The organism is Bacillus sp. EKM501B (genome assembly GCF_011800505.1).
GTDB classification, from domain to species: domain Bacteria; phylum Bacillota; class Bacilli; order Bacillales; family Bacillaceae_G; genus Bacillus_A; species Bacillus_A cereus.
In genome coordinates, this window is the sequence record NZ_JAALFZ010000005.1 from 115,343 (window position 1) to 230,685 (window position 115,343).

Consider the following 115,343-nt stretch of genomic DNA (forward strand, 5'->3'; position numbering starts at 1 on the left):
TTATCGGCAGCACGCTTGCCTTCTAGTCTTGCCGCACGTGAAGCTTCTTGTCTTAATTTACCTTTAGTTGATACTCTTCCTGTTGGTGATAAAGCACCCGCTTCTAAAGCTTTATTAGATCCCTCAACATAAGCCTTAACTTGTGCTATCTGTTCATCTGTCGCTCCTGGTGGTGCTTTGACTTCAACAGGTCCCCCAGTTTTACCCGTACCCTATGTTGTAATCTTAAACTCTCACAATAAAAAAGCAAACCATGTAAAACCTTATTAAACTACTTCTTTTTCTTCCACTACCGGCAATTCATAAGCTGTTTTCCCATCTAACTCTGAAAAAAACTTTTTATAGCTTGGATAATGATGGTTTAATTGAATATGTAGTTGGTTCTTTAATGCACTTTGTGCTTTTACTAATGCATTCCTTCTTGAAACTAGTTGTTGTATCGACCAAAATAAATCGTTTGGCTTTGCATCTGGCAGTTGATTAAATTTGTTTATCAGTATGCGTGCTACACATTCCGCATCCCAACTATCATTTTTTTGTATCATCACTTGGCTCTTTCGCTCTAAAAATGATAAAGCTGGATTTACTTCTTTCACAACTCGTTCATGGTCTACTAAATATTTCGCTAACGCTCTTCCATAACCACCAACATCTTCTAAACCAAATACAACAGTTATCCCATCACACACATATGTCTCTACTTCTAATAAGAACTTCGAAAATGCAGATGGTTTATTCTCAAATTGTATTTCTCCTAGTTTCTCTTGCCAACAATTAATAATAACAGCCGTATGCTGCTCTTTATGTAAATCTACTCCTACATACAAATAGTTCTGCCTATGATGCATAACTCATCCCTCTATTCAATGATTTAGTCATATATAAAAATGTCGGCAACCTTAGTTCGAGCGTTCATCTTCCGATGCGCATAGGTACGCAAGCCTAGCCATTTTCATCACTCTAGTAGTATGTATAGTAAAATGAGCTAATTTTTTAAGTGAGTTTATAAAATAATTGCTGAATGTTTCCCATTTGTCTGTATTTGACCATATGTGTATATCCCTCGATAAAAGCTCTCCCGGTCTAACATGCGTTTCACTTGTACTTTCGTAAACCGTTTCCCTTTCTCTGTACGATAGCCTTCTGCATTCAGTCGTTCTGCCAATTGAGTCAGCGACCACTGCCTAAAAAAGTGTCGTAACTCAAATAGTCTACGTACAACCACTGCTTTTTCTGCATCTACTTCTAACACTTTTTGTCCTTTCTTGACTGTGTACCCAAACATCACACCGCCACCCGCATATCCACCTTGTTCCGCTTTCTTCTTTCTGCCTCTACTCAGCTTCAATGCAATCTCGAGACGTTGATATTGATCTAGTAGTTCTAACATGCCATTTACTAAAAAATCATTTGGGTCATGCGTGTATATACTATAATTGGGTTGTTCAATCGCTTTCACATCAACCTTATGTTTCTTTAGCTCTCGTTGTATTAATACTTTTGCCATATCAGAGCGCCATAACCGAGATGTATTTAATACAATCACGCGCCTCACTTGTTGATATGCCATATCTGACAATAGTTCTTGTAAGCCTTCACGTTCAACTGTTAATCCATTTTCATCAACAGTTGCGCCACTTAGTCCTCTATCTTCATATACATGAAGCAATTGTAAGTTATTTTCCATACAATAACGTTCGATTTCTTCTACTTGATACGTTAAGCTATAACCTTCACGCACTTGTCCTTCTGTTGAAACTCGTACATAACCAACTACTTTCTCTTCCATATTGATTCCTCTCCCGTTACAGCAATTAAAGTCCCTGTAACGTTTACCCGTTTTTTGCGGATAACGTGTGCATAACGTCCATCCGTTAAAACGTACTTTACGATGACTTCAAAAAGTAACACAACCCTTTATTTTTTCCTCTACTATCGTCGTACACTGTTCACAGCCACTACAGTCTATAAAACAACAATAAAAATTTAACACTTAATGCACTTATAAAATTATAGTGCTCTTTTAAATTTCTACGCTAAAACGCAAAAAAGCACTTGTTGTCTTTAATTGACAATCAAGTGCTTTAAGTTCATATGTTTTTAAGTCGCGTAAATTTGTAAGTTTTGTAGTAACAGTATGACACCTTTTATATGTCGTGACAACTACTACGTTAAAACTTACGAGTTTGTACGAGTTCGTTAGTTTAATATACATTCCATGTGTTTATATTTATCGCCCGGTAAAATGTCATCTCGCCTAAGCTCGTACTTTATTTTCTATTCTATCATTGCACATAACACTCTATGATGGTACAACCATCATGAGGTCTTTACTTTTTAACAGCCTATTCTTTTTCGTTCTCATGCCTTACCTGACTGTGTATACAAATTTTAGTACCACATGCTTTATCACTCTAGTATATAACCTATAAGTCCTGTAATAAATACTTAGGCAGTTACTATAGCTAATTGTATTGGTTTCCTTCACTAAATCACAAACTATTCATCCCATTCCTCATATACAACTGACCCCATATAAATTAAATTTCCACTTTTAAATTTAACTTCATCTATATCTCCATCGTACTCAAAATCATATAATCTAATAACAGAATCATAGGTTTCTGGCAATTCTTCCCCATAATGTTCCACAAATTGTGATAAAATTTCCGCTTCGTAAGAGGAACCACTTAAAAGGGTAGTCAACGATGTAGTGGAGCCCTCTATCAAGATACTCTCTAATAAATCTTGGTTATAATCAATAAAATCAATATTAAAGTCTCTCATGAATTTAGATTGAATTCTGTCCCCAACTTCATCAAACTTAATTTCAACATATTCTTTTAGACTTTGCTTAATTCTAAAATTACCTATCTATAAAGACATTACGCCCGGTTTTTCCATAATGAATCCCCCTATATATAAATTATAGTAACATCACTTATCTTAAGCCTTCAGGTAATGAATTTATTCCACCTTTCAATCTAAAATGTGCCCAATTTTTTAATCTTCTTTTAAATGTACTATAATCTAAAGAACTATCAATAATTTTTAACAACTCTTTATGTGTTGTAGTAGAACCTATATCACCATGTTTACCTATTGGATTAACAAATTGTCCCACTCAAATATTAGCTTATTTAATTTAAACTAAAGTAAAAAAACCTTGAAAGGCAATCAGCCACTCAAGGTTTTTAATACGCTTAATTTAACTCATATACTTTCATAAAGTTAAAAAATTACCATCTATCATCTACAGTAATTGTATATTGTGCCACACCGATAAACTTCAAATCACTATTTTTAAATTTACCTTTTGTTTTTTGAGCATCATATTCCAAATTGTAAATTAGAATAGCAGCATTAAATTCTTCACTATATCTTATAGTATCAAACTGTTCTAAAAATTGATCGGAGTAAGAAAATCCATCTAATAAATCCTTCACACTGTTTGTCGATTTACTAATCCATTTCTTTTCAATTAAATCGCGATCATAATAATCTAAGTTAAAGTCTTTTTCGAAAGTTGAAGAAATACTGTCTCCATCTTCTGTATACTCAATATTTGTATAATTCATTAACTCTTCCTCATTCTCAAAATTCCCAATCCATATTGATACATGGTCATTCATAATTTTACTACCTCCTTAATTCAATTGGTAATCCCATCTTTCCGCTTTCCAATCTATCTTCTGCCCAATTATTTAATCTTTTTACAAAGGTTTCATAATCTTTTGATGTATCTATAATTCTTAGAATTTGATTATGAGCTACTGTAGAACCTTCGCCACCATGAACACCAGGTGGATTAACAAATTTTACATCTTTTGTTAAAGTTCTCATTTCTTTTATATCATTCATTGATATTCCCCACTCTTTAAACTTTGGAGTTCTTGCCACCAAATGCCACTCATGATATCCTCCCGGTCTTCGAATTCTATCTTCAATCCTTTTTCTTAACTTAGGGTTCTCCCACATTTTATTAAACTCCTTTGAAGATAACTCGTCAAACCATTTATTGAACTCTCCATTCCTAATAGAAGGAATAGTTATTTTCCCTATAGCTTCACCCGTACCCTTAGCCACACTACCTTCCTTACTAACTCCTGAACCACCACTACCCTTAGCAAATTGATAAGCGTCATCCTTAGCTGCCGTACTTGCCTTTGAAAACTTTCCGGCTACTTCTCCAACAGTTGAAGATTCTATATAAGGAAGCTTCATTCCTATTCCAGTATCCACCGTCCTAACTGCTACTGGAATAGGAGTATTTTTCATAGCATCTAGTGCATTCTTTAAAGTCTTATTTTCCTTAAGCGATTGTACCACATTTTTACCCAAATTTGGATTAAAACCAGGCATTCCTTCTTTGAATTTTAATAATTTGGCTAAATCAGCTAATTCACTCGTGCCTTTGAATGCTTTTACTCCTTTTCCTAATAGCCCTACAGCTGGGATTGCATCTAATCCGCCAAAAATGATGTTTCCTGTTCGTTCTTCTTGGCTCAATTTCCGGTGTGTTCCCCAGTCTTCTCCGTCGATACCGCTTTTTATTTGTACAGCGCCGTATACAACTGCCGCAGCGGTTCCGAGTGGTGGACAAAGGATTGTTGTGATGATGATTCCTACGCCTATTCCTATGTCTCGCACCATTTCTAGTTTTTTCTGTTCATCTTCTATCGATTTGTATTCAAATCCTCGTGTGGATGGGACTACTTTCTTGTATTCTTCATAATTTAATTTTGCATCTGGATTTTGTTTTTTTAGTTCTTTGTATTCTGCCCTAAGTACGTTATCAAATGCAGGTGAATCTTTAAAAATATCTTCTACTGTTATTTTATCTTTCTTCTTCTGTATTGTTTGTGGTACACTTCCGTAGCCTGCATGCGCACCTGGTAATACTGTCGTTGTTGTAGAGCCAATTCGGTTATTTGTTTCAAAACTGAGAATAGATGTATCTCTCATTTTTTGAGCGAATTTATCCATTTCTACTAAAAAAGGTTTATCTATATGTTCAGAGACTAATCGCCCTGCTTCTCCGCAATATTTTTGTAATGTCGAATAGCTATCAAGTAATTCCCCGATTTTTTGCGATTGATCTTTAGGATTAAAATGTATACTACCATCCGAGTCTAAATCTCGTATTCTTCCATCAATTCTTTTTAATGATTCATTTGCTTCCCGTAATTTCATGAGTGCATCTTTTGTAATTCGATTCATACCATCTCCCATGTTTTGCCATGGTTCAGGTCTATATTTCACATCCATCTCGTTTTCATCCCCCCAGCCGTATGGTGATTTCTACAACTTACTTAATATTTCACGTAATTGTTCGTCCTTTTCAAGCATTTCTACACATACATTTCCTACAACTGTCGCTGACCTAGAATAGTGTTCAGCCAATTCTAGTGTTTTGTGTAATATATCAGGATATTTTTCAATTACTCTCATCGCTTCACCTTTTTGATAAAAATCACAGCTTAATAAACTCTCAATATTCGTTCCAATGACGTCTACATGGATTTTATATATATTTTCTAACTTCATTACTATATCAAGTAGTTCTTGAAAATTAACTAATACTTCTTCTCCACCACCAGAACCACTATCTCCCATTGATACTTGCATTATTGAATACCTCCTAACGAGAATTGTCTCGGGTCAATTAACTTTTTATATGGCATTTTTAACACGTCATACAATTTCTTATTAACCGCATAGAGGCTCACCCAGTCATATCGATTACGATCTACATCTATTTGAACGAAATCTTCTCCTTCAGTAAAATATAAGAAACATTCCCATTTTCCTCCTCTATTACTTCGAGGCCTCGTATACGTTTCTATCGCTATAACGTCTTTATTTGATAAATCTTTTTCCTCAAATGTTTGTTGTTCTGCCTCTGTCATTCTCTTTGAGAAAAATGTATCTTCTATTTCCCTCGGTTCTCTCAATAAGAAAGGAATGCGTGTTAATAATGAAAAATATACGTCCGGTTTTGGTATGTAGTCGATCTCGTATTTTTTATTTGGTTCTATTTCTGTTAATACAGCCACTCGGTCTTTATCCTCTTTTAAAAAGCCAATTAATACATTATTCATTCTCGTGTATTCATGACAATTTTCATATTCCTTTAATAGTTCAATTATTTGAAAAGCTGCAGGGGTAATTCCATTTTCACTTGTAAGTAGGCCTTTTTCTTTTAAACTCGTAGTTGCTTTCGTGACACATTCTGCATCAAGTAAAATAATTGCGTCACGGTTTGGCAATCCAAATATATCGGTAACCCCAGCTGCACCTGCGAGAACATATAATTCAGCAGGTGCAAAACTCATTTCTTTCCCCATTCTTTTATCCCTCGTTTCTCCATCACAGTTGTTTTATCTCCCTTACTTCCGATTTATCTCCGTACGTTTGAATGCTTTTATCTAACTCTTTCAAAGCTTTCGTATGTCCTTCAAATGCCTCTACCATTTCTGAATTATATTGAATGATCAAATCAAGATAACTTAAAAATGCATCTCTCGTTTTTCCATTCCATTTCGCACCTGTGACATATGCTTTTAAGTCTTTCGCTTGGTTTAAAGAATCCTTCATACCATTTTCAATGTTTTGTGCGTAAGAAATGGCACTTGCAGTGTTACTTCCTATAATTTCAACCTCTTTACCACTCATGTTCGTTCCCTCCATTCTTTGTATGCTTAATGGATAAGTTTTTCAAATTCCTTTTTCTTTTCTTCAAAAGCCTTGGTCGCTGCAGCGTATGCTGACGCTTTCTCCGATTCTGCTTTCGCTTTATATTCCAAATACTTTGCATAAGCTGTACTTTTTGCAGATCCAACATCGCTTAATGCACTTTTAAAATAGGATACTAATGTATGTAATTCTTCATCCTTTTCATGACGTTTTTGTTCAAATTCAACTGCCGGAATTTTATTAGCTTCTAAGCCATTACTTTTACTCTCATACTCTCTCTTCGCTGATTCAGCCTCTTGAATGAATTGCTTTAACTCTCTTTCTTTATCTTTTAAATAATCATGTAAATCATCATACCGATCTCGTTTCCTCGCACTTTCTGTAAAACCAGACGCATTTAAAAAAGCATTGTACAATTCATCTAACATCTTTCTCCCCCTTTAGCACAATAACTATGTAGTTAAATTCGTATATTTAAACATGAATATTCATTACATTAAGAATTAACAAATAATTATTTTTACATATTGCTATTTTATCAAAGGGATTTTAACATTTCCATATTTTATGAATGGCTTTCGCATTTTTCTTCAATAAAGTGAAACTTTAATCAATATGACTATGTATTTATTACCTTTTATCCAATTCATTCGTATTAAATCCTTGCTTGAGAGTAAGACCAGTTCTTTCTTATTTCATAAACAACTATTTCTGGATAATCCCAATGAAGCGTACGAGTAGGCTCCCGGACTCGTTTTACTATTCCTTGGGCTGTTTTGTTTCTATATTCATTCCAATATTTTGGCTCAGTCGCTCTTAAAAGAACAATAGAAAAAGGATCTGATATGAATATCAGATCCTTAACTTTAATTTCTTAATACATACATCTTTTTACACGATAACTGGTTCGTACGTGCTCAAATTATCATACTCAGTTTTTACAATACTAGGTGGATGGTTAACACATCCTCAGATTCACCTTTTCTTGTAGCAGTGCATAATGTTTAATAAAATTAAAGCATATTTTTACTTACCAGACTTAATTTTTTCGTTATATTCTTCTAAAGTTAACCCTTTTTCTTTTAGATAAACGGCAACTTCTTTTCCTACATAACGATAGTGCCATGGCTCATACTTAATGCCAGTAATATTCTCTTTATCTTTTGGATAGCGGAGAGTAAACCCATATTCTGCAGCGTTCTTATCTAACCATTTGAATGCATCGGTAGTTTCAAATTTTGCATTTAAATCTTCTACAGTATTCTGCCATTCAACTGAAATAATGTCTAACGCTAATCCAGTATGATGTTCACTTGCACCAGGATACTGAAGATATTCCAATGCCTTAGCACTAGCCTCTTTATCCGACAAACCTTGAGATTTATAGCTTTTAACTGAAGCATCATAATAAGTTTGTTGTAATTTTATAGCTCGATAACCTGATCTTAAATAAAGATTGATTCCCTCTTTTTTTGCAGCTGCTACCATATCCTGATAGGAAGTTGCAATTCTACTATCTATTTTCATATTTGGCTTCGCATTTTGAGTGATACTTGTTAATTCAATTCCTAGTTCCTTTGATAACATATGCTCTCTATTTACAAGGATAATTCTCCAATCATTAACATCAGAGATAGGTAAAACATCTTTTTTCTTCGCATGTATTTCATTTTTATTTTTATCGTTATTATTAGTAGTTGCCTGAGATGTTTGCTTTCCACTACAAGCAGCAAGACTCCATCCCATTGCTAATACCAATGCTAAAATTATAAATTTTTTAATTGTATCTCATTCCCTTTTTGTTTATTAGTCTTTATACCAATTTCCCAACACGTCTCTAGGAATCTCCTTGAAATCCTTCAAAGAAACGGGGCCGACAAATTTTTTAATTCCATGTTTTTTAGAATTTTCATCCGAATAATCTTTTAAAAATTGAATTTTAAATTGTTTCTTACCATCGGCATAGTCGGTTACTGTCGGTACGATTGCCGCTTGTCGTATACCAAAAGTCTTATCTTCATACTTAACAAATTGTACATAAGATAATCCTCCAACTAATGTTTCTAATTTTTCTTGCGCAGAAATAAGATTTCCAAGAGAATAATAGATTAGCGTTTCATGTCCATCTTTATTTTGTTTCCACTCAATTGGTTGAATTACATGTGGATGATTTCCAATTACTACATCTACACCTAAATCTGTTAAATATTGAGCAACTTCTTTTTGTTGCTTTGAAGGTGTTGAGGTATATTCTACTCCCCAATGCACCATAACAATCACCATATCAGAGCTACTCTTTGCCTTTTCCACATCATTTTGTATCGCTTTTTTATCAATTAAATTTAAAGCCCAAGACTTATCAGCTGGAATTTTAATTCCATTCGTACCATATGTATAATTTAGTAACGCAAAACGAATACCATTTTTTGTAATCGTTTTTATTTCATTACGCTCGTTTTTACTCTCATTAATACCTACCGGGATAACATCCGGATATTTCTTCCAGTATTCTCTTGTATTCGCAACACCTTTAATACCCATATCCATAGCGTGATTTGTCGCTTGCGTCACTATATTGAATCCAGTGTCCACTAAAGATTGGCCTACTTCTTCAGGTGTATTGAAAGTCGGATATCCCTGTACTTTTAAATTATTTCCGGCAATCGGAGTCTCCTGGTTCACTATAGCAAGATCACTTGATTTAACAGCTTTTTTGATATTTTCATAAATATAATTATAATCATATGAACCGTCTTTTTGTTTGCCATCTTTAATTACTGCGTCATGATATAAATTATCACCCGTTGCTATTAAATTCACAACCGATTGTACTTTTTTATCTTCCGTAAAATTAGGAGACTGTTGGATAGGACTTTTATCTACCCAATTCGGTGCTTTTAATGATGTATCTATATTGGATTCAGCCGGTGGTAATGAAGCTTTAGATGTCTTAACATCTGTATTACCACAAGCGGTTAAAAGCACTAAAAAAATAAGACATACTAAAAAAAACTTTTTACTTCTCTGTAAAGTATCTAACATGTGATCCTCTTTTCTGTTTTATTCCTTATAACCAGTTCTAACAAATCATTCTTTAAAACAACGTATTTTGGTTTTACCCTTAATTATGGAAGGACACTCTGTTACACCTGCTTCGGAATATACTAATAATTGTTTTCCGCTTTCTAGCAATCTATCGATTCCATCAGAAGTGATAGGTTACTAGAAAAAGATGATCCATCAGGATGTCGACTAGTTTGATATACCTATTCCAATTGCAATAACTCGTTTAATATTTAAACAAGATAGGAGAATCGTTCATATAGCCTCTTCTCTCGCTTTATGTTTAAAGTGCCTCCAAAAAAGGGATCGTTGCTGTACCCCTTTACATAGTACGAAATTTTTGTAACTAATTTCTTTCATTCAAGCGACAAACATTATACCGATAACAATAAGTAAGACCCAAGAACTTATTTTACCAATATACGAAAAAAGTAGCAATCTTTTGTCCCATATAAAGAAGCCCATTAGGAGAAATGAACGAGAGATTCATTCTATTCAATTCCTGCATTGATTAATAAAAAAACAAGCCACCCAACTATTGGATGGCTCTATACTATAAAGAGAATTTGTTATTGGATTACTTCAATTTCCCTTCAAAAACAATCTTCCTACCGCACGGTTCAACTACTGTTTTGCCGTCTTTTTTTACTTCATGAAAGATTGGCTCTTCCATACGACGAGACGGAGCGTAGCCTTCTTGTTCCATACGTGCTAAGCAGTCTGTAATTGTTTCATTTTCAAGTACTTCAAATTTCTTTTTATTAGGTTGTTTTGTCATGCCCTAACCTACTTTCTATTTTTCTTGATGCAAATTGATTTTTCATGTAGACCATATATAACATTGCGAGAATTCCCATTATAATCATAACCGCAATAAAAAAGCTTGTATACTGTATTTTTTCTATAAATACGCCGCCTAATACAGGTCCCATAATACTTCCTAAACTAAAAGCGATTCCGGATAATATATTACCTGCCGGTAGTAAATGTCTCGGTAATAAATCAGTCATAAATCCAAGCCCTAAAGAGAAGCACGATCCAATAACCATACCCGCTAAAAGCATGCAGGCAAAGACGATCCAGTAATATTGATCAAATACGGCGGCAAGTAGAAAAATGCCCGTACTTATGCTAAACGTCCACGTTAATATACGGTCCCTTCCGTATTTATCACTCAATATACCGAGCGGAATTTGTGTAATAATACCCCCAACTGCAAATGCTGGTAATAAGAAGGATACATCTGAAACAGACCACCCTTTACGAAGTGCGTATACTGGTAAGTTACTGTTTAACATTGCTTCAAGTACGCCATATGCAAGTGGTCCTAGCAGTGCAATCCATCCTAATCCAACAACTTGTTTATAACGAGAAAATGATGATTCACTCTTCACTTCTCTTTCATCTTGCGCTGGGAATGCATTTTTTGTTGGAAGTAGTAAAAGCCAACCTATTAAACAAAGTAAAGTAGATATAATAAATGGCGTTGCAAGACCGTACTGCACAGTGCTTGCTAAATACGGGCCAACGGCAAAACCAATTCCGAAGAATACACCGTATATCGATACTTGTCTCCCTATTTTACTTGGGTCTGATGTTGTCGTGATCCACGTTTGTGTTCCGACATGAAGCATATGATCTCCGACTCCAACTAGAAATCTAAGGATAAACCATACCCAAAACGAAAATGTTTGTGTAAAAAAGAATAATGAAATAATAACGAGAAACCCACCTATAACAATAATCGGCTTCATTCCAAACCTTTGCATCGGTTTTTCAAGAAACGGCGAAATGACTAATATCCCAATGTACAATGCCGTCGCATGAATACCATTAATACTTGAACTAACCCCTTCTTGTTCAAAAATCATTGCAATGGCCGGTAAGAGCATTCCTTGTGATAAACCCGAGATTGCTACAATCCCAACCATAATCCAAAAAGTAAAACGCATTGACATCCCTTTCCCTCTCCTTCTCACGCTTCCACTTTTCATTATAAACTGTTTCTGCAAATGCGTGTACGAATATTCGCAATAAAAAACAAGCTAAAAGAATGAATCTTTTAGCTTGTTACCTTATCCTTCCCAAACTTGTGCTTTCACATTGTTATGAAATTGCTTAAAGTATGGATGTTTATAAAAAGCAGTTTCATATAAGTATTGCTGTGCGTTAGCGATTGGTGGCTGCGGATATTGCATTTGTAAAGGAACTACAGCTGGCGAAACTTGCATATACAGCGGTTTTATCATCATTTTTGTATATGCGTAATGATTATATGGCGAATAAGCGATGAAAAATGGTTGATGCATTGATAATCTCCCCTTTAACATACAAATGTTATAGTATATGCAATACTGTTCATTTCGGGGATTATTTCTGTTCTAACCAATTCTCTACATGTTTTATAAATACATCTAAACAATCAATAAACGGCGAGTGTCCGCAATCTTCTAATACCTTCAACTCTGCATTTTGCAAATGTTTCGCTAATTCCTCACCGACTACTTGCGGAACGACATAATCTCTATCGCCTTGTATGACGAGTGTTGGCGCTTTAATACGATGAATTTGCTTACTTCCCTCTACAACCCCATTATATTCATCTGAAATATTAAATGTAATGAGCGCATAATTCACATCTACGAAATTACGTTGCGTTAACATATCATCTAAATACTTTTCATAACGGTCCGGTTCAGGTTGGTTATGCGTATATATTAATAGATTCCATACTGTACGGTAATATAGTTTGTTCATATTTTTTATCGCGTCTAATACTGGAGCGATTTGTACTGGATCTTGTGCAATTTCTTCTTTCGTCTTTACTAAACTTGATACAATCGGCTGCCCATTCGTATCTTTTTTAAAGATTGGGTAACCTTTCATTCCTACTGATTCTACTAAAATTAACTTTTCTACAAAAGTTGGGTGGTTCGCTGTAAATTGCATCGCAACGCCACCGCCCATTGACCAGCCCATTAATGAGAATTTCTCTAGCTTTAACTCGTCGATAAATAATTTTACATCTTCTGCAAAGTCTTGTAATGAATCTATCGATTGATTATACGTTGATTGTCCAAACCCTCTTAAATCAAGAGCGTAAATATGGTATTGATCTTGCAACTTTTCAATAACTAAATCCCAATGTTGTGACGATGTCATGTTCCCGTGAATGAGTACAAGAATATCTGTATTTCGCCTTCCAACTTCCTGATATGCAATCGTTTCTCCGTTCGATAGTGAAACAAACTCCATTGTTGCAGGCTTAATCATCACAAGTTCCCCCATTCTATTTAATAGAAAGAAAATTCTTTACTTAATTAAAGAATAGCACGTAGAATGTACGTTCGCAACATAAAACCTATAAGAATTTTTTACATAAATCAACATGTCTATTACTAGACAATTATTATAAAAAAGTATATAGTTAGCTAGGTAACTAATTTGAAAGGATCAAAATACATGGACGAAAAACAACATTTTTTTCACATCGTCAGCCAGACTTCTCGAAAGTTTACGAAGAAATTTAATGAACGTGTATCTCCAACAGGGTTATTTAGTGCGCAATGGGCTGTTATTTTCCGCATTAATCAAACTGGTTCTTGTACGCAAACAGAATTGTGCCAGTATTTAAATGTTGAATCACCAACGATGACTCGTACGTTAACACGTATGGAAACGATGGGATGGATTATTCGTACAGAAGGTAAAGATCGCCGTGAGAAGCTCATTTCTTTATCCGAAACAGCGATAAAGATGATTCCAATATGGCAAGAAGAAGTTGATACTTTCGAAGAAAAAACGCTAGAAGGTATTAATGAAGATGATTTACATCAAGCATTTCAAGTGTTACAACAAATTATTAAAAATTTAGATTAAATTGGAGGGATGACGATGCAAAGTGAGAAACTTTGGACGAAGGATTTCCTCGGAACTTGTTTTAGTAGTCTATTTCTCTTCTTAACATTTTACATGCTTATGACTACTCTACCTGTCTATGTAATAGACGGCCTAAAAGGAAAACCTGAGGAAATTGGTTTAGTTGCAACTGTGTTTCTTATTTCTTCTGTTTTATGTAGACCATTCACAGGAAAATGGCTCGATGATTTAGGAAGAAAGAAAATATTATTTATTTCACTTTCATTATTTTTAGCCGCTACTGTTATGTATTTCGGTGCGCAAAGTTTATTCTTATTACTTGCCCTTCGCTTCTTACACGGTATTGGGTTCGGGATGGCAACGACAGCTACTGGTACGATCGTAACTGATGTTGCGCCAGCTCATCGACGAGGCGAAGCACTTGCATATTTCGGCGTATTTATGAGTCTGCCGATGGTAATTGGTCCTTTTTTAGGTTTAACAATTATTTCTCATTTTTCGTTTACTGTGTTATTTATCGTTTGTTCCGTATTTTCATTACTTGCATTTTTATTAGGACTACTTGTAGATATTCCACACGAAGCACCTGTTAGCAAACAAAAACGTGAAAAAATGAAATGGAAAGACTTAATCGAACCATCTTCTATTCCAATTGCACTTACAGGATTTGTTTTAGCCTTTTCTTATAGTGGTATTTTATCCTTTATTCCTATTTATGCGAAAGAACTCGGTTTAAGTGAAATTGCAAGTTACTTCTTTATTTTATACGCACTTGTTGTTGTCATTTCTCGTCCATTTACAGGAAAGATTTTTGATCGCTTCGGTGAAAATGTACTCGTTTACCCTGCTATCATTATTTTCACAATCGGAATGTTCATATTAAGCCAAGCACAAACTTCATTTTGGTTCCTTGGCGCAGGTATGCTAATCGGTTTAGGTTACGGAACATTAATTCCGAGTTTCCAAACGATTGCGATTTCTGCCGCTCCAAACCATAGACGTGGTTCTGCGACAGCTACGTATTTCTCATTCTTTGATAGTGGTATTGGCTTTGGTTCTTTCATTTTAGGTATTGTCGCAGCGAAATCCAGTTATCATAATATGTATTTTATCGCAGCTATTATCGTTGCGTTCACTTTACTTTTATATTATGGATTACACGGACGAAAACAAAAATTCAAGAAACAACCTACAGACGGAAAAATTTCCGCTTAACGTTAATAAGGAAAGTAAACTTCCCCGTTTACTTTCCTTATTTTGTATTTCTTTCAAGACGAGCGTATACTTATAGTAGAAATAAAAAGGAGGGCCATATATGAAACTAAAAAAATCTCCCCTACTCTTACTTATACTAACATTCATATTTGTAATTACAGGGCTTGGGTTTACTTACTTCAAACAAAATAAAACGACCCCATCAAAACATAATGTGACAAAAGAAAACTGGTTAAATGACCCTTACTTACGTTGGTCATATACCCATATGAAAGAATTCACTTTAGTTAATAACGTAAAAAACAATCCTGACCAAATTGCTCACTTCCCTTCCGCATTGCAAAACTTAGACGATTTTGCTGTGGAGCGTAGATTCGGAAATACAACTCCTCTAAAAAAACTTTTAGACGATAACAAAACAGATGCTTTTGTCGTTGTACATAATGGACAACTTGTTTACGAACGATATTTCAATGGGTATAAACAGAATGAACCTCATGGTATGGCATCATTAGCAAAAGTCTTTACCGGGGCAATTATACAATCTCTCGCTGAAGAAAAACGTATTGACTTAGAAAAAACAGCTGACACTTACATAAAAGAATTAAAAAACACACCGTTCGGTAATGCCACACTTCAGCAATTAATGGACATGCAAGTGTCAGCAGAATACCCGACCCACGGATATGAGCAGCCTGGGCTAGAAAATCAAGATGCACAATTATATTTAGCTAGCAATATTTTACCCCGCGGCAAAAACTACGACGGTCCGATGAAAATTTATGATATGTTACGAGAAGCCGAAGAAACTGCACCGCCTGGTTCTTCCTTTTCTTACAATAACGGATCAACAGAAACGCTCGCTTGGATTATTAAAACTATTACTGGTAAATCACTAGCTGAAAATGTAAGTGAACGAATTTGGTCTCAAATTGGTATGGAAGAAAACGCGTATTACGTTACAGATGAAACAAAAGTAGAACAAGCTAGTGCTGGATTAAATGCAACTGCTAGAGATATGGCGAGATTTGGGCAATTACTATTAAACAACGGGGAATATAATGGAAAACAAATTCTCCCTTCTTCTATTACTGAAGATATAAAAAATGTCCAAGAAGGTGAACTTGCAATTGGCCCTGGAGCTTCCATTTCTTATCATAATCAATGGTGGATTCCGCACAATGAACAAGGTGCTTGTGAAGTGTTAGGTAGTTACGGACAAACACTTTACATCGATCCGAAAGCAAATATGGTAATCGCCCACTTCTCTTCTAACGCAACGCCAAGTAATGAAATACATTCGGTTTACTCAAATATGTATGTTGATATTGCACATTATTTAGAAAAGCTTCCACAGTAGTGGAAGCTTTTTCTTGTTGGGATATTTTATTTATACTCCTACATATTAGAAGATACTGAAAGAATAACTGCTTAAAACACGCCTATCAAAATTTATATAAGCAGTTTACATGTTTAATTAAGTGTTTAACTAATACATCCACACCTTTTGGAGAATTCGTTAAAACACTTCCCTTACAAAGATTGTCTGTTCATATTGGTCGAAAATTTCTTCTATAGATGAAAATAAAGTTTCTTCCGGGATGATGAACTTTATTTTTTGACCATTTTTTAACATAAAGGAAATTGTTCCATTATCATTAAAACCTGTATGAAACGTTCCTCGTTTATTTAATACTACCTCTTCAATTGTATTTATTTCAATTGAAAAGTTATTCTTTAATTGCAAGAGTTCATGTACATCGCCAGTATGTATTTTTGTATCTATTTCAGTTTCTAAGTTTAATTGTTTTTTCTCAATTTTTTTGAACCAGAGCAAAAACAATAGCTCTGAAATACCAGGTAATTGTTTTTTATAAGCATGTCGACTATGAAACTGTCCGCCAATCTTTATAAAATATATACAGTCACCTGTAATAAAAACTTTATAATACATATCTGCCGTAAACATTTTAGGCTTTAAAAGATAAAAACTTTTGATCATAATTCCCCCATCAATTTTAAATGTATTTGTATAAACATTTTTAGCTAGATTTGTGCTAAAACATATTTCTCATGTAATGCAACACTATTGTATTGAATCTCCTCTCCCTTTGCAACAGTTGCTTTAAAGCCAGCTAGTAACCTTTCTCTATACTATCCCTATAAGTGCTACCCCATTTCCAACCGTTTTCTTCTAGTATATTAAAAGCAGAATCTGATACAAGGCTCTATATCAACCTATCAATAAATTACCACCCTATAAATATCTGAATTTTCTTTATATTGGAGGTTATCTCCTAAACAACCTCGAATAATTGTAATACATATACATAAGGAGGGTGATCTATTTTGTTTCGTTCCTTTACAAATGGTTGCGTCGCCTTAGTGCAACGCTTCTTGCCAGAACCGTTTATTTTATCATGTTTACTAACTGTTTTTGTTATCTTCTTTGGTATGTTTGCGACTCACCAAACCCCTGTAGAAATGATTAATCACTGGGGTAATGGAATTTGGGGACTCCTCGCCTTTTCTATGCAAATGGCACTTGTACTCGTGACTGGATCTGCTTTAGCAAATGCTCCTCTTATTAAAAAGGGATTAACGAAAGCTGCCAGACTACCAAAAACGAATGGACAAGGCATTATTGCCATTTCAATTGTAAGTTTACTTGGTGCATACATAAACTGGGGCTTTGGAATTGTTGTATCTGTTTTATACGCAAAAGAAGTGGCAAGGCAGCTGGACGGATTAGATTATAGACTAGCAATTGCCTCTTCTTACTCTGGATTTCTCATTTGGCATGCGGGTCTTTCTGCCTCTATCCCTCTTACGTTAGCAACAGGCGGTGAAACGTTAATTAAAACGACTGCTGGAAGTATTAAAGAGGCGATTCCAATAACAGAAACGTTATTCTCACCATACGCTCTCGTTCCAGTTATTATTTTTCTCATTACGATGCCTCTCATTAATAAGGCGATGCATCCAGATGAAAAACATACGATCACTGTAGATCCTAGCGTGTTCCATGAAGAAGCCGCTGCTCAAGAAGTAGAAAAAAATACATTCGCTGAAAAGATGGAAAATAGCATTATTATTACACTTTGCGTTGGATTGTTAGGTCTCATTTATATTTTCAATTACTTTTATACGAAAGGTTTTAACCTTACTCTCGATATCGTGATTTTCATGTTATTAATTGCAGGTCTTATTTTCCACAGTACTCCGATTCAGTATATTCGCGCTTTTTCAGACTCTACGAAAAGTGCTTCTGGCATTTTACTTCAATTTCCGTTTTACGCAGGAATTATGGGCATGATGATTGGAGCAAATAGTGAAGGACTTTCACTTGGAGGAGCTATTTCTAATTTCTTTATTAGCATTTCAAATGAAACGACTTTTCCGCTCTTTACATTTTTAAGTGCTGGCATTGTTAACATTTTCGTTCCATCTGGCGGCGGTCAATGGGCTGTGCAAGCACCAATTATGATTCCAGCTGGCGCTGAACTTGGTGTACCTGCTGCAAAAACAGCAATGGCAATTGCATGGGGCGATGCTTGGACGAATTTAATTCAACCTTTCTGGGCATTACCAGCATTAGCGATAGCTGGTTTAGGTGCTCGTGACATTATGGGATTTTGTGTTGTGAACTTACTATATGCGGGTTTTATCATTAGTCTATGCTTCTTATTTATTTAAACGAAAAGCTAGTTTTATACTAGCTTTTTTACATAATAAATCACTTATTTCCCATGCAATTTATAATCTTCTCCCACTCTATCTCCGTAAGATGTAATGACTCAAATGCAAAAAAATCTTCGCAAATTTTTCCGATCAAGTGTGGATGTTCACTCAAAAAATTCCACTGTAACGCTTTAGGAAGAAAATATGTTTCATATTCTTTACTTCCCCGTACTACCTCATCAACTTCTCTTTCACAAATTCCTCTTATCAAGTAGTCATTTCTTAACTCTATTTGAATTTGCTGAAATGTTTTACTACATTTTTTCAATTGAAGTAAACACGTAACATACTTCCGAAAAAGTTCGCCGTCATACTGAATACAGTTTATAATACGGTCGACTTCATTCATAATGTACGAGCCTTTTCTTCTATTTGTAATAACCATTTTTCACGCTTTGATACTTTACTCGTTTTCACAGATTGAAACACTGAACGTTTTATATCGCGAATGCCACAAAAACGTAAAACACCTCTCTTCATCATAATCCAATCTGCTGATCGATATAATAGTGCGACGTACCATAGGGGCGAGTCTAACTTATTAATAACCCATGCTTTTTTCCCTTGCAATAATCCTTTCGGCAGAGCCCCTTCATATTTATAAGCAAATCCAGCTACGAAAATACGATCGATAAATCCTTTTAAAATTGCTGGCATCCCCCACCACCATATTGGATAGATGAATAAAAGTGTATCTACTTCTTCTACTAACGTTCTGTACCGAGCTGTTTCTTCTTCATTTACTAAATCACGTCTTTTCTTCTCTTCATTAAATACGAGGACTGGATCAAATTGTTCTTTGTATAAATCAAGCAGCGTAACTGAATGATTTGTTTCCGGTAGTCCTTTTTGCACATGATTGAAAATCGCCGCGTTAAAACTTGAAGGATTAGGATGAGCGTATACAATTAGTACGTTCACTACATAACAACTCCCTCTATACATTAAAGTTTCTCCTTCTTTAACATCTTCTCTACAATTTGCACGTTTTTCGAACTTTGCAATAATCGATTCAATAATATAAGTAATTCTTCTTTTTCTAAATCTTTCAGTTTCTCTTTAACTGCACTCTCACCAGCACCTTGAATATCATAAACAACTGCCGCCATATGCTTACAAAGATTCTCATATGGACATTCGCAGCTACTTTCTGAAAAATCTTCGAGATCGATAACTACTTCATAATTTCCTGCATTTCCAGTAACGAAAGCAAACACTTTTTTATCATGTATTTCAACATCTTCTACATGTCCATCTTCATAATATTCATATCCCTTATCTACAATGTACTTTGGGATCCATTTCGTTATATCTTTTAATAAGTAAGCGTACATAATTGTACCCCTTCCTTTAATTCCCTTTTGACTTCAAAAATCCTGTATGTTATTCTAATAACTGTCAAATAGCAAGTCTATATGACAAAACGACTGACACCTATTCGGCGAAGGTGTCTCTTTTCATTTGCAGCCGATATGAATTGCCTCTTTCAGGCACATTCAATTTTTGACACTACACACTCAACACCATTCCCTGTATCAGGCTGCTTTAGCAGTCTTTTACTCTACATACTCCGTTATTTTAAGAAAAAAAGAGAGCTTAGCTCCCTTTTCTCGCCTTATACAATACCCCTTTTTCAGCATAGAGATATTCATCAGCTAATGTAATTTTCCCATCCAGTTTTAGTTCGTCTAATAATCTTGATAAATAAAATTGATGCAACATCTTTTTCGTGAATTTTCCTTCATGATGCGAAACGATATGTTCTTGAATATCTAACAATGATATCGGCTTATCTTGCTCTATCATATATTCATAAACTGTACTACGCAGTTTTACGTATTTTTCGAGTGTCACAGTAATGCGCAACCCCTTTCTTCTTAATATAAATTTTCGTAATCGGTTTTTTTGCAATAAAAAAACCTCTCCGATAAGAAGAAGTTACGTATATATCTTCGTCTTATCTCCCAGAACAAATATGTTCTGCTGGAATTAGCACCTGCATCGCGGTTGCTGGGTTTCATCGGGCCAGTCCCTCCACCTCTCTGGATAAGAAAATATTCACTTAATTCTTACTATACGTAATTCCACTTTAATTGTCAAATAAATATAACAAATTATATTTTCTTCCTTACTGTTCATACTACCCATATACGAACACGCAAGGAGGATTATGAAATGCATCAAAATGCTCGCGGATATGTACAAGATTCTTTTCAATCATTACAAGAAGCTAAAAATTGTTTAGAAGAAGCGCTCGAAACAGTTGAAAAAGATTTTAATCGCGCTCGTATTGAACAATCACTTTATGCTGTTGAACAAGCTATTCAACGTTGCGAGTACACCGTTCACATTTTAGAAAAAGATTAAAAACTTCCCATCAATTGATGGGAAGTTTTTTCAAATGGCATACTTCATAATTATTGCCGTTATAATTAAAAAATATACAGAATTAGCAATTTCTAAAATTCCTACTTTTATAATAGAAATATTTTTGCCATACAACACAATTGCTCGAATGACACTTGGTATAAAAATAAGAGAACACCACGGATTAATCACAAATATGATTATCGTTAATACGATATGATATCCCCAAGATATAAGACGATACTTCGGGTTATTTTTTTCACGAATCATCGTTTTCACATAGAACGTACTACCTAAAAAGTATAAAAATGAAATAAGTGCAATGAATATAGCTGTATGATCGATTTGCTTCATTGAAAAGTAATAACTAATTAACCCACCGATACAAAACACAATAATCGCACAAATATCATTTAATAGTGCTCTTTCATTTTTTTGACGAGCGTAATACATATTCACTATAAATAATGGAATCATTACTATTACGAATAAAAGAATTCGCCACTCATATAATAAAGAAATCATCCCAAATAGGAACGCAATACTGAAATAAACAATGGCAACTTGTAAAAACTCTTTTTTTCGTCTTTGCTTTATGTACGTAAGAAATGGATACGTGGCTAAATAGATAAAGAACCACGCTAAAAACAATGGAATATGATAAATAGTAGGTTTTCCAAGTATGACACTTAATAAAAAAGGAATAACAAGCATAGCCCATGCACCATGTTGCTTCGGAATAACTAACTTCATTAACTATACACCTCCCTTTTGAAAGAAGTTCTCACCTACAATTATACAAATAATTTTATATAATAACGGATGTATATTAAATCGATTTTTTGACAAAAAAATGCTCCTTACAATATGTAAGAAGCATGAAAGAGGCAAACGAATATGTAAGTCGCGACCCTACCTTATATGAGTATGCTTTTCTATGTCACGTTATGCTCATCTAATATACCGTATTTCTTTTTAAATCTTGTAAGAATCGTAATCCATGAAGTACTAAATAGTAATAAGAAAATAACATTCGAAATCGCATGGCTCAAATCAAAGTAAAAACTTGCAATATAATACGAAATGACAGTTTCCCACGTTGCTTCTCGTATAAAACCGAGAAGGCCCCAGAAATTCATAATCCAGCCAAATAAAAAGCCAACAATTACTCCGTAAAGAAGTCTTCCCCATAGCTTTTTCATAAAAAATGTATTACGAAGTAAACCTGCTATAAAACCAATCATACCCCAAGAAAACATTTGCCACGGTGTCCATGGACCTTGTCCTAAAAAAATATTAGATACAATTGCTGCTGTAGCACCAATCATAAAACCAGTTTCACTACCAAATACAATTGCAGAAACGATAATGACAAAAGAAGTTGGTTGTACACTTGGTAAAATAGAAAATGGCACCCGGCTTACTGCTGCAATTGCCGCTAATACAGCAACGAGAACAATTTCACGTGAAACAAACGCCTTTCTTTCAAAACGGATATAGAAAGGTAACATAATAACCGCTAATATAAACAAACTACTTAACATGTAATAACCGTCCATGACAAGTGTCGTAAGAAGTAATGTGCCGATTATTACTGCAAAGATACATATTATGAATGCAACATATCGTTTGGACACGCTTCGTACACATCCTCCCACGTTAATGCATATGGCAATTCTTTTCGAATGAATCGATTAATAGATGTTGTATAAAAGAAGTTCCCGCTAAAAAATTCTTTCGGTGCATCATTCATAATGACTGTTCCATCAAATAACATCATACATTGATCAACGTATTTCGCTGCAAACTCAATATCATGCGTTGCCATTACAATTGTTGTACCTTCTTTTTGTAGCTTCCTAAATAGCTCTCCTACTCTTTCTTTCTTCCATGGATCTAATCCCTTTGTCGGTTCATCAAGTAATAATAAAGTCGGCTTTGATAATAACGTTGTACATAATGCAAGAAGTTGTTGCTCTCCCCCGCTACAATCATGCGGATGGCGTTCTTTAAGCGAGTACAACCAAAACTGTTTTAGCGTATCTTCTGCTATTTCTTTTCCTTGTTCTCCATATAATTCACGCGCACGTTCATAAACCTCGTCCCATACTGTATCAAATGTAAAATGGTAATACGGATGCTGCGATACATACCCAATACTTTTAAAACGTTCTTTCGAATCAATTTTATGTATTACTTTTCCGTTCCACTTTACTTTCCCTCTTCTCGCTTTTTGTAATCCTGCTAAAATCGTTAACAGTGTAGACTTACCTGTACCATTCTTCCCAACGAGTGCTACCCATTTTCCTTTTTCAATCGAAACTGATAAATCACGTAAAATAAGCGGACTATTTTTTTCATATTGGAACGAAATATGCTCTGCGCTTAAAATTACCTCTTGCTTTTCACTTTGTGCTATTGGCTCATTTACATATGATATCGCTGCAAAATCATTCATTTTCATTTGCGCCTCTCGCACTGTAAACGGAATATCTCTCACATTCCACTCTAAAAATAGCCTTGGAATTTGCGGAATAAATGGACGGAATGATTCTACTCCCCACATATCCGTAATAACAATTTTAGGACTACCATCATACATAATACGGCCATTATCCATACAAACAACGCGTGTTGCAAGCGGGATAACTTCATCTAAACGATGTTCACTTAAAATAATCGTAATTCCAAGTTCTTCATTAATCCGTTTTAATAATCCTAAAAACTCTTTTGCAGCGATTGGATCTAACTGCGCTGTCGGTTCATCTAATAATAGCAATTTCGGCTGCATAACTAATACCGCAGCTAAATTAACAAGTTGCTTTTGCCCACCAGATAACGTGTGAACAGATTGATGCAATAAATCTTGAAATCCTAAAAAGCTAATAAGCTCTGCTATTCTTTTTTGAATAATATGTGATGGTAATCCGATATTTTCTAAAGAAAATGCTAATTCTTGAATCACTGTATCCATAACGATCTGATTTTCTGGGTTTTGAAATACCATCCCAATTTCTTGGGCAGATAACAAATCAGCTACTTCCTCTATTAAAACACCCTCATAAAATATCTCTCCAGAACGCGTACCAATTGGAAGTAACTCCTTTTTAAAATGTTTTAATAAAGTCGTCTTCCCAGATCCCGATCCTCCAGCAAGTGCAATAAACTCACCTTTTTGAACAGAAAGAGAAATATGCTGTAACGCGTATTCGTTTTCATCAGCATATACAAATGATAAATTGTTTATTTCTGCATGCGCCACCATATCCATTCCCTTCCTTCCATCATAATTGGTAAACTAATAAACAGTGTAAATAATACAAACATCATTCCATCGTATTGCTGGAATAAAATAGATTCGACTTTCGGATAAATAATCAATTTCCCTCCGCCATAATTACTACATACAATAGCAGCTATAAATAGAATGATTAAATAATTGAGCGTATACCAATCGCGCCTTTCCATTCTATAGCGAATATACGTCGTACGCTTCGTTACACCAAATCCACGAGCTTGCATAGAATCTGCCGTTTGCAGTGCATCTTCTAATGAACAAATTAATAATACTTGCAGTAATTGCATACCATTTTTGACGCGTTCTATTATCGAACCTGAATCTACCTGCACACCTTTCGTCTTTTGAACGAGTGTGATTTTCTTTAATCGCCTCATAAACAAAGGAACAAATCTCACTGTAATCATCGTTAACAATGCAACTTTCGGTGAAATTCTTGAAAACAAATATAAAAATTTATGACTGGAAATAATATCATTGTATGACGCAAACGTAAACATAACTGCAACTAGTAATAACCCCATTACTATTCCAAACATAATCGCCTCAAGCTTAATACGGCTATCACCTAACCAAAATAACGTAGTTCGACCTCTATGCGTTAATAACGAATTAAATAAAATTACCATAAAGAAGAAAACAATTGTGCTCGGTAGCATCTTTCTTATCTTTTCGCTATTTCCTTGCATCACATTTAACATAATAATTAATACTATTGCTCCAATTAAAAAAAGAGGATGAAGACACATCGTACATAGTATCATCACCCCGATATAATAGAAAAAATTCACAAAAGGATGTAAAGAAGAAAAACTTATTTTCATAGCCCTTTACCGAATGCCTTTCTTATTGTAATACGTATACCCACTCAATTGTATCTCCTGGTTTTACCGTAGCTACACCAGCACTATGGTTTGGAAAAGCACCGTTCACACGATATTTCCATCCACTAGTATCCGCAATATCTTTTTCATATAAATCATTAATACCTTTTACATAAATACTATCTCTAGATCCGCTTGCATCAACATCTAATCCTGTACGTTGTAATACTTTATACACAGTATCGCCATCTTGTACATCCATCTTTTTCGCACCCATTATATATCCGTTATTTCCTTTTACCGAGATTGTTACTTGTTTTGCTTTAGGTACTGGTGGTACTGGTGGTGGCACTGGGTTTGGTGGTGGTACCGGTGTTGGTGGAGCTGGTACACTATTGTTCTCTTCTGGCTTTTTCTTTTGCTCCTGCTTCGGTGTTTCTTTCGGCTGATTCACAACCTTTGCTTCTTCTTTTACTTCTGGTGCTTTCGGTTGTTGTTTCTCTTCTTGTACTTGTTGCTGCTCTGGTTGCTTATTTACAGCAGGTTGCTCTTTCGGTTGTTCCTGTTGTTTCTCTTCTTTCTTTACCTCTGGTTGTGCCTGCGGCTTTTCCTCTTTCGGCTTCTCTTCTACTTTTTGTTCTTGTTTCTCTTTCTGTTCTTCTTGCTGCTTTTGCTCTGATTCAGCTTGCTTTTCTTCTGCTTTTTCTTCTGGCTTCGCTTCATCTTTTTGTTCTTCTTGTTTCGCTACCTCTTCTTGCTTCGGTTCTACCTTCTTTTCAGGCTTTACAGCTGCCTCTTCACATCCGGCAAGTAGCCCGAGCGAAAGCAGTAAAGAAATGAACCATTTCACCTTACTCATCCTATCTCTCACCTTTCATACGAAAATTAGGAGCAAATAATTGCTCCTAATTTTTTGTTAAGCTGCTTTACGTCTCCATAATACATATGCAGAAGCAATACATAATACACCCATACCTACTTCTGTTGCTGGACTATGAGAAGATGCTCCTGTTTTTGGTAGACTGTTACCGTTTCCGATTTTTTTATTCTTAACCGGTTCGTTATCTACAACTACTTTTAGATTTTCATCTTTTGTTTCTTGTTGTACTTGTTTTTGTTCTTTCGGTTCTTCAGTAACTTCTTTTTCTACTACATTATTTTCTGGTTCAACGACCTTTTCTGGCTCTTCAATCGGTTTTGGCTTAATTACATCACCAGCGTCTACATTAGACCAATCATAAATAGATTTTCCCATTTCCTTAAATTGAAGTAATGCTAAAAGAGCCTGTTCTGTAGCCATTCCGTTACCATTTTGATCACTTGGTAACCATTTAAATTCACCATTTGAAAGTTGATATGATAATAGGTTTTGCATTGCCTTATGAAGACGATTTTGATCTACATCTTTAACAAGCGATAATCCAATAATTGCTTGCGCAGTACTATTTGAATTTTCTTGTCCATCAGCTGAAAAACCGCCATTTTGCAGCTGTTCGTTATATAAATACGCAACAGCTTTTTGTATAGCTGGTTTCACATCTGATCGCTCTTGATAAGGAGCTAATGCTGATAAAACCATACCTGTTACATCAACGCTACTAGCACTATCTTTACTACCTGAACTATTATAAGTCCATCCACCGTCTGTATGCTGATTATTTAACAGTGCTTCCACTAGAGCAACTCTGTTCCATTTTGATTCAACTGGAATCTCATACTTCTTCGTATCAAATGCAAGTAAAGCAAATGCATAACCTGTAACAGAATTCACTTTATCTGACTCATACAATTTTTGAACTAAATTATGTCCACCTACATTTTTAGGGTCTGCACTCATTGCATTCATCATAATAATTGTTCTAGCTAAATCTGTCGCTGAAAAACGGTTAATACGCTTTTCTACTTTTTCAGTTACTGACTTAACATAATTTAATTTTGCCTCAATTGGCACATTCTTTCCAGAACGAGAAAGCGCTACAGCTACCCAGTCACTTTCAATTCCATCTTGTAACATCTTATCTGATGTTTTAGAAATGGCTTCGTTTAATTGTGCACTTGGAACTTGAATGTTCTCTTGCTGTGGTTGTTCTGTTTTTTTATCATCTTGACCTTCTGGTTTTGGATCAACTGTCGGTTTACCATTTTCACCTTCCGGTTTTGGATCGACTGTCGGTTTACCATTTTCACCTTCCGGTTTTGGATCGACTGTCGGTTTACCATTTTCATCTTCCGGTTTTGGATCGACTGTCGGTTTACCATTTTCACCTTCTGGTTCTGGTTCTTCTGTTTTGCCACCGTTAGGTTCTTCTGTTTTACACGTCCCGAACTTATCTAACGTTTCTTTCAATGTTTCCTGGCTTATATTGCTCCAGTCTGAAACAAAGCGAAAGACAACAACATCTCCAGATTTTAATTTATAACTATCTGCTCCGACTTCTGCAGACTTATCATTTACATCATACAGCCAAGCACTTGTAGCCCCGGCCATTAAACCATCGATGCCTTTTACATATGTTCCAAACGACATCGTTTCAGATTCTACCTTGTCCCCCATGACCTTTTGCAGCAAACTTAAAGCTGTTTCCCCATCTTTAATTTGCTCTTCTTTCGGACATAACATAATGCCTTTTTGTGATTCCCCAATAATTGCAAGTTTTGCTGTATTTTCTTCAGCAAACGTAATATGTACTGTATTCGCAAAAGAAACAAATACAAGTGTCACTGCCATTAACGACGTAAGCAGCCACTTTTTCAACATTGCCATCCCAAAATTTCCTCCCTTACTACCATTTACACAAAAAAAGGCCCTTCAAGGGCGTGCGATTGACACTCTCTTTTTGTAAGTGTCGAACAAAAATGTACAACACCTCCTACCCGCATTATTCGCGGCTATATTTGTATAGGAAAAATAATTTTGTTTATGAACGTATCATTGTGATAACATTCACTTTTCTTGGCACAACTTACTTCCATTTAAGTTATCGTAAAACGATAAACCTATACATTCTGTAAATTTTAAATTTCTGTATTATTTTACTATTGACAAAGAATTTTGTCCATGCTTTATCGGATTTATTTTCTAAGAATAATAACTTATTAACTCTTAACTATGTAAACTCTTTTCACTAATAATGACGCCATCTTCATCCGCATAGACATATTCATTTGGATTCCAATCCACTTGTCCAAAGTGCAATGAAATATTTCGTTCTCCTTTTCCTTCTTTCACACTTCTATTTGGCATCGTTCCTAACGCTAAAATACCAATATTAATATTCTTTAGTTCACTAGAATCACGAACATACCCATTCACAATAATTCCTGCTAGCTTTCTTTCTTCCGCAATAGCTGCCAAATTATCACCAAGTAACGCACAATTAGTAGACGCTCCGCCATCAACAACTAATACTGTTCCTTCTGGTAATGTTTGCAATCCTTCCTTCACTAGTACATTATCATCTTTCACTTTTACAGTTGCAATTTTCCCGTGGAATTGTTCTTTCTTCCCAAAAGACCGAAAAGACTGGCGACATATTTGTAATTCCTTTTCAAATTCATCACATAGATCTGTAGTTTTCCACATCTTGTTCCCTCTTTTCCTTTTTCTTTCTACATAACATATTCTTGGCTTATTATCGTTTCCCTGTCTAATATTGCAATAATTTGTATGTACGGGAAAAGGATACAAAAACTATTGCCTTAAGAAGCTACCTTTATTATAATCTATTTCACGGATTGAATTCAGAATATTAAAATTAATAAAGTGAAGAAGGAGGAATTTTATGCAAATACAAACTGAGGCAAAAAAACAACCTAGTAAACAAAAGTTTAAAATGCCTGATGCGTACGTACTACTATTTTTTATTGCCTTACTTTGCGCCATTGCTACGTATTTCGTTCCTGCTGGAGAATTTAAAAGAGTTACAAACGGGACCGTTACAACGACAATACCAGGTAGCTATCATTCTGTTCCGCAATCACCTGTAGGATTTGTTTCTTTTTTTACCGCTATTGAAAAAGGAATGACACTTGCTGCTCCGATCATCTTTTTAATTTTATTTACAGGCGGTGCCATTGCCATTCTTGAAAAAACAGGTGCTCTTGACGGTTTAATCTATCATGTTATAAACAAATTTCGTAATCAGCAATTACTTTTCATTTGTATCGTTGCCGCACTTTTTTCTATTCTCGGAACGACTGGCATTATCGTTAATTCAGTTATCGGTTTTATCCCCATCGGTATCATCGTTGCACGCACATTAAAATGGGACGCTATCGTCGGTGTAGCAATTATTTATTTAGGCACTTATGCTGGTTTTAACGCTACTATTTTATCCCCCTCACCTTTAGGCATTTCACAAAAGATCGCAGAACTTCCGATGTTTTCGGGAATTGGTTTACGCACAGCTATCTATATATCTTTTTTACTTGCCACTATCCTTTATATTAATTGGTATGTAAAGCGCTTGAAAAAATTGAATAAAGGAAGCATTCTTGGCGACAACTGGTTTCCAAGTAACGCTCTTTCAAGCGAAAAGGAAGCAGAGAAAAAAGAAGTTCCTTGGACGATACGTCATAAATTAATTTTACTCGTTTCAGCTTTATCATTAATTGCATTTTTAATAGGCGCTTTTCGTCTACATTGGACGGACGCAGAAATGACCGCTACTTTTATTTTCATAGCAATTACAGCCGGAATAATAGGTGGCATGAAAGCAAACGATATCGCTTCTACTTTTCTAAATGGCTGCCAAAACCTTATCTATGGTGCTTTAATTGTCGGAATGGCTCGCTGTATTTCAGTCATTTTAGAACAAGGCAAATTACTTGATACTATCGTTAACCAGCTCGCACAGTCTCTTGAAGGACAAAGCCCTGTATTTGGTGTTATCGGTATGTACGTGAGTAGTGCCGCATTACATTTCCTTATTTCATCCGGAACAGGAGAATCGGTTATTTTTATTCCGATATTAGCTCCATTAGCTGATTTCATGCACATTACACGCCAAGTTACAGTACAGGCTGTTATGCTCGGCGAGGGTGTAGTAAACTGCCTTAATCCAACTTCCGGTGTTTTAATGGGCGTTCTCGCAGCGAGCGGCATTTCTTATGGGAAATGGATTCGTTTCATGGCTCCACTTGCACTCATTTGGTTTATCATTGGACTTGTTTTTCTTATTGTTGGGGTAAATATTGAGTGGGGACCTTACTAAATACTTAACTAGATAAATAAGTACTATCGTTCCATATAAATATCTATTCTATTTCCCTCACTAGTCCTATAAAAATCATTTATTCTAGTAAAAATATAAGAAGGGATTGATCATAATGATCAATCCCTTTTATCAAAATATAATACCTTTAAAGATCTTAGTTCCAGATTTTATTTACCCATTCAGGATGATCAATAAAAGGATTGCGGTTATGTTGATATTTTGTAAAAATCACTTCATTACGCTTTCGCTCTAAATCATCGACCGGGTCTTGTTCATTCCATTTTAATAAGACAGATAGTTTCCCCATGTATGGATCTTTATTGTTGTTTACTTTTTCATTCAGTTCTAAATCTATTTCGCCGTTGTCTCCCTCGTAACGAACAGCCATATAAAACAGCATTCTAGCAATATCTCCTTTTACACTATCACGAGGTTCCCAAGAATCACTATCATATTTACACTCTGTCGCTTCAGAATGATTCACACCACCATTATCAAAATCTAGATTTCCACGTGAACTATTTACAGATACATCCGTCGCTCTTAAATGATGTAGATCTGTTCCAGGTCCTGCAGTCGTTCCAAAGTCACCGTGAGATTTTGCCCAAACATGCTCTCGGTTCCAGTTATTTACTCCTGATCCATTCGTAAGTTTCCCTTGCGAACGACCAGTATATAAGAGTATCACATTATTTTTATTATTTGGGTCCTCATCAGTATCTCTTAGCGCTTCCCAAACCGCACTGTATGATAGCTTTGTATGATTATCAATAATATTATGCAGTTCCTTCTTTAATTCTAAACCCGTTTTTCCTATTGCGTTATTATAATATGTATCGTCATAATTTTTCACAATACTCTCTTGTGCTGATGCAGGAGCTACTTCACCGTGTATAGTATCTGTGAATGATAGCGATGCAGAACCTAAAATAAAAAATGAAGATAGTGTAACCATAGCAATCTTTGTATTTCGAAACTTCATATACCCATTCCCCTTTAAAATATAATTTAAAGCTATTAACTAAAAAGTGCTTTCTAACCCCCAAAACCTTTTAGAAACCCCTACCCCTTTTCTGTTTATTTAATACAAGACTCTATCCAGTCTGTATCACTTCTAAACTTTTTATTTATTCACATTCCAAACAATTTCACTTTTTACAAGGAATATCCTTCTCTTATAAAGATTATTAACATATTCTTTACAACTAAAAAGTAGTTTAATATTAACTTATAAATTTTAATTTATTTATGCAATAATGCATATTTGATAAATACTTAAAAAAACAGTTTGAATAAAAAGCATTCAAAGAAAACCGTGCAACAAAACAGATACAGTCTAAGACAGAAATAATAAAAATCAAGATGATAACTCGACTTTTCCTTTTTCCATAACTGTCTTTATTTTTGTGTAAAACCTTTCTTTCTCTGAATAATACGTACAAAAATAGATTGGATACCATGTAGGCACCAATCTATTTTAATTAAAGAAACTGTGTCAATTCTGAGTTCACAATACGTTGTGCAGTAATGATAACACTGTCAGCTGTTAGTCCATAAACACTATATAGTCCACCAGGTTGATTAGGAACAATTTGAACTTCATATTCAAATGCTTGTCCAAAAGCAGGATGAACTAAACTTAGAGTTACAAAAGTAGAAGCATTAGAATTCACATTGAAGTTTACCTGTTCAATTAATACTAATGAACCGTCAAGTCTAAAAACTCTAGCTACTCCAGTAAGTGGGCCCGCAGTACGGTTAAGGATTTTCACCCTAACTCTATTTGCATTAGCAGGTTGATTTCCTACGTTTTCAATTGGTCCTGTAGTAAGAGCCATATAACATCACCTCCATTATATTATTATGATATTCAACGATAAACATTAATGTTATAGTCTAATTACCCAATTTACTTAAAATAAAAAGAAGCTCCAAATTCTATTATATTTAGGTCATAGATATTAAACTTAATAAAATCAAAGGCAGGAGCATATTTGATATGTTCCTGCCTTTTTATTGTGGGATACCGATAAATAGCCCTCTAGCTAAGATTTTAAAGTGCTACAAAATCAAAAATTTTATCTCACCACAGTTTTCTACGAGAATCCAGTGAACAGCTTATTTACATAATTTTTGTTCTCGGAAGTTGATTTTGTAGCGCCCTTTCTCGTAATTCACTATGTTTTCCAAAGAAAATAGTGAAAAACAGGGCGATGAATACATTTACAAAATGACAAAACTGTAAGAATACACGAATGTTTGTAAGAAAGTTCGATGTTTTCTTTTTCCTTTTTTTATTATAGTGAAAAAGAAGAACAAAATATTCTCTTATGTAGGAAAGGAAGATAATAATGATTGATCTATTAAATAAATGGATGTTAGAAAGTACAGCCAATTTTAATATCGTTGTAGGACTTACAGCACTTCTATTTTTGGGTTCAGTAATTGCACTTATTATTATTTACAAAAAAATTGGTAAACCGGTTGAAAGAACAAATACTATTTATTTAAAAATTACTTCTCGTATGTTTACTACTCAAATTCTAATGAATGCTATATTTATTTCTTTAGTTGGTAAAGATATTGAGAATTTCCGTCAAATCTTTATATTATTTGAAGCTTTTGTATTCTTTATTGGAGCTATTTATTCGTTTAAATTATATAGACAGGAGTACAAATGATTCACTTATAAGAAACAATAAAAAACAGTAGTGATTTTACATTACTGTTTTTTATTGTTCATTTTTAATTGTAAACTTTTCATTTTTAGTTAACTGTATATTCTATACATATGAGGTTAACATAACCCATCATTATCGTTAGCGAGGAAAAAGGACAACCCTGCTCTCACAAGTGAACCCTTTTTTAGTTCTATGAATCTATACATATTTTATACATTCCTATCCTAACGCGGTTTTAGTGCTCTTGTTTGTTACTGGATTAGCCAAAAAACTGTATAAAATCTTGCATACTATTAGCGTGTTTTTTCAAAAATACTGGCATCCCCCAATTTGTGCTTTCTTATGGATATTTCTTGACTCCTCATTAAAACACTCTCCGGTTCTTTGTCTATCTTTAAGAATAAACTCTGCTTGTTTATTTCAAGTTCTTACATCGAGGCTTTACCTCCTCCTAAAGCCAAACAAACGTTTCATATTACACGCCTACATTAAACTGAATATCCAATCTTTATCTAGTCTGTAAATAAAAAAGGATAATCAGCCCCATAATGGACTAACTATCCTATAAATTATTGTCTAAATTCAATAAAGTGAAACTTTAATCAGCCCTCACCAATCGGGCTTTTACGGGCAGTTGATCCCCATCTAATTTCTTTGCTTCCGCTGAATTTTGAGGTGAGGGTCTTACTTCCCGGCGAATAGCGGGATAAAACTAGAACTTCTTTTCCTATGTATCATTATTTCGTTACTTCACCAAACTGCGCTCTCGTCACTTTCGCCAAGTCCTCTACTTTAAGCTCAATTTGTATACCAATTTTCCCGCCACTCACTATCATCGTTTCAAGTGATTGGGCACTTTCATCAATACATGTAGAAAATAGCTTTTTCATTCCAACTGGTGAACAACCGCCGCGAATGTATCCTGACACTTTCGTAATATCTTTAACAGGAATCATTTCAATTTTCTTTTCACTTACTGCTTTTGCGGCAGCTTTTAAATTTAGTTCCTCATCTACCGGAATAATAAACACATGATAATTTTTACTATTCCCTTGAGCGATTAACGTTTTATATACTTCTCTCACTTCTCGTCCAATTTTCTCGGCTACTGATACGCCATCAATTTTCCCATCGTCTGGATCATATGACATCATCGAATATTCAATTTTTTCTTTATCTAATATTCGCATCGCATTTGTTTTATCTTTTTTCATAACGTTCTCCTTAAAAGGTTATTTCATATTATTAAGTTTTATTATACACCCTTTTCCATTTCTCCTACATAACTTCACGTATTTTTCAAAACTAAAAATATTGATAATTCAAAAATCATCTGATATAATTTGGAAAAACTTATGTTAAGGAGAGATTTGTCATGCGAAATGTTAATACTTCTTTCCAACTTCATCATCATACGTAACGCCGTGTATCCGAAGAAAAATTTTTCTTCGTGGGTACAGGGCTTTTCCTGTTGACCCACGAAGCGTTCATAAAGCTATGTGGGTATTTTTATACCTGCATAGCTTTTTTTAATTTAAAAAAGGAGTGATTATGATGGAAATGAGAAATGTAAAAGGAACGAAAGACTATTTACCAGAGGAGCAAGTGCTGCGAAATAAAATTAAAAGAGCTTGTGAAGATACGTTTGGACGATACGGATGCAAACCTTTAGAAACGCCGACGTTAAATATGTATGAGCTTATGTCTTACAAGTACGGCGGTGGTGATGAAATATTAAAAGAAATATATACACTTCAAGATCAAGGAAAACGTGATATTGCCTTACGATACGATTTAACTATTCCATTCGCAAAAGTTGTGGCAATGAACCCGAACCTCCGCCTCCCTTTTAAACGTTATGAAATTGGGAAAGTATTTCGAGATGGGCCAATTAAACAAGGAAGATTTCGTGAATTTATACAATGCGACGTTGATATTGTCGGTGTAGAATCAGTCATGGCTGAAGCGGAACTCATGAGCATGGCGTTTGAGCTGTTCCGAACATTAAACTTAGAGATATCGATCCAATATAATAACCGAAAATTGTTAAATGGTATTCTTCAGGCCATTAACATCCCTACTGAATTAACAAATGACGTCATTTTATCATTAGACAAAATCGAAAAGATTGGGATTGATGGTGTACGAAAAGATGTATTAGAGCGCGGAATTTCTGAAGAAATGGCTGATACAATATGTAATACTGTATTATCTTGTCTAAAGCTTACAATTGTTGACTTTAAAGAAGCTTTCAATAACCAACTCGTTGCCGATGGCGTAAACGAATTGCAACAATTACAGCAATATTTAATCGCTCTCGGAATAAATGAAAATACGATATTCAATCCGTTTTTAGCAAGAGGACTGACAATGTACACAGGTACTGTATATGAAATCTTCCTAAAAGATGGCTCAATTACATCTAGCATAGGTAGCGGCGGCCGTTACGATAACATTATCGGAGCATTCCGTGGTGATAGTATGAACTATCCAACAGTCGGTATTTCATTCGGTTTAGACGTTATTTATGCAGCACTATCGCAGAAAGAAACAATCTCATCTACAGCGGATCTATTTATCATCCCGCTCGGGACAGAATTACAATGCTTACAAATTGCCCAGCAATTACGTTCTACCACTTCCTTAAAAATCGAACTCGAACTAGCAGGACGCAAATTAAAACGTGCCCTTAATTATGCCAATAAAGAGAATATCCCTTATGTGCTTATTATTGGTGAAGAAGAACTTAGTACAAACACTGTTGTGCTGCGGAATATGAAGGAAGGTAGTGAGATGAAGGTTCCGCTTACTTCTTTGAAAAATAATACATTGAATAAATATTTTACTACGCCTACTACGTTATGACTGTGAAGTATTCTCAAAATGTAAATCAGGTAAACAAAAAAGGGCTGTCCGCGCATGACAGCCCTTTTCCCTTAATGAACAACACCTTCATAAGTGAAATTATATTAACGATTTTCCGAATATATCTATCATAATTTACACTATATCAACGATACATAGATTTTTCATTTGATAGATAACCGGGCAATTAGTTTACATAAAATAATTATACTCAATTTAATCTTACAAAACTTTAACATCCAATTACCTATTTTAATAATATATGGTTTTCTAATTTCACTACCAATTTAAGAAAAATTCATATCCTTCTCTACTATACCACTTTTATCTATTAACTTTTATTTTGTGCATTCCTACTCTCCAAAACTTTCTCCATATTATGAGTTGCCCATTCCATCATTAATAGAATCATTGGACGAAGTGATTCACCAAGCTCGGTTAACGAATATTCTACTTTAGGTGGCACTTCACGGTATACTTCACGATGTATGATGCCATCTGCTTCAAGTTCTCTAAGCTGCAGTGTTAACATTCTTTGTGTGATATTAGGTTTTAATCTTTTTAATTCATTAAACCTCTTTTTCCCATCTAATAAATGATACAAAATAACACCTTTCCATTTTCCACCAATCACCTCAACCATAGCTTCAACTGGACAAGAATATTTATTTAAAAATGGGTAATTTATATTATTTTCATTTGAACAATCCATAATAAATCCCTTCCCTTAACAATAGTATCTTTTTTGATACTATAACACATAAATGTGCGTACTTGTATCTATGTTACTTTAAAAATATAATTTACTTACAAAATAAATTAACGAAAAGAGGAACTTTTATGACAAATACAAACGAAATTACAAAAGAGAAAATTATGGAGGCTTTTCATTTCAGACATGCATGTAAAGAGTTCGATCCTATGCACAAAATTTCAGAAGAGGATTTTAAATTCATTTTAGAAACAGGCAGATTATCTCCTTCTTCTTTTGGATATGAACCTTGGAAATTTATTGTCGTACAAAATAAAGAATTAAGAGAAAAACTACAACCGTATTCATGGGGCGCTGGTGGGCAACTTGCAACAGCTAGTCATTTTGTCATTGTTCTTTCAAGAAACATTAAAGATATGCATTATGATGCAGAGTATATTAAATATATGATGAACGATATTATTGGATTGCCTGAAGACACTCAAAAAATTAGATATGAATTCTTCAAAAAGTTCCAGGAAACAGATTTTAACTTATTACAATCCGATCGTACTGTATTTGATTGGGCATCTAAACAAACTTATATTGCTTTAGGTAATATGATGACGAGCGCAGCTCAAATCGGTATTGATTCTTGTCCGATAGAAGGATTCGATAAAGAGAAAGTAGACTCTTTACTTCGTCAAGAAGGCATTATACAGGGCGATAATCTTGAAGTATCTGTTATGGTTGCCTTTGGTTACCGTAAAGAAGATCCAAAACGTGATAAAACAAGACAGACTATGGATACAATTGTTGAATGGATTAAGTAATATAGCACACACAAATAATGCTCCTAATAGCTGGATACTTATACTAAAGAACTATTAGTCGTTTTTCTTATGTATGAATTTGGTTTTTCATGGAAAGATATATTAGTATGTATGCAGTTTGAGCACTCTATTTTTTAGAGTCGAACAGGAGGAGAATGAATATGTCTGATATTGAAGTTGGCGAAGTGTTTACTCTTAGTGATGAGAATAACGAAGAGCAAGAAGTAGAAGTACTTGGAGCGATGGATGTCGAAGGCGCAGAATATATTGCAGTTGCCTTTGTTGAAGATATCCAAACAGAAACTGAGGAAGACATTGATATTTTCTTTTTAAAAGTAGAAGAAGATAATGAGTTTTCATACATTGAAAATGATGAAGAGTTTGATAAAGTATCTGCTGCGTTTGAAAAGATTTTGGATGAGCAAGAGCAAGAATAGTATGAATGAAAAACACGAGGGCGGATGCATATCCGCCCTCTTTTTATTACTCATCCAGAGACTCACGCAGTAATTGCAGTACATCTTTCATCGCAAAAGGTCCATCTTTTTTAACATGCTCCGCAAATTCTGAAACGAGACGTAATGTTCTCACACTTTCGATTGGATGTTCTCCTGATGCACTTTCAGCTGAAAGCATAACTGCATTCGTCCCGTCCAGTACAGCTTGAAACACATCAGTCACCTCAGCCCTTGTTGGAATAGAATGATCTACCATAGATTGAAGCATTTGTGTTGCTGTAATGACATATGTATTCGTTCGATTACATTCCTGAATCATCATTTTCTGTAAAAGCGGAATGCATTGATACGGTAACTCTACTCCTAAATCGCCCCTTGCAATCATAATTCCATCTGCTTCTTTACATATATCCTGAAAATTCTCGATTGCTTCCATCGTTTCTATTTTTGCAATTACATTAGGTGACGTTTCTTTATACTGTTGTATAAAATCTCGTATTTCTTTTATATGACTAGGTTTTCTTACGAAAGAACACGCGATAAAATCAACATTCTCCTCTAAAAGAAACTGAATATCTTTTTTATCTTTCTCTGTAATAGCTGGTAAACGAACAGCCGCACCTGGTAAATTAACTCCTTTATGGGATGAGATATTGCCACCTGTTTTTACCTTCGTTTCTATTTTGTCCGTACTTATCTTTTCAACAATTAATTCAACTTCTCCATCATTAATTAAAATTCTACTGTCTACTTTCACATCATTCGGTATTCCTTCATAATCAACGCTTGCTTCTGTATTACTCCCTGTAACTGGTTGTGTATGTAAAATAAAAGAATCTCCTGCCTGAAGTGTAATTTGCTCTCCCTTCACTTCACCTAATCTTATTTTAGGTCCTTGTACATCACCCAAAAATTTAATAGAGTCATCTAATGATTTCACTAAACGAATGATGTCTTTATGACTTTCATGCGTGCCATGCGATAAATTCAGTCGAACAATTTTCATACCATTCTTTATTAACTGTGCTAATGTTTCTTTATTATTACTTGCGGGTCCAATTGTACAAATTCGATCGATTGTCATTTTTGTCACCATCCTTTTTTTAATAAGTTTCCCATATGAACTTAAAAATAACAGAGATTCTGACATAAATAGATTTAAATTTACATGAATTTCATAAAATTAAACCTGTATCCCTTGCTGGCTAAGCATTAGAAGATATATTCGCTTTTTTGCAAATGAAGACATGTTGAATCGAAAGTAAAAGAAAAGTTAAGTATGGGATAAACCATTGAGAGTTTCGAAATTTTCATATATTGTATGAATTGAGTTCGAACTCAAAAATTTAAAAAGGTGGGAAAATTAGTGAATATGAAAAAATCTTTATCGGTGACAACTTTAGGGTTAGCGGTTTTAGGTTTTGGTTTTACTAATAACGCAAGTGCTTCAGAGATCGATACTGTAGACAAGCAGCCCGTTTTAGTTGACTTTGATACAATTCAATCAACAAAAACATCTAGTGTTCCTAGTTTGACTATTGCAGCTGCACCTAAGAATGACTCTAACATTAGCGTATATACTCCCTTTTTTGGTAACCCATATGCAGTTGCTAAATCGAAATCAACTACGACCGAAGACTATGTTTATGCAAAAGCAAGAACTTTCAATGGCGATGGCTCATTAGTAAATACGAAAAGTAATAGTGCAAAAAAATCATCCTTTGTAAGTGCTACAGCGACCAACACAAGCATTTATTATGGAGATGATTACGCTATCGGTAATCATACCTATAAATTAAGTGGTTATAATGATGTGAATCACGAAACAAAAGCTTTCTGGTAAGAAAGAGAAAAAAGATATGCATCTTGCATATCTTTTTTCTCTAATATTTTACATATATTGAGGTGCTATTTATGAAACAAATATATATTATTAGCGGTGTTTTACTTATTTCATTACTTACAATTTATATTTTGTTCAATACTTCAATCATACAACCTCATCCACCTTCCATAGAAAATAAACGCGAGCAACAAACCAATACTATTTCTTACGGATTGAAGGATAATCAAGGCCAACATATTAACAATGGCAGTACAATTACTAGTGAGGATAATAAAATTAATGTAACATTATCATTCGTACATACTATTAATGAAAACCGAAAATATGGATTAATTGTTCTAGAAGATTACGAACAAAAACCTTTTAAAATAGAAGATACTACTAATGAAATATCACACTATTTTTTTGATATGAAACCAAACAGTTCAATGACTACGAAAATCTCTTTACACACTTCTCCTAATGCAAGTGCATTAACCTTTTTAATAATAAAAAAACCTGAATACAAATTAAAAGATAATAACTTAAATAAAGCAGCTATTTTAGAAGATATTCTAAGTATGCGATATTCAATGCATCCTCTTCAGAAAGAAAACGAAAAAATAAAACTCCCCCTTATAGATCCAGATGCTATTTTAAAAGATGGTCTTTACGAACCAGTATTTGTTACGAACCGTGAAGAGAACTTACAAACTGTCTTCTTTGAAAAGGAAGGCAAGCAATTAATTTTATCAAACGGTAATGAAACAAATGATGAAATGACTTACGCAATCGTGGCTTTTAAAGATTGGAAACAAGTTGAAATATTTAACAATAGAAAAGTCGTTTATACTAAGGTTGCACCTGAAACAAGACAAATCTTTAATTTCACATTGCCTTCAGTGGATCAAGAAAGTAATTTTCAACTCGTCGCTTTTCCATTTCCTTATAAAGTTAGCGAAGAAGATTATGTCAGTCAACAAGCATTCAGTTCCTTTCGCATCGTAATTGAAAATGAAAATAAATAAGTTATACTGTGCACATTACAACAACCTAAAAAAGGCCTACTCACACGAGTAGGCTTTTGAAACTATGAAAGTTTCGTCAATAACTGATTTAAATCTTTTTTCGTTTTCGTCGTTAATGATTTCATTTTATTAACATCAATCTTTTCCTTCTCCGCCCCTACAATTAACGGATACATACTTTGACCGATTGTTTTAGAATCCGTCGGATGTGATGCTTCTAGCTCTTTTTCAATCACATCCCACTTTTCGTTAATTTGTTTGCCAAGCTTATTCACTGTTTCCAATTTCGGATTAGCAGCTAACTGCTTGTCCAAGCTATCAATTAATGCTACAACTTCTTTAACATTCGTTTTCACAGCAACACTTTTCTTCGGATCTTTCGTTGCCTTTCCGTTATTGTTTGTGCTTGTACTTGTGCTTTGATCTGCTGTTTTCCCGCTAGTCGTTTGATCATTCGTTTTTCCTGTCGTTTCTTTTTCTTTTGTTTTTACATTTTCGTTTTGAGTTGACGTTTTGCCGTTACTTTCTGTTCCTGATGATTCTTTCGTATTTTTTGCATCCTTATCTGTTTTTTCATTTGAAGAAGTATTTGTTTCTTTTTCAGTATCTTTCGTTGTTTTTGAAGCTTCATCTGCACTTGTCGTTTTTGCTTCTCCATCCTTTTGCGCAGTTACTTGCTCTTTCTTTTCCGTTTCTTTATCTGCTGAAGGACTACAAGCTGCCATAGTAAGCATTGTACCAATTGTAATCGATGCGATAGCGACCTTTTTCATTTTCATATAAATCCCCCTATGTTTTACATAATTTATCCTCCCCTTTACGATTCGATTTCCCCTTAAAAAATCCCTTTTCACATGAATTACCATCTTTCCGACAGTAATCTTCATAATAATACGGACAAAAACTGATAAACTCATTTTAATATTCGAGTTTCTTCTACTTCATTTTTCTGCTCGCAAGTAAAAGAAAAAGAGTATATTGTCACATTAAGAATCACTATCTTCATATGACGATATACTCTTCTATCAAATTTTTATCTTTCTTGACATTTTATTTATACAAAAAAATAAAATTTTCTTTCGTTTTTTGTTTCTCAGCATTTGTTAACATAATATTTTTATGAATAACCACCATTCGAGTGAATGACTTGCCCAGTAACCCATTTCGCTTCTTCACTTACTAAAAAAGAAATTAAGCGCGCAGCATCCATCGTTTCTCCAACTCTACCTTGCGGGAATTTCCATACTAAATAATGTTTTAATTCCTCTGTAATCCACCCTGTATTTGTTGGTCCTGGATCAACAGCATTAACAGTAATCCCCTTCTCCATCGCTACTGGTGCCACTGACTTTGTAAATGCTTCAATTGCCCCTTTCGTTGCTGCATATGCTAGTTCATCTGGCATTGGACCTACTGACTGTCCTGAAGTAAGATTAATAATACTCCCGCCCGTTTTAAGTGAATAATGTTTTATAAACAATGAACTTAATAGCATAGTAGCCCGAACATTAACTGTATAATGTTTATCCAACTGCTCTACATCTAATTCCTCAATCCTCGTATGAGTAGAATATACTGCATTATTAACTAGAATAGATGGATCACCTAACCGTTCTGATACCATATAAAACAAACGATTTGGCGAATAAGACTGCGATAAATTGATTTCTGCCATTTCACATCGAACATCGTAACTTTCAATTTCCTTTTTCAGCAAAAAGGGTTCTTGATCACTCATTCCCCATGGCATCGCTTTATCATACTTTGGCCAGTACGTGAAAAAAATGTCTATCCCCTTTTGAGCAAGCACCTTGCATACAGCTGCACCAATTCCATTCAGACGAGTTGCCCCTGTTACAATTGCTATTTTCTTCACCTTTTTCTCCTCCATCTATACACAGATCCCCTGCATGAATACAGAGGATCTATCTTCTTATTGAATATTTGACAGTATACGTTCAGCACCTAATTTTAACATTTTAATAAAGATATAATTTACAATCGTAAACATTACAAATAAAACGATAAACATAACCCATAGTCCGACATGAAGGAAGAAGTATAATACACTTACTCCCGCCACAATAATTAAAGCTATTAAAATATTAGCTAAAAAATTCCACAAAGTTGTATATCGACTTTTAAATAATTTCTGCTCTGTATCCCAATGAATATCTGCAGTTTGCGCGTCCCAGCGTGTTCCGATTAAATTAATTAATAACAACCCGTTCGCACTTAGTAAAAACCACAGTATCATAAAGACTGGAGAAATCCCAGCTACAACTGCCATCGTAATACCGAATACTGCTAAAATGATCACATTAATTAACCAAGCAGTGATTGCTTTCGCAAAAAAGATATCCGAAGCCTTTACTGGTAAATAACGATTCACAAACCAAGAGCTTCCATCTCGCGAAAATGACGTTGTTGCAATGACGTTACTACCCATTAAAAATAACGATGCACAAAGGCCCACGCCAATTGCAAGGCCTGCTGATTTTGGGTTATCAATATACCCTGTAATCCACTTTAAATTCCCGTCTTGCACGAATAAAACAAAGAACAACATAATTGGCATAACGAAAGTTTGTACAATGCAATTTAAGAAAAATTGTGGTGTACGGAATAACGTTTTAAATTCTTTTTTCACATACGCTTTTAAATGCGAACTTTGTACTGTTGATTTCTGTAAACCTTCCGCCGAAATAACTTGTTTCTTTGCTGTACTCGTTGAAAGTCCAATAACCCCTTTTAAATATGTACGCTCTGCTATGTAATAAAACAACACAAAGAAGACAAATGAAATAACTGCAAAGATTAATACATATAAAGGACCCTTCCAATTTGCATTTTCTACTAATGCCACTGCTCCGAAATATGTAGTTGGAAAATAGTTTGTCATTTGTACTAAAAGAGAAGATTGGTTGTTCGCAAGGTAATCCGCAATTGCATCTTCAGAAAACGAACTTTTATTTTTCCACTGTAAAAATACATTAATTCCTACAATAAATAGTATACTTACAATTCCAATAAATATATTTCCTCGGTCTTTATTTTTTGCTATATTTGTATACCTCATAATAACTGTCATCAGTAACGAAGCTAGTACTAACGGCACAATCGGGAAGAGTAAGTAAATAAAAATCATGTATATGTAATATGTAATAAATGCGCCACTTTTTAATCCGTACGTAATAAAGATTGGTAATAAAATGAATGAACTCATTACGTATTGTGTTATTAATACTGTTAAAAATTTTGCCGAAATAATCTGGGCTGGTTTTAATGGTAATGGTAGTAACATTTCAATATCATTGCTGTAGTAAAATACAGTTAAAATGTTCGTTATACTCATTAAAAATACCCATATACTCGCAATCGCAAGTCCCATTGCGATAATCATTCCTGGATCTTGCCCTAAATGTATCATTCCCTCATACATTGCGTGCGTGATAGAACCAAATAGTAAAAAGCCGACAAATAAAATGGCTGCAAATGAAAATACATACGCCCATCGCTTCTTCTTATCTGTTATAAAATCTGCATAATTTAATTTTAATAATACTTTCGTTAACGTCCAAATTTTACTCATTGCCCGTCATCTCCAAGAACATTTTTTCAAGTGATTCATTGGATTTAAAATGATCTCTCATTTCATCTAAATTCCCTTTAAACTGAAGATTCCCCTTATTAATAATTGCAACCCGGTCACATATTTTTTCCGCTACTTCTAATACGTGTGTAGAGAAAAATACAATCTTTCCTTTATCCGCATGTTCTCTCATCATTTCTTTTAAAATATATGCAGATTTCGGATCAAGCCCAGTTAACGGTTCATCTAAAATCCATACATCTGGTTCATGCACGAGCACACCAATAATAACGATTTTTTGTCTCATACCGTGCGAATAACTTTGAATTTGATCAGATAAAGCATTATAAAGATCAAACTTCTTCGCTAAAGACTCTATTCGTTCTTGTCGTACTTCTTTCGGCACTTCATACATATCGGCCATAAAGTTTAAATATTCAATTCCTTTTAATCGTAAAAACATATCTGGACTATCTGGTACATAACCAAACGTCTTCTTCGCTTCCATCGGCTCTTCCATAATATTTTTTCCGTTAATCGTAATAGTCCCTTTGTCCACCCCGTGAATGCCAGTAATCATCTTAATTGTCGTTGATTTACCCGCACCATTCGGTCCTAAAAATCCAAAGATTTCGCCGCTAGGTACAGATAAACTTAAGTCTTTTACTGCATAGGTAGACCCATTATAACTTTTTGACACATTCGTAATTTCAATCATTCCATCCAATCCTTTCCTTAATTACCAAATAACTATATTGATATTATAGCATACTTCTATTTTAAGATTTTTACATTTTTCAGTTTATTTAACCTTTAAAATAAATATACACCCCTAATCCAACAACTAAAACGACAGCTAGTATAATATAAATCATTGTTAAGCGTTTAATATTCCCCTTTGTCGCTTTGCTATAATTTGCATCACCATTCCGCCCAATTAACACCGTCGCAATGACAGTAATCACTACAAGTAATACAACGATCATGATCCAAGTTAGCATTTCTTCCTCCCCCTCCTTACAACCATTTTACAATATTATCCTCTTTATTTCGCAGCATATTTCCTCTTTTTACTATTATTATGAAGCAAACTGGAAAACCATTATTACCATTCCTATCCAATTGCGATATATTTATAACATAACGTGACTTATTTCTAACAACATAAGGAGGACCTATCATGAAAACAACTTGGATAAAATATTTAGGATTTCTCGGTTTCTTCGGTTTCCTCGGATTTTTTTATGAAAAAGGATTGTTTACTATGTTCTGTTTCTTCTCCTTTTTCACATCGTATAGAACAGTTCAACACGATGAACTGTTTGAACAAATTGTCAATAAATCGTGTCGCAATGCATTTATCGTTACGTTACTAACTACCACAATCATTATGTTTATTGAAATGTTATTTCCAAACCCTACGCTACAAGAGATTGATATCGCTCTTATTTTCGGCACACTCATTCTTACATTCGGCTTTTCTATGTTCTTTTTCGATAAACCAATTGATGAAATGGAAGATGCACCATGGCGTTCGTAACGAGAATAAAAGAATACCGTGCCAAATTGAACATGACACAAGAAGATTTAGCGAAGAGCGTTGGTGTGCGACGTGAAACAATTAGTCATCTCGAAAAAGGTAAATACAATCCTTCCTTACAACTTGCTCACGATATAGCGAAGGCATTACATAGTACGATTGATGAGATTTTTATTTTTGAGGATTGATTAAAGACGTCCAGTCACAAGAATCACATAAAAAAATACCGTCATTCTTTCCAAGAAGAATGACGGTATTTCTCATTGATTATCCATATAAAACCGCATGAAATACGCCTAATAGCAAGTATTGATCCTGCATGTAATCTTCATCATATACATTCATCTCAATGTAATACATATCTTCCTCAAGACGAATATTCCAATCTGCAATTACATAGCCCTTTCGTAATAACTTTCCCATTCCAAATGAAGTTTTATGAACAACATATTCTTCTGCCTTATATGTAAAGGTAAATAAGAAATTTGCATCCAATAACTTTCCGTCACATACAAGTATTTCATGCTCTGCATCATGATTATCTTTGTACGTTACTAAAATCCTTCTTTGGCGCTGCCTACTTACATCCTTTGCAATGACGCGAATATTGTCCTTACTATCCTTTATTTCATAAATAATATTACTACCAATTTTTGGAATGAAATCCAGCACTCTCATCAGCGTATTTTTATAATAGCCCCTTACTACGCCTACTTGCTCACTTCCATTATAAACCTCTATCGGTGTCGTATCTGCTTTGCTATCACACGGTCGTTTGTAAGAGAGCTGCATCATTCGCTCTCCTCTTAAGTACTGATCAAACGTCACAGGATATTCTATCATGCGCAGTTCTTTATTTAGCTCATACAAATAGCGTTGAACACTCTCTATTAATGTTGTAGTAGCTATACGCTCTTGAAGTTCAAATTCTTGCCAGCTGGAAAAAACATTCCATTGATTATGATCCTCTTCATAGAAGAAACCAAGAATTACCTCTTCACGGTCAGCCGTTTCATATTTCATAGGCACGTTCTGCCCATGTTGAACTTGTTCCATCCACTGACCTAAATAAATGCCCAGCTCTGCAACCTTCATACATGATTTTTGAAAAAATACGCTGTCACTCGCGCAAATCGTTACATCTCCTTCGATAAAGCCCTTTGAATAAGCATCATACCGTGGCTCATCCTTCTGCGGGATACTCTTATCTAACTCAAATAAAAACGTTAACATCCTTTATTCACCTCTAGTTGTTACACTAATCATACATGACATCGCATCACTCTGAGAGACTATTTATATACGCATATTTAATTCACGCATTATAACACGTGAATGATCTTGTATAGTAGCGCTATTTTTTGTTCTATATCTTAGTATATGAATTTATATGAGCGATTTTTCAAATATATCTATCACAACTTACAATATATCAACGATTTTTCAAATATATCGATTTTTCGACAAATATCAGCACAATTAAAATGAAGCTACCTTTTCTTCAGCCACTTCTACAATTTCTAAAATTTGTAGCAGACTCTCCACTTCATAAGTCGGATTAACACTCGTCTTATTCTCTTTCAAACTCGGATTATACCAACACGTATCAATGCCGAAGTCTTCTCCGCCTTTCATATCAGAAGTTAGCGAATCTCCGACCATTAGTACACTTGATTTATCCGTAATTCCAAATTTCTCAAATGCATAATCAAAAATCTCACGCGCTGGTTTTTGATGACCAACTTCTTCAGAAATAATAATGTGATCAAAGAAATTACATAAAGGCGAATTTCCGATTCTTGATTGTTGCACCTTCGTATATCCATTCGTAATAATACCTAACTTGCAATCTTGAAGATTTTCACATAATTGTACTGCGCCTTCTATAAGATGTACTTCCTTCCCTAAATTTTCAAGGTATACATCACTAAATTGCTGCGCATCTACGGCTATATTATGAAGTGCAAATAATTGTCTAAATCGCTCTACGGCTAATTCACTTAGCGTAATCATTTTATTTTCTAAATCTCTCCATAATCCATTACTAATCTCTTTATAACTTGCAAGATGATCATTATACCCTGTAGGCATGCCAAACTGTACAAACGCATTATGTAATGCGTGTCTTTCCGTTTCAGGGAAATCTAATAATGTATCGTCTACGTCGAATAATATAAATTTGTATTTCATGATGTTCTCCTCAATTCCTATTTTAAAAGCTTCGTTCTCATTGCTTATAAGTTTTTATATATGTCGTGATGAAGCGCTTTAACCCGCTCTTTATAGAATACACCTTTATCTTTTATTTTCAAATGTGCTATAAATAAATTTGCTAGCATGACTGCTGTATCTAGTCTATAAAATAAACTAACAATATGAGGAGTAACATTAAAGATACTATCATTCTTATATCCATCTTTAAATTCATCCCAACTAACCTCATTTGTTTCAGCTATTCTCATAAGCTCCAGCAATGGATGACCAATTAAAGCATTATCCCAATCAACTATTGCTTTAACTTCTCCATTATACCCGATTAAATTGGCTGGTCGAATGTCCATATGTAATAAACATTTTACATGATCTGCTGTACTAAGAATATATTCAATTGTTTTTGTATCCGGAAGATTAATTTTGCAGTTCGTGATTGTATTAAACCCTTCTATCCGTTTCACAATTCGTTCTGCTATATACTTACTAATAGGCTCTCTAATATTTTGTTTGTAATACAAACCATCAATTGGCATACTATGAAGATTGCTCACTAACTCCCCTATTTTGCATGCGGAAATTGGCATATGATCAGCATACACACAATCCGAAATTAAAAAATCAAGTTCGGTTGAAAGATGCAATCCGTGTATCCTTGGTACTGGAATACCTTTTGAATGACAATACTTAGACAGCTCCGCTTCCTTTTGCAACGAAATCCGACTGTTAAATAAGTCTTCATTTATATTTTCCACTTCTCTTTCCCACGGTACTCGAAATGCCAAAGACCCCTTTTCTGAATCTCCTTGAAAAACAATATTTTGCACTCCCGTTCCAATCACCTTTAAATCTTGAATAGCTAGTTCCTTATACTCTTGACTTAGTATTGTTGCCAGCTTCTCTCTTAACCCCTCTGCTTTTACACGTGTATGAATCATTTTATCCCCCGATTCTTAAGTTCTTTTCATCCATTTTCTCCTCTGTGCACAACATCCTCATTAACAAAATTATAGCAACAATAGTAAAAGGAGGCTAATCCGCTCAGCCTCCTTCTCATTATTAATCTTCTAGCAATAACTCTTTCATTTCCTCTAACGACTCTTTCGTAAAGCCAAGAGCTTTTTCAGCGTATGTTTCAACTGATCCGTATTGCTTTTGAATTTCACCAATCGCAGCTTGCAAGTATTCAGCACGTGCTTCAAACATTGCACCTAATATCGCTCTGCTCTCATCGTTTTGTAATTTCGCACCTAAAAAGGCCATCATTTTTTCATTTAGCTTTTCACGGAATCCGTTACTTAGTAAGTAGTCTTCCATTACTGTTTTTTCTGGTACACCTAGTAAAAGTAGTAATAATGCTGAACCAAATCCAGTACGATCTTTTCCAGCTGTACAGTGGTTTACTAACGGTAAGTTTTCCGGGTTTTGCGCTAAGTTTAAGAAGCTCACGAATGCCTCGTTACCACTTACGAAATCTTGATTCATTTTCACAAGATACTCACCTGGTTTTCCTAACATAGAAAGGTCACCAACTTGGAAAAACTCATTTATATTTAAGTCTTTCGCTAAGTCTTGCATAACTGGTAAGCACACTTGACGAGCACCCGTAATTTCTGGATTCGGCTTATGCTTCACTTCAAAGTCTGTACGGTAATCGCAAATTAACTTTAAACCAGACTTTTGTAAATAGGCAATATCCCATTCAGTTAGCCCTGCTAATTCTTCAGAGCGGTATAATTTGCCCCATTTTACTTTACAGCCTTCAGTCGTTTCATATCCTCCCATATCACGGAAGTTAAACGCACCTTGTAATGGCAATCTACGCTCGGCTACTGTTACTGCTTGTCCATTACTTCCTACTAATCTAAAATATGGACGTTCATTTTCACTGGGGTTTTCAATTGTATATGATAATTCCCCATTTACTGTTGCAAGTAATTCTCCATTTTCTTCAATATGATCTGGTGAAGTACTCCAATAAATACGAACTTCTTCTATATTATTTTCCCACTTTATTTGTAACGTATTATCTTTATTTCTTTCTACAGTTGCTTGTAACCAATTTCTTTGCTGTCCCATTCTTTCACCAACGCTTTCTCATATAATCGAATCTCACTCTATTGTATTATACAAATATCTACTTTGTCGTTCTCATTTTTCTTTTTATCTTACAAACAGGCGAAAAGTTCTTTTACTTGTTCAAAATTTGTACAAGGGTTCTCACTAGATGTGTCCCAGATTATATCCTAAAACTTCCTTACATACCGCTCAGTACAACTCAGCAGCTGACATCCATTCTTTTCAAAAACATCCTTCATCCATTCATTTTGTATATTTGTCTCACCAATATAATAAGATGCACCTATTTCCTTTAAGACAAACATCGCACCTGCAAATAATGCCGCTTCATATCCCTTATTACGCATATTTGGAATAACTGCGAAGTACATAAGTTTCCCTTCTTCTAACGTACCTCTTTCAATATGCGGGATTACAATTCCTATCAGCTCTTCATCGATACTCGCTGTTAAGCAATGTTCTTTCCATTGCTCACCAATTTCTTGTACCATCATATGCACAAATTGATCATGAGCGACTGGTTCTCCCGTCGCTTCATTCCACAGTGAATAAAAAGCCTCTTCTCCAACTTCTTCAATAAGCTTAAAATCCATTTCACTTTCTACATCTTCTACTTCATATATATCTTTAAATACAATCATGTTTTCCGTAACATATTCAAATGAATACGTTTCAAAACATTTTTTATACACATCATAATTTGGACTTTTTGAAGAGATTTCAAAATGTAGTTTTTCTAATTCACCTTTTTTAGCTTCAGCAACGCAATATTGCATCATTTCCTCTAATTGCTCTTCTGTAAAAATCTCTGCATTATTTTCTTTTATCATAATAGAAGAAGCACTTCTTCTTATTTTAAAATGTTTTTCTAACTGTTCTATCGTCGTCATATTCTTCCCTCATCTATATCATACTCGAATTTCTAATCGTTCTCCTTGCATGAGCAGGATTGTCCTTGAATATATAGAATACTAGAAAAGATCGCATCTTTAAAGTGCGGAGGAGGTTCTCCAGTGGATATTACAGCATTGCAACAACAGTTAGAGCTTATACAACAAAATGACTATACGCAACTACAGCATATAGACGTAAATGAGTTAACTTTGAACATGCTTCAGTATATCGGAACGACTGATAGCTACGTTCGTTACCAACTTATATATAAATGTTTTGCGCATTTCATTCATCATGAATTCCTTATGGACGATCAGCTGAAATTACTTCTGCAAACTTGTTTAAGTGATGAGTATTTATATTGTGACATTTACTCCCCACATACAGATGGGGTTTTCACACGTTCTTACACTGTTTCGTTAATTGCGTTAATACTCCAATTCGCTAATTCGCACTACTTTTGTACAGAGGAGGATATCGAAGAAATAAAAAATAAACTCATTACATACACAAACTTAGAAACGGATTTTCGGGGCTATATCGAAAATAAAGGATGGGCTCATTGTCTTGCTCACGTATCTGATGCCTTTACTGAAATTGTTCATAATACGTATACAACTTTTGAATGGTACGAAGAATTAATTCATTGTTTATTAAATAAAATCTTTATTCCATCTGACCTTTTTCATAATAACGAAGATGAACGCATTGTTACTCCATTACTAGCAATGCTGTATCATGATTTTCCTCAAAACGAGTTAATTTCTATTATTCATAAAAAAATAAAAAGGCTTCCTCAAATTAGAAAACGCCTTTCGCTTAATGAGTATTGTATTTTATGTGCCAATATTAAAACCTTTTTACGCACATTATTTTTCAGAACGAAAGACGACCATAACTTAGCCTTTACAGCACGTAAAACAGAAAGAATGTTAAAAGAAATTCCTAGCTATTATTAAATACAAGGAGCAATGACATGGGTTATATTGAAGATATGAGAAATCTAGTAGGAAATCATCCACTTATTCTAATAGGATCACACGCCATTATATTAAATGAAAAAGATGAAATATTGCTGCAGCTCCGTACAGATTTTAACCGTTGGAGCATTATTGGTGGTGCCCTAGAATATAACGAAACGTTAGAAGATGCTTTAAAACGAGAAGTGTTTGAAGAAACTGGACTTATTATTAAAAATCCAGAACTATTCCGTACATACTCAGGGCCAGATTTCTTTCAAATCTATCCAAACGGCGATCAAGTACACGGTGTACTCGTTGTTTATATTTGCCGAGAATTTCATGGTGAACTTGTATGCGATCAAAGTGAATCAAAAGAACTACGCTTCTTTTCACTTGATGAATTACCTAATAATCTTCCCTCTGTTATTGAGAGGATTATTACAGATTATCAAAAAAAATAAGGGAACGCTTAACGTTCCCTCTCAAATCCAATCCGTTTTTTAATTTCCGCTAAATTTACCTTTGCAATAGCGCGTGCCTTCTCAGCACCGTTTTCTAACGCCTCATATAATAAATTCGGCTCATTCATATACATTGCGTACTTTTCACGAGGTCCAGCTAACTCACGATCTACAACGCGAAACAACTCTTTTTTCACATCGCCCCATCCGATTCCAGTCTCATATTTTTCACGTAATGACTGTACTTCGTCTTCTGTCGCAAATTCTTTATAAATTGTAAATAAGGTTTCTAGTTCTTTCGGTTCATTTGGAAGTGAAGAATCTGTTTTGATTTTAAATATTAATTTTCGTAGTTTTTCTTGCTCTGCAAATAATGGGATTACATTTCCGTAACTTTTACTCATTTTCCTTCCATCAAGACCAGGTAAAATAGCTCCTTCTTCTTGTATGACATACTCCGGAAGTGTAAATGTCGTGCCAAATGTATGATTAAAATACGTCGCAATATCACGTGCGATTTCAATATGCTGAATTTGGTCTTTTCCAACTGGTACATGGGTAGCTTGAAATAATAATATGTCAGCTGCCATTAAGATCGGGTACGTATATAACCCCATGTTCACTCCCGCATCGACCTCTAACCCTGCTTCTTTATTTTGCTCCACCTTCGCTTTATACGCATGAGCACGGTTCATAAGACCTTTCGGCGTTAGGCAAGCTAAAATCCAAGCTAATTCTAGAATCTCCGGCACTTCTGTTTGTCGATAAAAAATAACATCTTCTCCAAGTCCAAGTGATAACCAAGTAGCTGCTACCTCTTTCGTATAACTGCTGAACTTTTCTGAATCATGCACAGCATTTAATGCATGATAATCAGCTATAAAGTACAATGCTTTTCCTTCATTATTCTTTGACATTTGTAATGCAGGTTTAATCGCGCCAATATAATTTCCTAAATGCGGATAACCTGTCGGCTTAATTCCTGTTAACATTATTTTTTCACTCACACTAACTCCTCCTTTCTCAAAATAAAAAGAGCCCCTCATCCTTAAAAAAGGACGAGAGACTCCCGCGGTACCACCTTAATTAGCTATCATTAGCTCACTTCATACTTCAATAACGTGAAGTAACCGTCTTTAACCTACTCATTTCAGTTAGAAGCTCCAGAGTCCATTCCATATTCATCCCTTACTGATTCTCACCACATATCAGCTCTCTGAAAAGTTTCGAATATGTACTCTTCTCTTTCATTGCTTTTTCGTTATTTTTTACAGTTTATCACATTTCACTTCCAAACAAACCCGAATTTTCTATTTTATATAGCAGGAATTTTCACTTCAATTGTCTAATGTTATATAGGTTTGCAGAAATATTCGAAACAACTTTGGAGGTTTTTTCATGGTAAAATATATATCCATTTTAGGCTCCACAGGATCCATCGGCACATCTGCATTAGATGTCGTTTCAGCTCATCCTGAACATTTCAAAATCGTCGGTTTAAGCGCAAATTATAATATCGATCTTCTTGAGCAACAAATCAAAACGTTTCAACCTCGTATTGTAAGCGTTGCAACAAAAGACTTAGCAGACACGCTTCGTACGCGTATTTCAGCGAATACAAAAATCACATACGGAACTGATGGCTTAATTGCGGTAGCTACTCACCCTGATTCAAATCTTGTATTAAGTTCTGTTGTCGGAGTTTCCGGACTACTTCCAACGATTGAAGCATTAAAGGCGAAGAAAGATATTGCCATCGCTAATAAAGAAACGTTAGTTGCAGCTGGACATATCGTAACTGAACTAGCGAAACAAAACGGATGTCGCTTAATTCCAGTAGATAGCGAACATTCAGCTATTTTCCAATGTTTAAACGGAGAAAATAATAAAGAAATTGAGAAATTAATCGTTACAGCTTCTGGCGGTGCATTCCGTGATAAAACACGTGATGAAATGCAAACATTACAAGCAAAAGATGCTTTAAAGCACCCAAACTGGTTAATGGGCGCAAAACTAACGATTGATTCTGCCACATTAATGAATAAAGGGTTCGAAGTAATGGAAGCGAGATGGCTATTTGATATTCCATATGAAAAAATTGATGTAATGATTCATAAAGAAAGTATCATTCATTCTTTAGTAGAATTTATTGATGGATCAGTTATGGCACAGCTCGGTGCTCCTGATATGAGAATGCCGATTCAATATGCGTTTCACTATCCTACTCGGCTACCTTCTTCCTATGAAAAACTAAATTTATTAGAAATCGGTAGTTTACATTTTGAAAAACCAAATTTAGAGAAGTTCCCTTGTCTACAATACGCATATGAATGTGGCAAAATCGGTGGTACTACTCCCGCTGTATTAAATGCAGCAAATGAAATTGCGAATGCACTATTCTTAAAAAATGAAATTGCCTTTTTCGATATTGAAAAAACAATTTACAAAACAGTTGAAGCTCATCATAACGTAAAAGATCCTTCACTAGATGCTATATTAGAGGCGGATCAATGGGCACGCCAATATGCAAATGAATTGTTAATAAAAAAGCGCTAAAACAGATAATACTGTTTTAGCGCTTTTTTCACGTATTCAACTTAACAAATCTATAACCGTGCGTAACTAATACTTTCAATATCGCATATCCTGGAATGGCTAAAATAATGCCCATAATCCCGAATAAGTTTCCGGCAGTTAAAATGATAAAGATGATAGTAATCGGATGAATGTCTAACTTTTTCCCCATAACTTGCGGAGAAATAAATTTACCTTCTGCTAATTGTACAACCATCATAACGATAATTACTTTTAACACCATTGCTGGCGAGTCGATAAATGCGATAATTAACGCTGGTGTAATGGCGATAATTGGTCCTACGTACGGAACGATATTTACAATCATCGCTAAAATTGCAAGTAGTACCGCATATTTAATACCGATAATAAGGTAACCAATTAATAGCATAATACCGATAAACAAGCTAACGATAATTTGCCCTCTAATATATGAGCTAATTGCATAATGCATATCATCTAGTATTCTCATTGCTGCTGGTTGTCTTTGCTCTGAAATAAACTTTAAGAAGTGATTCGGCAATTGTTCGCCATCTTTTAAAAGATAGAACAATATAAATGGAACCATTACAAATGTTAAAACAACCTCTGTAATAGTACTCAAAAATCCAGTTACATTCCCAGTTACTGATGATAATGACTTTGTAAAATCAACTGTATAGTCTTTTACCATATTCGCAACATTAATATTTAAATTCTCCTGAATTTTACCGAGTAAATTACTTTCCCCGAATCTACGTGCTGCTTGTTCAATCTCATGGCCAAAATACGGTAAGTTATCAATTAATGCATCAATTTGATCTTTAATAATAGGGATAACCGTTACAACTAAAAATACAAATAATCCTAGTACGATTAAATATATAGAAGCTATCGATACGATTCTTGAAACACCTTTCTTTTCTAAAAGCGAAACGAATGGATGTAAAATATAGAATAGTACGCCTGCTAATAGTACTGGGAAGAAAATTGTTTTTAAAAATACGATAAACGGTGTAAAAACAAATGATATTTTTGTTAGCAATAAAATATTAATGAACAATAACGCAAATCCAAGTAATACCGCCAAATAATTTTGTTCTCTAAAAAACTTTCTTAACTTATCTCTTTTTCTTATATTTATTTTCTCCAATGAAACCACCTCTTCGAATGATGAAAAGCCCTTATTCAGGGCTCTTCATCATAATCTATATATCTATTTCTTTGCAGCTTTCACTACAAATGATACAATAAAAATTAACACGATTGCACCTAATAATGCTGGCACGACATGAATCCCACCAAATGATGGCCCAAAGGATCCAAATAATCTACCACCTAACGAAGCACCTAATAAACCTGCGATAATATTTCCGAACATACCACCCGGGAAATTTTTACCCGTTATAGAACTAGCAATTGCACCTATAATAGCACCAACTATTAATGTGATAATCCATCCCATTTTTAGCCCTCCATTTCTATTATAGTTTGTATGATTTAATACAAACATATGTATTTATCATTGCTAATCATATTTCACTATAGAAATATATTTACTACTATTTTACATATGGAGATACATATATTATATGCAAAAAAGAAAAATATTGTCAAACTCACCCATAAAGCAATTATATTCATATACCATATTTAAAGGAGGCTTCATTATCTATGATTCTTAAGTTAAATTCCAGTTCTTTTGAAGTAGCAACATCCATTTTACAGGTTCAAATTCCAGCTTATAAAGTTGAAGCAGACTACTTAAATAGCACTGCCATACCTCGTTTATATGATACTGTAAACGATATTCAAAGTTGTGTTGAAACATTCTATGGATATTTTTCTGAAAATAAACTTGTCGGTTTTATTTCTTTTGTACAAGAAGAAAAACTAATCGATATCCACAGGTTAGTTGTATCCCCCGATTTTTTTCAAAAAGGAATCGCAACGAAACTCCTAATTTATATATTTAACATGTTTCCCTCTTCAATGACATACATTGTACAAACAGGTAAAGCGAATACCCCTGCTATTACTTTATATAAAAAACACGGATTCATTACAGTATCAGATACAATACTTCCTGACGGTATGATTCTTACGCAATTAAAAAAGACAGAATACACAAAATAATTTGACTTGTTCGCTCCTTTATGTTATTTTTTACTTTATAAAACCTTTTGCTGAGTCCAAATTTTGGAGCGGGGGAACCATTTTTGTAGCTATGCTACTTGGGGCGAATCTTTTTTAAGTAGGGAAACTCTCACTTCCCGAGTCCGACAGCTAACCTCGTAAGCGTAATGGGAGAGGAAGGTGCTTTTTGCCTATGTTACACATTTTGCCTCCTTAATTATAAATATGGGATCGATATCAAATAGTCACCTATATTTATAGAAAAGGAGAATGTATTATGTTACGTTTATCTGATCACGCAATTAAAATGATGGAGCAAAGACTTCGAATTGAAAAACAACGCACATATCAAGCAAATAAGGTTGTAGATAACTTACATCACAAATACTTCTTTCAGCATATTTTTCAACCGAAAAGATAAAGAAAATGTTTATTTAATATTAAAAAACACAAGGTGTGTCTTACAAAGACATTCCTTGTGTTTTTTATATTCTTTATAAAATTCTCACTACATTTAAGCTTGCTGTAATCGCACCTGCTATAGTAGTCACATGCCCTACACCTAACGGGCCATTTTGTAATATTAATGTTGAATTGGCACTCGTCACATTCACAAGAAGTGTATTTGAAATGGCTGGTTCGATTACTACAGTTGATGTCGTTACGTTTTGTATAAAACTCCCTGTTAGTTGCGTTCCATTTAATAGCAATCTAACAGATACTGTCTCATTCCCACCATTTGCATCCCATTGGAAATATTACACCTTTTATATGAAATGCATTTTTATAAGAAAAGTACACCTTTGACCTCATTTTTTTAAAATAAAGAAGCCTATCATTTCATCTATTTGAAATCATAGGCTTCTTTTATAAAAACACTTTACTTTCTAGCTTTAATAATAAAAGTAGTCGGCACCATTCTAGCTTTATATAAAGAATAATACTTCGTAGACGGCTCAGCTAGTTCTCCATCAAACGAGCTTGATGGTTCAGGCTCTTCTATTCTCTCAATTTTAAATCCCGCACTATTTAACTCATTTATGTATGTACTTATTTTTCTCTTATATAATGTCGCTTGTACATTTTCTCCTTTAAATGTTTCAAACGTAATGGGCGTTTCCTCATGATAAGAAGACTTTATAGCAACTTCTTCTGTACCATACTGTAAGTTTGAATATATGGGATGCTCCCAGCTAAAAATAAAACTTCCTCCTGGCTTTACATACGAATAAATCAATTCCAACGTTTTTCTTAAATCCGAAGTCCAATTTAATGCATAAATAGAATATACAATATCAAAATACCCTTTCGGAATATTCAATTCCTCTTCCATTTCTCCGCATACTAACTTTGGATTCCAACTCTTTAACGTTTCATTCGCCACTTCAATTTGTGCACTTGAAAGATCAAGCCCCCATATATTGCAATGAATGTCCACTTCCGCATCCCCAATATCAAGAACTTTTTTATTTCTGATTGAATCTCATCTTCAGACGCTGTATACGGACCATATTTAGGTAAACAATCCACTTGAAAGAAATAAGGTGCAACTGTATCCCAACACTTTTTATTTGTAGCTAGCATTTGTGTGCCTTTCATATTATTCATTCCCCCATCCATTTTTCTTTCTCTAATATTACTTACATATCATAACCAGATCGCCCTTTTCTCTTCGCCCGGTAGTTTTTCACTTTCGCAATCGTACCGCATGCTCTTCCTCCTTCTTCTCCAGCATACATACCGCACCATCTTTTACTTCCATTTCGCGAATAATCATAAAATACCCAGCGACAATCTGGACATGCTTTTAACCTTCCCCACACATTTTCTTGAATTGACATTAACACAATGCTTAACACTTTTGTATACACATTCTCTTCATATACTGGTTCATATGTAATACCTTTCATATCATCCTTTATATGTACATGAAATGGGTATTTCTCTAACCATTTTTGTAATGATCCTTCGCCTTCAATTGTCATCCGAATATCTTCTCGAAAACCTCTTAATTCCTCTATCGTATGAAATGGAAACTCTTCATCAAAATATTCTTTCATAAAGAGCTTTATATCTTCTTTTGTTTGCAGCAAATCAATTGGCTCTCTCGTATCGTTTGGTATTCTCCATGTATTTAAAAATTCCCGAATATATTCTAGTTCATTTGGAGCGTTTTGATTCAATTCGATCCACCTTCTTCTTAAAATTTACTTTTTTCTGACTTTATGTATAATTATAGTATAAAATAGTTAACCATCAAATAATTTTACTGGTTACATAATTAGGAGGATTTCTATGAAAGGTTTCTCAACACCGATACGTTTCATGCTTATTTCTTCATTTTTTATGTCTTTTGGGTATTTTGCAGTATACGCATTTTTAGCTATTTATCTATTAACCTTTCTTCATTTTTCTGCTGTCCAAGTAGGAACAGTGTTGACGATTATGACAATTACATCACGAGTTATCCCATTATTCTCAGGGTTAATTGCTGACAAAATAGGCTATATCATTATGATGATATCCGGATTATTTTTAAGAGGAGTCGGATTTATCGCTTTAGGAATATGCTCTGATTTCTATACAATTTCTATTTCTTCTGCACTTATTGGCTTCGGAACTGCATTTTACGAACCTGCCGCTCGCGCTATATTTGGCTCACAGCCAGCTCATTTGAGAAAAAATTTATTTACATATTTAAACCTTAGCTTTAATTGCGGTGCAATAATCGGACCAATTGCAGGAGGATTCTTACTCTTACTCGATCCACTCTACGCTTTCTCTCTAACAGGATCTCTTATGCTGTTATTTGCTTTTATTTTTTACTTACTTAAAAATCACTTCCAAGTCACTACTGAAAACACGTCTATTACATTAGGAATACAGGTCATCTTACAAAACAAATCTTTCCTTCTGTTTTCCTTTATCATGATTTTCTTCTATATTATGTTTACTCAGCTTACTGTCGCACTTCCACTTCATATGAAAAACATTAGTAATAGCAATCAACTTGCTACACTCGTTATTACGATAAATGCGATAACAGGCGTCATATTTATGGTATTATTCCGAAAATTATTCCACAAATACAACACACTTTCGATTATTAAATACGGTGTTTTATTAATGAGTATTTCCTTTTTACTCATTCCTTTATTTCAACACCCATATTGGCTCTTTATTTGTGTAATTTTATTTACAATCGGTGAAACACTCGTATTACCTAACGCTGATATTGCTATTGCAAATTACAGTAATGAATCATATACAGCCACTTTCTTCGGATTTTATCAACTATCACTCGCATTTGGTTTTATCATTGGTAATTATACCGGTACATCTTTTACATCCAACTTAAGCAGAATGTATACACCATGGCTTATTTTTGGCGGAATAGGACTTATTGGTTTTATTTCACTACATATTTTGAATATAAAAAAAGTGGCCTCTAAAGAGGATATACACCTATGTAATACAAGCGACCTATAACGAAAAAGATTCGACCATCATATGTGACAGTCGAATCTTTTTATTTTTCATATTCAAGGTGATTATGTCTTTTACAACCAAATAAATAGCAAGCCCCTATATGATCAGTTTCAAACTCTAATCCTGGAACGTATCCAGATTTGATACGTTCTACCATTGTTTTATAACAATTATTCTCTTCTGTATATTCCTCAATTAACTCTTTCTTATCATTTTCTGTCCAGTTTTCTTCTACTTCTTCACTCTGAACATCTTCTATTTCTGCTGTTTTCACTTCGATAGATTCCCGTATAACTTCATTTATACGGGAGAAATTATTCGTTTTATATAGAGCATACACAAATCTACCAATCCAATTAGGACTTTTCCAGCATTCTTTATATCCCTTTTCGAACCATTCAATTGCTTCTTTATAGCAATTCAATTCAACATATAAATCTGCTACATTAATTTCCCCTAAAAAATTATCAGATTCCCTGTTAAAAGTATCTAACTTCTCTTTTGCTTCTGTCGTTCGTTCTAAATCAATTAAACATTTTACATAGCTATACATGATATAGTCCGAATCCCCTGCAACTCGTAAAAAAAATTCCGAAGCTTTTTCCAGCTCTCCAAGGTTATAATGAGCTACAGCTACATTATGATATGCTTCATCCGATGGTTGAATCGAAATAGATTTTTGTAATACTTCTTTCGCTTCTGTCCATTTTTCTTGTTTCATGTAAATGTCCCCTAAGATGTTATAAGGAAAGTATGAAGAAGGATTCAACTTAACAACTTCTCTTATTAATTCAAGAGCTTTATCATCATTCTCTTCCTCATAGAAGTACATCCAAGCAAGATTATTGAGAGATTGTACGTCTCTAGATTCATGTACTGCTTGTTGAAACAGTTCCATTGCTTCCTCATATTTATTTTGTTCAAACATTTCAATTGCCTTCTCGTTAATGTTCAAATAACTACCTCCGAAGTGAATAAATTCATCTACGCTTTATCATTATTTTAAGATGTAAAAATTGAAATTTCTATAAAAAATTTCTTTATCCTGTCTACATTTCGATTGAAATAGAAGCTAAAACACACGAATTTACAACAATAAGTAAATTTTTCAGTCTCTCTTACATTGGATATACAGCCTTTTTTAATTTACATATTATGGTACAATAAAAAGAGTACTAACTAAACATTTACGCTCCACACTAGTAATCTAGCAATACCAAAATCAAAATTCACATGGAATTGAGGGATGTTATGAAACAGAAATTAGCTGTTCTTCTATTCACTGGAATCATATTATCAGGATGTTCAACTATAGCAGAGAATTCTTTAGAAAGCGGGAAAGGCAGTATGGAATTATTAACACCAACGATCACAGCAAAAGATAATGAATTAGAAATTAAAACTAAAGGCATTGATGAAAATAAAGTAACTTTTATTTATGTTGCTAATAAAAAAGTGTTGGAACAAAAACTAAAAAATGGTGAATCCTACAAGCTTAACATTAAAGATATCGAACACGCTCATAGGACAGACTACAAACCAAAAGTTCAACTTTTCCAAACGAAAGATGATAATGATGATGGAGAAATGGTAACCTTCAAACAAGTTAGATATACAGTTAAAAACTGATTTTAAAGTTGTTTCATTATAAATGTAACGAACGAAAATATACTTTTAACAGTAGATAAATGTAGGGGGTGCTAACATGAAAAAACGATGGATTTCTTGGTGGATTGGTAACATATTTTGGATTATCGTTTTTGGAATATGGGCCGCTATTATTTGGCTACGAGATGTTGATGGGGCTGGTGTTATTCAAACACCTGAAATTAAATCAATATCACTTATCGTTTTATTAATTGCGTTTATCATACCGGTATTTTTTCAAATTATATGGCTAATCATTAATTTGAGAATGAGTAAAAAAAATAATTATACGATTTAGTTTTTTTGAATTAACAGATCAATATTTTTCATAAAAAAAGAGAGGAATCTACATCAAAATAGATTCCTCCTTTTACATTTGGACTTATACTGCACTTTTACTGCAGCACTACTCCTCTTTTTTACGATGCATGTTCATCTTTCTTCTTCATTAACGCTCTTTTCTTCATCGCCTTCGTTAAATATCCACCCTTAAACGAGCGAATTTCATACGAAGACATAAACGCTTTCGGTGCAATTTCATTAATGATTTCTAAAAGCTCTTTCTCTCTAGAACGCTTTGCGACGATATCTAAGCGATAACGTATAGAATTAATACCTTCGCCTTCAAATACTGTAACACCAAATCCAGAGTGACGTAACTCATCTACTAATTCATTACAACGGTCTAGTAAACTAACTTGATACGTAATATAACCAATTGCTAATTTATTCTCTATATAACCGCCTAATAACAGTCCCGCACTAAAGCCAATGACATAGGCAACGATGTTCATCCAATTTGATAAATCTTGAAACACAATACCTAAACTGACAATGTAAATAGCTCCTTCTAACAATCCAACACCAGCAGCGGATCTTGTTTGATTCTTTACAAGCAAAATCGTACGGATTGTTAAAATTGGAACGTAAATAATTTGTAGCACAAAAATAAGTAGCGCTTGTAACATTGGTATCCACCTCTTTCAAAAAGTCTTTTGTCATAATAACATACATAACCTTTAGAAATCGATGGGTTTTTTAAAAAATTTTTATTATTTTTCATAGTATTGAAAAACACAAAAAAGAAGCGTATTATATTTGTCGTTAATTTGTTTACTTGTATCAAATTACTAAAATAAAAAAGGAACCCGATTAGGTCCCTTTCATCATAGCTCTATGTTTTTCGAAGCATGTTCCCTTTGCTTCTCTTCTTCTTTCACTAACTGCATATTTGCATACGCTAAATTTGCAATCATTAAAAAGTGGCCACCTAAAATACCTGTACCGAATGCCCACATTTCCATCTCATGCTCAATTTCATACATGATGATAGCTCCTAAAATGGCAGCTGCAAATCGGTTTAAAACTCCTAATCCAGGAGCCTTTTCCTTCATTACGATACTTTTTCCGAGTTTCTCCACTCTGCGAGCTAATAACCAAAGGCAATAGGCGCTTACTGCTAATCCAATACCGAACCCTGTCACTTGTTTTCCAAACGGAGTAATCGTCCACATAAGTAGTAAACCACTAAAGATCACATACAATTGTAATCGATATACACGTAAGGCTTCTTGAATCAAAATATCCGCTCCTAAGTTCTCATTTTTTGTACTTTTAGAAGAAAAGCAGCAACTTACACAGTTGCTGCTTTCTCTTCTTCTTGTTCTTGTTCTTGTTCCATCTTACGAATTTCAACACGTTTAATTTGGTAAGCGTCTTTTTCTAACACTTTAAATTCATAACCTTCCGCGTCAACGTGTTGTCCTTCTTCGATTTCATGATTTTGCATCATAATCCATCCACCGATTGTATCCACATCATCTTCTTCGATGTGTAATCCAAATAAATCTTTCACTTCTGAAATAAGCACTTTTCCATCAACAATGATATGTTGCTCGTTCACATGTTGAATTGGCGGTGCCTCATCTTCATCATATTCGTCACGAATTTCGCCGACGATTTCCTCCAAGATATCTTCAAGCGTTACAATTCCGGCTGTTCCTCCGTACTCATCATATAAAACAGCCATCGGAATTCGCTTCTTCTGCATTTGAAGTAATAAATCGTGAATTGGAGTCGTTTCCATCACTTCAATAATCGGACGCATATACGAGCGAATAGATGATAAATCTTTTTGATCCTCGGTCATATATCGAATAAAGAAATCTTTTACGTTGACCATACCGATAATATCATCTTTATCTTCTCCAAAAATCGGATAACGTGTGTATCGCTCATTTTGGATTACTTTCATGTGTTCTTCTACTGAATCTTCCAGGTAGAAACCAACGATTTCTGTTCGCGGTACCATAATCTCTTTTGCAATACGATTATCAAATTCAAAAATGTTATTTACATACTTGTATTCAGCTTGATTAATTTCGCCACTTTCATAGCTATCTGAAAGGATAAGACGTAATTCTTCTTCTGTATGAGCTACTTCATGTTCTGAAGCTGGCTTTAAACCGAATAAACCAGTTATCACACGAGCTGAACCGTTCAATACCCAAATAAATGGATACATTACTTTATAGAACATCATTAATGGACCTGCCAATAATAACGTTACCCTTTCAGCCTTTTGAATTGCCATCGTTTTCGGAGCTAATTCCCCTACTACAACGTGTAAATACGTCATAATCATAAAAGCAAGACCAAATGTTAATACTGATGAAATAGAAGGATTTAAGTTCCATTTCTCAAATAACGGGTGTAATAACTTTTCAATTGTCGGTTCACCTAACCAACCTAATCCCATAGCTGTAACTGTAATACCTAATTGACAAGCAGATAAATATTCATCTAAATTTGTTGTTACCTTTTTCGCTGCTAAAGCACCGCGTTTTCCTTCCGCAACAAGCTGATCGATACGGCTTGAACGTATCTTTACAATCGCAAACTCTGCTGCTACGAAAAATCCAGTAAATGCGATTAAAATCGCAACCATGACTAAATTAAATATTTCCAATGAATCCCCTTAGTTAAAAAACTAAGGTGTCCACCTCCTGTATACTATAATGTTTTCTTATTTGTTTGTTAGAAAACATAGCCCGATACAAAAATTAAAGAGGTCGGATTTCACTTACTCTATAATAATAGAGCAAGTGTCTGTATTAAAGCTGTCGTTTGACCAGATAAAGATTTCGATATTTTTTCACGTTGTGAATCAGTCAATCCATCTAAAAGCGGCTTTAACTCAGTAAGCTCCACTTCTAATTGATGAATATGGTCTGTCACTTCATTCACTTGTTTCGAAACGTGTTCATTGATACCGAGCAGCTTCTTCTTCTCCTCGATTTTCTCTTTAATCTCACAAAGCGGCATATGCATTTCTTTGCACTTCTCAATAAATTGTAATGTCTCAAATGCTGTTTCGTCGTAATAGCGATAATTAGATTGAGATCGCTCCGCTTTTAAGATACCTAGATTCGTATAATAATCAATCGTTCGTTTCGACACGTGAGCCATGAGAGCCAACTGTCCGATTCGATACACCTTCCCAACGATCTTCCCCCCTTGTTTATATTACTTACATCATACAACACATAAACTGTACAGTCAAACGTGACGGTTTATTATTCACAATTTATACAAAATTCCAATCTCCTCCTATGATGATTCAATACGAGTAATCTACACTTATACAATAAAATTACTAAACTACTACCTAATCACTACATTGTCTGCCACTTTTAACCTTTCTTATTTAAAAGCATATCCTACTAATAATGATTGCTTGTATAGGAGGGAATTAATATGAAAAAGACAATCATTTCTCATTTTTATAATGAAGAATACCTACTTCCATGGTGGCTTATGCATCACACGAAAATATTCGATCACGGCATTTTAATTAATAGAGGGTCTACAGATCGTTCCGTAGAGATTTGTAAACTATTAGCACCCCACTGGGAAGTACGAAATTCAAGATTTCTTGAGTTTGATCCAACTAATACTGATATTGAAGTGATGGAAATTGAAAGAGAAGTTTCAGGTTGGAAAATCGTTTTAAATACTACTGAATTCTTTTGTTGTAATAATACTGAAGAATTTTTTTCATCTCTTCATACACTAGGCCAAAACATGTATGCGATTAGAATGATTTTAATGATAGATAATCATAATTATAATTATTCAAAGCCTAGATATTCTATCCCCTTAGTAGAACAGCGATACCACGGTGTCTTCCCTTATAACCCAAATCTCGGATGTGCTTGGAGATTTATTCACAATCATCTAGACGGTGCATATTTACCTGGTAGACATCATTCGCGGCACGGATATATAATTTATGACTATCCTTCATTTATTTTAAAATTTTATTTTAGCCCTTGGAATGAACAATCAAAGGCAAGAAAATTACAAATTACACCTACCCTTTCAAAAAGGGGTGTTCAAATGGGACTTCAAACACATTACGGTCAATCTCCTGAAGTACTGGACATACGTTTTTTAGAGCTTAGTAACCTAACACAAGACCTCCGTCATAACCCTGAATATCAAAAATTATTTCCAAAATTCAAACCGTAATATTTTCTGCATCGTCATCACCTCAAACATTTTCATTCACTTAATCAAAAACAATCTCATTTGCATAAAACATGAATACTGTATAAATAATAAATTTTTATTTTAGGAGGAAAAAATGAAAGCTGTTATTCTTGCTGGTGGGTACGGTACAAGAATTGGGGAAGAAACACATTTAAAACCGAAACCTATGATTGAAATTGGAACAAAACCCATTCTATGGCACATTATGAGTTTGTATAGTCATTACGGGATTACTGAGTTTATTATTTGCTTAGGCTATAAAGGATATGCAATTAAAGAGTTCTTTCTAAATTACAACTTACACATGTCTGATTTCACAATACAGTTAAACGATAATACAATTACTACCCATTCTCATCGTGTAGAACCATGGAAAGTTACACTAATCGATACTGGTGTAAATACCGAAACGGGTGGCCGAGTGAAAAAGATTCAAAATTATGTCGGAGACGAACCTTTCTGCCTCACTTATGGTGATGGATTAAGTAATGTAAATATAAAAGAACTTATTACATTCCATAAAAAACATGGAAAAATGGCTACTGTTACTGCCGTACAACCTCCTGGTAGATTCGGTTCTCTCATATTAGATAAACAGTCTGTAACATCTTTTCAAGAAAAACCATTAGGTGATGGCGGATGGGTTAACGGTGGATTTTTCATTTTAAATCCTGAAGTTTTCAATTACATTAGTGGAGATAAGTCTGTTTTTGAAACAGACTCTTTAGTTCAGTTAGTAAATAAAAATGAATTGGCCGCATATCAACATTCTGGTTTTTGGCATCCGATGGATACATTGCGCGATAAAAATAAATTAGTCGAGCTATGGGAAAGTAATAACGCTCCGTGGAAGGTTTGGTAATATGGCTTCATCATCTTTTTGGAATAAGAAAAAAGTATTTATTACGGGACATACTGGATTTAAAGGCTCCTGGCTCACCCTTTTCTTAAGTTCTTTAGGTGCAGAAGTAGTAGGCTTTTCTTCTCATCCCCCATCCATTCCTAACATTTTTGAACAAGGTAACGTAGCAAAAGAGTGCACGACAATGAAAGGCAATATTACAGATTACCATTCTTTATTTCATGCCATGAAGCAGCATAAACCTGACATAATATTTCATTTAGCAGCTCAGCCAATCGTAACCGCTTCATACAAAAACCCTATCGATACATTCAAAACGAATGTTTTAGGTACTGTTCACGTGCTAGAAGCAGCAAAGTCCGTCGAAAGCGTACGTGCCATTATTAATGTGACAAGCGATAAATGTTATGAGAATGACGGTAGTGGCGACCGAGCGTTCGTGGAAAATGACCGACTAGGAGGTTTCGACCCTTATAGCGCTAGTAAAGCTTGCGCTGAAATAGTGGCAACATCCTATCAAAAATCATTCTTCCGCACTAATACCCAGAAACTCGCCTCAGTCAGAGCTGGTAACGTCATCGGCGGTGGTGATTGGGCAGAAGATCGATTATTCCCTGATATCATTCGGGCATATTTGCACAATCATACTTTGTGTATTCGAAACAAATATGCCGTCCGTCCGTGGCAACATGTTTTAGATCCTCTACATGGCTATATCCTTTTAGCTAAGAAACTTTGGAATGATGCTAAATATGCAGAAGCGTGGAATTTCGGCCCAATGAATGAACCTAACAGAACCGTTCATGATGTCATTGAATCTGTAATAAAATTATGGAATAACCCACTAACAATCATTTCCTCCTCTACAAATACTCCTTATGAATCACCTGTTTTAACACTCGATAGTACAAAAGCAGTAAACAAACTCGGCTGGACTCCTAAGTTATCAACAGATGATTCTATCGCTTGGACTGTTGATTGGTACAAAAAATATGCATCTGGTGAAAATATAGAATCTTTCACACGACAACAAATCGATGCATTCAAAAATTTATAAAGGGGCTATAAAATGGAACAGAAAAAATGCCGTTTTTGCCACTCATTACTAACCAACACTTTTTTAGATTTGGGCGTTTCCCCTCTCGCTAATTCATTTGTAGCTCCTGAAAGCTCATATAAAATGGAACCTTTTTATCCGCTGCACACATTTGTTTGTCACTCTTGTTTACTCGTACAGCTAGATGAATTTGAATCCCCGCAAAATATTTTTCATAACTATTTATACTTCAGCTCTTACTCCTCAAGTTGGCTACTACACGCTAAACAATATGTAGAAATGGCGATTAAGCGTTTCAACTTAACGAAACATTCAAAAGTGATTGAAATCGCAAGTAACGATGGGTACTTATTACAATACTTTAAAAAAGAAAATATCGAGACATTGGGAATTGAACCCGCGAAAAACGTAGCAGAAATTGCTATCAAAAAAGGAATTCCTACTCATGTGAATTTTTTCAGTAATGACTTAGCAAAAAAATTGCCACAAGCTGATTTAATCGTCGCAAATAACGTATTAGCACATGTTCCAAACTTGCATGATTTTGTTGCTGGTTTAAAAACACTATTAAAACGTGATGGCACGATAACAATCGAATTCCCGCACTTATTAAACCTTATATCCTTTAACCAATTTGATACCATCTACCATGAACACTTCTCCTACTTCTCACTTATAAGCCTTCAAAAAATTTTAGCTCATCATCATTTACAAATTGTTGATGTAGAAGAGCTTTCAACACATGGTGGTTCATTACGTATTTTTGTAAACCATCTAAGTTCCCAATCCACTATCCATTCCAACGTTACAAACTTACTCCAAAAAGAAGTCAATCACGGACTCGATACATTAGATTGCTATCTCCTTTTTTCTAAACGAGTGGAACAATTGAAAATAAATATTTTAAAGTTTTTTATCAAAGCAAAAGCTTTAAACAAACAAATCATCGGCTACGGCGCTCCGGCTAAAGGAAACACCCTGTTGAATTATTGCGGAATAGGTAAAGAATTTTTAGCGTATACAGTAGATAAAAATCCTCACAAACAAAATCTCCTTTTACCAGGAACTCGTATTCCAATAAAATCTCCAGCAGAAATTAAACGTACAAAACCAGATTACATTCTTATACTTCCTTGGAATTTGAAAGACGAAATTATGAAAGAATGCTCTTTCATTCGTGAATGGGGCGGTAAATTTTTAGTGACAGTTCCAGAAGTTGAGGTGATTGAGCCATGAAGAAAGTTGTTGTAACAGGTGGTAGTGGCTGGATAGGTAAATATGTTGTACATTCACTTATACAAAAGGGATACGAAGTGCACGCCACGTATAATAAAAATAAACCCTCTCACCTCCCTTGCCACTGGCATAAAGTAAACTTGCTCCGCAATGACGAAGTAAAACAATTCATTTACGACGTTCAGCCTAGCCATCTCATTCACCTTGCTTGGGAAGCAGTACCACCAGCATGCTATGTATCTATTAATAATTACTATTGGCTAAAGTCTAGTATTTCATTGATTCAGCACTTTACAACATGCGGCGGAAAGCGTGTTGTCGTTGCAGGTACTGGCGCAGAATACGAATGGTTTAACGGCGTATTATTTGAAGATTCACCGCTCCTTTCCTATAAAACCCCGTATTCTTTATGTAAAAATGCACTGCACTCCTGGCTAGAAACGTATGCACAACAAACAGGCCTCAGCATGTGTTGGGGCCGCATTTTTCATATGTATGGACCTCACGAACAAGGTAATCGGCTCGTTTCTAACATTATCACTTCCTTATTAAAAAACGAAGAAGCACTATGTACACATGGAAAACAATCGAGAGATTTCCTCCATGTGAGTGACGTCGCTGACGCTCTCGTAACAATATTAGAACACGGCGTTACAGGCACCATCAATATCGCTTCTGGTCAATCTGTACAAATTAAAGAGTTAGCTTCTATCATTGCTAAAAAGATAGGAAAAGAACATTTAATTAAACTAGGTGCAATCCCTTTCTCTAAAGATGAACCTTTATTTGTCGGGGTTAATGTAGAACGTTTAAAAACTGAAGTAAACTGGAAACCAACATACGATCTAAATACAGGAATAGAAGAAACAATTTTATGGTGGAAATCATTTATACAAAAACATAACGATATGCATCATTAAAACGTAAATCCTTCGTTCCTCTCGCTAATTCCTTATACCATTCTTCTAATCTTTCCGGCGTAACAATATGATGCGTACCCATTCCTCCATGCTTACTAGCTTCAGAAAGAGTCGGACCAATTTGTAACTTTCTCTTTCTCATCGCATCATTCCACGGACTAAACCCAAACCATAATATACAGGCAAGAGGTGGATAAATCATCGATTCATGCGCAGATAAATGTCTTCCAACCGTATAACTTCCATGCTCATGATTATGAATAAATCTTCCCCTTCTCCATAGTCTCCACTCCTCTGGTAAATAACCATGAAATCGCTGTTTCATTAAAGGTATTCCAAAGTTAAGTTCCGGATAATTATAGTTAGGATCATCGACCATAATAAGCCCTTCTAGCCAATACATCCTACCTCCCAATTCATCTAGTGATTTCCAAAACTGATTTTTATCTTGCATGCAAAGAAACTCAGTCGTATTTAAAATCATTTTCCATCCTTGTACTTCTTGTTCTATCCTCATCACTTCATGATCTGTCGCATATGCATCAAACTCTGGATTTACAGAATCTCGCACTTCCCAATGCGGTGCGAATTTTTTACAAATCTCAACGGAACGATCTGTTGAACCTTTATTAATTAAAATACCATGATCAAAAAGTTTCGTATGATGCATAAGCCACCATGGCAATAAATATTCTTCATTGTAAAAATGCGAAATAACGGTTGTAGTTATAATAATCTCCTCCTCTTTCTCTATTAATCTACTTTTTATCCTACAACCAATATACTCACAAGCAAAAATATGTTTCCTAATTATTGATCAAATATTATTATTAATATTTTTGTAAGTTTTCCTTTGGTACCCAGCCCTTCTCACCATCTCTTCCTTCGCCCCAAACCCATCCATTGAATTCTTCTAATCCAATCACTCTTTCTCCAATACTCACATTTAATTCTTTCGCAGTATATTGTTTTATAATAATTCCTGTTCCATTCATATCTTTTTTTATAATTTGCTCCGGAACCCATCCTTTCCGGTCATATTTCTCTTCGTGACAAAACATCCAGTTTTCCGGACCAGCGTAACTCTCTATCATTTTCACTACATCCCCCTCTTCTAAGCGAATTGGATTAGGATAATTGCTAACATGTGATTTTATAACGATATATTTCATAACAACCTCCAATAATCAGAAAATTAAGTTATAATATCATTATAACTTAAAGAGGAGGAATGCACGCATGTACTACAACACTTCATTCGAAAACGATCAACCTGTAGCCCGTCTATAAACTAAGACGGGCAATCATATAACACATACACTACGCCTCGTCTTAGGGAACTCATAATACCCTAAAAATAGACGGAGGTACTTTACATGAAACAAACAATTTTAGGAGCTATATGTTTATCACTAGCAGCAAGTATATGGGGTGGTATGTATGTTGTTAGCAAATACGTACTCGATTTTATCCCACCACTAACACTCGTTTGGCTACGCTTTATCATTGCTTTTGTTGTTTTGTATGGCATTTTGAAACTAGCTGAGAAAAAGCAAAAGAAAAAAGTAACCATTCGCAAAAAAGATTGGCTCCTATTCGCTTGGATTGGATTTATCGGCTATTTCATTTCGATCACATGCCAATTTATCGGAACAAAATTATCCGACGCTCATACAGGCTCGTTAGTTACATCAGCTACACCTGCATTTATGGTTATATTTGCAGCGCTCATTTTGAAAGAAAAACTAACCGCTCGTAGACTTTTATCTACTATAATAGCGACAATCGGCGTCATTATCGTAATCGGGTGGGATATTGAAATTGGCTCCTATTTTATCGGAACAATCATTTTAGTTGGAGCCGCTATTACGTGGGCTTTACTATCTATTTATGTAAAGATCGCTTCAATCCAATTCTCATCCTTAGTTATTACAACGTATGCCATATTCTTTTCACTCTTTTTTATTACACCCTTTATGATATGGGAACTACAAACATCCTCTATCGGAACAGTAAATACGTACGTAATATTAGGCGTATTATACTTAGGTATTGTTTCAACAGCAGGTGCCTTTTTCCTTTGGAATAAAGGATTAGAATTAATAGATGCAAGCATCGGTTCCTTATTTTTCTTCTTCCAACCTATTGTTGGATCATTACTTGGCTGGCTCTTATTAAATGAGACATTAAATAGTAACTTTTTTATTGGCGGTATTCTTATTATATGTAGCGTTTTCATTACTACTTTTGAAAAGAAATAAAAAGCAGGCAGAGATTTTTAGTCTCTGCCTGTTCGCATTATTGGATCTTGATCGTGAAAACCAATACAAATCGGTATATTACTTTGCACTTCACTACGTACACTTATAAAACTACACAGCGTTTTAGCAATTAAATATAAAGTTACACCGACTGCTTTTTCACTTGTGTCAAAGCCATTTCCATTATACATATCTGCTAATTCTACAGACCCCGGCCCCTCAATATTATATGTCCATTCAGATGCCCAATCATCGTCCTCTTCTTCAAGTGGAATATATTCCTCACAAATATAAAACTGACTATCCCATTCGTTATCAAGGTCATACTCAAAATAAATCGCTTTTGATTCTTCATTAGTAGCCATTTCTACAGCTGAATCCAAACCTACTCGAATACTTTCCTTATATGACTCTAAATCAATTGCTTTAATTCGTTCTGCATATTCTGCAGACGCTAACATGCTACAAATTTCAAAATACTTCGCTTCTATTTGCTCTACTGCTAACGAAAAGACATCCTCTTGCATCTCTTCTAAATACTGAAATATATCCACACTAAACACTCCTCACTCTTTACGCACTCCAATGCGATGGACGGGATAACATTTTCGGTAATTTCGTATGCTTATCCCCTTTCGCTGCGTTAATTTGAACTTGCGTCAGAAAAATACTATTTGTAAAATCAGCCCCGCGAATATCTGCATCTCTTAAATCTGCTCCGATAAGATCTGCTCCTCTTAAATTTGCTCCATTTAAGTTAGCCGCAATTAAGTAAGCACCCCTTAAATTTGCACCTTGTAAATTTTTCTTTTTCAAATTTGCTCCCATAAGATCTGCTCCGCGGTGAATGATTCGTTTCTTACGTGCAGTATTCATTTCCTTCCATACTAATTCGCTCGTTTCTAAAAGAAGAATGTTCACCTCTGCCCTATGCATTGGAACATTTATTTTCATTAACTCATCTGGATTTAAATTCGAAAGTCGCTCTGTCTCCTCAATTGCGGTCTCCAGCTCTTTATGAATTGGCTGTGTTGCCTTTAAAAGAATCGCTTCATTTAAATACCAAAGCATTTCATGAAGTTGATGCATAACCGGAAAAGCATCGTACATTTTTCTTGCATGCTTTGCATCTTTCCGCCAATCAATCCCTTTAAACGTACCCTGAGAAATCTTCTGTCCAGCACCGAAACACTCAAATACTGTACAACCTTTATAACCTTTTCCTCTAAGATTTTTATGTATACTACATTTAAAATCTGATTGTAAGTTGGAACATGGTTTACCACCATCTTTATTCACTGCAAAATCTACCGATGCTGCGAACGGTAATGCAACGCAACATAGACCGAAGCATTTTTCGCAGTTTGCTTTTAAATGATCATTATGATTAGTCAAAATCTATACCCCCTGTTGTCTTTTGACTATTTCATAATATTCCAACTGTAATAAATAATCAATTTTAAAATAAACCGGCATCTTTCGTTCCAATTCATAACTTTATCATTCGATTTCCTTTCAATTGAAAAGGACTATTTCTATTCAATGAATTATAATTAAATTATAAATTTTCTAACTAAAAAGGAGACTTATTATGGCACTAGAAATGAAAACAAACTGTCAAATTTGCGATCAATCGCTCGAACAAGATTCTGAAGCATACATTTGTGTATATGAATGTACATTTTGCGCACCATGTACAGAAGAAAGACAAAACGTTTGTCCAAACTGCGGCGGCGAATTAGTACGTAGACCGAAAAAGAAATAATAAAAAGCAAAGCGATATCGCTTTGCTTTTGTTTAGGCATCTGAAATTATATATTTAAAAACTTCACACAAACAGGCTCTGGCACAGCAACATCAGATTGTAAAAGTGTTAACTTCCCTGTAGATTCATCTCTTGAAAATAGCACAAGATTATGTGACTTTTCATTTGTAGCAACAAGAAACTTTTCAGAAGGGTCTAATACAAAGTCTCTTGGCCAATTTCCTTCTGTAGATGTATGTTCCACAAATGCAAGCTCACCTGAGTTTTGATCTACGCTATAAACAGCGATACTATTATGACCACGATTACCTGCATATACAAAGCGGCCGTCAGAAGAAATATGGATAGCACTGCCTTGACTATTTTCATCAAATTGTTCTGGAAGAGTAGAAATATACTGTAATTCTGTAAAGGATCCTTCTTCCGAGTTATATGTTAGCGCAATAACCTCTGAACTAAGCTCCGTCATTACATAAGCGTATTTTCCATTTGGATGAAAAGCAATGTGTCTTGGTCCACTTCCCGGATTCACAGACAGGCTATTCACTTCTATTAATGTACTATCTTTTACTTCATACGTAATTATTTTATCTATCCCTAAATCAACGCCCACTACATATTTTTCATCAGGAGTGTACCCCGCGTAATGTGCATGTGGTTTTTCTTGTCTTTCTTTATTCGGACCTGAACCTTCATGTGCCATAATAGATGAAGCAGGATTTACAGTTCCATTTTCTTCATTTATTTCAAAAGACTCAATCGTTCCTTTATGGTAATTTGCTGTAACTACTGTATGATTTCCACTATCAACACTAATATGACAAGGAGAAGCCCCTTCTACTACTTGTCTATTTTTCGCTTTTAGTTCTCCAGTATGACTATCAATGGAATAAGCAGCTACACCGCCAGATTCGCCTTCCTTAACAACAGAATAGAGATATTCATTATTTCGGTTAATCGTTACATATGTAGGGTTATCCAGCTTAGCAGCAAGTGTTACATTACCAATTTTTTTTGCTTCCGTGTCTAAAATAAACTTATATATTCCTTCGCTATTTTCTTTCGTGTAAGTCCCAACATATCCGATAAACTCTTTGTTATCCTTCATTTTCATAACCCTCTCTCCCTATATTTTTCGTTCATCATACTTTTTAAAATATTTTATGTTGAAAGAGTATCCTAAAAAATCGGAGTACCTCTTTATACGTTACCATATTTTCTTGGTAAATAGCTTTTAAACCCACTTTTTTTGATACGCTGCTATACTTTCATATTCTTCTTCCAATTGACGGGACAAACGGATATAGATTGGCGTTAAATCTTTATATTTTTCCACACTTTCCATGTTTGGCTCATGATGAAAATCTGCACCTACCATTTCAGAAACTACGGATAATGTATCTATTTCACCTAAACTATATAAACCGAGGATTGCAGCTCCTAAGCAAGAGCTTTCGAAACTTTCCGGAACATATACGTCTTGATGGAAAATATCCGCCATCATCTGTCTCCAAAGTTCCGACCTTGCAAAACCGCCTGTCGCTTGAATTTTTTTCGGTTCGCCAATTAGTTCTTTTAAAGCGAGAAGAACTGTATATAAGTTATAAATTACTCCTTCTAAAACAGCACGTATCAGATGTTCTTTCTTATGATGCAATCCGAGTCCAAAGAAAGATCCTCGCGCATTTGCATTCCATAAAGGAGCCCTTTCCCCCGCTAAATACGGGTGAAATAATAAACCGTCAGATCCCGGATTCACTTTTGCTGCTATTTCAGTAAGCACCTCATATGGATCTTTTCCTAAGCGCTTTGCAAGTTCAATCTCTGAAGTGCCCAATTGGTCACGAGCCCACCTGAAAATCATACCGCCGTTATTAACTGGTCCACCGATTACCCAATGGTCTTCAGTTAACGCATAACAAAAAATTCTACCTTTTGGATCTGTTACAGGACGATTTGTTACAGCACGTATCGCACCGCTTGTACCAATTGTAACAGCCACAACGCCAGGATCTATTGCATTTACACCTAAATTAGATAGTACTCCATCACTCGCTCCTACTACAAAAGGCGTAGAAACAAGTACATTCATCTCTTTGGCAAACTCTTCATCTAATCCTGTTAAACTGTGCGTTGTTGGAACAAGCTTTGAAAGCTTTTCATCTGTAATTCCTGCTACATGTAAAGCCTCTTCATCCCACTTTAAAGATTTTAAATTGAACATTCCTGTCGCTGATGCTATAGAATAATCAATTACATATTCTTTATATAACTTGTAAAAAACATATTCTTTAATAGAAATGAATTTATAACTTTTTGCGAATAACTCTGCCTGCTCATTCTGTAGCCAAACTAATTTCGAAAGTGGTGACATCGGATGAATTGGTGTCCCAGTACGAAGGTAAATTTCATGACCATTCATATCATTCTTTATTTTCTCCGCCCAGCTTGCACTTCTATTATCTGCCCAAGTGATACATCTCGTTAATAGCTCTCCTTTTTCATCTACAGCAATGATACTATGCATTGCCGAACTAAAAGAGACACAAAGAATATCATTCGGCTGTACACTACTTATTCGTACAGTTTCTTTAATCGTATTTATTACTGCATGAAAGATTTCTTCTGGGTCTTGTTCTGCTGTTTCAGGTGTAGGAGAATATAAAGGATATTCAATTCCATGACTAGCAATAACAGATCCATCAGTAGAAAATAGAACTGATTTTGTACTAGTTGTCCCAATATCTACACCAATCATATATTTTGAGCTCACCATTTCTTCCTCCTAACAAAAAATTGCTACAGTATCCCACCATAAAAATACATTCCTTTTATCTATTGATAACGTTGTAAGCCACAATTATCTAAATAGAAACATCTTTATCTTAAACAAACATATCGAGTAGTAAAACGCCTCCAAAAGCGATAAATGAAAGTAACGTTTCTAATACTGTCCATGTTTTAAATGTTTCTTTCACTGTTAAGCCTAGGTATTCTTTTACCATCCAGAACCCAGCATCGTTTACGTGAGAAAACATTAACGCTCCTGCACCTGTTGCAATAACGAGTAACTCTAAGTTCACACCTGTCGTATTTTCAACGATTGGCGAAACGATACCGGCTGCTGTTGTTAAAGCGACTGTCGCTGACCCTGTCGCAATTCGAATTAACCCAGCTACTATAAATGCTAATACAATTGGAGATAGAGCTAAATGCTCAGACATTTGAGCAATAGCATTCCCTACCCCACTATCGATGAGAATTTGCTTAAATCCCCCACCAGCACCAATAATCGCAACAATTGAACCAATTGGTAATAAGCTATCTTCTGTTATCTTCTTAATAGCTTTTTTATCGATACCTTGACGAAATCCAAGAAAATAGAACGCCGCAAAACATGCAATCAATAGTGCAATTATAGGACTACCGATTAATGTGACAATCTTCATCAAAGTATTAGAAAGAGGCACATAAGGAGCTGCTGCAGCTAAAACCATTAACATAACAGGTAACAATATAACTAAAAATGAAACTCCTATTCCTGGTAATTTCGTTGATTTTGTATTTACACGAATCAATTCCGGCTCATTTTCAGGAATTACACGTTTGTGAATCCATTTCGCAAATATAGGACCTGCAATAATCGCTGCAAAAAATGTAATAATGAGTGAATACATTAGTACCTTCCCAAGATTCGCTTTATAAATACCAATTGCAACTATGGCCCCTGGATGTGGAGGAACAAGGCCGTGTACGACAGATAGCCCAGCAATTGCTGGTAATGCTATCAATAAAATATTTTGTTTCGTTGTTTTATGAATTGAAATTACTAACGGCAGTAATATTAAAATGCCTACTTCAAAAAACACCGGGATTCCAATAATAAAACCTGCAATTAACATCGCCCATGGTAAGTTTTTTATCCCAAAGGATTTAATAAAGAACTCTGCCACTTGCATTCCAGCACCTGACTCTGCCATCATTTTCCCTAAAATTGTACCTAATACTAAAATACCTACTAAATGCCCGAGAACACTGCCGACTCCCGTTTCATAAGCACTCACTATTTTATCCATTGGCATCCCAGACATAATTGCTAAAAACAAACTTGCAATCGTTAAACTAATAAATGCATGCCATCTCCACCACGATACCCCTAAAATAACAATTACGATTGATAATAATGTAATCATTAAAAGGTACATATTCATACGCAGTTCCACCCCTTTATGTAAACCCTTTCAAAATTGCTATACAATTAAGAGAACCTATATAGTTCTTTCATGAGTAAGAATTTATATATCGATATACAAATCATCTTCACAAAATAATAATTTATACAAAAAGAATCTCCCTTATCAGAGATACATGTTAACTCACCTCTCTGATAAGGGGATTTCTCTTCCATAATTATAATGTTATTGTGATAAACGCTTCGCGCGATCAATTTTCCCTTTTTTAAAAGTGAATGACACTTTCTTCTCTTGCTGTTTTCACGTAGTAAGACTACAAACTCAGTATCCACTTTAAACGATGAAGTTACTTAGGATTTGTCTTCTCATGAAAAACAACTTTCGGAAAGCACCTTCACTTTCATAACATTATAATTTAGGCGCTTTCGCCCAATCAGCAGCAAATTTCTCAATACCTTGGTCTGTTAATGGGTGCATAGCAAGTTGTTCAATTACTTTATAAGGGATTGTTGCAATGTGAGCACCTGCCATCGCTACACGAGTTACATGATCTGGATGTCTAACAGAAGCCGCAATAATTTGTGTATCTAGTTGATGAACATCGAATAATTCAGCAATTTTAGCAACTAATAGTACACCATCTTCAGAAATATCATCTAAACGTCCTAAAAATGGAGAAACGTACGTTGCACCTGCTCGAGCAGCTAAAAGTGCTTGGTTCACCGTGAAAATAAGTGTAACATTCGTTTTCACACCTTTTTCAGTAAGGTAGCGACAAGCTTCTAATCCTGCTAACGTCATCGGAAGTTTAATTGTAACTTTTTCATCGCCACCGTTAATTTTAATCAGTTCTTCTGCTTGGGCGATCATCTCTTCAGCTGTAACAGCATCTGGCGTTACTTCTGCCGAAACAGATTCAACTTTAGGAACTGCCTGACAAATTTCTGCAATACGGTCTTCAAATTTAATGCCCTCTTTTGCTACTAAAGAAGGATTCGTTGTAACACCAGCTAAAACTCCAAGTTTATATGCTTTTTTTATATCCTCAAGATTTGCAGTATCAATAAAAAATTTCATGATTAATTCCCTCCAGTTTTTAAACGTTGATGAGTTACATGTTTAATATGCTTATCCCGTAAAAGCCCGATTGGTGTGGAATGAAGCCCCTACTTATTAAAGTTTCACTTTATTTCTTTTCTACTGCATGTCCGCCAAATTCATTGCGCAGAGCTGCTACAACTTTTCCTGTAAATGTATCATTGTCTAATGAGCGGTAGCGCATTAATAGAGACATTGCGATAACAGGAGTTGCTGTTTGAAGGTCTAATGCTGTTTCTACTGTCCATTTTCCTTCACCAGAAGAATGCATAACACCCTTAATTTCATCCAGTTTTGCATCTTTAGAAAATGCATTTTCTGTTAATTCCATTAACCAAGAACGAATTACTGAACCGTTGTTCCATACTCTTGATACTTTTTCATAATCGTAGTCAAATTCACTTTTCTCTAGAATCTCAAATCCTTCACCAATAGCAGCCATCATACCGTATTCAATTCCGTTATGAACCATTTTTAAGAAGTGACCACTACCAGCTTTTCCAGCATATAAGAATCCATTTTCTACAGCAGTATCGCGGAAGATAGGTTCAACGATGTCCCAAGCTTCTTGATCTCCTCCGATCATGTAACAAGCACCATTACGAGCGCCTTCCATTCCGCCAGAAGTTCCTGCATCCATAAAGTGAATGCCATCTTTCTTTAATTGCTCATATCGGCGGATAGACTCTTTATAATGTGAATTACCAGCTTCAATTAAAATATCTCCTTTTGATAAAAGTGGTGTAACCTCATCAATAACAGAATCAACAACAGCGTGTGGTACCATTACCCAAAGAATTCTTGGTGATTGTAATGACTGAACAAGTTCACTTAAACTAGATGTACCTGTTGCCCCGTACTCTTTCATTTCTTCTACTGCGCTCGTATTTAAATCAAACGCTACTACTTCATGTTTATGATCCATTAAATTTTTCCCTAAATTTAATCCCATTTTACCTAACCCAATTAATCCTACTTGCATAATATAATTCCTCCTCAAATCATCTTTTATTAAAAATCCATATCACTACAATCTGGAATACCTTTCAGCACTGAAATGTTAGTATGTACAGAAAGGTATTCACAGTCATAGCTTAAGAATTCAACACATTTTTTGTAATTTGAACAACATTTTCTGTCGTAAATCCAAATAGATTCATGACTTCAGCTCCAGTTCCTGAAGCTCCAAATGTTTCAATTGATAGTACTTTTCCTTCTTGTCCTACATAACGTTCCCAACCGAGAGATACACCCATCTCAAGAGATACTCGTTTCGTTATAGAAGACGGAAGAACGGATTCTTTATATTCGTTCGATTGGCGATCGAATAACTCCCAGCTCGGCATTGCAACGATGCGAACAGAAACTTGATCTTCTTCTAATTTTGCTTTCGCACTAGCAGCTAAGGATACTTCAGAACCTGTCGCAATTAAAATTACATCCGGATTTTCATTTGTTTGTGTTAATACGTAAGCTCCTTTAGAGAAATTCTCTATGTTCGCTTTCGTTTCATTAAACACCGGTAAATTTTGACGACTCAGTACTAAAACGACTGGACCATCCGTTTGCTGTAAAGCATACGCCCAAGCACTTGCTGTTTCATTTGCATCTGACGGGCGGATAACTGTTAAACCAGGAATTGCTCGAAGAGCTGCCAATTGTTCAATTGGTTCATGCGTTGGACCATCTTCTCCTACAGCAATCGAATCATGTGTAAATACGTAAGTAACAGGTAACTTTTGCAGTGCAGCCAGTCGAATGGACGGACGAAGATAATCATTAAATACAAAGAATGTACTTACGAAAGGTTTTACTCCTCCATGAAGCGCCAATCCATTCGCTGCAGCGCCCATTGCATGTTCACGTACACCGAAATATATATTTCGTCCAGCATATGATTCTACTGCATATACTGCTTCACCTTTTATATCTGTCATCGTAGAATGAGAAAGATCCGCACTTCCACCGAAAATAGAAGGAATCGATTTCACATAATGATTAATAGCTTCCCCACTTGCAACACGAGTGGAAATCGTTTTTTCAGTATCAAAAGATAGAATGTCTTTTGCTTCAATTAAAACCTCACCTGTAATCGCTTTTTCTAATTCATCTGCCAGTGTAGGATTCGCTTCTCTGTATAAGTTGAACTGCTCATTCCAGTCATTGTCTTTTTCAATACCTTTTTGTTTTAGTTCATTAAAATGAGCTTTTACTTCTTCAGGTACAAAGAAATCTTCCTCATAATCCCAACCATACACTTGTTTTGTCGCTGTCGCTTCTTCTACTCCAAGCGGATTACCATGTGCCTTGTTCGTTCCAGCAACTTTTGGACTTCCATAACCTATAATGGTTCTAATTTCTATAAGAGTGGGTTGATCCGTATTTTCTTTCGCTGATTGAATAGCTTTTGTAATCGCATCAACATCGTTTCCATCTTCAACTCTTACATATTGCCAATGTACAGATTCTGCCCTTTTCTGAATATCTTCAGAGAAAGCAATGCCTAATTCACCATCAAGTGAAATTTCATTTGAATCATACAGTACAATTAACTTGCCAAGTTTCATATGTCCTGCCATTGACATCGCTTCATAAGCGACACCCTCCATTAAGTCACCATCTCCGACTAAAGCATACGTATTGTGATCTATAATAGAGTGACCATCCTTATTAAACTTCGCTGCTAAATGAGCTTCTGCCATTGCCATTCCGACAGCATTAGCAATCCCTTGTCCTAACGGGCCTGTAGTCGCTTCAACTCCAGGAGTATGCCCAAACTCAGGATGTCCAGGTGTTTTACTATTTAACTTTCTGAAATTTTTCAAGTCATCAATTGAAACGTCATATCCAGCTAAATGAAGTAGGCTATATAACAGACTAGATCCATGTCCCGCCGATAAAACGAAACGATCACGGTTAAACCATTCTGGGTGATTAGGATTGTAATTTAAATGATTCGCCCATAATGCATAAGCCATTGGTGCTGCTCCCATCGGAAGACCTGGATGACCTGAGTTTGCCGCATTAATAGCATCAATCGATAACGTACGAAGTGTATTCACTGCTAATTGATTTATGTTTTGTGTCATAGTAATCGTCCCCCTAAATGCTTTCATTAAAGAAAGTACTTATTTTTCCGTCTCTTGATCTAACCACCATTTAAATCCACTTTCTTGCAACAGTTCATTAGACGCTTCTGGACCATATGAACCAGACTCATATTCATAAAGCGGCAATAAGTTTTCCTCGAACGCTTCAAGAATTGGTTGTACCCATTCCCATGACAATTCAACTTCTCTCCAATGTGCAAAGAATGTAGCGTCTCCACTCACAGCATCATGAATGAGTCTTTCATACGCTTCAGGTACTCCCACATCCGCTTGCTCACAAGTAAAGTTAATACGCATCGGTTCAATTTCTCCATTTTTCAATGGATTTTTACTGTTTAACTGTAATGAAACGTTCTCACCTGGGCTAATTTCAATTATTAATAAGTTAGGTGCTGCATTTGGATTATTATCTTGATATTGCTGTTTTAACGTATTTTTAAACTCGATTACAATACGAGTAGACTTTTCTTTCATTCGTTTGCCTGTTCGTATATAGAAGGGAACGCCAGTCCAAAATGGATTATCGATCCACAGGCGAGCAGCAACAAATGTGTCTATGTTAGAAGAAGGATTTACTCCTGGCTCCTCTTTGTATGCTACAACTTGCCCGCCTTTTATCTCACCTGCAGCGTATTGTCCGCGAATGATATGGCTTTGAACGTCTTCTTTTTTCACTTTACGAAGCGTTTCCATTACCTTTCGCTTTTCCTCTCGAATTTCACATGCATTAACCTTTTCCGGCAGATTCATAGCAGTCATCATTAATATTTGTAACATATGATTTTGAACCATATCTCGAATGGCCCCTGCCTGGTCATAATATCCTGCCCTTTCTTCAACCCCAACTGTTTCACTCGCTGTGATTTGTACATTCGCTATATGTTCTTTATTCCAAATTGATTGGAGAACAGGATTTGCAAATTCTAATGCTTCAAGATTTTGAATCATCGGTTTACCTAAATAATGATCGATACGGTATATCTCGTCTTCTTCAAACGTGCGACTAAGCTTATCGTTAAGCTCACGAGCAGATGTAAGGTCGTGCCCGAATGGTTTCTCAATCATCAGACGTTTCCATCCATCCGTTTTATCAAGTCCGCTTTCCTTAATATTTAAAGCAATGGTCTCGAAAAATTCAGGAGCAACGGAAAGATAAAACATTCTATTTCCTTTTATATGTAATTCTTCTTCCCTTTCACGAACGACTTGTAATAACCTCTCATAGTCTTCCGGCTTACTCACATCTAATGGACAATAGCGAAAATTATCTAAAAAACCTTCCAGTTCCGGAGTACCTTCTTCTCTATGACGGGAAAACGTCTCTATTGATTCTTTTATTCTTTCTTGAAAATCTACATGAGATACTTGACGTCTCCCAAGCCCGATAACGGATATTTGCTTTGGAAGCTTTTGATCTCTATATAAATTATATAGTGCTGGGTAAATTTTGCGTTTCGCTAAGTCCCCTGTCGCTCCAAATAAAACAAAGGTCATTGATTCCAATTTCAGTCCCCCTCTTGTTGTATAATCCTTGTCAATATTTTAAAAATGAATTGTACAGAAGCTCATGTTTTATAAAAACAAAGAGTTATCAAATCCCAATTCTTTTTATACCTTTCGCTTTTTAATTGTCCCCAATATTAATAGTGGCAATTCAAAGCATTTCTACCACAACTTACTTATTTATAGAATTTAACGAAACATTTTATATCTGATTACTTTTAGTAATTAAATAATCTTATGTCTAATATATTAACCACATAAATTATTATCGTCAATAAAAATGTCTTGAATTACATACGATTTATTTCGTAATACTTTTCTAAGTGTATTCCTAGTTACCATTCATTTTCAAAGATAATGATCGTTATAATAAATATCATTTTTATCAAAACATTCAATTAATTCATCCCTAAACTCACGATCAGACGTTACATTATAACCAAAAGGCTTCTCTATAATAAGACGATTTAATCCTTTTGTAGCTCACAATCCACTTTCTTTCCTTCATTCATTCATATAAATCTATACTTTTCATATTTCTACTCAAAATTGATAGGCAATACTGTAACACCACATTGTTGCCTATTGTAACCGTTATAACTTTCTTTGTGCTACGAGTGTTATTATAAATCGGCCATAACATGAATAGCAGTACGTACTTTAAAGTGATGTAGGCACTTTAAAATACCTATACTAAGTGAGTAATAATAAACATAATGAATAAATCATGCTGCAAAAATAACATCTACCCTTTCTTCAAAAAGCTTTACAGTAGTTTTTAGAAGTACGTTACATTATTTCATTTCATGCACTTTCCTCTTCTTTATATAAAATTCTCACTAACCAAATTCAAAATATTATACTTATTTTTCGTACTTTGCTATGCTATAACCACAAACAGGAGGTATAAACTATGAAAGCACAAATTATCCATTCTTTTGGGGATTCATCTGTATTTCAATTAGAAGAAGTTTCAAAACCGAAACTTTTACCAGGTCATGTTCTAATCGATGTAAAAGCAACAAGTGTAAATCCAATCGATACAAAAATGCGTAGTGGTGCCGTTTCAGCCGTCGCTCCTGAGTTTCCAGCTATATTACACGGCGATGTAGCTGGTATTGTTATTGAAGTAGGAGAAGGTGTTTCGAAATTCAAATCAGGGGATAAAGTATACGGATGTGCCGGAGGTTTTAAAGAAACTGGAGGTGCACTTGCAGAATTTATGCTTGCTGATGCACGATTAATTGCTCACAAACCTAATAATTTAACAATGGAAGAAGCTGCTGCTCTACCATTAGTTGCAATTACAGCTTGGGAATCTTTATTTGATCGTGCAAATATTAAACCTGGTCAAAATGTTCTCATTCATGGAGCTACTGGTGGCGTAGGACACGTAGCCATTCAACTAGCTAAATGGGCAGGCGCTAAAGTTTTTACAACAGCTTCTCAGCAAAACAAAATGGAAATAGCCCATCGTTTAGGAGCCGATATAGCTATTAATTATAAAGAAGAATCTGTTCAAGAATATGTACAAAAACATACGAACGGAAACGGATTTGAAGTTATATTTGATACAGTAGGCGGCAAGAATCTTGATCATTCTTTTGAAGCTGCTGCGGTCAATGGAACTGTCGTAACTATTGCAGCTCGTTCAACCCATGACCTCTCTCCTTTACACGCAAAAGGACTCTCTCTGCACGTTACTTTTATGGCATTAAAAATATTACATACAGATAAGCGTAATGATTGCGGAGAAATCTTAACGAAAATAACGCAAATTGTAGAAGAAGGAAAACTTCGTCCATTGCTAGATTCTAAATCTTTTACGTTTGATGAAGTTGCACAAGCACATGAATATTTGGAGTCAAATAAAGCAATAGGTAAAATAGTTTTGAAAAACGTTTGGTAACTTTCACTAAATAAAATGTTTGTTGTTGGGAAATAACAGCGAGATCGCTTCGCCTTATCTTTTTCTTAAGAGGCGTGCCACAACCTTAAAAGCTTTCCATCCTTTACAACAAGTAAAAAAATAACAGCTAAATTTTGAGGTGGGGGTCTTACTGCCCAGCAAATAGCGGGATAACATTCAAAAAAACCTTGCAGAAAAATTCTACAAGGTTTTTTTCTATAAATACAAATTAATCACTATATTAAAATGATAGAGTTTGTAATTCATCACAATAATATTAAATATACGCTGCTTTAAAGGCTTGTTGGACAGCTTGTACTTCTAATGAGTCTTTACCATATAAGTTCGTTGCTACACGAATACAAGCTTCTTTTAATTCTTTAAAATCAGAAGTCATATTTAATTCATCCGTATTTGCATAATAGAAAATATCAAACATTTTATCTTCTCCAATGCCATGTACGTTTACTCCATTATGGCTTCCACCACTAGCAATCAAGTAAGCTACTTTATTAATAATGCTAGAGTTCGTGTGTACACCACCATGATCGTGGTCAGCATCAATAGGTAAGTTATTATAATGCCTATAATCCTCTGGATATCTAGAAGAGATAGATGATGGGTTTTTCATATCTCTAAAAATACGACCTGATTGTTCTCCCATTGTCCAATTGAACTTTCCGTTATTGGCATACTTTTCAACTGCTACTCCTAAAATATCAGATAACGCTTCATTAATTGCACCAGCTTCTCCTGCGTACTCAAGTCCAGACTCATTTCTTGTAACCGCGTGTGTAAATTCATGTCCTGCCACATCAAATGCTCTAACAATTGGATCTCCGTATACTAGCATAGCTCCATTACTAAATGCATTAAACCACTGCTTAGGATTTCCTTTATTCGTACCATTTGTGTTCCAACCATGAACGACAGAAATTACTTTTTGTCCGTTATTATCAAAGCTGTTACGGCCATATTTTTCTTGATAAAAATCATATACTTTCGTTGCTAAATAATGGGCACTAACTGCTTTAGGATCTGTAAAATTTGTAGAATTACTTGTTACTAAATCATCGAGATAACCCCATACATTTCTTCTATAATTATTATAATCTTTATAATTAGCAGTATATGTTTCAATTCCCTTACCACGAGAATAATCTGCAAGCATGTACGTTCCATCACTTCTTTGTGTAATTCCAAACGTACGATTAATACCTAAGTCATCTTTTCCTGTACCTGTTAATTTTGAAGGATCTGTTGATTTATTTGATGTCGCAGATTGGACAATACTACTCTCTACTTGTATACCCAATTTTTGAACGAGTTCTTTTAATAGATTACCACCAAAAGCATCAATTAATACTGTACCGGATACATATTCAGGTGTAGATGCACTAAAAGTAATTTGATATGCGTTTGTAGCTTTATTTGTATTTTCATCTACATATACCACTTGTTTAATTTCTGGTTCTTCGATAAATGTGAGATCATTTCCATAGATGTTGAAAAGCTGTTTCTTTGCATCCTCTTCTGATAGAGTAATAGGTTGTTTCAAATCTTCCTGTTGTTGTAAATTTTGGGCACTATCTCCCGAAACGCTCGTAAGTACACCATCATCATTAATATGTGCTGTTAGTTGATATCCGTATACATCACGTCCTTCATACGTTTGTTGAAGACGTACCAATGTAGTACCATCATAAGATTTACGACTTTGCGTAACATTATAATTAACTTTGGATTCCGTATTAACTTGCTTTGATGATAATGCTTGTTCTGTTTTTCCTTTTAGTGCATCCTTTGCTACATTTTCTGCCGAATTTTGAGAAGGTGCTGTTAAATTACCTGTTCGGAACGTATCTTCCTTTGTTTCCACTTTTAAATCTTCTGTTTCCGCATGTACTCCTCCATAAGGCATAATCGCCGATAACACCACTCCTGTAGTTAAACCTACCTTTACGAAATTATTCATATTTTTACCCCTTTATAATCGTATTATTAAATTAAATAAATGTATTTTAGAATTTTAAGCATAGATAAAAAATTTTAACTATAGCCAATCGTTTTTACATACCTCTACATACATAGGTTAATAGATTGGTTTGCTACTTTTTTAGATTCAATTCATTTCTCAAAAATTATTCATTATATAAGCTATCTTTATATTTATTCATATACGTTATTTTTTGTGGTTCTGATAACATATTTATTGCCATCCACACATTCTTTTTCATTTCTAATTTTTGCATTGGTATCTCTTTTAAAAACTGATTACCTATAATCGCTTCCATTTCTTCATCAATTCTTTGTATAAGATTTTCTTCTGGATTATTTTGCAAAGAAGTATTTTTCAATCCCCATTTTGTTATTATAAATTCATTCGTTTTATTCATAGGATTAATAATAGTAGCTTTACTAGTTAATCGTTTTTTTATTTCATCATGATAGATTTTAATTCTATATCCCTCTTTTAGTGGAATGATATCTTTTACAATTGTTACATTTGTTCCTTCCATTTCCTTCGTATAAATTTTTTCACCTTTTTCATTAAAGACCTCTATCGATGCATATTTTTCACCTGCATAATAGCTATGAGGCGTTTTAGTAGTAATCGTAAAAATAGCTCGATTTTGCTCTAAGTCTGTATTTAATACGGCAAACTGGTCATCTCCTAATCCTAGGAATTGAATCGTTTCATTTACCAACTTACTCACTTTCATTTCGTTAATATCAATCTTTAGACTATTATCTTTTTCTTTTACATAGGCATAATACGAACTGAAATGGTACATACTATTCGTTTTCCCACCTGAAATTTCAACCGTATACACTCCATTTGGTACGTCTTGTAAATTGATATCTGTTGTTTCAATTGTTTTCTCTTGAATAACTGTATTCCCTTCTTTTAATTTAATTTTTCCTCCTTTTAATGTATCTATTTCATTTGTATTTAAATGGATATGCAAATTCCCTTTTAGCCCAAGTGGAGCAATTTGCTGATTCGTAACTATTTCGAAGTTGGAGTTTATCGGAATATCAGAATCAACTATAGCTCTTGCTTTCGCTAATTGTGATTCAGGCACTATATAAGCTAAAGAAGTAACAGCCGGAAAACCTTTCGCCCTATTCATCTCTATTTGTTTATGATTAAGCTTAAAGCCCCACCTTTCAAAAACAGGTGTAAAATCAACTTGTCCATTCTCACTATAATACTGATTCATTAAATCTGGTAAAGAATGGTCACCTTTTTTGAAAGCAGCATTGCTAGCTAGTTTTCGATAACCTTGATACATTTTTGCAAATGCTTCATCGCCAGCTTTTTGTTTCGCCATCGTTAAAAGAATAAGTTTTTGTCGTAAATCTAAATCATCATAATTTTTATTTTCTTTCATTAAAGCATTATATAAATTCCGTTCTACCTGTTCCTTTTTCCCGAAATTAAACAACCAACCAAGTTGATCTGCTTTTTTGCCGTATTTACTATATTGATATTGAACACCAAATAGATTATTAGAAACTTCTCCTGTAAATATTCCTTGATTATCAAAACCAGCTTGGTATCCATGAGCGATTTCATGTAAAGTTCCCCAACTTAGTTTATCTAACCACATCTTTGTACTATCTGTACTATTCGCTGTCCAATTTGTGCCATAATAGGCACCGCCAGCACCAGATATATCTGCTTTTAAGAAATAACGATTTTGACTTTTTTTATTTTCAAACGTTGAGCCATCTAAACCAATAATTGAATCATACATCACAAAAATATCTTCATAATACGCAATTAACTCATCCAATGATTGAAAATCTTTTAAAGATCTTACTAACTCTTTATCTTTTTTAGGTACAAATAATTGAAAACTCTCCCCTTGAAGTAACGCATACTCTCCATCAAATTGATCCCATGTACTAAAAAATTGAGATACACTTCCTTGTTGTTTATAAATGGGAAGGGGTTTAGTAGCACTTTCATTCCCTACTTGGTACTCAAGTACAGCGTGCTCTTCACCATACGGAGTATCTATGAAAGGAACTAAAGACGTATCACCTTGGATAGTAACCCATTCATTTCCTACTTGTATGGATTTTTCATTTTTTGAGTCATTAGACAATAAACGTAATGTTAATTTGTCTTTAAAATTAGGATTTGTTTGTCTTACCTTTAATGGTGTATTTCTCTTCAAAATAAATCCTAAATCTTGTCGATCATGATATTTCCCCTTACTTATGCCCGCCTGAAATATCCAAGTAGGCTCTTCTAAACTAGTAATTTTTTTTGCATTTATTCGTTCATCAGCATGTAAGTGTATATTTCCTATGAGGAAAAACATTGTATACATTAGGCCTATAACAAGTAACCTTTTCATTTGCATATCTCCTTCTCTATTTTTTTATATACAAAATACAATAAAGCCCTCCTTCTTCACTTATAATTGTCGTCAATAAGTTACTTATCAGTGTAATTATTATAGTTACATTAACTCGTGATTATCAATCATTAAATGTATGTAATTTTGTATATATGAATATTTTGTGATAAATTCCAAAATATCGTATAATTATCAATATTTTTTCAGACATTATTCAATAAAAAAAACACGAAGACTCTTAAGTCTTCATGTTTTTTATACATGTTATTACACTTGTGATTGAATTAATTACTAAAATCTTTTTAATCGTAAAAAATCAATTATTTTTAGGCTGATAGCCGTACCTAATCTTTTACAATTTACTTATTCTTTTTGTTCTGTAATATTAAATTTTGAAACCAATTCCGTTAATTCTTCCACCTTTTCTTTCATTTTGTTGGATTGGATTGATATTTGTTCAATTGATACGGCCTGTGATTGAATTGAATTTACAGTTTGAAGAGTCTCCTTTTTCACATCCGTTGCAGTTTCAGAAACTAGCGAAAGAGAAGCATTTACTTCTTCTGTACCAGCAGACATCTCTTCTGTCGCTGCGGATACTTCTTGAATTTGACCTGTAATCTTATCAATATCTCTCATAATAGACAAGAAGGTTTGATTCGCTTTGTAAGCAGCTTCTTTTCCTTCTACTGCCTTTTGTTGTCCTTTTTGCATGACATTAACTGTATCTTGGGTATCTTTTTGAATGGATTTTATTAAATGATTAACTTCTTTTGCAGATTCTTTAGATTGCTCAGCCAAGTCTCGAACTTCTGCGGCAACCACTGCAAATCCTTTCCCATTCTCTCCAGCACGTGCCGCTTCAATAGCGGCATTTAAGGCAAGAAGATTCGTTTGTTCGGCAATATTAGTAATTGCAGCGAGAGCTGTATCAATCTGTTGTGTACGTGTAACAAGTTTATTTATTACTTTTGATGTTTCCTCGACAACATCATGCACACTATTCATTTGAAGAATAGAGTGATTTATCACTTCACTACCGATATTTATTCGTTCTGTAGTCGTTACTGCTACCTCAGCGACTACTGCTGAAGATTCAGCTACAGTTTGCACCCCGGTTGTAATTTCTTCCATTGAGGATGAGCTCTCCTGAATACTAGTTACCTGTCCTTCTATTTTTGTTTTTACTTCTAAAACAGTCTGTACAACCTCATTTGAAATACTAGACGCTCGATTTGTATCTTGTAATACACCCTCCGTAGTAAAAATAACCTCTTGTGTTGTCATCTTAACATTCGCAATTAATTGTTGAAGGTTATCTAACATACTATTAAAAGACTGAACAATATGCCCTAATTCATTATTTGCTTTATAAGGAGTACGTGTTGTTAAATCTCCAGCTGCTACTTTTTCCATATCATTTTGTAGTAATGCAAGTGGTTTTCGGATAGTTAATTTAATAACATATCCAATTAATATAATTATTAAAATTGCTAAAATCGAAATACTAACAAACATTATCATTGTATTTTGAGCACTATTATTATTTTCCTTCTGTAAAAGCTCTGCATTATTACTATTATATAAAATCAATTCACGAATTGATTTTATTGATTTTTGCATATTAGGTTCAATCTCTTTTAGATAATATGCATATGCTTCCTCATTATTAGACTTCCCTAATTCTTGTGCTTTCTTCATTTGAGTCCTTAATTCATTAAATGTTTCATGAAACGTGTTATATAATTCTTTTTCTTTAGTAGAAATAAGTTTAGCCTCAAACTGCTTTAAAAGATGATCATTTTCCTTACGAATCCCATCCATTTCTCTTATTAATTCGTTCATTCTTTTTTCATCTTTTGATAACATTATTTCCATAAAGTTCATATTAACGTGATAAAAATTAGATTCTACAATTCCAATCCACTCAATTGGCAGTAAATTATCCTCATACATATTAGAGGAAGTACTTTTCCCTCTTTCTAACCCCCAAAACCCTATTAGGGATAATACTATACATGCAATACTTGATATAGTTATTAATATGTTTAGTTTTGTACCAATCTTACTGTTTCTTAATAATTCCAATTCACTTTCTCCATTCTAATATATAGTTTAAGTAATGTATTTTATACCAAGAATCCAAAAATTACGATGTTTATTTTGTAATATGTAATTTTGCATATCGTCCACTACTGATTCAAAATAACCTAACATTGTAATTTTCGTTTTCCAAAAATTCATGATCATGAACACATCTCATTAATTCTTGAACTTCTTACCCAAAATATCCGCATATACTGTGGCACCAGGGAAAACCATCACTGGTATGATATATAAATTACGCTTCCATACAAGACTAGCTTAAAAATATTTTTCTTATTGCTCATTTTTCTATTCCCCCTCTATTAGAAGTACTCCTAGCACATCACACTAATAAAAACGATAATATTAAAAAATAAGGAAAGACATAATACGTATGTCTTTCCTCTAAAATTGTAATACTCAATATGCTCTTGGCTCTATTTGATTTTCCATTTAAATCCTCACATATCTTTCTTTATAATATCTCCTAACTCCATCCAATTTGTAATACGCGGGATATTGAGATATTGATTGTAAGAAGTAGTTTTTGCATATACATTTATCGGTTTTCCTATTAACGTTTCTAAAACAGCCGGCTTATCATCAAAGAAATAGTTTAATTTTATTTCTTGTATAAAGTGTATTTTTTCTTCATCCTTCATTCCATAGAAAAAGCGATCTTCATGTACCGGAAATCCTTTTTCTATTAACCATTTTTTTGTTTGCTCTCCATGCTCTTTAGGTCGCGCCGTTATATAGTAAATTTCATGTCCCTGTCTTTCTAATTCTTGCAATGTCTCTACAGCATACGGAAACGGTGAACAAGAAGTATAATAAATCTCATCCAGCAAACTATTCCACATATGACCGCCTTCCTCGGAAGTCATGCCAAATGCTTCATGAATTTCAATTGTTTTTAAAGAATGGAATACATCCAACCCTACTTTTTTGTTTAATTTCTTATTATATAAATGAAAAGCATGCTGCCTTAAATCAATTAGTGTATCATCGATATCAAATCCAAACTTCACTCTTCATCGCTCCTTTCTGCAATCCATTTATCGGAACATATAAGTAGTTTTTATTCCCCTTATTGCTCATCTTTCCGATATGCTGGATAGCCAATAAATCTATAATCTTTTCCAATCTGGGTAAATGATATATCCTTAAATTCAATTGCATCTTTCATTTTAGTAATACCAGTCCCCTCTACAAAACTAGGCGCCAATCTACCTCCAATAATTTTAGGTGCGAAATATAAAATAATTTTATCCATTAGTTTATTTTCAATAAACGAAGCATTTACTTCTCCACCACCTTCAATAAGCAGGGAGGAAACTCCTTTTTGTCCTAAAACATCAAGCATTTCATGTAAGTTTATATGCTTTTCTCCGCTAGTAACAAATACTTTAACTCCTGCATTTTCTAATGCTTTCTTTTTTTCCTCTGCATGATTACTTGTTGTAAATATCCAGGTAGGAGCTTCTCTATCTGTAACAACGTTAGCTTCCATCGGTATGCGTAATGTCGAGTCCAATATTACTCGAATTGGATTTCGGCCATTTGGAATACGCGTTGTCAATGATGGATTATCCTTTTGAACAGTATTCGCTCCTACTAAAATAGCCGCATTTTCGTTTCGTATTTGGTGTACTTCTTGTCTTGCTTCTGTAGATGTAATCCACTTACTATCCGATAAAGACGTAGCGATTTTCCCATCTAATGTAACTCCTGATTTAATCGTTACAAATGGGCGCTTTGTCAAAATATATTTATTAAAGACTTCATTCATTTTTTTAGATTCTTCTTCACACACTCCTACAAGTACTTCAATACCTGCATCTTGTAGAATTTTAATTCCACGTCCAGAAACAAGCGGGTTTGGATCAAGTGTAGCAACTACTACCTTCTTAATTCCTGCTTGTACAATTGCTTCAGCACAAGGCCCTGTTCTACCATGATGAGAACAAGGTTCAAGAGTTACATAAATTGTACCACCACGTGCCTGTTCTCCAGCCATACGTATCGCATGTATTTCGGCATGTGGTTCTCCGGCCTTCATATGTGCTCCGACCCCTACAATTCGATTATCATTTACAATTACAGATCCAACCAATGGATTTGGAGTCGTTTGTCCCTTCATAGCCTTGGCATTTTCTAGTGCTAGCTTCATATACAATTCATGCTCAAGCATGTAAGTGTCCCCCTTCAAAATGTCCAGAACGCTGAATCTTCGTTTGCAAATATTTCTCATTAAACTCTGAGACATCACCCCATAACGGTTCACGACTCGTAACATTTAATCCAGCTTTTTGTAACGCTTCTAATTTTTTCGGATTATTTGTAATAAGTTTTACAGGTTTTGAGCGTAGCGCTTTTAATACTTCAATTGTATCATCATAGTTTCGAACATCATCTTCAAAACCTAGGTTCAGATTAGCTTCTACTGTATCTAACCCATTTTCTTGCAAGAGGTACGTCATAGCTTTACTAAACAAGCCAATTCCTCTTCCTTCATGATTCGCTAAGTAAAATAAAGCACCTGAACCATGTTCTGTAATCATTTGTAAAGACTGCTTTAATTGGAATCCACAGTCACAACGTTTACTACCAAAGATATCACCGGTGTGACAAATACTATGCATACGAATTAGGGCATCTTCAGAATTCTCAAAATCACCATATACAAGTACACTAGATTGCTGCATATCAGCTAAATTAATAGATGAGAGTTTTTCGATAATTCCTTCTACACTATTTGTAACCTCACTACATTGTAACCAAGAATACCATTGAAAAACTTTAGTCTCCCCATATAAATTAATTGGCAATTTGATAGGGCCTACTAAATAAATATCCTTTCCATCTTGATGTATAAATTGAATTTTATCTTCTAACATATGAATTGTATCTGTTGTAACCATTAGGTACCTCCTAGTATAGAGAATCTCTAAAATTCTCTTCCATTGTTATATTTTTTATTGTTTAACTTACACAACGTAAGTGTTTTTACAGATGCTATTCTTTTTTCTCTCAGCTTATATGCAATATGTATCATTACAACTTTGGCCATTTAAAGAAAAGAGTTTTAGTTACATAAAACAACTTAGTTACTTTATGTAAGTGAGTATACATTCGTAATCAATTTACGTCAAGTAATTAATTATAAAAACATTTGTTACTAATAGTAAGATGTTATATAATTTATTTTAGGAGGTGAAGGAAAATGAATGATTCTACATTATGCCCTCGCTTTGAAAAAGGAATGAAATTTTTTAGTCAACGATGGACAGCACTAATTATTTACCAACTTTTTTCTGGATCTCAGCGCTTTTGTACACTTGAATCTTCTCTTCCTGTTAGCGGAAGATTACTTTCAGAAAGATTGAAAGAATTAGAACTAGAAGGAATTGTCGAACGTAAAGTCTTTCCTGAGACACCAGTTCGTATAGAATATTCTTTAACTCAAAAAGGATTTGCTTTAGAAGCTATTATTCGCGGAATAGAAGAATGGTCACAGGAATGGATAGAACTTGAGGAATAACATAAAAGCTTTTTCGTATATAGTTTTAAGTAATCAAATTACAGATACCTATTATTAAAACGCTAATTTTTCAAGCATTTATGAAAAGCTAGCGTTTTTTAATAAATAAAATGTAAGAAATAAAGCAAGGTGATCAAAACGATCACCTTGTTCCCTTACAGATTAAAATAGTGTTTTAAAATCTTTTATTCATACATACTCGATTAATAAAAAAAACGAATAAGCTTTTTTATTAATAAACAGTTTTATTTTTACAATACAGTTAGCTTCCCCTGCTATTTGCGGACAGTAAGACCACCACTGATTAAATTTCTATTTTATTACATTCGAATATTACTTATGAAATTTCACACGCTCTTCAAGTGGTTGGAATTCTTTTTCACCTGGTGCAGCTGTTGGATTACCAAATGGCATTTGTGCAATTAGTTTCCAATTAGCAGGGACATTCCATTCTTGTTTTACCTCATCGTCAATTAATGGATTATAATGTTGTAATGATGCCCCTAACCCCTCTGCTTCTAAACCTGTCCACACGACTAATTGGTGCATACCTGATGCTTGGTGTGACCAAATTGGGAAGTTTTCAGCATATGCAGCAAATTTTTCTTGAAGCGATTTAACGATAGCCTCATCTTCAAAGAATAATACTGTTCCATAACCAGCTTTAAAAGAATCCATTTTTTGTTGCGTTCCTGAAAAATCTCCATCTCCAACTACTTTTCTTAATGTTTCAGTGGTAATATCCCATAATTTATCATGAGCTTCACCAAATAATACAACTAATCGTGCAGTTTGAGAATTGAAAGCGGATGGAGTATATTTCACAGCAAACTCCACGATTTCTTTAATTTTTTCATCCGATACTTGTACCTCTTTATTAATCCCATAGTAAGTACGTCTTTCTTTCAGTGCAGTATAGAAATCTTTTGTCATAATTCCGTTCCTCCTAAGTTTTAATATTCTTCAAAATGATACATCTCGAAGATAATATGCGTTTAAATGAGTTCATTTTTGAATCATTGAACTTCCTAGCACCCATTGCCAGTCATTCTAAATCTAAACACACTGCTTCCTTCAGTTTTCCTAAAAAAAGCCTTATAACATCATTCATAAAATCTAATCATCATTCGGTACTATTTTACCCATTCTCTATTCATGTATCCTGCTTGTTTCATATTTACACAAATATGAAATGTAGCTACTTTAATCACCAAATTTCACATTAATTTAGAGCATCTTCAATTACAGCAATTTCGCTCACTCGAACAAAACGATGCAGTTTAAAGAACATTGCAAAATTAAGTACTACCTGTAAAAGAACCCTCTTAGCCGACTATAAGAAAAAATAATAAAAAGCCAAAAACGAACAATAATATGTTCATTCTTGGCTTTTACTTAACCATCACATTTATTTTTACTATTGCTTCAAATGATTTTTAACTGCCCTTATTACCAATTCGTGATCTTCTTCTGGTGGTAATCCTGAAACTGTTATCATTCCAATAACCCCTACGTTTTTTATTCTGATAGGAAAACATCCACCAAACGCAGCGTATTCTGAAGTATCTAAAAGATATTTTTCATTATAGGAGACCCCAGTTATTTCACTTTGTATCTGCATATAATACGAGCTACGATCATGCAGGGAAACGACTCGTTTTTTACGCTCAATCCATTTCGTATTTTCCTCATTTGTCCCTGTCATCTTGAAATGAAATAATTGCACACCATTTTTCGTTATATCAACAGCAATCAATTTCCCCTCTCGCTTTGCTGTTTCAACGATAAATAAACCTAGTTGCAAGGCATCTTCATTTGTAAAAGAGGAAAATTGAAGTGTTTCCTCCTCTTTTAAAATTTGTTTACTTATTTCATTCAAATTTGAAGTACTCATATCTTTAACCTCCATAATTGTTTTATGCCACACCGACATTTTTTCGAAATTATTAGGCCATATAGTACAACCTTTCAATCAATCTGATTCTAAATAAACTACTGTAACATCTTTGGTAACTAGTAGTACCGTAAAGCTTGTTTTCTTCTTACTGGTGCTATTATGAATGACATTCAAAGTTATAAAAAGTACTATTCTACTTATCCCTATCTTACAGAGACTATTATGAAATATATTTAACATCTTAAAAATGTATGTACTAAAGAATAATATTTTTAATCACTAACTTTTTTGATCAATCGTTATAATTCAATTTCATCAAAATTTTTATCAATTATTACACTATCCAACAATAGGAGGAAACAAAGATGGATGAAAATATATCCAAAAGCTGAAAAGCAGTTGAGTCCCTTGAGAGAATAGTTATAATTCACTACATATAGAAATAGACATACAAAAACGCCATCCTTTCCTATAATTCTAAAGAAAGGATGGCGTATTCTTTTCAAAAATGAGTTCTTTTATTGAAAAACTTTGATTCTATATTATACATAAAAGGGCAACCAATGCTAAAACAGCTGGAAGTCCTTGTTTCACAATAATTGATTTATTAGATGTGAAACCTCCGAAAATAGCTGCTATCACCACACAAATCACGAAAAATAATTGGACCATATAACCAATTGGATTGAGCCCAAGTACAAGTCCCCAAATGAGACCAGCCGCTAAAAATCCATTATATAAACCTTGGTTTGCAAACATAATGGCTACGTTTCGATCTCCTTCTAAATGCTTCGGTAATTTGAAAGCACGTTTCGCTACTTTTGAATCAATAAAAAACATTTCAAGGATCATGATAAACAAATGTTCTAATGCTACGATCCCGACTAAAATAGCTGCGATTATTTCCACACTATTCTGCCCCCTACACTCTCTATTCTTTAATATTCTCTACATTTTTTTGCATCTGTAATAGAACATGAATAAGTATTTTGCGTTCTTCTCCACTGATATTTACGAACATTTCCTTCATAAAATGTTCCTTTTCTTTCTTGTTAAAATATTAATTGATATATCAATTATTGATATATCAATTAATATACATCTCTCTTTTTATTTTTGCAAGTTTTTTTGCTCAATTGGTTTTATTTTGTTCCAGCAACTTTAAACCAATTCAAAACATCAGTTCGCATTTCTAGAAATCATAATTACTTTAAGTTCATTCTGACAATCATATTTAACTAAATATATAAAAGAATTGAGTTATATCTCCATCAATTTATAAAAATTAATTTTTTCTAAAAACAGATACTTTACGTTTTTTATAGTAATAAAAATCATTTTTTGTTTCAGAGGCAATCCATTTTGTTAGCTTGATGGGCATAGGATAGCACCCAGATGACGAACCAATTATCTTTCAAGAAGACGGCTAGAAAACTGGATTTGGTACAGGAGTTGCCTACTTCCCCGATTCAGATGGTACTAATTTAGAGCTAATTGCTCCAAAAGGTCCATTTAGACGTGAATAGTTAAAATAAATTAATACCGAAACAGCCACCTTCTGCCTGGAAGGTGGCTGTTTCAAGTTGATAGAATGACTAAAAAAGGACAAACTCTCCAATGTGAGAAGTTTGTCCAAAAAGTTTTTCGTGTTAACTATTTTTACACTAATAGCAATAATAGTGAATTAGAATAATGATTTAATACTTGCTAAGACAGTAAGTACACCTACAATAATAACAAATACGTTACTCATTTTCCCTTTGTATTTAGCTAGTACTGGAACTTTTTGAATCGCATACATCGGTAATAGACATAAGATAGCAGCAACTAATGGACCGCTTAGAGAATCAATAAGTCCAAGAATACTTGGATTTGTATAAGCAACAAACCAGCATGATAATACAACAAAAGTAAGGATTACTGTCTTAATTGTTTTTTCTTCAATATCTTTTCCACGTGATTTACCGAACTTAATAATCATGTCACGCATTACTTCAAATGCTCCGATATAATGGCCAAGGAAAGACTTTGTAATAGCCACAAAAGCAATAATTGGAGCTGCAATAGTGATTACAGGCGAATTAAGCTCATTAGCAAGATATGAAAGAATTGATAAGTTTTGTTCTTTTGCCATTTTTATATCATCTGGAGTCAAGCTCAATGCGCTACTCCAAACGAAGAACATAACAACAGCGAATGTCATGATATAACAAACCTTTTGTATTTGCGCACATTTAGCATCAGTGGCTTCGATTCCATACGTAGCTCTCTGTTTCACAACAAATGATGAAATCATAGGTGAATGATTAAATGAGAATACGATGATTGGTAGAATCATCAATATCGTTCCAAAATAGCCTGTTCCTGTTGAAGCAGTTGAAACAGCTGAAAAACTAAGCATTGACGTATTCCACTGTGGAATTAAAGATATTGCGATAAAAAGTAAAGAAACTATGAAAGGATACACTAACATACTCATTACCTTTACAGTAATATCTTGACCAAAATTCAGTATAGCGATAAGACCAAGAACTAATACAAGTGATAAAATAGCTCTTGGAGGTTCTGGCATGTGCAATTGATGCACGATAAAACTACTTGCAGTGTTTGTAAGCGCAACCGAATACATTAGTACGATTGTATAAATTGAACCGAAATATACGATGTTAAAAATGATACTCGCTTTATTTCCGAAATACTCTCTAATTGTACCTGTGATCCCCTCATCAGCAGAATTAGAAGCGTATATCATTTTAGCAAGCGCCCTATGTGAGTAATACATAACTGGATATGCAAGTAATGTAATTAGTAGTAAAGATAATAAACCACCTGAACCTGCATTAATCGGTAAAAAGAGCACCCCTGCTCCAATTGCAGTTCCAAATAGACTGAGTGCCCATGTAGTATCCTGCTTATGCCACTTTTTCGGATCTGCATATTGCTCATTTTTTCGTGCGGTATTTTCAGCTTGAACTTCTATTTTCTTTGCAGTATTCCCGTTCATATAATAACTCCCCCTTGTATCTATTCCTGCATCTCTCTTTACACCTAACAAATATTCCCTTTTCGGAAAATGAATTCCTTACAAGTTGCCCCACTTTGTATGTCCTTCATCATAATGAATCCAAATTGAAACATTCGCTAGTTAGCGTCCTAATATAATTGTTAGCGTTCACAAAAAAGTTTACTCGTAATATCCGCTCTTTATATAAAGACCTCTTAAGAGAACAATATAGAATAGACTTCATAAATACGTTGCAACATTTCTAATAACAGTGTATTACTTTAATGGTTTCTCTTTTTTACTTTTAACAGTAATTTTAGCTAAACCGGCCTCTCTTCATTTGCGAGGCATTTCTTTCTCAATTCTATACATTACCTTCATAACTTCGGTAGCACTGATGATATTGCTTACACAAGCCACTGAAGCACATTACATACATTTCGCCTCTAATCACACACCTTTCTTACTAGTAATCGCATTTTTTATATTTTCTCCAGAGATAATAAAATTTCTCTCGACGCCCTCATTATAACGTGTATATTTATAAAATTAATATTTTTATATTTTCAGAAATATTAAAGTGGAATAATTTTATATGGATAATATTTTACAGTTAGCATGTAGCCATTGTTTTTATCGCTTAAAGCTGAATTAGTTAGTAAAAAAATACAATAATACATTGTTTTTCTAGGTTACTCATTATAAAGATACTTATATCCCCTTTATCAAAAAATTTCATTTTAAACATAAAAGATATTCTAATAAATAATTAATGTAGGTAAAAAGAAAAAATTCCAAAATAAAAAAACCAAATTTTAGGATATATATTATTAATATTGAATTCATATACATTTTAAAAAGATACACTGAGTAAAAAACAAAAAAGCTGCCCCATATGGACAGCTCATTTACATAATTATCGTTATCAGGAATATCTCTATGTTTGTAATGAATCGTTTTTACATCATTTCCTTTTATGTGAAAAGTAATTGTGTCCTCTCCATAAGGCGGATTGTGTGCACCCTCAAAAGTTTAAATTTTAAAATCCCTTATTAACTAGCTCTTTTATCGAGTTTAATTTTGAAGAAAGCTCGATAAACCATTCTTCATCCCCTGTTAATAATGCAAGATCTATAAGATAAAGGATTTGTTCCTTATTTATTACCTTTGATTCAGGGAGTTTGTTAACGTGTTTACTAAAGAGTAAAATCGCTTCGTTTATTGTGTACTGGCCGTCACGTTTCACAATACTAACTGTAACTATATCCTCTACATCATCAAGTGATACAATATAACCAACTATTAATTCACCTTCATTTGATATTCCACGAACCCAATCTCCTACTTTTAAAACATGATTATTATTTGACATCATACCGTTTCACCTTCCTATAAATATTTTTTGTGACAATAAAAAAGATATAAAAACAATTATACTGTAATATTTTTCATTACATTTAAGTGTTAAGAACTCACGGCTATATAATAATTAAGCCGCTTAACGCTCTTGATTGATAAGGTCAACAACTTCTTTCATTGTATAATTCTTTAAGTATTCACCTAGATGCTCTTCAGCACCTAAGAAAATAGCGAAAAGAACTTTTCGCATGTTCGAACCTACAACACACTGATTGTTTGATTCTGGACACTTCGGCTGCAAAGCACCTTCAGAGGTTATCTGATAAATATGCCAAAGATTAATTTCATCTAAATCGCGAGCGAAAATAAAACCGCCACCAGTCCCCTCTTTCGATTGTATAAACTTATGTTTTTTTAACAAACTTAGTACTTTGCGAATGCGTACTGGATGTACACCTGCACTTTCTGAAATAGCATTACTTGTTGACATCCGATCTGGCTGTAAAGCTAAATAAGTTAAACTGTGTATGGCCAAGGTAAAGTCGCTGTTCATGATTTTCCTCCTACGATCAAAAATATTGTTTCTCATATATTAACTGTAGCCATAAATATTACAGATAGGTTAGAACGTTAAAACATATAGAATACTTCTTGCCATAAAAAATTAATTCTCTTATATTCTATCCGGTCCCACCTATATCTGATAACTTCATTTAGCTTTTTAAGTTGAAAATAAAATTAAACACTCCACTGTTTCTTCACTTGTTCTTCTGCCAACTGTTTAATTTTTGTCCAAATCGTATCTTTACTCACAATAACATTTGTTTGATAATTTCTATCATTATAATTAACTGTAACACATACTTCAATCATCTTCTGCTTCCTCCTTTCATACCACTTTCCCTAAAAAATATTACTTATTAATTGGCCAATTTTTGCAATTCAATGTTTAAAAACGTTCGAACGCTACGTGGTAAAAATTTACGAATTTCTTCCTCATTAAAACCAATCTGCAATCTTTTCTCGTCCAGCATAATTGGGCGTCGTAACATTAGTGGATGCTCAATTATTAATGTATAAAATTCATTGAGCGAGAGCTCCTCAATATTTATATTTAAGTCCTGAAAAGTTTTGGATCTAGTTGAAATAATTTCAGTAGCCCCCTCTTCAGTTAAACGAAGAATCGATTTAAGCTCATCAACTGTCATAGAATTTGATACGATGTTTTTTTCAATATAATCAATTTGATGCTCTTCAAGCCATGCTTTCGCTTTTCGGCATGAGGAACAGCTTGCTGTTGTATATAGAATTACCATATTTAACTCACTCCTTTAATGTTATGAAACGTACATTTTAAACATCGGTTATTGAAATGTATTAAAAAAAATTACAGTTTAGAATCAAATGCAAGCAATATTATTTATTCGAGAATATTTAATTTATCTACATTTTACAGACGATAACAACTCACTTCTAAAAACTATACTGTAATTTTAAACTTTACAGTTCTACAAATCAAATGTTAAGTCTTGGATTCATTCTATTAACGTATAATAGGAGCAGTTGAGACAATACTTGCCTCAACCGATTTTTATATCTCTTTATAATTTTTTGCAGTAATGACTGTTTCAAACTCAAAGGTTTCGGGTAGATGATCTGCATAAGAATATTCAAAAGTTCGTCCATCCGTTAAATAAGCTACTTGTTCAACTCGCATTAGGAAATCCTGATTTGTTAAGTTCATAAACTGCTTTTCCCTATCATCTGGGCGAATTCCTTTAACCCTGACAACAGATGTCCCTACTTCAAGACCAAGTTTATTTTGAATATGTGAGTATATCGACTCCTCTAAAACAGAAGCCTCAACACCTGGGATAACCGAAATTGGCATCCATGTATGCTCCATAATCGTCGGAATGCTGTGAATGATGCGGAGGCGAATGATTTTATAGACGAAATCACCGATTGAAACTCCCAATTTCTCAGCAACTACTTCATCAGCCCCAACAATCGCAAACTCGATAATTTTACTTTCTACCTCACTGCCGTATACAGCTTTCGTACCCGTTAAAGTTTGAATCATTCGTGCCTTTTCCTGTTGACGCCAATCTTGCACCACTGTTCCACTTCCGCGCCGGCGGATGATATAGCCATCTCTAACTAATAGATCCAGCGCTTTCTTAATAGTAAGGGCTGAAACACCAAATTCTTCAGCAAGGACGGGGCTACTCGGAATTTTTTCGTTGATTTTATATTCACCGTCTAAAATTTGCTGTTTAATCTTTTGATAAATGCCGAGGTATTTTACTTGTGTTGATCCGCTTGCCATTTCCATACCTCCTTTATACTGCAAACTCTCTTCTATTCATTCAAATGTAAAGCCTCAAGTTTGTAAACTGAAGGTGATGGGGCAGCAAATCCATTTTCTAAGATTTCAATATTCGTTACCGCTTCTTCGTCTTTCACAAGTTTTGGTGCACCATTTATAATTGTTTCATACGCGGCATCATAGAAACGACCGTAATCACCAAGTGGCGTTTTAATTTGTTTTTCAATCCAGTCACCATTTGCATTACGATACTTAGCAACTCCATAGTACATCGGTGAATCTTCACCAAACCCTGCACTCTCAGGCATAATCCCCGCTTTCAAATCATTTTCCTGCTGATCTTCACCATATTTAATAAATGATCCATTTGTTCCATGGACGATAAAGCGTGGATAATCTTTTGCTACGACATGGTTCGTTTTCAGCTTAATCTTCAACTGATTTCCGTAATGTAAACCAACATCGAAATAATTATCAACCGCACCTTCCATTTCATTATTACGAATATCGTATGTCACCGTATCTGGACGGCCGAATAGTGAAATCATACGGTCCATCGTATGAATACCTAAACTATAAAATGAACCTTCTTCTTTTGGAGCTTCATGAGTGATTGAACCAGGACGGAAATAATCAATATGTGATTCAATCTCAATAATATCACCAAGGAATCCTTGTTCAACTACTTGCTTCACAGCTAAAAAATCACCATCAAAACGGCGGTTTTGATAAGGCATAACTACTACACCTTTTTCTCGTCCTAAAGCTAATAATTCTTTCGCATGTTCCACTGTATCGCAAAATGGTTTTTCAACGATAACTGACTTTCCAGCAAGTATAACTTTTTTCGCTAATTCGTAATGCGTATGTGCTGGCGTACAGACCGTCACCACTTGAATTTCCTTGTCATTCAACAATTCGTCCAAATCAGTAGTGAAGTAAACACCTTTTTCCTTATATGGAGCCGCTAATTTTTCATTTATTTGACGTACAAAAATCGTTTTTATTTTTATATTATTACGCGTGTTTACATAAGGTAAGTGATAGCGGTTAGCTGACTTTCCAAATCCAATAAAGCCCATTGTTAATGTCATATTTTTCAACTTCCTTGCTCATAAATTTTCGTTTCTATATTTATTATATAATTTAATTATTAAAAGTATATAGTTTTAACTTTATAATTATATATTAAATAAAAAATCCACGATAAAATTCGTTCTCACTATAAGTTATGGACCTATAAAGTGAAACTTTAATCAGTGGGGCGATTTATTCTCTACTGATTATTTACCCGTAAATACCGGGATGAAAAGGAGCGTAATGAACATGGCATATACTACTATATCTATGGAAATTTTCGGATCAACTGAACAAGTATGGCAATTAATCGGAGGTTTCAACTCCCTTCCAGACTGGTTACCTTATATACCTAGCAGTAAATTAACTGAAGGCGGTCGTGTACGTCATCTAGCTAATCCAGATGGTGAAACAATTATAGAACGCTTAGAAGTATTCAATGATAAGGAACGCTACTACACGTATTCAATCATGAATGCACCGTTCCCGGTCACTAATTATTTATCTACAATCCAAGTTAAAGAAGGTACTGAAAGTAACACATCGTTAGTAGAGTGGTCTGGTACGTTCACTCCTGTTGCAGTTAGTGATGAAGAGGCAATAAATCTGGTTCATGGTATATACAGCGATGGACTGAAAGCATTGCAGCAAGCATTTCTAGATTGATTCATGTAATTGATTGAGACGAAAAAGTTAATTAACAGTCAAACATTCGACTTTGTGGTTAAGTTCATTATGAAAGATAAACAAATACAAATTTCATGCCTGCTTGTTAATGACAAGAAATAAAAAATACTACCTCCAAATGGAAGGTAGTATTTTTTTATTAATCAGGAAAAACAATTAATCCCTCTTCTTTTTCTTGCTGTTTTAAATCTTCTTCTGGGAATGTTACAGTTGAATTTTTATCCCCTGTTTTTTTTGTTTCTTCACCTGGAAATACGAAAGTTGAATTTTCTTTTCCTTCATTTTTTTCTACGTTATCTGGAAATACCATAGAATCATTGGTAGTTAAATCACTATGAAAACCAAGGTTAGACAAAATCGCTTTTAAATCTGGTAAAACCCCTATTTTATCAGATGATGGGTCATTAGACTTTGTGCCTGTATTAGGATTACTTAAAATTGCTCTCAATTCTTTTGGTGTATATGCCTTACCTAAATGTTCTTTAGCAATCCCTTGAATTGATACAGCAGCCCCAGCGATTATAGGCGAAGCGCTAGAAGTACCACGGAAATTAGAAGTATAACGATTCATTATACTCTGATCTGTAACTTTTTGTCCTTTACTATTTTGATTTTGATATGTATCTAATGTGTCAACATACTCTCCCCAACCATATACATCAATTCTACTACCATAGTTAGAGAAACCTAAACGTTTATGAGGAACTCTTGCAGTAGATGCTCCAACTATAATAGCTCCTGAGTCTTTAAAGTCTGGACTATTTCGATTTAAAATCTGTTTACCATTACGGTCTTTAAATTCATCTAAATCAATCCCACCATTACCAGCTGCTTCTACAATAATAATGCCTTTATCTGTACCTTTGCGAATTGCGTTAAATATACTCGGGTATACTTCTACTGGTAAAGGGTCATCTCCATATCCATCATATTTAAAGGATTCCTCTATTAATAAAACATCTCCAGCCTGTAAAGAATCTACGGCACTTAAAATAGCATCTCTTACATCGATTCTCCCATTATCTCGGATCACTGAAATTACTTTTGCCTTTGCTTTTGGTGCAATCCCAATGTTCCCAATCCTATTGTCAGCTGCAGAAACAACACCTAGAACTGAAGTACCATGAGAAAGATCATTACTCATTTTTCCAGACATAAATTCAATATTTTGACCGACTAAATCTTCATGATTTAATAACCAGCCTTCTTCCAAATCTACAAAAGTTGCTCCTTGACCATCTCCTCCTTTAATTCCCCAAGCATAAGGAGCATTAATTCCTAAAGGTGCCTCTTCAAGATATCCCTGTCTCGAAAATCTAGGTTCATCATAAGGATTGACTGATAATACAGGCAATCTCGAGCTAGTTGTTGTATTTATACTCTTATTAGAACGAACTAGTATTTTACTAGAATTGTCATTAGCAGCATATACTGTATTTGTTACAAATGTCGTACCTACCCCAGCAAAAGTTGTAATTGCAAGTGATGATATCAACATACCTTTAAAATTTTTCATCTTTCCACCTCTAGTTTTCTATTAGAATTAACATATTTAATAATGTGTATGAACCGAAAAGCTTTTTATCTTATTATAAAAATTAATAGATTTTTATAACTTTTTGTTTTACATAAAAACTCCTTTCATTCTTGTAATTCAATGTGTATATTTCAAAATAACAAACTCACCGTAACCATTATAGTTACACCTTTATTGATTTTCAACTACGAAATATAAATTTTTAAAAATAAATTTATATTACTTTAAAACAGAGCTAACCTTTTACGCATATAAAAAAACAAAATATCTGTGCAAATTACAGCGGTGAATAAGTTTATAGACTGCAAAAAAACAAGAAAAAGCAAAACACTAAGTGCTTTGCTCCTTATAAAATTCCTTTTAACTTTTCACCAATTAACCTCGCTACATACTCATAGCCTTCTGGTCCAAAGTGTAATCCATCTTTTTCACCATTTTCTACAAATCTTTTATAATCCCGTTCTTGAATCATTTCAGCGAATACGTTTAGAAAATAACTTCCTGTTTCCCTCGCCACTTTCTCCACCACGTCTGCATACTGACCAAGCACTCTATTTGTTCTATTACGCTGTCTTTCTTCATCAACTGGTGCAGGACTAATCAGTAGTACTTTATCTGATGAAATATGGTTCACAATCTTCTCTAAGTTTTCTTTATATGCTTGTAATGACACTTGAGAAAAAGAAACTGCATCATTCGTACCAAAAAAAACTGTTACGAAATCTGGTTTATATGATATTACATCTTCTTCAATCCTATTTAACGCATCGAATGTATTATCCCCTGGAACACCTGCATTCACTACTTTCCACTTCGGAAACATCTCTTGCAAACGTGGTGTTAATCTCAGCATTCCATCAAAAAATGTTTCATCAGCTGTAATACTATCTCCAAAGCATACTAACGTTTTCATTAAGCTACTCTCCTTTTACGTATGAAACAACTTTCCTTCTATTGCTTTTATATATCTTTCAGCAGAACGTTCAACTGCCTCATCTGCATTTTCTTTTACTACTCGATGAAAAGCATTGTATAAACGATTAAACTGTAACGGCTTCACTCGGTTCACCATTTCTTCCACTTTTCTCGCTGGTAATGGAATTAAGTTTGGATAGCTATACATAAAACTTACCCACCGCTCATCCGCTACAACTTGAATAATATCACCTGTTAACAAAATCCCTTTTCCATCATTACCTTCTTCCCAATGCAATACAGAACCACCACTAAAATGTCCTCCAAGACGATGTACAGTAATCCCATCCGCTAATTGTAAAGACTCACCAGACCAATAAATAATACGACTACTTGGGCGCATCACCCATTCTTTATCATCTTCGTGTATATAAATTGGTACATCAAATGTCTCTGCCCATTCTACTTGCGTTGAATAATAATGAGGATGAGACAATGCAATCGCATCTAATCCACCAAGCTCTTTTATTTTCGCAATTGTCGTTTCATCTAAATACGTAATACAGTCCCATAGTAAACGATATGACTCTGTTTTCACTATAAATGCCGTTTGACCGATCGCAAATCCTGGTTTTGTCGTAATACTATAAAGTCCATTTTCCTCTTCTATTATTTCATTTTTATATGTATCATCTGTTTGCAAATTTTCTAAAGTCGTCCAAGACTGCCCTTTCGGATTCACATACTGCCTTTCTTCATCACAAATATGACAACTCACCGGTTCATCTACACTCGCTGCATACTGCACGCCACACGTTGTACAAACGAAATTTTTCATCATAATTTCCCCTATCCCTATATTTTTATTAAGCTGATTTTTGTTGATAATGATCTACTTTTTTATTTTCAATTAATAAACTTATAAAAGTAAGTAAATAGGCAACTGTAACCGATAATGGAATTACAGTAAATCCTTTTTCGCTTCTGCAACATTCATCTCACTATCTCCCCCAAAATATTTGTACTAAAAAGTCACCTCAACCTCACCCATCCAATAACGCCAAGCTTCTAAATAATCTTCTAAATCTTTCGGGTGGCGCCGTAAACATGTATCTATACGCAAATATAATCCTATGACTATTTCTTCATATAAATCACGGTCATTTTTATGAAATACACATTGTTTCATCGCATAACCAATCGTTTCTTTTGTTAAATCTTCCGGAGTTGAACAGAACGCATAAATTAAATCATATATAGGATCTCCTAACACTGGTAAAGGATCAATTACACCGTGCAGTTTATTCTCTTGAAATATAAAATTATGAAATCCAAGATCACCATGCAATAAAAATGGCTGATTTATTCCAGTCCCCCTACTTGGACTATTTGCTAACTTAAAAACCGTTCTATACTCTTCCTCACTTATGTAACGTCTTACATTTTCATGAGCTTCCATCACATTTGTCGTTAAAAATTCATTCCAAGATTGAACTGGGCTTTCTTTCCATCCCCAGCCATCAACCTCTGTAGCTACTTCATACTTATTGATAACTTCCTTTACAAGTTTACTAAGAACACTCCGTTTATGGCCTAGTTTGCAAGAAGTTGTGCCCTCAAGGAATGAGTAAACAATATAGCGATTTAAAGGTTCCTTATATAAAAGCTTTGGAAATAATTCGTCCTTTTTATAAAACTGAAGAAAATAAGCTTCTTCACGTATGACATCCGATTCATTCAACTTTATAACGTATTGTTCATCTAACAAATATATAGTACTTGTCGTTCCCCCGTTTAATGCTTTTACGCTATTTGGATAATGTGAAATAACTTTTTCCTTAACTAGTTGTGCAGTGATTATTGAAATGTCCATTCTCTCACCCTTCAACTCCGAATATTTCCTTAATTCAAAAGACAACTTTACTATCATTTGACAAACAAAAGTAAAATCCTTTCAATCGCCCTGATATAACAAACAACAATTTTATTTTATTACAATGACTTTCTTCAATATTCCATTTATGATAACGTGATTTTATCACTCTAAATGCTCTTCATATACTCTAATAATTTCTATTGCAGGGTCTCTGTCTTGTAATTTATGAGCCAAACTTTCTACACCAAACACTTCTGTAAACGTATGACTACCTACAATTAAATTAATTCCTTTAAATTTCGCATGTTGCACTGTATATAATGTTTTTTCACCTGTTATGTACGTGTCACATCCTTTTTTTAATGCACGTTCAATCAAATTTGTATTATTTCCTGCACCGGTTAAGATTGCAATCCGTTTTACTGGTTTATCGTGATTTCTCCAGCTCTTCACTTTCTCTTCCATTTTTTCTTCAAGTTTTCCAACTAAGTTTGAAAAAGGAATGGCTTCTTTATATTCTCCTATTCCTGGTAGTTCTTCTTCCTCATAGGTTGAATATTCCAGTATTGTATCTATCCTAATTTCGTTAAATAACGATGTACACGTGCCAAACTTTACAAAATCTAACGGCAAATGAATCCAAAAATGATTCATTTCATATTGCTTCAATTTCTCAATACATGCCTCTTCCATACCAAATAAAAAACTCCACGGCGCATGATGTGTAACTATCATATCGACTCCATTTCGATACGCTTCTTCAATAGTTTCTAACGTTAAATTTGTTGTGTAACCGATTTTGTGAAATTCATCTTTACTTATATAAGTAAAACCATATTCATCATCGCCATATTTATGAAGATGCTCTCCAAATAGTGATGTTATATGTTCATTAAATTGCTTTATATTCATTTTTATTTCTCCTTTCATTTACTTTTATATTTCATAAATAAGGAAATACTAAATTACAACGTTACATACATATAGGAGGACAATATGAAACCTGAATTTTTAAAAGCTGTACATGATGCAATCGGAAATGTCGAACACATTCATATAGAGGAAAGCGGTGCTGACAGCTTACTTATTCATCATGATGATGCACAGCAGTTACAACAAGTTGCTAAGGCGTTAGAAAATAATAATTTCCGCTCCGCTTTAAGAACAACTGGAAATGCTTCGTACATTGAAGTATTGAACAGATAATGAAAGTCCGGATGTATTCCGGGCTTTCTTTTTATCCCGCTATTCACCGGGCAGTAAGACCCCCACTGATTAAAGTTTCACTTTATATTGAAACTTCAAACTCTTTCACATACACCGCTGTTCCAGCAATATCTATTTGTAACTTCTCGTTTTCTATCCCTTTCGTTACATAAACAGTTACACGACCATCTTTATTTATTTCCTGTCCTTGCTCAACGATTAAACTCAATTCATGTTCAAAACCTTTCTCTAAATACTCCGCATAATACGCTCCCATTACACCTGAAGCTGTTCCTGTCACTGGATCTTCAATCGTCCCAGCGTAAGCTGATGAAAAATGACGGCCGTGCATTTGTGCTAGTTCATCATAAGTTTCTAGACAAATTGGGTGAATAGAAGCATTAGGTATTTCTTTTAATACTGATGGAAATGCAGCATTATTAGGTTTCATTCTCTCACATGCATTAAGATTTTTAATCGGTACAATTACAGTCCAATTACCAGTACTTCCATATACAATCGGTAAACTTACATCTAAATCATTTATTTCTAAACCGATACTATGAGCTAATTCTTCTGTTGAACCTGTAAATTCTTTAAACTGAGGTGCTGCCTGTCTCATTTTAATAAAGGTTTCTCCATTTTCATTTACACCTATTTGTATCGGTAAAATCCCAGCCTTCGTTTCAATCGTAAGGTTACTTTTCTCTTCTAATAAACCTTTTTCGCGCAAGGCAAATATCGACCCTACTGTCCCATGACCACATAAATCCATTTCAAAACCAGGTGTAAAATAGCGCATTCTTATATCTCCTACTTCTGAGGAAAGAACAAAAGTTGTTTCGTTATATCCAACTTTTTCAGCAATAATTTGCATTTCCTCTTCCGTTAATCCATCTGCTTCTAATACAATACCTGCTGGATTTCCCTTATTTGGTTTATTCGTAAATGCGTCGTAATGAAATACGTTTATAGTCTTCATTTTCTTTTCCCCTTATTTGTCCATTTCTTTATTTTTATAATCAATAAGAAAATCGATCTAACCAACTTTCATAATCAGCTTTTTGAAATGGGCGGATAATGAGTCTATCCGTCTCTACTTCTAATAACGATAGCTTCATTTAATTTCATCCCTCGAAATATTAATTGAATTTTCTTTATTATCTTACACAAAATACAAAATCTAGTAAATCATTATGTTTTTGATACATAAAAACCCAGTCATGCTTTATACATAACTGGGTTCTCCATCGTTTCATAATTTTCTATTTCACAAGAACTGCATCTCGTAATTCCCTCTTCAACACTTTTCCTAAAGCGTTTTTCGGTAACTCATCTATGAATACTACTTCTGGTATTTTATAGCTTGCTAATTTCTCTTTACAATACTGAAGAATACTTTCTTCTGTTAATGTTGTTTCGCCATCCTTCACAATGTAAGCTCTTGGAACCTCTCCCCAAAAGTCATCTGGAACTCCAACTACTGCAACTTCTAAAACACCATGTATTTCATGAATAACATCTTCTACTTGATCTGGATATACGTTGTCACCACCGCGTATAATAACGTCTTTATATCTTCCCATAATATGCAGGAATCCATCATCATCTATCATGCCAGCATCACCCATGTTAAACCAGTTATCTTTTACTACCTTCTTTGTCGCCTTTTCATTATTCCAATATCCTTTAAACATGTATGGACTTTTCACATGAATCTCTCCAACTTCATTTGTTGTTAGTTCATGTCCTGTTTCCGGATGAACAATTTTCACCTCTACATTTTTCAAGGTCTTTCCTACAGAAGACATCTTTTCTTTTCCCATCATTGGATGCCATGAGGTTACAACCCAACCTTCTGTACTACCATAGCCTTGCACCATATATATGCCTTTTTCCATATATTTTTGAATGAGTGTTTCTGGCACTTTTGTACCACCGCTTTGTGCTACTTTAAAGGTTGAAATGTTACGTTCTTTTTTATTTAGTTCATCAAGCATGTAACTATAAACGGCTGGGAAAGCAAGCATCGTAGTAATTTTCTCTTCTTCAATCTTATCCCAAATAAGAGCAGGATTCGAATCAGCTAAGAAGATCATCGTAACGCCATGATAAATACAATTTAAAATAGAAAGCACGCCACTCATATGAAACAATGGATGCACAGATAAAAAGCGTTCACCTGCTGGGATTTCTCTTTGTCCCGCAATTTCAGCAAAATAATGATGTAAGTTTTTATGTCCAATTACACATGCTTTTGCCTGTCCAGTCGTTCCTGATGTAAACAAGTAAATAGCATCGTCTTCTTCATGAACTTCTACGTTCGGTTCTGTCGTTGGCTGTTTTTGCAACTCTAATTCAAATGAACCAAAGTCTTCTTTTGTTGTTTGAATTACATAAGGAATTTCTTTAACAGCATCAACCTTTAATAACACTTCATTAAATTCTTCATCAATAACTAACACTTTTAATTTCGCTTCTTTTACAATCGTTTCTAATTCATAAACAGTCAGCTGATGATTTAGCGGAATAAATACCGCTCCAATTTTTAAACTTGCCATCATAACGCTTGGAAATGGGTGATTATTTTTGCATAGTATTCCTATACGATCTCCTCTTTGCACACCATTATGTAACAAATAATGTGCAAACTGATTTACTCGTTCATTATATTGCTGAAACGAATATCTTTTCTTCCCCCCTACAAGCGCTTCCAAATTTGGTGATTGCATTGCTCTCTTTTGT

General features: G+C 34.4%; 118 protein-coding genes, 8 pseudogenes, 2 riboswitches and 1 other annotated feature (1 of these 129 cut by a window edge). Of the genes and pseudogenes, 34 read left to right on the forward strand and 92 right to left on the reverse strand.

All coding sequences use genetic code 11. The features are described from left to right. Positions 1 to 305 precede the first annotated feature (305 nt). From HFD78_RS13205 to phaZ, 15 genes and pseudogenes are all read right to left on the reverse strand, one after another. Positions 306 to 848, reverse strand: a pseudogene (locus tag HFD78_RS13205) (IS110 family transposase); the annotation flags it as partial. Positions 849 to 1,003: 155 nt separating this feature from the next. Continuing rightward, positions 1,004 to 1,789 carry a recombinase family protein gene (locus HFD78_RS13210; protein WP_000391698.1) on the reverse strand — a complete coding sequence of 262 codons (786 nt, stop codon included), beginning with the start codon at positions 1,787 to 1,789 and terminating at the stop codon, positions 1,004 to 1,006. A gap of 710 nt (positions 1,790 to 2,499) precedes the next feature. Next, positions 2,500 to 2,874, reverse strand: a complete 375-nt coding sequence (locus HFD78_RS13215; protein ID WP_232293935.1) for an immunity 22 family protein — start codon at positions 2,872 to 2,874, stop codon at positions 2,500 to 2,502. Between the two features lie 365 nt (positions 2,875 to 3,239). Beyond that, a complete protein-coding gene (locus tag HFD78_RS13220; RefSeq protein ID WP_000997785.1) occupies positions 3,240 to 3,632 on the reverse strand; it encodes an immunity 22 family protein in 393 nt (130 codons plus the stop codon). A 7-nt stretch (positions 3,633 to 3,639) separates the two neighbouring features. Beyond that, the gene (locus HFD78_RS13225; protein ID WP_000382738.1) at positions 3,640 to 5,268 is read right to left on the reverse strand and encodes a hypothetical protein; all 1,629 of its coding nucleotides are present in this window, start codon (positions 5,266 to 5,268) and stop codon (positions 3,640 to 3,642) included. A 33-nt stretch (positions 5,269 to 5,301) separates the two neighbouring features. Further along, on the reverse strand, positions 5,302 to 5,628 hold the full coding sequence (locus tag HFD78_RS13230; RefSeq protein WP_001198201.1) for a hypothetical protein: 327 nt from the start codon (positions 5,626 to 5,628) through the stop codon (positions 5,302 to 5,304). Further along, positions 5,628 to 6,347: a DUF5081 family protein gene (locus HFD78_RS13235; RefSeq protein ID WP_000514121.1), complete on the reverse strand. Its 720-nt coding sequence runs from the start codon at positions 6,345 to 6,347 to the stop codon at positions 5,628 to 5,630. The genes HFD78_RS13230 and HFD78_RS13235 overlap by 1 nt, the downstream gene beginning before the upstream one ends. A 22-nt stretch (positions 6,348 to 6,369) precedes the next feature. Beyond that, positions 6,370 to 6,675 (reverse strand): WXG100 family type VII secretion target, encoded by a 306-nt coding sequence (locus HFD78_RS13240; protein WP_000014537.1) that lies wholly within the window; start codon positions 6,673 to 6,675, stop codon positions 6,370 to 6,372. Between the two features lie 26 nt (positions 6,676 to 6,701). Then, complete coding sequence (locus HFD78_RS13245; RefSeq protein WP_000883470.1) at positions 6,702 to 7,124, reverse strand: hypothetical protein; 423 nt, start codon at positions 7,122 to 7,124, stop codon at positions 6,702 to 6,704. 598 nt (positions 7,125 to 7,722) lie between these two features. Next, on the reverse strand, positions 7,723 to 8,454 hold the full coding sequence (locus HFD78_RS13250) for a M15 family metallopeptidase (protein ID WP_000241986.1): 732 nt from the start codon (positions 8,452 to 8,454) through the stop codon (positions 7,723 to 7,725). Between the two features lie 48 nt (positions 8,455 to 8,502). After that, positions 8,503 to 9,738, reverse strand: a complete 1,236-nt coding sequence (locus tag HFD78_RS13255; RefSeq protein WP_000887599.1) for a CapA family protein — start codon at positions 9,736 to 9,738, stop codon at positions 8,503 to 8,505. Between the two features lie 598 nt (positions 9,739 to 10,336). Further along, on the reverse strand, positions 10,337 to 10,537 hold the full coding sequence (locus tag HFD78_RS13260) for an NETI motif-containing protein (RefSeq protein WP_000166303.1): 201 nt from the start codon (positions 10,535 to 10,537) through the stop codon (positions 10,337 to 10,339). After that, the gene (locus HFD78_RS13265) at positions 10,521 to 11,717 is read right to left on the reverse strand and encodes an MFS transporter (RefSeq protein WP_000062802.1); all 1,197 of its coding nucleotides are present in this window, start codon (positions 11,715 to 11,717) and stop codon (positions 10,521 to 10,523) included. The genes HFD78_RS13260 and HFD78_RS13265 overlap by 17 nt, the downstream gene beginning before the upstream one ends. Before the next feature lie 117 nt (positions 11,718 to 11,834). Continuing rightward, positions 11,835 to 12,068, reverse strand: a complete 234-nt coding sequence (locus HFD78_RS13270) for a hypothetical protein (protein ID WP_000554159.1) — start codon at positions 12,066 to 12,068, stop codon at positions 11,835 to 11,837. Positions 12,069 to 12,129: 61 nt separating this feature from the next. Next, on the reverse strand, positions 12,130 to 13,032 hold the full coding sequence (phaZ, locus tag HFD78_RS13275) for an intracellular short-chain-length polyhydroxyalkanoate depolymerase (RefSeq protein WP_000594883.1): 903 nt from the start codon (positions 13,030 to 13,032) through the stop codon (positions 12,130 to 12,132). Positions 13,033 to 13,221: 189 nt separating this feature from the next. On the opposite strand from phaZ, the gene HFD78_RS13280 reads away from it, so the two are divergent. The 3 genes from HFD78_RS13280 (at position 13,222) to HFD78_RS13290 (ending at position 16,213) form a co-directional block, all read left to right on the forward strand. Further along, on the forward strand, positions 13,222 to 13,638 hold the full coding sequence (locus tag HFD78_RS13280; protein ID WP_000343675.1) for a MarR family winged helix-turn-helix transcriptional regulator: 417 nt from the start codon (positions 13,222 to 13,224) through the stop codon (positions 13,636 to 13,638). Between the two features lie 15 nt (positions 13,639 to 13,653). Beyond that, positions 13,654 to 14,853, forward strand: coding sequence for an MFS transporter (locus tag HFD78_RS13285; RefSeq protein ID WP_001190318.1), 1,200 nt, complete (start codon positions 13,654 to 13,656; stop codon positions 14,851 to 14,853). Between the two features lie 100 nt (positions 14,854 to 14,953). Next, complete coding sequence (locus HFD78_RS13290; RefSeq protein WP_000768749.1) at positions 14,954 to 16,213, forward strand: serine hydrolase domain-containing protein; 1,260 nt, start codon at positions 14,954 to 14,956, stop codon at positions 16,211 to 16,213. 159 nt (positions 16,214 to 16,372) lie between these two features. On the opposite strand, the gene HFD78_RS13295 is transcribed toward HFD78_RS13290, so the two are convergent. Continuing rightward, on the reverse strand, positions 16,373 to 16,855 hold the full coding sequence (locus tag HFD78_RS13295) for a hypothetical protein (RefSeq protein ID WP_000597312.1): 483 nt from the start codon (positions 16,853 to 16,855) through the stop codon (positions 16,373 to 16,375). A 347-nt stretch (positions 16,856 to 17,202) separates the two neighbouring features. Between HFD78_RS13295 and HFD78_RS13300 the strand changes: the two genes are divergently transcribed. Then, entirely contained in the window at positions 17,203 to 18,549 is a 1,347-nt protein-coding gene (locus HFD78_RS13300; RefSeq protein ID WP_000490012.1) for a short-chain fatty acid transporter, read from the forward strand. Positions 18,550 to 18,589: 40 nt separating this feature from the next. Here the strand turns inward: HFD78_RS13300 and HFD78_RS13305 are convergent, their stop codons facing one another. The 4 genes from HFD78_RS13305 to HFD78_RS13320 all read right to left on the reverse strand — a co-directional run bounded on the left by HFD78_RS13305 (position 18,590) and on the right by HFD78_RS13320 (position 20,448). After that, positions 18,590 to 18,943, reverse strand: coding sequence for a hypothetical protein (locus tag HFD78_RS13305; RefSeq protein WP_001006469.1), 354 nt, complete (start codon positions 18,941 to 18,943; stop codon positions 18,590 to 18,592). Further along, positions 18,940 to 19,515 carry an NAD(P)H-dependent oxidoreductase gene (locus HFD78_RS13310; RefSeq protein ID WP_033667414.1) on the reverse strand — a complete coding sequence of 192 codons (576 nt, stop codon included), beginning with the start codon at positions 19,513 to 19,515 and terminating at the stop codon, positions 18,940 to 18,942. Before HFD78_RS13310 ends, HFD78_RS13305 begins: the two co-directional genes overlap by 4 nt. Positions 19,516 to 19,538: 23 nt before the next feature. Beyond that, entirely contained in the window at positions 19,539 to 19,928 is a 390-nt protein-coding gene (locus tag HFD78_RS13315) for an SWIM zinc finger family protein (protein WP_000271521.1), read from the reverse strand. A gap of 262 nt (positions 19,929 to 20,190) precedes the next feature. After that, entirely contained in the window at positions 20,191 to 20,448 is a 258-nt protein-coding gene (locus HFD78_RS13320) for a hypothetical protein (RefSeq protein WP_000171476.1), read from the reverse strand. Positions 20,449 to 20,548: 100 nt separating this feature from the next. Continuing rightward, positions 20,549 to 20,647: riboswitch (SAM riboswitch) on the reverse strand. A gap of 122 nt (positions 20,648 to 20,769) precedes the next feature. Here HFD78_RS13320 and HFD78_RS13325 point away from each other — a divergent pair. Continuing rightward, positions 20,770 to 20,961 (forward strand): hypothetical protein, encoded by a 192-nt coding sequence (locus HFD78_RS13325; RefSeq protein ID WP_000554032.1) that lies wholly within the window; start codon positions 20,770 to 20,772, stop codon positions 20,959 to 20,961. A 30-nt stretch (positions 20,962 to 20,991) separates the two neighbouring features. On the opposite strand, the gene HFD78_RS13330 is transcribed toward HFD78_RS13325, so the two are convergent. The 7 genes from HFD78_RS13330 to rraA form a co-directional block, all read right to left on the reverse strand. After that, positions 20,992 to 21,714, reverse strand: coding sequence for a YwiC-like family protein (locus HFD78_RS13330; RefSeq protein WP_097863114.1), 723 nt, complete (start codon positions 21,712 to 21,714; stop codon positions 20,992 to 20,994). A 182-nt stretch (positions 21,715 to 21,896) separates the two neighbouring features. Beyond that, entirely contained in the window at positions 21,897 to 22,598 is a 702-nt protein-coding gene (locus HFD78_RS13335; RefSeq protein ID WP_000044907.1) for an ECF transporter S component, read from the reverse strand. Continuing rightward, on the reverse strand, positions 22,571 to 24,232 hold the full coding sequence (locus HFD78_RS13340) for an ABC transporter ATP-binding protein (protein WP_116291494.1): 1,662 nt from the start codon (positions 24,230 to 24,232) through the stop codon (positions 22,571 to 22,573). The genes HFD78_RS13335 and HFD78_RS13340 overlap by 28 nt, the downstream gene beginning before the upstream one ends. Further along, positions 24,205 to 25,083, reverse strand: coding sequence for an energy-coupling factor transporter transmembrane component T (locus HFD78_RS13345; protein ID WP_033667170.1), 879 nt, complete (start codon positions 25,081 to 25,083; stop codon positions 24,205 to 24,207). The genes HFD78_RS13340 and HFD78_RS13345 overlap by 28 nt, the downstream gene beginning before the upstream one ends. A gap of 22 nt (positions 25,084 to 25,105) precedes the next feature. Further along, positions 25,106 to 25,942: a DUF4430 domain-containing protein gene (locus HFD78_RS13350; RefSeq protein WP_087875589.1), complete on the reverse strand. Its 837-nt coding sequence runs from the start codon at positions 25,940 to 25,942 to the stop codon at positions 25,106 to 25,108. Positions 25,943 to 25,999: 57 nt separating this feature from the next. After that, complete coding sequence (locus HFD78_RS13355; protein ID WP_070756777.1) at positions 26,000 to 27,847, reverse strand: DUF4430 domain-containing protein; 1,848 nt, start codon at positions 27,845 to 27,847, stop codon at positions 26,000 to 26,002. A gap of 339 nt (positions 27,848 to 28,186) precedes the next feature. Continuing rightward, positions 28,187 to 28,666 (reverse strand): ribonuclease E activity regulator RraA, encoded by a 480-nt coding sequence (rraA, locus tag HFD78_RS13360; protein ID WP_000266038.1) that lies wholly within the window; start codon positions 28,664 to 28,666, stop codon positions 28,187 to 28,189. A gap of 199 nt (positions 28,667 to 28,865) precedes the next feature. Between rraA and HFD78_RS13365 the strand changes: the two genes are divergently transcribed. Next, a complete protein-coding gene (locus HFD78_RS13365; protein ID WP_001166970.1) occupies positions 28,866 to 30,296 on the forward strand; it encodes a YfcC family protein in 1,431 nt (476 codons plus the stop codon). Between the two features lie 157 nt (positions 30,297 to 30,453). Here HFD78_RS13365 and HFD78_RS13370 read toward each other — a convergent pair whose 3' ends face one another. Both HFD78_RS13370 and HFD78_RS13375 read right to left on the reverse strand, forming a co-directional pair. Continuing rightward, complete coding sequence (locus HFD78_RS13370; protein WP_000672187.1) at positions 30,454 to 31,281, reverse strand: endonuclease I family protein; 828 nt, start codon at positions 31,279 to 31,281, stop codon at positions 30,454 to 30,456. Positions 31,282 to 31,780: 499 nt separating this feature from the next. Beyond that, entirely contained in the window at positions 31,781 to 32,137 is a 357-nt protein-coding gene (locus tag HFD78_RS13375) for a hypothetical protein (protein ID WP_001229426.1), read from the reverse strand. 513 nt (positions 32,138 to 32,650) lie between these two features. On the opposite strand from HFD78_RS13375, the gene HFD78_RS13380 reads away from it, so the two are divergent. Next, positions 32,651 to 32,980 (forward strand): hypothetical protein, encoded by a 330-nt coding sequence (locus tag HFD78_RS13380; protein ID WP_000566272.1) that lies wholly within the window; start codon positions 32,651 to 32,653, stop codon positions 32,978 to 32,980. 737 nt (positions 32,981 to 33,717) lie between these two features. On the opposite strand, the gene ybaK is transcribed toward HFD78_RS13380, so the two are convergent. Beyond that, positions 33,718 to 34,194: a Cys-tRNA(Pro) deacylase gene (gene ybaK / locus HFD78_RS13385; protein ID WP_000710861.1), complete on the reverse strand. Its 477-nt coding sequence runs from the start codon at positions 34,192 to 34,194 to the stop codon at positions 33,718 to 33,720. A gap of 337 nt (positions 34,195 to 34,531) precedes the next feature. Between ybaK and HFD78_RS13390 the strand changes: the two genes are divergently transcribed. Then, positions 34,532 to 35,845 carry a histidine--tRNA ligase gene (locus tag HFD78_RS13390; RefSeq protein ID WP_100240250.1) on the forward strand — a complete coding sequence of 438 codons (1,314 nt, stop codon included), beginning with the start codon at positions 34,532 to 34,534 and terminating at the stop codon, positions 35,843 to 35,845. A 331-nt stretch (positions 35,846 to 36,176) separates the two neighbouring features. Here the strand turns inward: HFD78_RS13390 and HFD78_RS13395 are convergent, their stop codons facing one another. Next, entirely contained in the window at positions 36,177 to 36,557 is a 381-nt protein-coding gene (locus HFD78_RS13395) for a winged helix-turn-helix transcriptional regulator (RefSeq protein WP_000340650.1), read from the reverse strand. Positions 36,558 to 36,685: 128 nt separating this feature from the next. Between HFD78_RS13395 and HFD78_RS13400 the strand changes: the two genes are divergently transcribed. Continuing rightward, entirely contained in the window at positions 36,686 to 37,369 is a 684-nt protein-coding gene (locus HFD78_RS13400) for an NAD(P)H-dependent oxidoreductase (protein ID WP_000185718.1), read from the forward strand. Positions 37,370 to 37,524: 155 nt separating this feature from the next. After that, complete coding sequence (locus HFD78_RS13405; RefSeq protein ID WP_002005464.1) at positions 37,525 to 37,806, forward strand: DUF1292 domain-containing protein; 282 nt, start codon at positions 37,525 to 37,527, stop codon at positions 37,804 to 37,806. A gap of 46 nt (positions 37,807 to 37,852) precedes the next feature. Here the strand turns inward: HFD78_RS13405 and HFD78_RS13410 are convergent, their stop codons facing one another. Continuing rightward, on the reverse strand, positions 37,853 to 38,911 hold the full coding sequence (locus HFD78_RS13410) for a pyruvate kinase (protein ID WP_000151081.1): 1,059 nt from the start codon (positions 38,909 to 38,911) through the stop codon (positions 37,853 to 37,855). Positions 38,912 to 39,193: 282 nt separating this feature from the next. Here HFD78_RS13410 and HFD78_RS13415 point away from each other — a divergent pair, with 282 nt between their 5' ends. Together HFD78_RS13415 and HFD78_RS13420 are read left to right on the forward strand one after the other, a co-directional pair. After that, complete coding sequence (locus tag HFD78_RS13415; protein ID WP_001056346.1) at positions 39,194 to 39,670, forward strand: hypothetical protein; 477 nt, start codon at positions 39,194 to 39,196, stop codon at positions 39,668 to 39,670. A gap of 71 nt (positions 39,671 to 39,741) precedes the next feature. Further along, a complete protein-coding gene (locus tag HFD78_RS13420) occupies positions 39,742 to 40,680 on the forward strand; it encodes a hypothetical protein (RefSeq protein WP_000810169.1) in 939 nt (312 codons plus the stop codon). A gap of 62 nt (positions 40,681 to 40,742) precedes the next feature. On the opposite strand, the gene HFD78_RS13425 is transcribed toward HFD78_RS13420, so the two are convergent. From HFD78_RS13425 to HFD78_RS13445, 5 genes are all read right to left on the reverse strand, one after another. Beyond that, a complete protein-coding gene (locus HFD78_RS13425) occupies positions 40,743 to 41,459 on the reverse strand; it encodes a hypothetical protein (protein ID WP_000782538.1) in 717 nt (238 codons plus the stop codon). 338 nt (positions 41,460 to 41,797) lie between these two features. Beyond that, positions 41,798 to 42,556, reverse strand: coding sequence for an SDR family oxidoreductase (locus HFD78_RS13430; RefSeq protein ID WP_002103389.1), 759 nt, complete (start codon positions 42,554 to 42,556; stop codon positions 41,798 to 41,800). A gap of 57 nt (positions 42,557 to 42,613) precedes the next feature. Beyond that, entirely contained in the window at positions 42,614 to 44,272 is a 1,659-nt protein-coding gene (locus HFD78_RS13435) for a putative ABC transporter permease subunit (RefSeq protein ID WP_000036889.1), read from the reverse strand. Beyond that, a complete protein-coding gene (locus tag HFD78_RS13440; RefSeq protein WP_000570204.1) occupies positions 44,265 to 44,990 on the reverse strand; it encodes an ABC transporter ATP-binding protein in 726 nt (241 codons plus the stop codon). Before HFD78_RS13440 ends, HFD78_RS13435 begins: the two co-directional genes overlap by 8 nt. 88 nt (positions 44,991 to 45,078) lie before the next feature. Next, positions 45,079 to 45,273 carry a hypothetical protein gene (locus HFD78_RS13445; protein WP_000958863.1) on the reverse strand — a complete coding sequence of 65 codons (195 nt, stop codon included), beginning with the start codon at positions 45,271 to 45,273 and terminating at the stop codon, positions 45,079 to 45,081. A 179-nt stretch (positions 45,274 to 45,452) separates the two neighbouring features. On the opposite strand from HFD78_RS13445, the gene HFD78_RS13450 reads away from it, so the two are divergent. After that, positions 45,453 to 45,812 carry a DUF3796 domain-containing protein gene (locus HFD78_RS13450; protein ID WP_000859225.1) on the forward strand — a complete coding sequence of 120 codons (360 nt, stop codon included), beginning with the start codon at positions 45,453 to 45,455 and terminating at the stop codon, positions 45,810 to 45,812. After that, a complete protein-coding gene (locus HFD78_RS13455) occupies positions 45,800 to 46,000 on the forward strand; it encodes a helix-turn-helix transcriptional regulator (protein WP_000896323.1) in 201 nt (66 codons plus the stop codon). Before HFD78_RS13450 ends, HFD78_RS13455 begins: the two co-directional genes overlap by 13 nt. A 79-nt stretch (positions 46,001 to 46,079) precedes the next feature. Here the strand turns inward: HFD78_RS13455 and HFD78_RS13460 are convergent, their stop codons facing one another. The 5 genes from HFD78_RS13460 to HFD78_RS13480 all read right to left on the reverse strand — a co-directional run bounded on the left by HFD78_RS13460 (position 46,080) and on the right by HFD78_RS13480 (position 50,992). Then, on the reverse strand, positions 46,080 to 47,045 hold the full coding sequence (locus HFD78_RS13460; RefSeq protein WP_000955120.1) for a tubby C-terminal domain-like protein: 966 nt from the start codon (positions 47,043 to 47,045) through the stop codon (positions 46,080 to 46,082). A gap of 246 nt (positions 47,046 to 47,291) precedes the next feature. Further along, positions 47,292 to 48,002 (reverse strand): YjjG family noncanonical pyrimidine nucleotidase, encoded by a 711-nt coding sequence (locus HFD78_RS13465; protein ID WP_000875414.1) that lies wholly within the window; start codon positions 48,000 to 48,002, stop codon positions 47,292 to 47,294. Between the two features lie 44 nt (positions 48,003 to 48,046). Continuing rightward, positions 48,047 to 48,961, reverse strand: a complete 915-nt coding sequence (locus tag HFD78_RS13470; RefSeq protein WP_000582026.1) for a phosphotransferase family protein — start codon at positions 48,959 to 48,961, stop codon at positions 48,047 to 48,049. Positions 48,962 to 49,082: 121 nt separating this feature from the next. Then, positions 49,083 to 50,102, reverse strand: coding sequence for a tyrosine-protein phosphatase (locus tag HFD78_RS13475; protein WP_000531495.1), 1,020 nt, complete (start codon positions 50,100 to 50,102; stop codon positions 49,083 to 49,085). A gap of 167 nt (positions 50,103 to 50,269) precedes the next feature. Further along, positions 50,270 to 50,992 carry a GNAT family N-acetyltransferase gene (locus tag HFD78_RS13480; protein ID WP_000207407.1) on the reverse strand — a complete coding sequence of 241 codons (723 nt, stop codon included), beginning with the start codon at positions 50,990 to 50,992 and terminating at the stop codon, positions 50,270 to 50,272. Positions 50,993 to 51,115: 123 nt separating this feature from the next. On the opposite strand from HFD78_RS13480, the gene HFD78_RS13485 reads away from it, so the two are divergent. Together HFD78_RS13485 and HFD78_RS13490 are read left to right on the forward strand one after the other, a co-directional pair. Beyond that, entirely contained in the window at positions 51,116 to 51,955 is an 840-nt protein-coding gene (locus HFD78_RS13485; RefSeq protein ID WP_000355453.1) for a DUF2785 domain-containing protein, read from the forward strand. Between the two features lie 17 nt (positions 51,956 to 51,972). Continuing rightward, complete coding sequence (locus tag HFD78_RS13490; RefSeq protein WP_000540453.1) at positions 51,973 to 52,419, forward strand: NUDIX hydrolase; 447 nt, start codon at positions 51,973 to 51,975, stop codon at positions 52,417 to 52,419. Positions 52,420 to 52,427: 8 nt separating this feature from the next. Here the strand turns inward: HFD78_RS13490 and HFD78_RS13495 are convergent, their stop codons facing one another. After that, positions 52,428 to 53,426, reverse strand: a complete 999-nt coding sequence (locus HFD78_RS13495; protein WP_001290889.1) for a tryptophan--tRNA ligase — start codon at positions 53,424 to 53,426, stop codon at positions 52,428 to 52,430. 44 nt (positions 53,427 to 53,470) lie between these two features. Further along, positions 53,471 to 53,679: a binding site (T-box leader), on the reverse strand. A 138-nt stretch (positions 53,680 to 53,817) separates the two neighbouring features. Here HFD78_RS13495 and HFD78_RS13500 point away from each other — a divergent pair. Beyond that, the gene (locus HFD78_RS13500) at positions 53,818 to 54,975 is read left to right on the forward strand and encodes a 1-deoxy-D-xylulose-5-phosphate reductoisomerase (RefSeq protein ID WP_000241774.1); all 1,158 of its coding nucleotides are present in this window, start codon (positions 53,818 to 53,820) and stop codon (positions 54,973 to 54,975) included. Positions 54,976 to 55,003: 28 nt separating this feature from the next. Here HFD78_RS13500 and HFD78_RS13505 read toward each other — a convergent pair whose 3' ends face one another. Beyond that, entirely contained in the window at positions 55,004 to 56,125 is a 1,122-nt protein-coding gene (locus HFD78_RS13505; protein ID WP_000411480.1) for an AI-2E family transporter, read from the reverse strand. Between the two features lie 63 nt (positions 56,126 to 56,188). Then, positions 56,189 to 56,437: a GlsB/YeaQ/YmgE family stress response membrane protein gene (locus HFD78_RS13510; protein ID WP_000539730.1), complete on the reverse strand. Its 249-nt coding sequence runs from the start codon at positions 56,435 to 56,437 to the stop codon at positions 56,189 to 56,191. A 209-nt stretch (positions 56,438 to 56,646) separates the two neighbouring features. Between HFD78_RS13510 and HFD78_RS13515 the strand changes: the two genes are divergently transcribed. Both HFD78_RS13515 and HFD78_RS13520 read left to right on the forward strand, forming a co-directional pair. Continuing rightward, positions 56,647 to 57,108, forward strand: a complete 462-nt coding sequence (locus HFD78_RS13515; protein WP_000601225.1) for a GNAT family N-acetyltransferase — start codon at positions 56,647 to 56,649, stop codon at positions 57,106 to 57,108. 38 nt (positions 57,109 to 57,146) lie between these two features. After that, a riboswitch (cyclic di-AMP (ydaO/yuaA leader) is annotated at positions 57,147 to 57,289 on the forward strand. A 96-nt stretch (positions 57,290 to 57,385) separates the two neighbouring features. Beyond that, positions 57,386 to 57,529 carry a hypothetical protein gene (locus HFD78_RS13520; protein ID WP_000945243.1) on the forward strand — a complete coding sequence of 48 codons (144 nt, stop codon included), beginning with the start codon at positions 57,386 to 57,388 and terminating at the stop codon, positions 57,527 to 57,529. Positions 57,530 to 57,602: 73 nt separating this feature from the next. Here HFD78_RS13520 and HFD78_RS13525 read toward each other — a convergent pair. The 3 genes and pseudogenes from HFD78_RS13525 to HFD78_RS13535 form a co-directional block, all read right to left on the reverse strand. Then, positions 57,603 to 57,866, reverse strand: a pseudogene (locus HFD78_RS13525) (collagen-like protein); the annotation flags it as partial. Positions 57,867 to 57,988: 122 nt separating this feature from the next. Then, positions 57,989 to 58,707 (reverse strand): annotated as a pseudogene (locus HFD78_RS13530) (class I SAM-dependent methyltransferase). Between the two features lie 41 nt (positions 58,708 to 58,748). Beyond that, a complete protein-coding gene (locus HFD78_RS13535; protein WP_001072946.1) occupies positions 58,749 to 59,291 on the reverse strand; it encodes a CGNR zinc finger domain-containing protein in 543 nt (180 codons plus the stop codon). 112 nt (positions 59,292 to 59,403) lie between these two features. Here HFD78_RS13535 and HFD78_RS13540 point away from each other — a divergent pair, with 112 nt between their 5' ends. After that, positions 59,404 to 60,597 carry an MDR family MFS transporter gene (locus HFD78_RS13540; protein WP_000675761.1) on the forward strand — a complete coding sequence of 398 codons (1,194 nt, stop codon included), beginning with the start codon at positions 59,404 to 59,406 and terminating at the stop codon, positions 60,595 to 60,597. Positions 60,598 to 60,637: 40 nt separating this feature from the next. On the opposite strand, the gene HFD78_RS13545 is transcribed toward HFD78_RS13540, so the two are convergent. Next, on the reverse strand, positions 60,638 to 61,552 hold the full coding sequence (locus tag HFD78_RS13545; RefSeq protein ID WP_001024466.1) for a tetratricopeptide repeat protein: 915 nt from the start codon (positions 61,550 to 61,552) through the stop codon (positions 60,638 to 60,640). A 278-nt stretch (positions 61,553 to 61,830) separates the two neighbouring features. Here HFD78_RS13545 and HFD78_RS13550 point away from each other — a divergent pair, with 278 nt between their 5' ends. Together HFD78_RS13550 and HFD78_RS13555 are read left to right on the forward strand one after the other, a co-directional pair. Further along, a complete protein-coding gene (locus HFD78_RS13550) occupies positions 61,831 to 62,226 on the forward strand; it encodes a hypothetical protein (protein ID WP_002024430.1) in 396 nt (131 codons plus the stop codon). Positions 62,227 to 62,302: 76 nt separating this feature from the next. Then, positions 62,303 to 62,542, forward strand: a complete 240-nt coding sequence (locus HFD78_RS13555; protein WP_000747679.1) for a DUF3923 family protein — start codon at positions 62,303 to 62,305, stop codon at positions 62,540 to 62,542. Positions 62,543 to 62,663: 121 nt separating this feature from the next. On the opposite strand, the gene HFD78_RS13560 is transcribed toward HFD78_RS13555, so the two are convergent. The 4 genes from HFD78_RS13560 to HFD78_RS13575 all read right to left on the reverse strand — a co-directional run bounded on the left by HFD78_RS13560 (position 62,664) and on the right by HFD78_RS13575 (position 65,739). After that, entirely contained in the window at positions 62,664 to 63,212 is a 549-nt protein-coding gene (locus tag HFD78_RS13560; RefSeq protein WP_000938438.1) for a DUF2179 domain-containing protein, read from the reverse strand. 198 nt (positions 63,213 to 63,410) lie between these two features. Next, a complete protein-coding gene (locus HFD78_RS13565) occupies positions 63,411 to 63,824 on the reverse strand; it encodes an ATP synthase subunit I (RefSeq protein ID WP_000613876.1) in 414 nt (137 codons plus the stop codon). 53 nt (positions 63,825 to 63,877) lie between these two features. Further along, positions 63,878 to 65,212: a hemolysin family protein gene (locus HFD78_RS13570; RefSeq protein ID WP_098683244.1), complete on the reverse strand. Its 1,335-nt coding sequence runs from the start codon at positions 65,210 to 65,212 to the stop codon at positions 63,878 to 63,880. Positions 65,213 to 65,331: 119 nt separating this feature from the next. Continuing rightward, positions 65,332 to 65,739, reverse strand: a complete 408-nt coding sequence (locus HFD78_RS13575; RefSeq protein WP_000285635.1) for a MerR family transcriptional regulator — start codon at positions 65,737 to 65,739, stop codon at positions 65,332 to 65,334. Between the two features lie 261 nt (positions 65,740 to 66,000). Here HFD78_RS13575 and HFD78_RS13580 point away from each other — a divergent pair, with 261 nt between their 5' ends. The 5 genes from HFD78_RS13580 to HFD78_RS13600 all read left to right on the forward strand — a co-directional run bounded on the left by HFD78_RS13580 (position 66,001) and on the right by HFD78_RS13600 (position 70,870). Further along, positions 66,001 to 66,774: a glycosyltransferase family 2 protein gene (locus tag HFD78_RS13580; RefSeq protein WP_000750974.1), complete on the forward strand. Its 774-nt coding sequence runs from the start codon at positions 66,001 to 66,003 to the stop codon at positions 66,772 to 66,774. A 115-nt stretch (positions 66,775 to 66,889) separates the two neighbouring features. Beyond that, positions 66,890 to 67,657: a glucose-1-phosphate cytidylyltransferase gene (gene rfbF / locus HFD78_RS13585; RefSeq protein ID WP_000648809.1), complete on the forward strand. Its 768-nt coding sequence runs from the start codon at positions 66,890 to 66,892 to the stop codon at positions 67,655 to 67,657. 1 nt (position 67,658) lies between these two features. Then, positions 67,659 to 68,714, forward strand: coding sequence for a CDP-glucose 4,6-dehydratase (gene rfbG / locus HFD78_RS13590; protein ID WP_000168664.1), 1,056 nt, complete (start codon positions 67,659 to 67,661; stop codon positions 68,712 to 68,714). A gap of 12 nt (positions 68,715 to 68,726) precedes the next feature. Further along, positions 68,727 to 69,950 (forward strand): class I SAM-dependent methyltransferase, encoded by a 1,224-nt coding sequence (locus tag HFD78_RS13595; protein ID WP_000435772.1) that lies wholly within the window; start codon positions 68,727 to 68,729, stop codon positions 69,948 to 69,950. Further along, entirely contained in the window at positions 69,947 to 70,870 is a 924-nt protein-coding gene (locus tag HFD78_RS13600) for an NAD-dependent epimerase/dehydratase family protein (RefSeq protein WP_000758371.1), read from the forward strand. Before HFD78_RS13595 ends, HFD78_RS13600 begins: the two co-directional genes overlap by 4 nt. Here the strand turns inward: HFD78_RS13600 and HFD78_RS13605 are convergent. Both HFD78_RS13605 and HFD78_RS13610 read right to left on the reverse strand, forming a co-directional pair. Next, entirely contained in the window at positions 70,839 to 71,639 is an 801-nt protein-coding gene (locus HFD78_RS13605; protein ID WP_071686365.1) for a glycosyltransferase family 2 protein, read from the reverse strand. The two genes, HFD78_RS13600 and HFD78_RS13605, sit on opposite strands and share 32 nt — an antisense overlap. A gap of 61 nt (positions 71,640 to 71,700) precedes the next feature. Continuing rightward, positions 71,701 to 72,042, reverse strand: coding sequence for an SH3 domain-containing protein (locus tag HFD78_RS13610; RefSeq protein ID WP_000875290.1), 342 nt, complete (start codon positions 72,040 to 72,042; stop codon positions 71,701 to 71,703). 204 nt (positions 72,043 to 72,246) lie between these two features. Between HFD78_RS13610 and HFD78_RS13615 the strand changes: the two genes are divergently transcribed. Beyond that, positions 72,247 to 73,131: a DMT family transporter gene (locus HFD78_RS13615; protein WP_000814735.1), complete on the forward strand. Its 885-nt coding sequence runs from the start codon at positions 72,247 to 72,249 to the stop codon at positions 73,129 to 73,131. A gap of 17 nt (positions 73,132 to 73,148) precedes the next feature. On the opposite strand, the gene HFD78_RS13620 is transcribed toward HFD78_RS13615, so the two are convergent. Together HFD78_RS13620 and HFD78_RS13625 are read right to left on the reverse strand one after the other, a co-directional pair. Next, complete coding sequence (locus HFD78_RS13620; RefSeq protein WP_000350930.1) at positions 73,149 to 73,685, reverse strand: hypothetical protein; 537 nt, start codon at positions 73,683 to 73,685, stop codon at positions 73,149 to 73,151. A gap of 19 nt (positions 73,686 to 73,704) precedes the next feature. Beyond that, positions 73,705 to 74,526 (reverse strand): pentapeptide repeat-containing protein, encoded by an 822-nt coding sequence (locus tag HFD78_RS13625; RefSeq protein WP_000181431.1) that lies wholly within the window; start codon positions 74,524 to 74,526, stop codon positions 73,705 to 73,707. A 196-nt stretch (positions 74,527 to 74,722) separates the two neighbouring features. On the opposite strand from HFD78_RS13625, the gene HFD78_RS13630 reads away from it, so the two are divergent. Then, positions 74,723 to 74,896 carry a DUF1272 domain-containing protein gene (locus HFD78_RS13630; RefSeq protein WP_001162790.1) on the forward strand — a complete coding sequence of 58 codons (174 nt, stop codon included), beginning with the start codon at positions 74,723 to 74,725 and terminating at the stop codon, positions 74,894 to 74,896. A gap of 46 nt (positions 74,897 to 74,942) precedes the next feature. Here HFD78_RS13630 and HFD78_RS13635 read toward each other — a convergent pair whose 3' ends face one another. From HFD78_RS13635 to HFD78_RS13670, 8 genes and pseudogenes are all read right to left on the reverse strand, one after another. Next, complete coding sequence (locus tag HFD78_RS13635) at positions 74,943 to 76,010, reverse strand: lactonase family protein (RefSeq protein ID WP_000782214.1); 1,068 nt, start codon at positions 76,008 to 76,010, stop codon at positions 74,943 to 74,945. Between the two features lie 120 nt (positions 76,011 to 76,130). After that, positions 76,131 to 77,672: a gluconokinase gene (gene gntK / locus HFD78_RS13640; RefSeq protein WP_000254928.1), complete on the reverse strand. Its 1,542-nt coding sequence runs from the start codon at positions 77,670 to 77,672 to the stop codon at positions 76,131 to 76,133. 109 nt (positions 77,673 to 77,781) lie between these two features. Continuing rightward, positions 77,782 to 79,107, reverse strand: a complete 1,326-nt coding sequence (gntP, locus tag HFD78_RS13645; RefSeq protein WP_001057623.1) for a gluconate permease GntP — start codon at positions 79,105 to 79,107, stop codon at positions 77,782 to 77,784. 390 nt (positions 79,108 to 79,497) lie between these two features. Next, entirely contained in the window at positions 79,498 to 80,166 is a 669-nt protein-coding gene (gene fsa, locus HFD78_RS13650; protein WP_000667676.1) for a fructose-6-phosphate aldolase, read from the reverse strand. Between the two features lie 109 nt (positions 80,167 to 80,275). After that, positions 80,276 to 81,169, reverse strand: coding sequence for a phosphogluconate dehydrogenase (NAD(+)-dependent, decarboxylating) (gene gnd, locus HFD78_RS13655; RefSeq protein ID WP_001195925.1), 894 nt, complete (start codon positions 81,167 to 81,169; stop codon positions 80,276 to 80,278). A gap of 112 nt (positions 81,170 to 81,281) precedes the next feature. After that, on the reverse strand, positions 81,282 to 83,276 hold the full coding sequence (gene tkt, locus HFD78_RS13660; RefSeq protein ID WP_000193046.1) for a transketolase: 1,995 nt from the start codon (positions 83,274 to 83,276) through the stop codon (positions 81,282 to 81,284). A gap of 39 nt (positions 83,277 to 83,315) precedes the next feature. Then, positions 83,316 to 84,800 carry a glucose-6-phosphate dehydrogenase gene (gene zwf / locus HFD78_RS13665; RefSeq protein ID WP_000445363.1) on the reverse strand — a complete coding sequence of 495 codons (1,485 nt, stop codon included), beginning with the start codon at positions 84,798 to 84,800 and terminating at the stop codon, positions 83,316 to 83,318. Positions 84,801 to 85,148: 348 nt separating this feature from the next. Then, positions 85,149 to 85,301 (reverse strand): annotated as a pseudogene (locus HFD78_RS13670) (glucose-6-phosphate dehydrogenase); the annotation flags it as partial. A 412-nt stretch (positions 85,302 to 85,713) separates the two neighbouring features. Here HFD78_RS13670 and HFD78_RS13675 point away from each other — a divergent pair. Then, the gene (locus HFD78_RS13675; RefSeq protein WP_000647254.1) at positions 85,714 to 86,709 is read left to right on the forward strand and encodes a zinc-dependent alcohol dehydrogenase family protein; all 996 of its coding nucleotides are present in this window, start codon (positions 85,714 to 85,716) and stop codon (positions 86,707 to 86,709) included. A gap of 277 nt (positions 86,710 to 86,986) precedes the next feature. Here the strand turns inward: HFD78_RS13675 and HFD78_RS13680 are convergent, their stop codons facing one another. From HFD78_RS13680 to HFD78_RS13705, 7 genes are all read right to left on the reverse strand, one after another. After that, complete coding sequence (locus HFD78_RS13680; RefSeq protein WP_001058955.1) at positions 86,987 to 88,684, reverse strand: M4 family metallopeptidase; 1,698 nt, start codon at positions 88,682 to 88,684, stop codon at positions 86,987 to 86,989. A gap of 166 nt (positions 88,685 to 88,850) precedes the next feature. Next, complete coding sequence (locus tag HFD78_RS13685) at positions 88,851 to 91,079, reverse strand: putative mucin/carbohydrate-binding domain-containing protein (protein WP_000826247.1); 2,229 nt, start codon at positions 91,077 to 91,079, stop codon at positions 88,851 to 88,853. 366 nt (positions 91,080 to 91,445) lie between these two features. Continuing rightward, complete coding sequence (locus tag HFD78_RS13690; RefSeq protein ID WP_000421999.1) at positions 91,446 to 93,170, reverse strand: methyl-accepting chemotaxis protein; 1,725 nt, start codon at positions 93,168 to 93,170, stop codon at positions 91,446 to 91,448. A gap of 27 nt (positions 93,171 to 93,197) precedes the next feature. After that, positions 93,198 to 93,332 (reverse strand): hypothetical protein, encoded by a 135-nt coding sequence (locus HFD78_RS29800; RefSeq protein ID WP_000605687.1) that lies wholly within the window; start codon positions 93,330 to 93,332, stop codon positions 93,198 to 93,200. A gap of 296 nt (positions 93,333 to 93,628) precedes the next feature. Beyond that, complete coding sequence (locus tag HFD78_RS13695) at positions 93,629 to 94,198, reverse strand: 5' nucleotidase, NT5C type (RefSeq protein WP_000668223.1); 570 nt, start codon at positions 94,196 to 94,198, stop codon at positions 93,629 to 93,631. Positions 94,199 to 94,257: 59 nt separating this feature from the next. Then, positions 94,258 to 95,361 carry a bifunctional diaminohydroxyphosphoribosylaminopyrimidine deaminase/5-amino-6-(5-phosphoribosylamino)uracil reductase RibD gene (gene ribD, locus HFD78_RS13700; protein ID WP_000889429.1) on the reverse strand — a complete coding sequence of 368 codons (1,104 nt, stop codon included), beginning with the start codon at positions 95,359 to 95,361 and terminating at the stop codon, positions 94,258 to 94,260. Continuing rightward, positions 95,354 to 96,091 carry a GTP cyclohydrolase II gene (locus HFD78_RS13705; protein ID WP_000258865.1) on the reverse strand — a complete coding sequence of 246 codons (738 nt, stop codon included), beginning with the start codon at positions 96,089 to 96,091 and terminating at the stop codon, positions 95,354 to 95,356. Before HFD78_RS13705 ends, ribD begins: the two co-directional genes overlap by 8 nt. A 302-nt stretch (positions 96,092 to 96,393) precedes the next feature. Between HFD78_RS13705 and HFD78_RS13710 the strand changes: the two genes are divergently transcribed. Further along, positions 96,394 to 96,711 (forward strand): winged helix-turn-helix transcriptional regulator, encoded by a 318-nt coding sequence (locus tag HFD78_RS13710; RefSeq protein WP_001000104.1) that lies wholly within the window; start codon positions 96,394 to 96,396, stop codon positions 96,709 to 96,711. A 333-nt stretch (positions 96,712 to 97,044) separates the two neighbouring features. On the opposite strand, the gene HFD78_RS13715 is transcribed toward HFD78_RS13710, so the two are convergent. The 3 genes from HFD78_RS13715 to HFD78_RS13725 form a co-directional block, all read right to left on the reverse strand. Continuing rightward, the gene (locus tag HFD78_RS13715) at positions 97,045 to 97,644 is read right to left on the reverse strand and encodes a nitroreductase family protein (protein ID WP_000158938.1); all 600 of its coding nucleotides are present in this window, start codon (positions 97,642 to 97,644) and stop codon (positions 97,045 to 97,047) included. Between the two features lie 484 nt (positions 97,645 to 98,128). Further along, entirely contained in the window at positions 98,129 to 98,644 is a 516-nt protein-coding gene (locus tag HFD78_RS13720; protein ID WP_139016290.1) for a heme-degrading domain-containing protein, read from the reverse strand. 501 nt (positions 98,645 to 99,145) lie between these two features. Next, the gene (locus HFD78_RS13725) at positions 99,146 to 99,517 is read right to left on the reverse strand and encodes a DUF1304 domain-containing protein (RefSeq protein ID WP_000402471.1); all 372 of its coding nucleotides are present in this window, start codon (positions 99,515 to 99,517) and stop codon (positions 99,146 to 99,148) included. 482 nt (positions 99,518 to 99,999) lie between these two features. On the opposite strand from HFD78_RS13725, the pseudogene HFD78_RS13730 reads away from it, so the two are divergent. Further along, positions 100,000 to 100,134: pseudogene (locus HFD78_RS13730) on the forward strand (VOC family protein); the annotation flags it as partial. 158 nt (positions 100,135 to 100,292) lie between these two features. Here HFD78_RS13730 and HFD78_RS13735 read toward each other — a convergent pair. The 8 genes and pseudogenes from HFD78_RS13735 to HFD78_RS13770 form a co-directional block, all read right to left on the reverse strand. Next, positions 100,293 to 101,612 (reverse strand): aromatic amino acid transport family protein, encoded by a 1,320-nt coding sequence (locus HFD78_RS13735; RefSeq protein ID WP_001014190.1) that lies wholly within the window; start codon positions 101,610 to 101,612, stop codon positions 100,293 to 100,295. Between the two features lie 918 nt (positions 101,613 to 102,530). Beyond that, positions 102,531 to 102,644 (reverse strand): annotated as a pseudogene (locus HFD78_RS29480) (DUF3888 domain-containing protein); the annotation flags it as partial. A 7-nt stretch (positions 102,645 to 102,651) separates the two neighbouring features. Beyond that, on the reverse strand, positions 102,652 to 102,987 hold the full coding sequence (locus HFD78_RS13745) for an IDEAL domain-containing protein (RefSeq protein ID WP_000987463.1): 336 nt from the start codon (positions 102,985 to 102,987) through the stop codon (positions 102,652 to 102,654). 123 nt (positions 102,988 to 103,110) lie between these two features. Then, positions 103,111 to 103,524: an Rrf2-family transcriptional regulator SaiR gene (saiR, locus tag HFD78_RS13750; RefSeq protein ID WP_001083465.1), complete on the reverse strand. Its 414-nt coding sequence runs from the start codon at positions 103,522 to 103,524 to the stop codon at positions 103,111 to 103,113. A gap of 185 nt (positions 103,525 to 103,709) precedes the next feature. After that, positions 103,710 to 103,844: a BA3454 family stress response protein gene (locus tag HFD78_RS13755; protein WP_000573532.1), complete on the reverse strand. Its 135-nt coding sequence runs from the start codon at positions 103,842 to 103,844 to the stop codon at positions 103,710 to 103,712. A 47-nt stretch (positions 103,845 to 103,891) separates the two neighbouring features. Then, the gene (gene spxA, locus HFD78_RS13760; protein WP_000236194.1) at positions 103,892 to 104,287 is read right to left on the reverse strand and encodes a transcriptional regulator SpxA; all 396 of its coding nucleotides are present in this window, start codon (positions 104,285 to 104,287) and stop codon (positions 103,892 to 103,894) included. A 275-nt stretch (positions 104,288 to 104,562) separates the two neighbouring features. Continuing rightward, entirely contained in the window at positions 104,563 to 105,300 is a 738-nt protein-coding gene (locus HFD78_RS13765) for a GntR family transcriptional regulator (RefSeq protein ID WP_000146278.1), read from the reverse strand. 32 nt (positions 105,301 to 105,332) lie between these two features. Then, entirely contained in the window at positions 105,333 to 106,394 is a 1,062-nt protein-coding gene (locus tag HFD78_RS13770) for an oxidoreductase (protein ID WP_000176644.1), read from the reverse strand. A gap of 232 nt (positions 106,395 to 106,626) precedes the next feature. Between HFD78_RS13770 and HFD78_RS13775 the strand changes: the two genes are divergently transcribed. Next, positions 106,627 to 107,043 carry an SRPBCC family protein gene (locus HFD78_RS13775; RefSeq protein WP_000332045.1) on the forward strand — a complete coding sequence of 139 codons (417 nt, stop codon included), beginning with the start codon at positions 106,627 to 106,629 and terminating at the stop codon, positions 107,041 to 107,043. Between the two features lie 160 nt (positions 107,044 to 107,203). Here HFD78_RS13775 and HFD78_RS13780 read toward each other — a convergent pair whose 3' ends face one another. The 6 genes and pseudogenes from HFD78_RS13780 to HFD78_RS13800 all read right to left on the reverse strand — a co-directional run bounded on the left by HFD78_RS13780 (position 107,204) and on the right by HFD78_RS13800 (position 112,304). Beyond that, positions 107,204 to 108,580 (reverse strand): S8 family peptidase, encoded by a 1,377-nt coding sequence (locus tag HFD78_RS13780; protein WP_002196748.1) that lies wholly within the window; start codon positions 108,578 to 108,580, stop codon positions 107,204 to 107,206. 367 nt (positions 108,581 to 108,947) lie between these two features. Further along, positions 108,948 to 109,514, reverse strand: coding sequence for an SGNH/GDSL hydrolase family protein (locus tag HFD78_RS13785; protein WP_000855197.1), 567 nt, complete (start codon positions 109,512 to 109,514; stop codon positions 108,948 to 108,950). A gap of 15 nt (positions 109,515 to 109,529) precedes the next feature. Next, positions 109,530 to 110,357 (reverse strand): MBL fold metallo-hydrolase, encoded by an 828-nt coding sequence (locus tag HFD78_RS13790; RefSeq protein ID WP_002196749.1) that lies wholly within the window; start codon positions 110,355 to 110,357, stop codon positions 109,530 to 109,532. A 25-nt stretch (positions 110,358 to 110,382) separates the two neighbouring features. Further along, a pseudogene (locus HFD78_RS30085) lies at positions 110,383 to 110,499 on the reverse strand (DUF7010 family protein); the annotation flags it as partial. Positions 110,500 to 110,540: 41 nt separating this feature from the next. Next, positions 110,541 to 111,389: an aminoglycoside phosphotransferase family protein gene (locus HFD78_RS13795; protein WP_097814379.1), complete on the reverse strand. Its 849-nt coding sequence runs from the start codon at positions 111,387 to 111,389 to the stop codon at positions 110,541 to 110,543. 165 nt (positions 111,390 to 111,554) lie between these two features. After that, positions 111,555 to 112,304 carry a Nif3-like dinuclear metal center hexameric protein gene (locus HFD78_RS13800; protein ID WP_001022451.1) on the reverse strand — a complete coding sequence of 250 codons (750 nt, stop codon included), beginning with the start codon at positions 112,302 to 112,304 and terminating at the stop codon, positions 111,555 to 111,557. A gap of 84 nt (positions 112,305 to 112,388) precedes the next feature. On the opposite strand from HFD78_RS13800, the gene HFD78_RS13805 reads away from it, so the two are divergent. Then, on the forward strand, positions 112,389 to 112,598 hold the full coding sequence (locus HFD78_RS13805; protein WP_000801651.1) for a hypothetical protein: 210 nt from the start codon (positions 112,389 to 112,391) through the stop codon (positions 112,596 to 112,598). An 82-nt stretch (positions 112,599 to 112,680) separates the two neighbouring features. Here the strand turns inward: HFD78_RS13805 and HFD78_RS13810 are convergent, their stop codons facing one another. The 3 genes and pseudogenes from HFD78_RS13810 to HFD78_RS13820 form a co-directional block, all read right to left on the reverse strand. Then, positions 112,681 to 113,580, reverse strand: coding sequence for a PhzF family phenazine biosynthesis isomerase (locus HFD78_RS13810; RefSeq protein WP_000849316.1), 900 nt, complete (start codon positions 113,578 to 113,580; stop codon positions 112,681 to 112,683). A gap of 46 nt (positions 113,581 to 113,626) precedes the next feature. Beyond that, positions 113,627 to 113,719, reverse strand: a pseudogene (locus HFD78_RS13815) (GNAT family N-acetyltransferase); the annotation flags it as partial. Between the two features lie 144 nt (positions 113,720 to 113,863). Continuing rightward, positions 113,864 to 115,343: the 3' portion of a class I adenylate-forming enzyme family protein gene (locus HFD78_RS13820; protein ID WP_002061911.1), read on the reverse strand. 14 nt of this gene lie beyond the right edge of the window; 1,480 of the gene's 1,494 nt are visible here — the last part of the coding sequence; its start codon lies beyond the right edge, outside the window; the stop codon is at positions 113,864 to 113,866.

Coding starts and splice junctions, on each gene's coding strand:
- HFD78_RS13210 (WP_000391698.1), bottom strand. CDS start 1,789: ATGGAAGAGAAAGTAGTTGGTTATGTACGAGTTTCAACAGAAGGACAA.
- HFD78_RS13220 (WP_000997785.1), bottom strand. CDS start 3,632: ATGAATGACCATGTATCAATATGGATTGGGAATTTTGAGAATGAGGAA.
- HFD78_RS13225 (WP_000382738.1), bottom strand. CDS start 5,268: ATGGATGTGAAATATAGACCTGAACCATGGCAAAACATGGGAGATGGT.
- HFD78_RS13230 (WP_001198201.1), bottom strand. CDS start 5,628: ATGCAAGTATCAATGGGAGATAGTGGTTCTGGTGGTGGAGAAGAAGTA.
- HFD78_RS13235 (WP_000514121.1), bottom strand. CDS start 6,347: ATGGGGAAAGAAATGAGTTTTGCACCTGCTGAATTATATGTTCTCGCA.
- HFD78_RS13240 (WP_000014537.1), bottom strand. CDS start 6,675: ATGAGTGGTAAAGAGGTTGAAATTATAGGAAGTAACACTGCAAGTGCC.
- HFD78_RS13245 (WP_000883470.1), bottom strand. CDS start 7,124: ATGTTAGATGAATTGTACAATGCTTTTTTAAATGCGTCTGGTTTTACA.
- HFD78_RS13255 (WP_000887599.1), bottom strand. CDS start 9,738: ATGTTAGATACTTTACAGAGAAGTAAAAAGTTTTTTTTAGTATGTCTT.
- HFD78_RS13260 (WP_000166303.1), bottom strand. CDS start 10,537: ATGACAAAACAACCTAATAAAAAGAAATTTGAAGTACTTGAAAATGAA.
- HFD78_RS13265 (WP_000062802.1), bottom strand. CDS start 11,717: ATGTCAATGCGTTTTACTTTTTGGATTATGGTTGGGATTGTAGCAATC.
- HFD78_RS13270 (WP_000554159.1), bottom strand. CDS start 12,068: ATGCATCAACCATTTTTCATCGCTTATTCGCCATATAATCATTACGCA.
- phaZ (WP_000594883.1), bottom strand. CDS start 13,032: ATGATTAAGCCTGCAACAATGGAGTTTGTTTCACTATCGAACGGAGAA.
- HFD78_RS13280 (WP_000343675.1), top strand. CDS start 13,222: ATGGACGAAAAACAACATTTTTTTCACATCGTCAGCCAGACTTCTCGA.
- HFD78_RS13285 (WP_001190318.1), top strand. CDS start 13,654: ATGCAAAGTGAGAAACTTTGGACGAAGGATTTCCTCGGAACTTGTTTT.
- HFD78_RS13290 (WP_000768749.1), top strand. CDS start 14,954: ATGAAACTAAAAAAATCTCCCCTACTCTTACTTATACTAACATTCATA.
- HFD78_RS13295 (WP_000597312.1), bottom strand. CDS start 16,855: ATGATCAAAAGTTTTTATCTTTTAAAGCCTAAAATGTTTACGGCAGAT.
- HFD78_RS13305 (WP_001006469.1), bottom strand. CDS start 18,943: ATGAATGAAGTCGACCGTATTATAAACTGTATTCAGTATGACGGCGAA.
- HFD78_RS13315 (WP_000271521.1), bottom strand. CDS start 19,928: ATGTACGCTTACTTATTAAAAGATATAACGAAATGGATCCCAAAGTAC.
- HFD78_RS13325 (WP_000554032.1), top strand. CDS start 20,770: ATGCATCAAAATGCTCGCGGATATGTACAAGATTCTTTTCAATCATTA.
- HFD78_RS13330 (WP_097863114.1), bottom strand. CDS start 21,714: ATGAAGTTAGTTATTCCGAAGCAACATGGTGCATGGGCTATGCTTGTT.
- HFD78_RS13340 (WP_116291494.1), bottom strand. CDS start 24,232: ATGGATATGGTGGCGCATGCAGAAATAAACAATTTATCATTTGTATAT.
- HFD78_RS13345 (WP_033667170.1), bottom strand. CDS start 25,083: ATGAAAATAAGTTTTTCTTCTTTACATCCTTTTGTGAATTTTTTCTAT.
- HFD78_RS13350 (WP_087875589.1), bottom strand. CDS start 25,942: ATGAGTAAGGTGAAATGGTTCATTTCTTTACTGCTTTCGCTCGGGCTA.
- HFD78_RS13355 (WP_070756777.1), bottom strand. CDS start 27,847: ATGGCAATGTTGAAAAAGTGGCTGCTTACGTCGTTAATGGCAGTGACA.
- rraA (WP_000266038.1), bottom strand. CDS start 28,666: ATGTGGAAAACTACAGATCTATGTGATGAATTTGAAAAGGAATTACAA.
- HFD78_RS13365 (WP_001166970.1), top strand. CDS start 28,866: ATGCAAATACAAACTGAGGCAAAAAAACAACCTAGTAAACAAAAGTTT.
- HFD78_RS13370 (WP_000672187.1), bottom strand. CDS start 31,281: ATGAAGTTTCGAAATACAAAGATTGCTATGGTTACACTATCTTCATTT.
- HFD78_RS13375 (WP_001229426.1), bottom strand. CDS start 32,137: ATGGCTCTTACTACAGGACCAATTGAAAACGTAGGAAATCAACCTGCT.
- HFD78_RS13380 (WP_000566272.1), top strand. CDS start 32,651: ATGATTGATCTATTAAATAAATGGATGTTAGAAAGTACAGCCAATTTT.
- ybaK (WP_000710861.1), bottom strand. CDS start 34,194: ATGAAAAAAGATAAAACAAATGCGATGCGAATATTAGATAAAGAAAAA.
- HFD78_RS13390 (WP_100240250.1), top strand. CDS start 34,532: ATGATGGAAATGAGAAATGTAAAAGGAACGAAAGACTATTTACCAGAG.
- HFD78_RS13395 (WP_000340650.1), bottom strand. CDS start 36,557: ATGGATTGTTCAAATGAAAATAATATAAATTACCCATTTTTAAATAAA.
- HFD78_RS13400 (WP_000185718.1), top strand. CDS start 36,686: ATGACAAATACAAACGAAATTACAAAAGAGAAAATTATGGAGGCTTTT.
- HFD78_RS13405 (WP_002005464.1), top strand. CDS start 37,525: ATGAATATGTCTGATATTGAAGTTGGCGAAGTGTTTACTCTTAGTGAT.
- HFD78_RS13410 (WP_000151081.1), bottom strand. CDS start 38,911: ATGACAATCGATCGAATTTGTACAATTGGACCCGCAAGTAATAATAAA.
- HFD78_RS13420 (WP_000810169.1), top strand. CDS start 39,742: ATGAAACAAATATATATTATTAGCGGTGTTTTACTTATTTCATTACTT.
- HFD78_RS13425 (WP_000782538.1), bottom strand. CDS start 41,459: ATGAAAATGAAAAAGGTCGCTATCGCATCGATTACAATTGGTACAATG.
- HFD78_RS13435 (WP_000036889.1), bottom strand. CDS start 44,272: ATGAGTAAAATTTGGACGTTAACGAAAGTATTATTAAAATTAAATTAT.
- HFD78_RS13440 (WP_000570204.1), bottom strand. CDS start 44,990: ATGATTGAAATTACGAATGTGTCAAAAAGTTATAATGGGTCTACCTAT.
- HFD78_RS13445 (WP_000958863.1), bottom strand. CDS start 45,273: ATGCTAACTTGGATCATGATCGTTGTATTACTTGTAGTGATTACTGTC.
- HFD78_RS13450 (WP_000859225.1), top strand. CDS start 45,453: ATGAAAACAACTTGGATAAAATATTTAGGATTTCTCGGTTTCTTCGGT.
- HFD78_RS13455 (WP_000896323.1), top strand. CDS start 45,800: ATGGCGTTCGTAACGAGAATAAAAGAATACCGTGCCAAATTGAACATG.
- HFD78_RS13460 (WP_000955120.1), bottom strand. CDS start 47,045: ATGTTAACGTTTTTATTTGAGTTAGATAAGAGTATCCCGCAGAAGGAT.
- HFD78_RS13465 (WP_000875414.1), bottom strand. CDS start 48,002: ATGAAATACAAATTTATATTATTCGACGTAGACGATACATTATTAGAT.
- HFD78_RS13470 (WP_000582026.1), bottom strand. CDS start 48,961: ATGATTCATACACGTGTAAAAGCAGAGGGGTTAAGAGAGAAGCTGGCA.
- HFD78_RS13475 (WP_000531495.1), bottom strand. CDS start 50,102: ATGGGACAGCAAAGAAATTGGTTACAAGCAACTGTAGAAAGAAATAAA.
- HFD78_RS13480 (WP_000207407.1), bottom strand. CDS start 50,992: ATGACGACGATAGAACAGTTAGAAAAACATTTTAAAATAAGAAGAAGT.
- HFD78_RS13490 (WP_000540453.1), top strand. CDS start 51,973: ATGGGTTATATTGAAGATATGAGAAATCTAGTAGGAAATCATCCACTT.
- HFD78_RS13500 (WP_000241774.1), top strand. CDS start 53,818: ATGGTAAAATATATATCCATTTTAGGCTCCACAGGATCCATCGGCACA.
- HFD78_RS13510 (WP_000539730.1), bottom strand. CDS start 56,437: ATGGGATGGATTATCACATTAATAGTTGGTGCTATTATAGGTGCAATT.
- HFD78_RS13515 (WP_000601225.1), top strand. CDS start 56,647: ATGATTCTTAAGTTAAATTCCAGTTCTTTTGAAGTAGCAACATCCATT.
- HFD78_RS13520 (WP_000945243.1), top strand. CDS start 57,386: ATGTTACGTTTATCTGATCACGCAATTAAAATGATGGAGCAAAGACTT.
- HFD78_RS13540 (WP_000675761.1), top strand. CDS start 59,404: ATGAAAGGTTTCTCAACACCGATACGTTTCATGCTTATTTCTTCATTT.
- HFD78_RS13550 (WP_002024430.1), top strand. CDS start 61,831: ATGGAATTGAGGGATGTTATGAAACAGAAATTAGCTGTTCTTCTATTC.
- HFD78_RS13555 (WP_000747679.1), top strand. CDS start 62,303: ATGAAAAAACGATGGATTTCTTGGTGGATTGGTAACATATTTTGGATT.
- HFD78_RS13560 (WP_000938438.1), bottom strand. CDS start 63,212: ATGTTACAAGCGCTACTTATTTTTGTGCTACAAATTATTTACGTTCCA.
- HFD78_RS13580 (WP_000750974.1), top strand. CDS start 66,001: ATGAAAAAGACAATCATTTCTCATTTTTATAATGAAGAATACCTACTT.
- rfbF (WP_000648809.1), top strand. CDS start 66,890: ATGAAAGCTGTTATTCTTGCTGGTGGGTACGGTACAAGAATTGGGGAA.
- rfbG (WP_000168664.1), top strand. CDS start 67,659: ATGGCTTCATCATCTTTTTGGAATAAGAAAAAAGTATTTATTACGGGA.
- HFD78_RS13595 (WP_000435772.1), top strand. CDS start 68,727: ATGGAACAGAAAAAATGCCGTTTTTGCCACTCATTACTAACCAACACT.
- HFD78_RS13600 (WP_000758371.1), top strand. CDS start 69,947: ATGAAGAAAGTTGTTGTAACAGGTGGTAGTGGCTGGATAGGTAAATAT.
- HFD78_RS13610 (WP_000875290.1), bottom strand. CDS start 72,042: ATGAAATATATCGTTATAAAATCACATGTTAGCAATTATCCTAATCCA.
- HFD78_RS13615 (WP_000814735.1), top strand. CDS start 72,247: ATGAAACAAACAATTTTAGGAGCTATATGTTTATCACTAGCAGCAAGT.
- HFD78_RS13630 (WP_001162790.1), top strand. CDS start 74,723: ATGGCACTAGAAATGAAAACAAACTGTCAAATTTGCGATCAATCGCTC.
- HFD78_RS13635 (WP_000782214.1), bottom strand. CDS start 76,010: ATGAAAATGAAGGATAACAAAGAGTTTATCGGATATGTTGGGACTTAC.
- gntK (WP_000254928.1), bottom strand. CDS start 77,672: ATGGTGAGCTCAAAATATATGATTGGTGTAGATATTGGGACAACTAGT.
- gntP (WP_001057623.1), bottom strand. CDS start 79,107: ATGAATATGTACCTTTTAATGATTACATTATTATCAATCGTAATTGTT.
- fsa (WP_000667676.1), bottom strand. CDS start 80,166: ATGAAATTTTTTATTGATACTGCAAATCTTGAGGATATAAAAAAAGCA.
- gnd (WP_001195925.1), bottom strand. CDS start 81,169: ATGCAAGTAGGATTAATTGGGTTAGGTAAAATGGGATTAAATTTAGGG.
- tkt (WP_000193046.1), bottom strand. CDS start 83,276: ATGACACAAAACATAAATCAATTAGCAGTGAATACACTTCGTACGTTA.
- HFD78_RS13675 (WP_000647254.1), top strand. CDS start 85,714: ATGAAAGCACAAATTATCCATTCTTTTGGGGATTCATCTGTATTTCAA.
- HFD78_RS13680 (WP_001058955.1), bottom strand. CDS start 88,684: ATGAATAATTTCGTAAAGGTAGGTTTAACTACAGGAGTGGTGTTATCG.
- HFD78_RS13685 (WP_000826247.1), bottom strand. CDS start 91,079: ATGAAAAGGTTACTTGTTATAGGCCTAATGTATACAATGTTTTTCCTC.
- HFD78_RS29800 (WP_000605687.1), bottom strand. CDS start 93,332: ATGATCATGAATTTTTGGAAAACGAAAATTACAATGTTAGGTTATTTT.
- ribD (WP_000889429.1), bottom strand. CDS start 95,361: ATGCTTGAGCATGAATTGTATATGAAGCTAGCACTAGAAAATGCCAAG.
- HFD78_RS13705 (WP_000258865.1), bottom strand. CDS start 96,091: ATGGTTACAACAGATACAATTCATATGTTAGAAGATAAAATTCAATTT.
- HFD78_RS13710 (WP_001000104.1), top strand. CDS start 96,394: ATGAATGATTCTACATTATGCCCTCGCTTTGAAAAAGGAATGAAATTT.
- HFD78_RS13715 (WP_000158938.1), bottom strand. CDS start 97,644: ATGACAAAAGATTTCTATACTGCACTGAAAGAAAGACGTACTTACTAT.
- HFD78_RS13720 (WP_139016290.1), bottom strand. CDS start 98,644: ATGTCGGTGTGGCATAAAACAATTATGGAGGTTAAAGATATGAGTACT.
- HFD78_RS13735 (WP_001014190.1), bottom strand. CDS start 101,612: ATGAACGGGAATACTGCAAAGAAAATAGAAGTTCAAGCTGAAAATACC.
- HFD78_RS13745 (WP_000987463.1), bottom strand. CDS start 102,987: ATGATGTCAAATAATAATCATGTTTTAAAAGTAGGAGATTGGGTTCGT.
- saiR (WP_001083465.1), bottom strand. CDS start 103,524: ATGAACAGCGACTTTACCTTGGCCATACACAGTTTAACTTATTTAGCT.
- HFD78_RS13755 (WP_000573532.1), bottom strand. CDS start 103,844: ATGATTGAAGTATGTGTTACAGTTAATTATAATGATAGAAATTATCAA.
- spxA (WP_000236194.1), bottom strand. CDS start 104,287: ATGGTAATTCTATATACAACAGCAAGCTGTTCCTCATGCCGAAAAGCG.
- HFD78_RS13765 (WP_000146278.1), bottom strand. CDS start 105,300: ATGGCAAGCGGATCAACACAAGTAAAATACCTCGGCATTTATCAAAAG.
- HFD78_RS13770 (WP_000176644.1), bottom strand. CDS start 106,394: ATGACATTAACAATGGGCTTTATTGGATTTGGAAAGTCAGCTAACCGC.
- HFD78_RS13775 (WP_000332045.1), top strand. CDS start 106,627: ATGGCATATACTACTATATCTATGGAAATTTTCGGATCAACTGAACAA.
- HFD78_RS13780 (WP_002196748.1), bottom strand. CDS start 108,580: ATGAAAAATTTTAAAGGTATGTTGATATCATCACTTGCAATTACAACT.
- HFD78_RS13785 (WP_000855197.1), bottom strand. CDS start 109,514: ATGAAAACGTTAGTATGCTTTGGAGATAGTATTACAGCTGATGAAACA.
- HFD78_RS13790 (WP_002196749.1), bottom strand. CDS start 110,357: ATGATGAAAAATTTCGTTTGTACAACGTGTGGCGTGCAGTATGCAGCG.
- HFD78_RS13795 (WP_097814379.1), bottom strand. CDS start 111,389: ATGGACATTTCAATAATCACTGCACAACTAGTTAAGGAAAAAGTTATT.
- HFD78_RS13800 (WP_001022451.1), bottom strand. CDS start 112,304: ATGAATATAAAGCAATTTAATGAACATATAACATCACTATTTGGAGAG.
- HFD78_RS13805 (WP_000801651.1), top strand. CDS start 112,389: ATGAAACCTGAATTTTTAAAAGCTGTACATGATGCAATCGGAAATGTC.
- HFD78_RS13810 (WP_000849316.1), bottom strand. CDS start 113,580: ATGAAGACTATAAACGTATTTCATTACGACGCATTTACGAATAAACCA.